Genomic DNA, 115,343 nt, shown 5'->3' with positions numbered 1-115,343 from the left:
TAATCGTGATTTTCTGGTTGGCAAACGCTTTGCCCGCGCCAGTGGTATGCAACTGCTGCCGGAAGAGAAGGTGCTGGACCTGTATGGTCGAAAAATCCTGATCCTGCATGGCGACACGCTGTGTACCGACGATCAGGCCTATCAGCAGTTCCGCCGTAAAGTGCACAATCCGCTGATCCAAAAGCTGTTTCTGGCAATGCCGCTGCGTTGGCGACTTAAGATCGCAGCCAAAATGCGTGCTCGTAGCCAGCAGAGCAACCAATACAAGTCTGAATCCATTATGGACGTCAACCCTCAAGCGGTTGAGCAGGCGATGGTGCGTCACAACGTTCACTGGATGATCCACGGCCACACACACCGTCCAGCCGTGCATGAACTAACGTTGAGCAACGGTAAAGGCCACCGCGCAGTACTGGGTGCCTGGCACGTTGAAGGCTCAATGATCAAAGTCAGCGCTGACGCTGTCGAATTGATCCAATTCCCCTTCTAAGTTCCTGACATATTGCGCGAGTAAAAAATTCGCGCTTTTGACGGTGAAAACCGTCGACGCAACCGTTTTCCTTGCCGTGCGCTCATGGTATGCTCTACGCCCTCATTCGGCCTCCCGCCGCAGGCAACCGGCCGTCGTTTGTACAATTACAGGAGCCTTACACCCATGGGAGCCAACGCCGCTTCAGCCACCCACGCTGGGGTTAAAATCGCAATTGTAATGGGATCGAAAAGTGACTGGGCTACCATGCAGTTTGCGGCCGAAGTCCTGACCTCGCTCGATGTCCCGTTCCATGTCGAAGTCGTTTCCGCTCATCGTACGCCAGATAAGCTGTTCAGCTTCGCCGAACAGGCAAGTGCTAATGGCTTTGACGTGATCATCGCCGGTGCAGGCGGTGCTGCGCATCTGCCGGGCATGCTGGCCGCGAAAACACTGGTTCCGGTGCTGGGTGTGCCGGTCCAAAGTGCCGCACTGAGTGGTGTAGATAGCCTGTACTCCATCGTACAAATGCCACGTGGCATTCCCGTTGGCACGCTGGCAATCGGCAAAGCCGGTGCCGCCAATGCCGCCCTGCTGGCAGCACAAATTTTGGCGTTACACGACACCCTGCTGGCACAGCGTCTGGCAGACTGGCGTCAAGCGCAGACCGACGACGTACTGAACAATCCGGATCCGCGGGAGGAAGCATGAAGCCGGTTTGCGTACTAGGCAATGGTCAGTTGGGGCGCATGCTGCGTCAAGCAGGCGAACCGCTGGGTATCGCCGTGTATCCGGTTGGCATCGACGCCGAGCCGGAAGCCGTGCCTTATCAGAACAGCGTGATCACGGCTGAGATCGAGCGCTGGCCGGAAACGGCACTGACGCGCGAACTGGCAACCCATAACAGCTTCGTCAACCGTGATATTTTCCCACGCCTGGCGGACCGCCTGACGCAGAAACAGTTGCTCGATCAACTGGGCCTGGACACAGCGCCGTGGCAACTGCTGGCTGACGCCGACGAATGGCCACAGGTGTTTGCTACCTTAGGCGAACTGGCAATCGTCAAACGCCGTGTTGGCGGATACGACGGCCGTGGCCAATGGCGCTTACGCCCAGGCCAGGAAGCCGAGTTACCGGCAGACGCCTACGGTGAATGTATCGTCGAACAAGGGATTAACTTTTCCGGCGAGGTGTCATTGGTTGGGGCGCGTGGGCACGATGGCAAGTCGGTGTTCTATCCGCTGACCCATAACCTGCATGAAGAGGGTATTCTGCGCACCAGCGTCGCCTTACCGCAGCCTAACCCGGCCTTGCAGCAACAAGCCGAACAGATGCTGACAGCCATTCTTGATGAGCTGAACTACGTCGGTGTGATGGCAATGGAATGCTTTATCGTTGGCGATCGCCTGTTGATTAATGAGCTGGCACCCCGGGTACACAACAGCGGCCATTGGACGCAGAACGGCGCGTCCATCAGCCAGTTCGAACTGCATTTACGTGCCATTCTCGCTCTGCCGCTACCGAAACCCGTTGTGAGCACGCCATCAGTGATGGTCAACCTGATCGGTACCGCGGTAAATCAGCAATGGTTAGCACTGCCGTTGGTGCATCTGCACTGGTACGAAAAAGAGGTGCGTGAAGGTCGTAAGGTCGGGCACCTAAATCTGAACGACCCTGACGCTGCTGTATTGCAGCAGACCTTGCAGGCACTGGCACCGCTGCTGCCGACCGAATACCAAAGCGGTCTGGCCTGGGCGCAGCAAAAACTGGCTTAAACGTTTATCCGTGCCAAAAACAAAGGGTTCAACTCACAGTAAACTTAACCCTTTCAGATTGCTGGCAAAGCCCGTTATTAGGGAGAGCGTACCGAAGGGGTCGTAGCGGCTTGCCCGCCGGAGCGCCCCTCGGTGCGCCAGGCCCGAATATCTCGGGTTCAAAGACAACATTTTCATCAAACTCAAAGGGTTCAACTCATAGAGCTGAACCCTTTTTTATTGCCGATGAAAAGCTAGCGGCGATAGCCCTGCGGATTTTTGCTTTGCCAATTCCAGGTATCACGCATCATCACATCCAACCCGCGCTGAACTTGCCAACCCAGTTCTTTTTTCGCTAACCCCGCATCGGCCCAGAAGGCAGGTAAGTCGCCCGCACGACGCGGTAAAATCTGATAAGGAATGGTAACGCCCGAGGCTTTTTCAAACGCCTTCACCATTTCCAGCACCGAATAACCTACCCCGGAACCCAGATTATAGGCTTTGAAACCAGCTATCTGCGGTAAGTAATCCATCGCTGCCAAGTGGCCCTGCGCCACATCCATCACATGAATGTAGTCACGCACGCCCGTACCATCTTTAGTGGGATAGTCGCCGCCAAACACACTCAACGTTTCCCGTTGACCAATGGCCACCTGGGCAATGTAAGGCAGCAGGTTATTAGGGATGCCGCTAGGGTCTTCGCCAATCAAACCGGACTCATGCGCGCCCACCGGGTTAAAGTAGCGGAGTGCAATGATAGAGAATGCCGGTTCGGCCTTGGCAAAATCCTGCAGGATATGCTCTACCATCCACTTGGACGTACCGTAAGGACTGGTGGTGCCGCCGATCGGCATATCTTCCCGGTAAGGGACCGGGGCGTGCTCACCGTATACTGTGGCGGAGGAGCTGAAGATAAACTGATGGACACCCGCTTGCCGCATCGCTTCCAGTAACACCAGCGTGCCTGCCACGTTGTTTTGATAATATTCCAGGGGCTTTTGGGTGGACTCCCCCACCGCCTTCAGGCCGGCAAAGTGGATCACCGAAATAACGTTGTTTTCCTCAAAGATGCGCTTCAGGCAACCGGCATCCTGCACATCTCCCTGATAGAACACTGCGGCTTTACCTGTCAGCTGTTCCACGCGGCGTAAAGACTCTTCAGATGCGTTGATCAAATTGTCCAACACCACCACATCTTCACCACGTTCCAACAAGCTCAGTACGGTGTGTGAACCAATGTACCCGGCGCCGCCGGTAACCAGAATCGTCATAATTTTCCCTTAATCAGTGTCTGGCGCAAAACCCGCCACATGGCGGGTCGCATGTATGACTTAACGTGAGCCAATTTTACGTAACGGTTTGCCAGCCATCAGGTTGCGCTCAATATGCTCCAGAGAGATATTCTTCGTTTCCGGGATCAGCGCCAGCGTGATGAAAATAAACACGACATTGAGTGCCGCATAAACCCAGAAGGTGTGAGCACTGCCCAGTGAATTCAGCATGGTCAGGAACGTCGCCCCTACGATCATGTTGGCAATCCAGTTGGTTGCTGTGGAACAGGTGATACCAAAATCGCGGCCCTTCAACGGTTGGATCTCTGAACACAGTACCCAAATCAGTGGGCCGGCACTCATGGCGAACCCGACAATAAACATCAACAGCATAATAATGGCGAAGTATTGTTCTGTCGGCGAATTCATCCCCACATTCATCATCGTCCCCAGCGCCCCCATGCCGACAGCCATGACGATAAAGCCCAGCGTCAGCGTCGGTTTGCGCCCCCAGCGATCAACCAAACCAATGGCGATAAAGGTGGCTAATACGTTAACCAACCCAACAATAACCGTGCCCCACATCTGCTGCGCAGTACTGGCAAAGCCCGCCAGACCAAAAATCTTCGGCGCGTAATACATGATGACGTTCATCCCGGTGAACTGTTGCATCACCTGTAGCAGCACGCCGAGGAAAACGGCACGTCGGAAATTCTTATTGTCCTTAAACAGCGTCCAACCACTTTGCTTCAGCTTAAGGCTCTCACGAATTTCGTTCAGTTCGTTCTGTGCCTGAGCACTACTGTCACGCAGTTTTTCCAAAACCTGACGCGCTTGCTCATGACGATTACGTGAAGCCAACCAGCGTGGGCTATCCGGCAGGAAAAACACCCCAATCAGCAGCAATACGGCAGGAATAGTGATCACCCCCAGCATCCAGCGCCAGGCACCGGTATAACTGAACGCGGTATCCGACAGGTAAGCGGCCAGGATCCCAATGGTGATCATCAATTGATACATAGAAATCATACTGCCGCGAATTTTTTCCGGCGCGATTTCAGACAGATAAATGGGTGCAGTGTAGGATGCGACACCTACCGCCAACCCAAGAAGAACGCGGGAGATCAGCAGTATTTCCACGTTTGGCGCCGCCGCAGAGCACAACGAGCCAAGTACAAACAGAACTGCACCAATCATCAGGCTGTATTTACGCCCGATGCGAAAGTTCATCCAACCGCTGCCAACAGCGCCGACCGCGGCGCCAAACATCATGGAGCTAACCACCCACTCCTGCTGAGAACTCGTGATATGGAACGAATCCGTAATAAATGGCAGAGCACCCGCAATAACGCCGATATCCAGACCAAACAGAAGCCCAGCCAGCGCAGCCAAAAAACAGACGAAAAAAGTCATACCTGCATTGTTTTGGCTTTTTTCCGCCGCCGCAACCTTGACGGTAGTACTCATACAGCCTCCGATCGATAACGTTCTTAAGTTGTCGTTATGATAGGAGGCAATTCATCCGAGAGAAGTGAGTGCGATCACATTAGTGGAAACGATTACATTATTTTATTTTTAACACACAAAAACCAACCAGACCATAAAATGACTTTTTATAATTGATTTTAATGAATAATAGTCATACTAATCCTTTTATCATAACGAGGCTGGTAACATCTTTTTACCATAACGCGCGGTATTCATTTTAGTAACCCTAACTATAAATGTAATCGATTTCACAGCATACTCTGCCAAAGGTGAGAGCCAATAGGCTAAGCGCGCAAATTAAATATGGGGAGTTATCAATACATGGGAGTGACAAGGTGAAAGGAACAATATTTGGTTCAGGCGGCCCAGATTACCTGAGCCGCCTGTTAATAACGGCAAGTTAACCGTCGTAACTGCGGAACAATGCCTGGCCACGCAACAACCGCACGCCCAGCCAACCACCACATAGCGACAGCAGCAACGCACTGAGTAACGGCAACGCCCACCACAGCACAGGCGTCGGCGCCCATGGGAAGTCAAACACCTGGCTCTGCAACAGCCACAACGCCGCTTCTGCGCCCACCGCGGCGGCAATGCCAGCTACCAGCCCCAGCAGGGCAAACTCGCACCACAACGTACTGCGTAACAGTCGCTTGCCAGCCCCCAACGTGCGGTACACCACCAGTTCCTGACGCCGTTGGCGCATACCTACCTGCACCTGCGCCATCAGTAGCAAACCGCCGCAAAGCACCACCAACACTACCATCACTTCCAGCGCGCGACTCACCTGCTGCAACACGCCGCCCACCTGTTTAAGGATCGAACCTATGTCCAGCAGGCTGAGCGTCGGGAACTGCCGATTAAGCTGGGTCAACATCTGCCCGTCCCCGTCGTAGCGGAAACTGGTGAGCCAGGTTTGTGGCTGGCCATCCAATGCACCCGGCGGGAAGATGAAATAGAAGTTCGGTTTCAGACTTTCCCAATCCACCTGCCGCAGGCTAGTGACTTTGGCGCTGAATGACTGGGTATCACCGCTGAAGGTCAGGGTATCGCCCAATTTGACCTTGAGCCGCCCGGCAATGCCCTGATCCATCGAGACTTCCCCAGCCTTCGGCGGCCAACTGCCTGCCAGCAAAGGGTTGTGCGCTGGCAAATCCGCCAGCCAGGTCAGGTTCAGCTCACGATTTACCGCCTCGCCGCCCGGATCGTCCTCATGCACCCGCTCGGTCGCCACCTGTTGGTTAATCTCCGTAAGGCGCACACGGACAATCGGGTAATAGGTTTCCGGTTTAATTTGATGCTGTTGCAGGAAGGTTTTCACCTGTGGCACCTGCGCTTCGGTCATGTTTAGCAAGAAGTAGTTCGGGCTATCCGGCGGCAGTTGCTGCTGCCAACGCTCAAGCAAATCACCGCGCAGAACCAGTAGTAACGCCAGCAACATGAACGACAGTGAAAAAGCCGCCAGTTGGCTGATCGTGACCCAGGGCTGATGCAGCAGCCGATTAACCGCCAGCCGCAGAGCAAGGTTTTTCAGCGTAATACGGCGTAGCAATAGCAAACTGCCCCAACCAATACCGCCCAACAACAAGGCCAGCACCAAAATACCGGCGAGGATAGACCACAACAGCGTGCTGGCTCCCATCAGCGCGATCAGCAATACCACGACAATCAACGCCGTCGCCGGCAGGAAATAGCGCAGTGGCCAGACATTGGCCACCACATCACGGCGCAATACCCGGAGTGGTTGAGTCGCCAGTAGCTGACGGTATGGGCGTAACCCCACCAGCAGCGAAATCATCAGCAACGCACCAATTGCCCATAGCCACGGCCAGGTTCCCGCCGCGGGCAGTTCAGCTGGCAGCACAGGTGCCAGCAACCGGATTAACACGGCTTCAAACCCTAGCCCGATCAGTCCACCACAGGCGGCTGCCAGCAGAATCACTGCCAGCCACTGGCCAACAATCAACTTACGCAACGCGCTGCGACCCGCCCCCAGCGTTTTTAATACAGCGATCAGATCGTAACGACTACGGCAATAGTGGCTCATCGCCACGGCCACGGCGGCAATAGATAACAGCAGTGTCAGCAGCGCCGACAGCAACAGGAACTGCTGCGAACGCTGTAATGATTTACCCAACGCACTGCCAGACTCCTGCGGCCCAAACCAGCGCTGATCGGGTTTAAGTTGTGGTGTCAGCCGGGCCTCGTAACGCTGAATATCCTGCGGAGTACCGGCAAACATATACCGATAAGTCAGCCGACTGCCCGGCTGTACTGCCCCGGTTTTGTCCACGTCCGCCAGATTGATCATAATACGTGGCGCGGTCTGGAACGGGTTGAAGCCCGAATCTGGCTCCTGAATTATTTCACCGACGATACGCAGACGAGTATCACCAACATCCAGCGTATCCCCCACCTTGACGTTCAGCAGCGCCAGCAAACGTGGGGCGACCAATACATTACCCGGTGCCAGTTGGACGTTGGCAGGATGGGTTTCCAGCTTGCCGTACAGCGGATAGGCCAGGTCAGTGGCCTTCACATCCGCCAACTGGGGCCGATCCCCGGCATAGGTCATGGTGGTGAACGACAACTGTCGACTGACTTTCAGTCCTTGTTGCTGCGCGTCCAACAACCAGCCTTCAGGTACCGGACGAGCGCTCCGCAATACTCGGTCGCCCGCGATAAAATCACGGCTCTGCTGGCTCAGGCCCTTATCCATACGATCACTGATGCTGCCCAGTGCCAATACACAAGCCATCGACAGCGTCAGTGCTAACCAAACGATCAGCAGTGACGGCGAGCGCCACTCCCGCCAAAACCAACGCCAGATCATACTTCCTCCCACAGCTTGCCTTCGCGCAGGCGCAACCGCCGCTGGCAGCGTGCCGCCAGCGTTTCATCATGGGTCACCAGGATTAGCGTGGTGGAAAAATCACGGTTAAGGGAAAACAGTAAATCGGCAATGCGTTCGCCTGTCTGGCGATCAAGGTTCCCGGTCGGTTCATCGGCAAACAGCACCCGTGGCCGACCGCTAAACGCCCGCGCCAACGCTACCCGCTGCTGCTCGCCACCAGAAAGCTGCGCCGGCAGGTGAGTCAGACGTTTACCCAACCCAAGTTGTTCCAGCAACTGCACCGCCTGCTCGCGGCTCTGACGATCGCTTTCACCACGCAATAACGCCGGTAACTGCACGTTCTCCAGTGCGTTCAGCGTGGGTACCAACATAAATGACTGAAATACAAAGCCGACATTTTTAGCACGTAGCGCGGCGCGGCCCTCTTCATCCAGTGCGGTCAGCGATTCGCCCAACAAATACACGTCCCCTTCACTGCCGTCGTCCAGCCCGGCGAGGATCCCCAGCAACGTTGATTTGCCCGAGCCGGACTCGCCAATCAGGGCAATTGTCTGTGCGGGTTTGACAACCAGCTCGACTCCGGTAAGGATGGAGAGCTGATGCTCACCCTGACCAACGTGTTTACTAAGATGATGAACTTCAAGAACGTTTTCCGCTGGCATCTTCCCTTCCTTTTGCTGTTGGGATTATTCAGTTTACGCGCTGTCGCCGCCGATACATTATTGATTTTAGGCGACAGTTTAAGCGCCGGTTACCGCTTGCCGGTGGCGCAAGCCTGGCCGACGTTGCTGGCCGAGCAATGGCAGAAAAAACCGGGTGATCCGCAACTGGTCAATGCCAGTATCAGCGGCGACACCGCCGCACAAGGACTGGCGCGACTGCCTGAGTTACTGAAACAACACCAGCCACGCTGGGTGCTGATCGAACTGGGTGCCAACGACGGTCTACGCGGCTTCCCGGCGCAGGACCTGCAGCGCGATCTTAGCCAAATCATCACGTTGGTGCAGCAAGCTGGCGCACAGCCGCTGCTGATGCAGATCCGTATTCCCCCCAACTATGGCCGCCGTTATACCGAAGCCTTTAGCGCGATTTACCCAGCGCTGGCTAAGCAGTTCAACATTCCGCTACTGCCGTTCTACATGGAACAGGTGGTGATTAAGTCGGAATGGATGCAGGATGACGGATTGCATCCCAATAAGGATGCCCAACCGTTTATCGCCACCTGGATGGCGGAACGCCTGGAACCTCTAGTAAAACATGAGTCTAATTAAATAGGGTTGTACACTAGGTAAAGTTATGCAAAAAGCAGTGTTGATAACCGGCTGTTCCAGCGGGATTGGATTAATTGCAGCGCAGGATCTGCGTAACCGCGGTTACCGGGTGCTGGCCGCCTGTCGCAAGCCACAAGACGTGGAAAATATGCGTCAGCTTGGACTAGAAGGCATTGAGCTGGACCTGGACGACAGTGCCAGCGTCGAGCGTGCCGCCGCCCAGGTGATCGAACTGACCGGCGGCCGCCTGTATGGGCTGTTCAACAACGGCGGTTTTGGCGTTTACGGCCCGCTGAGCAGCATTTCCCGTCAGCAGTTGGAACGGCAGTTCGCCACCAATCTGTTCGGCACCCATCAATTAACCCAGTTGCTGTTGCCGGCGATGCTGCCGCACGGCGAGGGTCGTATTATTCAGACCAGTTCGGTGATGGGGCTGGTGTCCAGTGCCGGGCGCGGTGCCTATGCCGCCAGCAAGTTTGCGCTGGAAGCCTGGTCCGACGCGCTGCGGATGGAACTGCACGGCACAGGTATTCAGGTCAGCCTGATTGAACCCGGCCCAATTTCCACCCACTTTACTCAAAACGTCAATCAGGCGCAGAGTGATAAGCCGGTGCATAACCCCGGTATCGCCAAGCGTCTGACGCTGCCACCAGAGGCCATTTTACCCAAATTACGCCACGCGTTGGAAAACCCGAAGGCAAAACTGCGGTATCCGGTGACCCTGCTGGCGCACGCGCTCACCGTATTACGACGCATTCTGCCTGGCCGTTGCCTGGACTGGGTGTTGCGCAGCAACGGTTAATTTGGCCGACGGGGTTGAAGAATGCCTCTTCGCCCCCATTTCAATGCCAATGGCTCCGCAAGATCAGAGAGAAAATTACATGCTAGCTCAAGCTGTTGTTGATATTAACGAAACAAACCTGCACCAGACGCTGGAACAATCAATGTCCATGCCGGTGGTGTTCTACTTCTGGTCGGATCGCAGCCAACACTGTCTGCAACTCACCCCGATACTCGATAAGCTGGCGGCGGAATATGCCGGTCAATTTCTGCTGGCAAAAGTAGATTGTGACACCGAACAAGCCATTGCCGCCCAATTTGGCCTGCGCTCGCTGCCGACGGTATATCTGTTCAAAGATGGTCAGCCGGTCGACGGTTTCCAAGGCCCACAGCCGGAAGAGATGATCCGTGAACTCCTGCAACGTTTCCTGCCGAAGGAAGAAGACCTGAAACTGGCTCAGGCGACCGAGCTGTTGGCAGAAGGCAATGCGGCAGAAGCACTACCGCTGTTGAAAGACGCCTGGCAAGCCAGCCAGCAACGCAGTGATATCGGTTTGACGCTGGCAGAAACCCAGATCGCGCTGAACCGCACAGAAGATGCCGAAGCCGTGCTGGCGACCATTCCTTTGCAGGATAAAGATACCCGTTATCAGGGCCTGCTGGCGCAAATTGAACTGCTGAAACAGGCCGCTGACACGCCGGAAATTCAGCTGTTGCAACAGCAAGTGGAGCAGCAACCGGAAAACGTCGATTTAGCCGTGCAATTAGCACTGCAACTGCATCAGGTTGGGCGTAATGAAGAGGCGCTGGAACTGTTGATGGGGCATCTGAAGAAAGATCTCGCCGCCGCCAACGGTAATGCGCGTAAAACGCTGATGGATATTTTGGCCGCGCTGGGCACCGGCGACGCGCTGGCGGGTAAGTATCGTCGTCAGCTCTACTCACTGCTCTACTAAATATCCGTCATACGTGAAGCTGCATCTCGGCGGCAAACGTGAGAAGCCCTGGGAGCTTAGATAACTAAGTAACCAGGGTTCGAATATGTAGCCAACAACGCTTTAGCTGGAAAGACGAAGGGGATTTAGCGGTAAACTCGTGCCCCACCTTCAACGCCTTTCGGGCTGAACAACACCTGCCACAGCTGAATATCACGCGAGCGGAATGCTCCGGCACAGGCGTTCAGATAATAGGTGAACATCCGTTCGAAACGCTCAGAATACCCCTCGGACAACATCGGCCACGCTTGTTTGAAGTTCTCATACCAAGCCATCAGCGTCCGATCATAGTCAGCACCAATGTTGTGCCAATCTTCCATCACAAAACGCCCTTCACTGGCTTCGGCAATATGGCGTACCGAAGGCAAGCAACCATTGGGGAAGATATATTTGTCTATCCAGGCATCGACGTGGAGATTAGTTTGGTTGGCACCAATAGTGTGGAGCAGGAAAAGGCCGTCGGGTTTGAGATTACGTGACGCGACACGGAAATAAGTGTCGTAGTTTTTTGGCCCCACGTGTTCAAACATGCCGACAGAAACAATGCGGTCAAACTGGCGGTTCAAGTCACGGTAATCCTGCAACAGTATTTCGACGTCAAGGCCAGCACAGCGTTCTTGCGCCAACTTTTGCTGCTCAGCCGAAATGGTCACACCGTGCACTGATACGCCGTAGTTTTCTGCCGCATACTGCGCCAAGCCGCCCCATCCGCAACCAATGTCCAGCAATGACATCCCCGGTTTCAATTGCAGCTTTTCGCAGATCATTTTCAGCTTGGCTAACTGCGCCTGTTCCAGCGTTTCTGCGTCCTTCCAGTAACCACAGGAATATTGCATATAGGGATCGAGCATCGCGCGGAACAAGTCATTGCCGATGTCGTAATGTTCTTTGCCCACCTGCCAGGCACGTTTACGAGACTGACGATTGAATAACCGGGCATAGGCGATGCGCGCAATGTCACTCAGGTTTTTTGGCAACCGCTCATCAACGCCGGCTTGCAGAATGCGGGTAAATAACCCATCCAACCGCTCGCAATCCCACCAACCGTCCATATAACTTTCACCAAACCCGAGCGACCCTTCCTGCAAAATGCGTTTAAACAAGGCGGGGTTATGTACCTTGATGTCACAGGCACGGCTGCCGTTGATAGTAATACCCGCTGCGGACAGTAATTCTTCCACAATGCGATACCAACGATCTTTTTTCGGGGCAAGTTCATCAACACTGATTGAGTCCATAACAATCCTTGGCAAGATGTCATTTCAAAAAGCATAGTCGCAAATAAAAATGACAAATATTTGAAGTGAAAAGCGACATTGCTTTTTACTGTAGCCAAGGCAGACAACATCATGAAATGAATTAAAATTATTGGAAACATGCCTATTTGGAATGTTAATTGTTCAATGCCCCCGATTTATTAGTCTTTACACGGCAGCTGGCGTAATATCTGTTTACATATGTCTGACAGGAGGTTTGCCATGTTTACCCTTATCCCAATCGTGATTGTCGTCGCGCTAATCATCGTATTCGCTGGCGTCAAAATTGTTCCGCAAGGGTTCCAATGGACGGTGGAGCGTTTCGGCCGATATACCAAAACGCTGATGCCTGGTTTGAACCTGGTGGTGCCGTTTATGGATCGCATCGGCAGAAAAATTAATATGATGGAGCAGGTGCTGGACATTCCTTCACAGGAAATCATCTCGCGCGATAACGCCAACGTCGCTATCGATGCAGTGTGTTTTATTCAGGTCGTCGATCCAGCACGTGCCGCCTATGAGGTCAGCAACCTGGAACTGGCAATCGTCAACCTGACCATGACCAACTTCCGTACTGTGCTTGGCTCCATGGAGCTGGACGAAATCCTCTCGCAACGTGACAGCATCAACAGCCGTTTACTGCACATCGTCGACGAAGCCACTAACCCGTGGGGCATTAAAATCACCCGTATCGAGATCCGCGATGTACGCCCACCGGCCGAATTGATTGCCTCAATGAACGCCCAGATGAAAGCTGAGCGGACCAAGCGTGCAGACATTCTGGAGGCCGAAGGGGTACGCCAGGCAGCCATTCTTCGTGCAGAAGGTGACAAGCAATCACAAATTTTGAAAGCGGAAGGCGAACGTCAATCGGCATTCTTGCAGGCGGAAGCGCGTGAACGTGCCGCAGAAGCAGAAGCCCGAGCCACGCAACTGGTTTCCGACGCGATCGCCAGCGGCAATATCCAGGCGGTAAACTACTTTGTGGCGCAGAAGTACACCGATGCGTTGCAGAAAATCGGCTCCGCTAACAACAGTAAAGTCGTCATGATGCCGCTGGATGCTAGCAGCCTGCTTGGTTCAATAGGTGGCATTGCCGAACTGTTGAAAGAGACCAAAGGCAAGTAATCATGCTCGAACAGATTGCAGCAAACCCACATTGGTTCTGGCTTTCCCTCGGCGGGCTGTTGCTGGCGGCAGAAATGCTTGGCGCCAGTGGCTACCTGTTATGGAGCGGTGTGTCTGCGGTGGTGGTCGGTGCAATTGTCTGGCTATTACCGCAGTTGGCCTGGGAATGGCAGGGGGTGATCTTTTCCGTGCTGACGGTTGTCGTGGCCTATCTGTGGTGGTACTGGCTACGTCAACGCCCGGCTGCGCCCTCTAGCGGTTCGCAGGTGCTAAATCAGCGTAATCGTCAGTTGATAGGCACCCGCGCTACACTGACAGAACCGATGCACAATGGCATGGGCCGCATTAACATCGGCGACAGCAGTTGGCGTGCACAAGCCAATGAAGACCTGGCTGTGGGCACCGAAGTCGAAGTGATCGCTGTCGAAGGCATCACTCTGGTGATCCGCGCACTACCCCAACAATCCCGTTAAATCATTAAGCCGGGGTTACCCCGGCTTATTTTATCTATGCCATTAATTCCGAACTGAGAATGATGACTTTTGAGGTGGCAGGATAGGCCACTTTCCACGGCAGACTGTCGGATGGATAGTGTTCAATGGTTAACCGTGTATCTGTACCTCGAATGCTCGGCAGGATTGTAGGGTTACCTTTAATTTGCCAGGTTTTAACGAGTGAAGCTCCGTCTCCAAATAATTTAACTGCTGAGTCAATGGCATCTGCCGTTTGTTGAATGGTCAAATTCTGCGGCAGTTGGGTGACACTTGCTGTAGTTTGCAAACAAACGGACTTGTTGTTGTTCACAATAAGACTCTCAATGTTAGCATTTTCCTCCATCAACACTACAGGCAGCATGTTATTTGCCGACTTACTGTTAAATACCAAGCTACCAATTGATGCTGATTTCTTAATACTACAAAGGCTCCCACCGCTGCCGAAGGCGCTTGCATACTCATTAACTATAATCTGATCTATAATCAGGCCACTCATATTAAGATCTAAAGCTTTATTACCAATCAGGCGTCCAAAAGTTAATTTACCAATGCGGCAATCCGACTGAGTACCCGATGCACTTAATCCTGGATGCACTCGGCATGAGGCGATAGAAATATTATCAATAAGATTATTTTTTGATCCATTATGTATTTCCACCCCTCGAATACAATGCCCAACAGTAACATTATTGATACGGTGCCTGCTGCCACCGGCATACACTGCCGGTGCACCATTTAAGATGGCAGAAGCATTTGTCTGTTCAAGATAGTAGCAGTCTCCTGCCTCAACGTTGTCACAAAAATTATTTTCACCATCAACAATAACGCCACCACCACCCCATACTCCACATTTTATATCAATGACATAACAATCAGAAGTGGTTCCATCGAGTTTACTGTCCTGCCCAAAAGCAATAATAGAACCAGACACATAACCCGGCTCAAAAGTACTGGCTGGGATCCCTGCCCCCACAATAGTGACTTTAGCAACAATATTTTTACTACCTTTAACTAAAATACCATCTCCAAGGCAATAACCACCGGTAATATTACTGACTACATTATCATTATTTTTAACAACAATTAAATTATCCCGGCACTCATCAATATCCACATCAAAAGCGACAGAATCGCCCATCAATACCATACCATCACAGAATCCCCGCACAGTCATATGATAGAAATAACTTTTATCCCCAGCAACAAATCCGTTATGTGCAGAAACCTGATGATAAACACTTTCACGCTTTACCCAGCCATAGAGCATACCGCCAAACATTTCCACGCCATGTAAATAGTCATAGGCTTCAGGTGTAGAGGTTTCATTGGCAAAAAATGGTTTCAGGTGGCCGGGTTTAGCTTTAATTGTTGCGCCATTAAGATTAATAACTTTCTTATTAGGATTCCCATTTCTAATTCGTACGGTGTCAGTCGTCATGTAGGTCGCACCTTGCTGACAAACTGTGTCGTATGTCGTCAAAAAGGCCGCGGTTAGCGCACTGGTATCATCTGTACTGCCATTCCCTCGTGCACCAAACATATTTGGTGATACCAAGTTGTTATTCAACACGCGAACCCATGTCCACTGTGAATTAGGCTTTATATAAATACCTGCATCATCAATAAGGCCAGGAGCATTGGAAGCAATGAAAACCCCGCCGCCCGATTGTAATTTATCGTCTCCGTGCCAGTCAGGATAGTAAGAAACAACCTCGATGGACTCCTCAGCAGAGGCAGGGATGATGGTTCGCAATGTTGCGATATCAGGGCAAATATTCATAACGGAAAACCTCTTAGTGAATGGAGTCCTCATGGACATGGCAACAGTAAGAGGTATTTCAACGGGGGGAAATGTAGGTAGGTTGTATGATTGTTCAGCGAACAAAAGCCGAGTCATCCAGCAGATAGTCGCTAAGCTAACTCCTTCACCTTTTCTCTGTATGGCAGCACCCTGCCAGATTATTAATGATTGGGCAGTCTGCCCCGTCATCGCCTGGGCACTGATCCGCCAGCGCCAGTAAACGCTGGCGCATCTCACCCAACTCAGTGATGTGCTTTTCAATATCCGCCACTTTTTGCAACGTGCGTGATTTTACATCCGCGCTATGACGGGCCGGATCATTGAATAAAGCCACCAGCTCTCGGCACTCATCCAGATTAAAGCCCACCTGCCGCGCCTGGCGTAACAACGTCAGTTCTTCGATGTGCTTCGGGCTGTAACTGCGGTATCCGTTATCGGTACGGATCGGTGTGGTCACCAAGCCTTTTTCTTCATAAAAGCGAATTGCCTTGCTGGTTAAGCCGGTTTTTTTTGCCACATCGCTGATATTCATTTTTCCCCCTTGACCTTCCCCTTGCTGGAAGGTTTAAGCTTCATTCTTAGTGAAAATAGGTCAAGCGGTCAACCTTTAAACACCGCACTTGAGCGAGGGAATCGAATCATGTCACAAACCACCGTGCTGGCATTGCAGGGGCTGACCTGCATGAATTGCGCACAACGGGTGAAAAAAGCCCTGGAAAGCCGCAATGATGTCGAACAGGCAGAGGTCAATGTCCATTATGCCAAGGTGACCGGCGATGCGCCGAGTCAGGCCCTGATCGACAGTGTGATTGCCGCTGGCTATCAGGCCGCTGTGGCGCAACACGCAGATACCGAGTTGCAGTTGAGTGGCCTAAGCTGCATGCACTGCGCCGCCAGTACTCGTAAAGCGTTGGAAGCTGTGCCGGGTGTGATCGCCGCCGATGTCAGCATTGATAGCGCCAAAGTTTATGGCGATGCGGGCCCCGAGGCGCTGATCGCCGCGGTAGAGGACGCCGGTTATCACGCCAGCGTCGCCGGAGCCATCAATCACCCAAAATCTGAGCCGTTGACTGAATCAGTCCCAACTTTGCCGGAAACCCAGGCAGCGGCCCCGTATTCCCTTCCAGCAGCCAATAACGAAAACGATGATGACAGCGTGCAACTGTTGCTCAGTGGCATGAGCTGCGCCAGCTGCGTCAGCAAAGTGCAGAACGCGCTGCAAAGCGTGCCGGGCGTAGAGCAAGCTCGCGTCAATTTAGCAGAGCGCAGCGCGCTGATCACCGGCAGTGCCGATCCGCAGACATTGGTCGCCGCAGTCGAAAAAGCCGGTTACGGCGCAGAAATGATCCAGGACGAAACCGAACGTCGCGAACGCCAACAGCAGACTGCGCAGGCTAACATGAAACGCTTCCGCTGGCAGGCCGCGCTGGGCCTGGCGCTGGGTATTCCGCTGATGGCCTGGGGCCTGTTCGGTGGCAGCATGTCTCTGACGCCGGAAACGCAGCGCCCGTGGCTGTTGGTCGGCCTGATTACACTGGCAGTGATGGTATTTGCCGGTGGGCACTTTTATCGTAACGCCTGGCGTGCGCTGATGAACGGTAGCGCTACCATGGACACGCTGGTGGCACTCGGCACCGGCGCCGCGTGGTTATATTCGATCAGCGTTAACCTGTGGCCAGACTTCTTCCCAATGGCGGCGCGGCATCTGTATTACGAAGCCAGTGCAATGATCATCGGGCTGATCAACCTGGGTCATGCGCTGGAACAACGCGCTCGCCAGCGCTCATCACAGGCGCTGGAACGTCTATTGGATCTGACGCCACCGACGGCACGGCTGGTGACCGAAGACGGTGAGAAAAGTATTCCGTTAGCGCAAGTGCAGCTCGGCATGACATTGCGGCTGACTACCGGTGATCGTATCCCGGTTGACGGTGAGATCATTCAGGGCGAAGTCTGGCTGGATGAAGCGATGCTGACCGGTGAGGCGGTACCTCAGCAGAAAAGCATTGGCGACACCGTTCATGCCGGTACGGTAGTCGATGATGGCACCGTACTGTTCCGTGCCGGTGCCATTGGCAGCAAAACCACGCTGGCGCGCATCATTAAGCTGGTGCGGCAAGCGCAAAGCAGCAAGCCGGAGATCGGCCAACTGGCGGACCGTATTTCTGCGGTATTCGTACCCGCGGTCGTGGCTATCGCGCTTTTCAGCGCCGCGATTTGGTACATTTTTGGCCCGCAGCCGCAATTGGTTTACACACTGGTGATCGCCACCACGGTACTGATTATCGCCTGCCCTTGTGCACTGGGTCTGGCAACGCCGATGTCGATCATCTCTGGCGTAGGACGCGCTGCGGAGTTTGGCGTGTTGGTCCGTGATGCCGATGCATTGCAGCAGGCAAGCCAACTGGACACATTAGTCTTCGATAAAACCGGTACCCTGACAGAAGGCCAGCCGCGCGTGGTGGAGATCCTCACCTTTAACCAGGTAGACGAACAACAGGTGGTGTCTTGGGCTGCCGCGTTGGAACAGGGAGCCAGCCACCCCTTGGCACGAGCCATCGTTGATCACGCAGCAGGGCAAACGCTGCCACAAGTCACGCAATTCCGCACGCTGCGGGGTGCTGGCGTCAGTGGCGAAGTGGACGGAGTGAAACTACTGCTGGGCAATGCAGCATTGTTGCAACAGCATCAGGCAGTGATAACCGCGGAGCTGGATGCTCAGATGCAGCAACAAGCGGAACGCGGTATTACGCCAGTACTGCTGGCCGTCGACGGTAAACCCGCTGCGTTGATCGCCATCCGCGATCCACTGCGCAGCGACAGCGTTGAGGCGCTGCAACGTTTACATCGCCAGGGCTATCAACTGGTGATGCTGACTGGTGACAACCCGGTGACGGCTAACGCCATTGCCAAAGAAGCCGGTATCGATCAGGTCATTGCCGGTGTGCTACCAGACGGTAAAGCCGAGGCAATTAAACAGTTGCAGGCACAGGGCCATCGGGTAGCCATGATCGGTGACGGCATCAACGATGCCCCTGCGCTGGCACAGGCCGATGTCGGCATCGCCATGGGCAGTGGCAGCGATATCGCTATTGAAACCGCCGCCATCACCCTGATGCGCCATAGCCTGAACGGCGTTGCCGATGCGCTGGAACTGTCGAAAGCCACTCTGCGGAATATGAAGCAGAATCTACTCGGGGCCTTTGTTTACAACACGCTCGGCATCCCAATTGCCGCCGGGGTGCTGTATCCGCTGACGGGTACCCTGCTCAGCCCAGTGGTGGCGGGTGCCGCTATGGCACTGTCTTCTATCACCGTCGTCAGTAACGCCAACCGGTTGCTGCGTTTTAAACCCAAACGCTGAATGCCAATGGGGCGCAAATCACTGCGCCCCGTTTCCTTTGGGATAATTCCTTCACTCTTCAGGCTTTCTTGTATGCCGCTTAGCGTTTAGCATGGGGAAAAGGTTACGCCCTTCCCCTTTCAAGCTGAAAGGCGAGCAAGTTCTCCAGGAGTCACGTTGTATGGGTCAACTGTTACGTCGTATCGCTGCCTTTCTCGGTCTGATTTCCCCAATGACCTACGCTTACCCGGCACTGGATATTCGCTTGCCTGGCGATCGTCAGTTCCATTTGGTCGGCAGTATTCATATGGGTACGGTTGATATGGCCCCACTGCCCGCTAAATTGGCCGCGCGCCTCAAGCAAGCAGATGCCTTGATTGTTGAAGCCGATATCACCGATTCCGCCTCTCCTTTCGACCACGTTGAACTGCAACCGGAACTTGAACAAAGACTCTCGGAGCCAGAGTTCCAGCAGCTATTAACGCTATGCCAGGAATTGGGTACCGATGCAGAATCGTTCTCTACCCTGCCTGGTTGGCAAGTGGCGTTGATGATGCAGGCGCGTCAGGCCCAACGATTAGGACTACGTGCTGAGTATGGGGTGGATTATCAGCTATTGCAGGCCGCAAGGGCGCAGCATAAAAAGGTGATCGAGTTAGAAGGTGCGCAGCAACAGTTGGCGATGCTGGAACAATTGCCGGAAGGCGGCATGGCGCTGTTGCGCGATACGCTGGAACACTGGCATACCAACGCCCGACTTCTGCAAACCATGGTAAGTTGGTGGCTGGACGCAAAACCCAGCGGCGCACTGGAAACGCTGCCCGCCACATTCAGCGCGGGTTTGTATGATGTGTTGATGCATCAACGCAATCGCGACTGGCGTAAAAAGCTGGAGAAATTACCGGCTGGCAATTACGTGGTAGCTGTAGGTGCATTGCATTTGTACGGCGAAGATAACCTGCCAGCGATGCTGCAAGCAGAGTAAAAAAGTGGCCAATATCGCTACTGGCCAGTCAAAGAGGAATTTCTTGTATTTTAGTTATACGCATAGCAACCGTGTTAACGGTTACAATAGACAGGGTAGCAACCCAGTGAACATCTTGGCAACCCGCTTTACGTAACAGTCTCTCAGGTTGCTGTTACCGTTATATTTTTGTAATTTTGTTGCCTCGTCTTGCAACTCCCCTCGCAGGGGGAAATAGGAAAACACGATGACGCCCGCAGTGATCCTGCTTGAGAAACAAAAAGTCGCATTTACCCTTCATCCGTACCATCACGACAGTGCAGAAACCAATTTCGGTGATGAAGCGGTGAAGAAGCTTGGACTGGATGCCGACCGTGTCTACAAAACACTGCTGGTGGCACTGAATGGTGATGCCAAACATCTGGCCGTCGCTGTCACCCCGGTCGCCATGCAATTAGATCTGAAAAAGGTCGCCCGCGCGCTGGGTGCAAAGAAAGCAGAAATGGCCGATCCGCTGTTGGCACAGCGTGTTACAGGCTATCTGGTGGGAGGCATCAGTCCGCTGGGGCAGAAAAAGCGGCTACCAACGGTGATCGACAGCCCGGCACAGCAGTTCGCCACCATTTACGTCTCCGGCGGTAAACGCGGGCTGGACATCGAACTGGCGGCACAAGATCTTTGCCGGTTGCTGGCCGGCAGCTTTGCCGATATCGCCAAGCGCGACTGAAAAACCATCAATACGCGGCCGGCGCCCCAGCATCGGCCGCGGGATCTCATTACTCCACCGGCTTATTACGCCCCCTCATTCGTGGCAACAACATCGGCACCTGTCGACAGTACTGCTGATAATCCTGCCCCAGTGCTTTAACCAGGCTGCGCTCTTCAAAATATACGCCCACCAAAATATATAATGTCATTCCTGAATTAAATAACAGGCGCCCAGTGGTCATCTCGGGAGTGAACCAAAAGGCCAGTAATATTCCCGTCATCATGGGATGCCTCGTCAGTCGGTAAAATCCTCTGACCTGAAAAGGCAAGTCGGTATATTGCCGCTCTCTCCACTGCAACCAGGATTGTCGCAAGCCAAATAAATCGGTGTGGCTAATCATGCAGGTTGAAGCAAAGACCACTAACCAGCCCAGCACGCTGATGCCGTTAAGTCCCCATGCGGCGACACTTTCCGGCGGCAACCGCCACAAGGCACCCGGCAGTGGCTGCCACATGAGCGCCAGCAATGCCAACAACAAACCGGCAATCAATACATAGGTACTTCTTTCCAGCGCCAGGGACAACGCCAAACGAACCTTGAACCTTTCATGGGCCATCACCGAGTGCACCAGGCCAAACAGCAGGAGTAAACCGGCATTCACCAGCCAGGGCCACATACTGCCCTCCCCTACGATGGCGACCATATTTCTTAGTCCCCAGCCGTTAAGTAATAAAATAAGCAAAATAAAACCGACCACCCCGCCTAAATAGCCGAATACGCCATATAAAAGTATCATTGTCCTGTGCATTTATTTTCCTTTTTAATCACGATAATTTCGATGATATTTCCCCCTGGAAAATTATGATTTAAGAAAAATAAAATCATTAACCCTAAAGGTATAGACAAAGAAAATAGAAATACAACTATGCAAGACAAGGAAAACAATATTGAAATTAATAATATTAGAGTGCTTTTATTCAGAGGCGTGGCAATGTGGAGGAAGATAAACGGCGGCTTTTAACCGGTAAAAGCCGCCGGAAGATTACTGATAAACAATCTCGCCTTTCGGCTCATAGGCCGCGGCGTCCAGCGGTGAGTGCTTCTCAATATACTGTTTCAGCACCTCGGCATCGATAAAACCGGTGTTGACGTAGCTTGGCAGGGTATCCAGCTTCGGATAACCGTCACCGCCCAGCGCATTGAAGTTCAGGGTCGCCATGCGGTACGTTTTATCAGCCTGTAGCGGCTCACCGTTGATTTTGACATTGCTAACGCCCTGCTGGCCGTCTGCCGTCAAGCTGACGTTGGCAAACTGCGCGTAGGCTCCGGAATCCACTTTCATGTTGGCCACTACCGCCAGGTATTTTTCTACGTCACTGCCTTTCATCTCGACGTAGACCAGCGTATTGCCAAACGGTTGTACCTTCAGCACGTTCTTATAGGTAATGTCACCCCCCTCAATCGAGTCGCGTACACCACCACCACTCATCACCGCAAAGTCAGCTTCGGCACGTTCCATTTGCGCGGCCAGCAGTACACGCGCCAGATTGGTCTGCACGAAACGCACCTTGCTGCGATCGCCTTCCAATTTGCCGTTAACGCTACCAATTTTCACATCTAACTGGGCTTTGCCTTTCTCTTGGAACGGCGTCAGTAATTTCATCATCGACGGATCTTCTGCGATCTGCTGTGTGTAATACACGCGTTCGCTGGTTCCGTCGGCTTTTTCCACTTTCTTCTTAAGATTGACAGGGATCAGTTGATAATGGACCAATTTCAGTTCGCCATTACGGAACTGGAAATCGGCACGTCCCACGTACTTGCCCCACTCATGCGCCTGTACGATCCAGGTGCCGTTCTGACGATCCGGTGAGCACGGGGTACCCGGCACATAATCCACTTGCTTGTGGTTTTCACCAGCCATACAGACCGGATCCTGCGAGTGGCCGCCGACGATCATATCCAGATAACCTGCAGGCAAGCTGCGCGCCATCTCCACGTCGCCAGGCGCGTTGGAACCATGGTTGCCATCATCGTAATGGCCCATATGGGTCGCGGCGATGATTACGTCCGGTTTTTCGTCCTTACGCAGTTGTTCGACCACCTGTTTAGCTTCCTGCGCTGGTACGCGGAACTCGATGTCGGTGAAATATTCTGGATTACCAATCTTGGCAGTATCATCGGTCGTCAGGCCGATAACTGCGATCTTGATGCCCTGCTTATCGAATAAGGCATAAGGTTTGAATAAGCGTTGCTGAGTGCTTTTCTGATAAATGTTGGCCGACAACAGCGGGAAGGTTGCCCATTTTTCTTGTTGGCGCAAAACGCTGAGTGGATTGTCGAACTCATGGTTACCGATCGCCATCGCGTCATAACCTACCAGATTCATACCACGGAAGTCCGGCTCGGCATCTTGCAGGTCTGACTCCGGTACACCGGTATTGATATCACCGCCCGACAGCAGCAGCAGACTACCGCCCTTGGCTGCAACATCCTGGCGAATGCTGTCCACCAGTGTCTTCTGTGCGCCCAAGCCATACTCACCGTGATCATTCTGCCAGAAATGGCCGTGATGATCGTTGGTGTGCAAAATGGTGATGTCGTAGGTCTTATCCTTTTCCCAGGCGCTGGCGGCTCCCGACAGGAAAGTCAGGGACACAGCCAACGCGCATGCGGTGGTATTAAACGAAAAGCGCATGGCGGAACTCCATATGATTATTAACTGTTTTTTTGAGATGGACGAAAGTGTAGCGCGAAACGAAGGCAACTAATTTCAAATTTTTGCGATGTGCGTCAAATTATGTCGGATATGGCAAATATTGACCAACTTGCTAAGATATCTGCTCTGTCCTCTAAAACTTACCAGGCTAATAATAAAATGACCGACCGTAGCGATACTGCCATCCCACCGGCTAAAGGCAGCGCGGTTAAAGGGACTGCATTCTCGATTCTTGGTGCCATCAGCGTCTCTCACCTGCTTAACGATATGATTCAATCGCTGATCCTGGCGATTTACCCGATCTTACAGGCTGACTTCAGCCTCAGTTTCGTACAGATCGGTATGATTACGCTGACCTATCAGCTAACGGCTTCTTTATTGCAGCCACTGATTGGCTACTACACAGATAAGCATCCACAACCTTATTCGCTGCCGATCGGTATGGGCTTTACGCTATGCGGGTTGCTGTTGCTGTCTGTCGCCAATACCTTCCCGCTGGTACTGCTGGCAGCGGCACTGGTTGGCACCGGCTCTTCGGTGTTCCATCCGGAATCCTCTCGCGTAGCGCGTATGGCTTCCGGTGGTCGGCATGGACTGGCGCAGTCGCTGTTCCAGGTTGGCGGTAACTTTGGCAGCTCCCTTGGGCCACTGCTGGCGGCGCTGATTATCGCGCCTTATGGCAAAGGCAACGTAGCCTGGTTTTCATTAGCAGCACTGTTAGCTATCGTCGTGTTGTTGCAGGTCAGTAAGTGGTATCAGTTGCAGCATCGTGCAACGAAAGGTCAGCCCAAAACTGCCTCTTCGGTAAAACTGCTGCCAAAACGTACCGTTACCTATGCAATTGGCATTCTGCTGATATTGATTTTCTCCAAATACTTCTATTTGGCGAGTATCAGCAGCTATTACACTTTTTATTTGATGCATAAGTTCGGTGTTTCAGTGCAAAACGCCCAATTCCATCTGTTTGCCTTCCTGTTCGCCGTCGCCGCAGGCACCATTATTGGCGGCCCTATTGGTGATAAGATAGGAAGAAAACGTGTCATTTTGGGCTCCATCTTGGGCGCAGCGCCATTTACGCTTGTTTTACCCTATGCATCTCTGTATTGGACCGGTATTTTGACGGTATTTATAGGGGTAATCCTTGCGTCAGCGTTCTCCGCTATTCTGGTTTATGCCCAAGAGCTAATTCCAGGTAAAGTAGGCATGGTTTCCGGATTATTCTTCGGTTTTGCCTTTGGTATGGGTGGGTTAGGCGCGGCAGTTCTTGGTTATGTCGCAGATTTGACCAGTATCGAGTTAGTCTATCAAATATGTGCTTTCCTGCCGTTAATCGGCATTATCACTGCGTTACTGCCCAATATTGACCATAACTCACAATAACCCTGCATTAATACCGGTTGAATGCTGACGTTCAACCGGCTCTTCTTCAACACAAACCCATGTTATTTGAATTATTAAGTGTTAAATCCCCTTACTGACCGGTAAAAAGCGGAATCCTCTGCTTTTTCACAAAATAGCTCAATTTAGCTAAGCGTAACGCGAACAAATGCAATAAACTAAATGTATCTTTTCGTAACTTTGTTGCGTTTCCCCTCTGCTGCCATGCATAGCTAGAAGGAGTCTGGATGCATAATTCAACACCGTTAATCACCACTATTGTCGGAGGGTTAGTACTCGCCTTCCTCCTCGGTATGCTGGCGAATCGCCTGCGCATCTCCCCACTGGTGGGGTACCTTGCCGCAGGTGTGCTCGCCGGCCCTTTTACCCCCGGTTTTGTTGCCGACACCTCGCTGGCTCCAGAACTGGCGGAAATCGGCGTGATTCTGTTGATGTTCGGTGTTGGCCTCCATTTCTCTCTTAAAGACCTCCTCGCAGTAAAACATATCGCCATTCCCGGTGCCGTGGCCCAGATTGCCGTCGCCACCTTGCTAGGCATGGGACTATCAAAACTGCTCGGTTGGGATTTAATTTCCGGTCTGGTATTCGGTCTCTGTCTGTCCACCGCAAGTACCGTAGTGCTGCTGCGTGCGCTGGAAGAACGCCAGTTGATCGATAGCCAGCGTGGGCAGATTGCCATCGGGTGGCTGATCGTGGAAGACCTGGCGATGGTGCTGACGCTGGTGTTACTGCCTGCGTTCGGCAATATGCTGGGCAATAACAACGCCAGTAGCGGCCAGTTGTTAATTGAACTGGCGATGACCATTGGTAAAGTCATCGCCTTTATCGCGCTGATGATTGTGGTTGGCCGTCGCCTGGTGCCGTGGATCCTGGCGAAAACCGCCAGTACGGGCTCGCGTGAGCTGTTTACCCTGGCCGTATTGGCATTGGCGCTAGGCATAGCCTATGGCGCAGTGAAACTGTTCGACGTTTCCTTTGCACTGGGGGCATTCTTCGCCGGTATGGTACTGAACGAGTCAGAGCTGAGCCATCGAGCGGCCCACGACACTCTACCGCTGCGCGATGCCTTTGCCGTACTGTTCTTTGTGTCGGTCGGCATGCTGTTTGATCCGATGATTTTGATCAACGAGCCTCTGGCGGTACTGGCAACACTGGCGATTATCGTGTTCGGTAAATCGGCAGCAGCCTTCCTGCTGGTGAAAATGTTCGGCCACTCCAAGCGCACCGCGCTGACCATTTCCGCCAGCCTCGCACAAATCGGTGAGTTCGCCTTCATTCTGGCTGGCCTTGGGATCACGCTGGGTATGATGTCTGAACACGGTCGCAATTTAGTGCTGGCCGGGGCCATCTTGTCGATTATGTTGAATCCATTGCTGTTCACGCTGCTCGAGCGTTATCTGGCCAAGACCGAGACCATTGAAGACCAAATCCTGGAAGAAGCGGTAGAAGACGAGAAGCAGATCCCGGTCGATATGTGCAATCACGCGCTGGTGGTCGGTTATGGCCGTGTTGGTAGCCTGCTGGGGGCCAAATTGGCCGAAGCTGGCATTCCGCTGGTGGTGATCGAGAATTCGCGCCCACGGGTTGAGGCATTGCGCGAGCAAGGCATCAAAACAGTGTTGGGCAATGCAGCGAATCCGGAGATCATGGATCTGGCACGACTCGACTGTGCACGCTGGCTGCTGCTGACTATCCCCAACGGTTATGAGGCCGGCGAGATCGTGGCCTCTGCGCGGACCAAGCGGCCAAATATAGAGATTATCGCCCGGGCGCACTACGATGACGAAGTGTCGTATATCTCCGATCGCGGGGCGAATCAGGTGGTGATGGGGGAACGGGAAATCGCCAACAGCATGCTGAATATCCTTAAACTGGATACGCTGACTGAAGAAGAGAAAATGGGCGGCTGCCCGATCTGATATAACAAATGATGCAAAAAAGGTCCGGCTCGCCGGACCTTTCGTTTTTTACCGTTCCCAGTAAGACTCTTCCAGACTGTCTTCCCGCTCTGGCAAACCGCGCGTCAAGCGTGGCGAATGCTGATTCAACACCTGATAGCTGACGCGGTTGGCGTATTTACACACCTGCGCCAGCGAAGAATAGGTCAGGTAGCTGCGAACGTGTTTACTGGAGTTCGGCACGTTATTACGGTGGTAACCGTTGGCCGCAATATCATGCAGCAGCGCCGACAATGCCCCATCACCGGCACCGTTGGTGTTCATGATTTTCTCAGGCCCACCCATGTAGGGTGCTATGTGGGAATAAACACGGAATGGATTCTCACAACTTTCGCGCCGCATCGCACGGCTGAACTCATAACGGTTGAATTCGGCGATATGCCCCGGCAACAATGGGTGCTGTGTTTCACGCTTATTAGACTCTTCGGTGTAACCTGCCATATAAAGCCCATTTGGCCCGGCAGTGCACAACACCAAATCGACCCATTCAAGTGCCATGTCCGACGCAGTCAACGGGTCACTCAGCCCGGTCAGTTCCAGCGCTTCATCTTCGTTCATCGCCAGGATCGAAACGTGTTCTTTCAGGAAGTCACGCCACCACTGTGGGTTGTCGGCAATGACATACTTGGTTCCCAACGTCAGCACCACCGGTACATCATGCTTTTTGGCAAACTCAATCGCCTGCATGGTCGCAGCCGGCATCGGCTCCCCTTCTTTGCAACGTACCAGGTAGGACGTCAGCACCAATGCGGAGGCACCGGCAATTACTTCCTCCTTCACACTTTCCGGCCGCAGCTGGTTCATCTGCCCTGGGCTGATAGCGAAAGTACGCTCGCCGCTTTCACCGATCAGCGTGAAACAGCGCCCAATGGCACCGTCAACCGCCTGCAGGTGGTTAAGATCGGTACGGCTGGAGGTATTGCACAGATAGCGGTAGGCGTAGCTACCAATCTTGATATTGCTGCACATCACGCCGAGCAGCACCGAGCGGTCATCAGCCAGCACTGAATAGTTGTGCAAAGTATTGCCGATGGTGCCGCCGGCAAACTGATGGGTGATAAGATTATTGTCGATCAATTCCTGATATAACGCTTCGGCTACGTCATCTTCAATCACCAAAGAATGCCCGAGGCTCAGGCCATAGCGCTGGACAAAAGTGTCATCCACTTTTGCCTCAATATCTACCAGCGTCTGGTCAATGCCGACGACATACGAGGTGCTGATTTCATTTTCAGGTTGAACTTGCTGTAAGAGCGGATCGCGGGCGTTCACCGGAAAATAGTGTTTGGACTTACGTTTACCAGGAAATTTCATGTAATTGGCGGCAGTGGCAGTTAACAGGCAGAGAATGTTAGCACATTCCTGCCCGATTGATGATGGCTGTCACCATTTTGCGCACTGAGGATCAGAAGCGCTGTGCCACCAGTTGCTGCATCATATCAATGTGTGCCGGTTCGTCGTTCAGCGCAGAAATATACTCGAACTTCTCACCACCTGCATGAAGGAAGATCTCACGGTTTTGTTCTTTGATCTCTTCCAGCGTTTCCAGACAGTCCGCCGAGAAACCGGGGCAAATGAGCTGAATATGCTTAATGCCTTGTGCAGGAAGACTTTTCAAGGTTTCGTCGGTGTAAGGCGTCAGCCATGGCTCGCGACCAAAGCGCGACTGGTACGTCATCATCACCCGATCTGGTGCCACAGGTAACGTGGCGGTCAGAGCGCGCAGCGTGTCTTCACAGCGTTGTGGGTAATCGTCGCCAAGGCGCGCATAGCGTTTGGGAATGCCGTGGAATGACAATACCAGACGATCCGGTTGACCATGCTCTGCGAAGGAACGTTCAACGCTCTGGCGCAGTGCAGCAATATAGGCCGGGTGTTCCGCATAATCGCGAATAAAGCTGATCGAAGGCAGTCGACGATAGCCTTTCAGTATCCGCGCCACCCCGTCCCAGACCGCCGCACTGGTTGAGCAGGAATATTGCGGGTACAGCGGCAATACCACCAGATTGGTCACCCCTTGCGCCAGTAACTTGTCGATAGCCTCTGACAGACTCGGCGAGCCGTAGCTCATGCCCAACTCTACCGGTGTATTCGGCATCCGCGCAGCCAGTGCGCGCTGCTGACGGCGGCTGTAGACCAACAGCGGTGAACCTTCGTCCATCCACACAGATTGATACAGCTTGGCAACCCGCGGTGAACGTATCGGCAAGATCGCACCGTTAAGGATCGGCCACCAAATCAACGGCGAAGTATCAACCACCCGGTCGTCACTGAGGAATTCCTTCAGATAGCGTTTTACCGCCGATGAGGTCGGAGCATCCGGTGTGCCCAGGTTCACCAGCAGTACCCCGTGTTTCTCTTGCTTCATCTCAGTTCCCCTTGATTCCTTGCAAGCTAACCCCCCGTTCTGGGTCAGGGCGTTAACATCGATTAATGGCGCCTATTGTAACGGAAAAGCGCCTTGTCGGAACCGATATCAGCAACAGGTACTACCCATGATGAAGGCGGGAAACTTAAGCCATGTTCTGCCCTTGTGCCAGCTGCCAGACTGCCGCCACATTGCGTGCCGTCACTTCCAGATTATCGGCCGCCTCCGTCAGGGCTTCGTCCAGGGTGACAATACGGTCAAGCACTGAAAAAGCGGCATCAATACCGTGCTGATGCACGACCTGATAATCTTTCGACAGGCTGCCAGCGATCCCGATCACCGGCAAGCCATGGCGTTTGGCTACCCTTGCCACGCCAATCGGCGTTTTGCCGTGGATCGACTGGCTGTCCAGTCGCCCTTCTCCGGTGATCACCAGATCGGCGTCGCAAAGCGCCTCTTCCAGTCGCAAAGTTTCAATCACGATTTCAATTCCCGGCCGTAAGCGAGCGTTGAGCATACCGAGCAAGGCCGCCCCCATTCCGCCCGCTGCACCGGCCCCCGGCGTGTTGATCACTTCACGGCCGGTAGCCTGCTGCAACAAACTGCCAAAATGGCTCAGTGCCGAATCCAACTGCGTCACCATTTCAGGCGTTGCGCCCTTCTGCGGGCCAAACACCGCCGAAGCGCCATGAGGGCCGCATAAAGGGTTATCCACGTCACAGGCAGCGGTCACGCTCACCTGTTGCAGACGTGGGTCTACCTCTGAAAGATCGATTTGCGCTAGCTGCGCCAATGCCGCGCCACCGGGCAACAGTGGATTTTGTTTATCATCCAGCAGCCTGGCACCCAGTGCTTGCATCATACCGGCGCCACCGTCGTTAGTGGCACTGCCGCCGATGCCAAGAATAATCGCCTTAACACCGCGATCTAACGCAGCCAGGATCAGTTCACCGGTACCGTAACTGGTGGTGATCCGTGGATCACGCAGCGCTTTAGGTGCAAGGTGCAGGCCAGAAGCCGCCGCCATCTCAATAACGGCGGTTTCCCCATCCCCCAACAATCCGTAAAAGGCCTGAACCGGCTGGCCCAGCGGACCCGTTACCTCAACCCTGACGATTTCCCCGCCGGTGGCTGCCACCATGGAATCCACCGTACCTTCGCCGCCGTCTGCCATCGGCAGTTTCACATATTGGGCCTGTGGGTAGACCTGGCGGAACCCGCGCTCAATGGCCTCAGCCACCTCCAACGCACTCAGGCTCTCTTTAAACGAGTCCGGGGCAATAACCACTTTTTTCAGCGTTTTCATCAGTATTCCTTATCCCGCCAGATTAAATACGCCAAACATCAACGCCGAGACGGCCGCGATGGTAAAGCCGATCAGGGTTTCATACGGCAGTAACTTCAGCCGTTGATGGACGGCCATATTGACGCTGCCGCCAGTGGCGTGGAAGAAACTGCCGTGTGGCAGGTGATCCAGCACCGTAGCACCGGCATGGATCATCGCTGCGCCGGCCAGCCCACTGACCCCCAGTTCCAGCAAGGTGCTGCTGAATACGCCGGATGCCACGGCGGTACCGGCTGTGGTGGAAGCGGTCGCCATCGACATCAGGGCCCCAGACAGCGGCGCAAGCAACCAGGCTGGCATACCTGTGTGGGTCAATCCGTTAATCAACGCGTCCTTCAGCGCCGAGTTGGCGATAATGCCTGCCAGCGTGCCAGTACCGAGCAACATAATCGCTACCGGTGCCATACGGGACAGACCTGAAACCATAAACTGATTGCACTGACGGATGCGCCCCATCAGCAATGCCCCCACCAGTCCACCGGCTGGTAGCGCAATCAGTGGATCAATGGCAATCCCCGCAATGGGACGTAACGACAGCAACACAATAGCAACCAACGGTGCACTGATCGCCGCCGCAAAGCCCGGACGGGATCCTTCGGCATGTTGAGTCAATTCCTCCGCCATCACCTTGTCGCCCTTGTTGCTCAAACGTCGGGCAAGCAGATAAGCCACCACCAACCCGCACAGGCCAGGCACGATACCGGCCATCATCACTGAGGTCAGCGGTACGTGGAAGTTGTCGGCAGCCGCAATGGTGTTCGGGTTTGGCGACATCACGTTACCGGCCTTACCGCCACCGATCATCGCCAACAAAATGGCGGCACGTGATATCCCGGCTTTTTGAGCGATTGAAAGCGCAATAGGTGCCACCGTGATCACCGCTACGTCGATAAATACACCGACCGCAGTCAGGATCAGTGTAGCCACTGCCAATGCCAGCAGCGCGCGGGTTTCTCCGACTTTACGAACGATAGTTTCGGCAATTGTGTGTGCGGCACCGGACTCAATCAACACCCCGGCCAACACCCCTGCCGCCAGAATGCGCATCACGGCATTGGTGATGCCCTGAGCCCCGGTAATCATCAGTGTCACGGTCTGCACCAGATCGGCGCCGCCGCATAACCCACCGGCCAATGCACCGGCAATCATGCCATATGCAGGTGGGACCTTGCGTAGAATCAGGACGATAGCGACGATCAATGCTACCAGTGCCCCAAGCGTGGATACCGTTGTCATTATTATTTTCCCCGTTGTTGGTGTGGGGAAAACATATCCTGAGCCTCGGGTATTAGCGTGAGAGAAAGCCACAAAAACCTACGCGGCTGTCCGCCACAAAGTTGTGGCTTTACACAATTCATTCGTGCATCAACATGCCGATATATAACTGTAGCGCGTCAGTTAACTGATTGATTTTTAATCCCGTAATAGCCTCAATGCGCTGTAAGCGATAGCGGAGTGTATTGACGTGAATATGAAGCTCGGCAGCGGTTTGCGTCTGATCACAATTCCGCGAAAAATAGTGCCGAAGGGTGCTACGCAACACCCCTTTTTCATCGCTGGCACCCAATACCTGCCAGGGCCGAGAAAGCTCCTGAGCACGCCAGTCCTCACCTAAATCACACAGTAATGATGGCAACGGGAAATCTTGATAGAACAGTGTCTTATGGCGCAACTTCAGTCGCTGCGCCATCGCCTGCGTAGCGCGAGCCGTCAGATTTGAACGATGTAACCCTGATTCACCGTTAAAGAATCCGCCGATTATCAGGCGCAGGTTAAAGCGCGATTGAAGCTGAGTCTGCAACTGTTGTGCCTGCTTGCGCTCCTGTTTCAAACTCCACTCACCTTGCACCAGACAGGCTGGCCGCAGCAGGATCATTTCGTTGAAGCCAGTAATTGCGATCAGGGCTTCACGTTGGGTATGTTCCAGTTCTGTCAGCAGTTCACGCAGCAAATGTGGTTGGGGATCTTGCAATTCGACGACCCAAACAATACGCGGCTGTTGCAGATCCAAGCCCAAATAGGCAGCCATCGCCTCCAGTGAGGCCGATGCCGGTTGTGGTTGCAGTAACTGATTCGCCAGTTCCTCACGGTAACGTTTTTCCCACTGGTTTTGATCCAGCAAAGCCGCCTGCTCTACCATCAGCTCCGCCGCCATTTTCACCAGTTCGGCATAAGCGCGTACCTGCGCCGGCTCACCAGAAATGCCGATCACGCCCACCTGCTGGCTACGAAAACTGAATGGCAGGTTGATCCCGGGTCGCACACCTTTCAAATGCGTAGCGGTCACTGCATCGATTTCCACCACGCGATTCTCGGTCAGTGCCAACACAGCACCTTCATGACGCTGGAACAGGCGTGAAGGATTACCGGAAGCAATGATGACACCGTTACTGTCCATCACGTTGACTGAATGATTGATGATGCCCATCGCACGCTGCACGATCTGGCGTGCGGTGGATTCTGCCAGCAAATTGGTGGGTCTGAGCATACCGGCTCCTGCTAATGATGGAAATGCAGGCAGTTATACGCCACTTTCACGGGGTTATTAAAGGGCAGTGCGACAACAAGCCGGGGCGATCACACTTCGGCAGAAAAAGACAAAAAAAACGCCAGACCTAAGGCCTGGCGTTACGCACAGCAATAAAAAACCGATTAACCGAGAATGGTCGCCAGTTCAGCGCTCACTTCGGTCACTTTACGGGTGCCATCGATTTTACGGTATTGGGTGTTACCTGCTTCAGCTTCTTTGCTGTAATAAGAAATCAGCGGTGCAGTCATCTGATGGTATTCCACCAAACGTTTACGTACGGTTTCTTCCTGATCGTCTTTACGCGTCGTCAGTTCTTCACCGGTCACGTCATCTTTACCTTCCACCTGTGGCGGATTGAATTTAACGTGATACACACGGCCAGACGGCGCATGTACGCGACGGCCAACAATACGATCAACGATCAGTTCGTCTGGCACATCAAATTCCAGCACGTAATCCACGTTGATGCCGGCTTCTTTCATTGCATCAGCCTGTGGAATAGTGCGTGGGAAACCGTCCAGCAGGAAGCCATTACGGCAGTCTTCCTGGGTGATGCGTTCTTTAACCAGTGCAATTACCAGCTCATCGGTCACCAGCTTGCCGGCGTCCATGATCTCTTTCGCCTGCTTGCCCAGTTCACTGCCGGCCTTCACGGCTGCGCGCAACATATCACCAGTAGAGATTTGCGGAATACCGTATTTCTCCATGATGAATTGAGCCTGAGTACCTTTACCAGCGCCCGGAGCGCCCAGCAGAATGATACGCATTGCGTAAATCCCCTTGCTATGTAGTTTTTATAAAATTGCGAAAACGCTCAACCATACCATTTCAGGGGGGGCTGGCTCAAGGTACGCGAGGAAATCGATTGCGGAACACAGGGAGTAAAACAGAGGATAAAACGCGGAAAATCAGTGATAAAACAAAAAAATACGCCCCTAACACACAGGGTAGAGGCGTATATAATCGAAATTATGCGGACAACAGCTTATTCATACGGCGAATAAACTGATTTGGGTCTTCCAGCGTGCCACGTTCAGCCAGCAGCGCCTGATCCAGTAACAGGTCAATCCATTCAGCGAATTGTTCGTTATCACCCACATCGGATGCGCGTTTGACCAGCGCATGCTCCGGATTCAGTTCGAAAATGTATTTCACGGCCGGAGCTTCCTGGCCTGCCGCGGCAAACAGTTTTGCCATCTGGGTGCTCATTTCATCAGCATCGGTGATAACGATAGCCGGCGTATCCGTCAGGCGGTGCGTCAGGCGCACATCCTTCACACGATCCCCCAGCAGCGTTTTCACGCGATCAACAAACGGCTCCAACTGCTTCTCAGCGGCCTTCTGTTCTTCGGTTTCATCCGCCAGTTTGTCCAACGCGTCGTCCGCCTTGCTGACAGATTGGAACGGCTTACCGTCAAACTCGGTCAGGTAGCTCATCATCCATTCGTCAATGCGATCGGACAGCAGCAGCACTTCGATGCCTTTCTTACGGAACAGCTCCAGGTGCGGGCTGCTCTTGGCGGCAGCATAGCTGTCAGCAGTGATGTAATAGATCTTTTCCTGCCCTTCTGCCATCCGGCCAACGTATTCTTCCAGCGAAACGGTTTGCGCCGAGCTGTCGCCGTGGGTCGAAGCAAAACGCAGCAGTTTGGCAATGGCTTCTTTGTTGCTGCCATCTTCCGCTGGGCCTTCTTTCAACACCAGACCGAACTGCTGCCAGAACTTCTGGTAGCCTTCAGCATCGTCTTTAGCCAGTTTTTCCAGCATCTGCAGTACACGCTTGGTCAGCGCACCGCGCAGGTTTTGCGTTACGCGGCTGTCTTGCAGAATTTCACGAGAAACGTTCAGCGGCAGATCGTTGGAATCTATCAGACCACGCACGAAACGCAGGTAATTCGGCATGAACTGCTCAGCGTCGTCCATGATGAATACGCGCTGCACATACAGCTTCAGACCGTGCTTGTGATCGCGGTTCCACATGTCCCAAGGTGCCTGTGCCGGGATATACAGCAGGCTGGTGTATTCCTGCTTACCTTCAACCCGGTTATGGCTCCAGCTCAGCGGATCGGTAAAATCGTGCGCGATGTGCTTGTAGAACTCTTTGTATTCTTCGTCGGTAACGTCAGCCTTGCCACGGGTCCACAAAGCCTGTGCTTTGTTGATTTTCTCCCAGGTAACGGTGCCGTCTTCTTCGTTTTTGGTTTCAATTTCAACAGGCAGTGCGATGTGATCGGAGTATTTGCCGATCACCGAACGCAGGCGCCAGGCATCGAGATACTCGTCTTCGCCTTCACGCAGATGCAGCGTGATTTCAGTACCGCGATCTTCTTTGCTAATGTCAGCAATGGTGTAATCACCTTCACCAACAGACTCCCAGAACACGCCCTGATCAGCAGCAGCGCCGGCAGCGCGGGTGCGAACGGTCACTTTATCCGCCACGATGAACGCGGAGTAGAAGCCCACGCCGAACTGGCCGATCAGTTGGCTGTCTTTAGCCTGATCAGAGCCGATAGATTCCAGGAAGGCCTTGGTACCTGATTTGGCGATAGTACCCAGGTTTTCAATCACTTCTTCGCGGCTCATACCAATGCCGTTGTCAGCAATGGTCAACGTACGTTTGTCTTTATCGAAGGACAGGCGTACACGCAGCTCACCGTCACCTTCATACAGCTCAGGTGTGGACAATGCACGGAAACGCAGCTTGTCGGCGGCGTCTGAGGCATTGGAGATCAGCTCACGCAGGAAAATTTCTTTATTGGAGTACAGCGAATGAATCATCAAATGAAGCAGTTGTTTTACTTCAGACTGGAAACCACGGGTTTCTTGACCTTTCATACTCATTGATTACCTCAAAGACAATAGCTACCAAAATCGGACAATGAGGATCAAGTGGGGGTAAGGACGTTGTTTTTCAAGCGACTGGCGGGAAATTTTTGCAGAATAACTGACGGGGCCAGATAGCCCCGTCAGAGGAAAACATTAAAACTTAATGACGTGGCGACCTGCCAATGAATGTGACAGCGTGGTGCCGTCAACCATCTCGAGTTCGCCACCCACCGGCACGCCGTGGGCAATGCGGCTGGCAACCACACCATACTGACCACACATCTCGGCAATATAGTTGGCAGTAGCCTCACCTTCCACCGTTGGGTTGGTGGCCAGGATCACTTCGGTAATGCTTTCTTTTTCCAGCCGTTGCTCCAGCCGATCCAAACCGATATCGCCAGGCCCAATGCCGTCCATCGGCGACAAGTGGCCCATCAGCACAAAGTAGCGCCCGGCGAACTGACCGGTCTGCTCAATGGCGTGAATATCAGCCGGGCTTTCCACCACACAGATCTGGCCGTTTTGCTGACGGCGCGGATTGGCGCAGATGGTGCAAATATCTTGCTCGGTGAACGTGCGGCAATCGGCACAATGACCGATTTCCGACATGGCACGGGTCAGCGCCTGCGCCAGGCGCATTCCACCGCTGCGATCGCGCTGCAACAACTGGAATGCCATGCGTTGCGCCGATTTAGGGCCTACGCCCGGCAGACAACGCAACGCCTCCATCAGTGTTTCAAGGAGCGGGCTGGTTTGCATCAGAACGGCATCTTAAAGCCAGGTGGCAGTTGCATGCCATTGGACACGGATGCCATCTTCTCTTTCTGGGTTTCGTCGATACGACGTGCTGCATCGTTGATCGCCGCAGCGATCAGATCTTCCAGCATATCTTTGTCGTCTTCCATCAGGCTCGGATCGATCTCCACACGACGGCAGTTGTGCGCGCCATTGATGGTGACTTTCACCAGGCCAGCACCAGATTCGCCCGTCACTTCCAATTTGGCGACTTCTTCCTGCATCTGCTGCATTTTTTCTTGCATTTGCTGGGCTTGCTTCATCAGGTTGCCCAGACCGCCTTTACCAAACATAGTCGTCTCTCGTCGCTAGGGCCGCGCACTTTACGCGGCGTTTAAATGGGGCGAATACTCTCTTCATCCAGATCCGCGTCAAAGAAACGGCGCAGCGTCTGGATATTGGTATCCGCAACGATCGACTGACGCGCCTGCGCCAGTTTTTCTTCATAAATGGCTTGTCGCCACTCCAGCGGAGTCCGCTCCGCTGGATTATCGTCTTCCACCACGGTCAACTCAACCGGGCTGCCATACAGCTCGCTGAGCGCATCAGTCAGCACCTTCTGCGCCGATGGCGAGTTCAGGTGACGCTGCGACGACCGCAGATGGAGACAAATCTTACCCGGTTCCAGCTGTTGTTTAACCGCGTTTAATGCCAGTTGCTGTACCAGTTTCGGAATTTTTAGCTTATCGATTTCCGCGGCCCAAGTATCGCGCTCCAACGACTCAACCACCAGCTTAGCTGACAGTTCAGGCGTTTTCTCATGCTCAAGCGCGGTACGCAGTGCTTTTGGCGTAGCCAGCGGCTCCGGTTCGGCCTCTGGCTCGGTTAATGCTCGCCAGCGGTAAGCTTCCGGCTTGGCCGGTTTTTCCTGCACGATCTTTTCCGCCTGGCGCTGCTGGCTGCGCTCAGTCACGGAAGCCAACCGCTCCAGTGCTGAGTTTGCCGGCCGCGCTTTTCCAGGCGCCGCCGGTTCACTCTTTTTTGGTGTGGATGCTCCCTGCTGCCGTAGCAGTTGGGTTCGCGCCTTTAATAATTGCGCGGTGGCATCCGGTAAATGCGCCGGTTGATTGTTCTGCGGTGCAGCCTGCCCTAACGGCGGTGGCGCATCCTGAAACTGTTGTGGTTGCGCCAGTTGAGACTGGGGCTGTGTCAATTGCACGGGTGCCGTCTGCACCATCGCGACCGGCTCTGGAATCACCGCTTTCGGGTGAAACGCCAGCGCACGCAGCAGGGTCATTTCAACCCCCATACGGCGATCCGGTGCAAAAGCCAGCTCTTTACGCCCGACCAGCAGCGTTTGGTAATAAAGTTGCACGTCTGTCGGCGGCAAAGTACGCGCTAACTCACGCAGCCGCTGTTCGATAGCGGCGTAATGGTTGTCCAGCACCGATGGCAGCAGTTGCACCATCGCGATACGGTGCAGCAATGCCAACGTTTCGACTAGCAGATTTTCCCAATCGACACCGCGCGAAGCGGCCTGCGCTACCTGTGCCATCACCTTTTCACCATCGGCACTCACCAACGCCTCGAGGATAGCCAGTGGCTGTTCGTCGTCGAGTGTGCCAAGCATCTGGCTAACCGTGGCGGTGGTTACCTGCCCCTGCCCCATGGCAATCGCCTGGTCAGTGAGGCTCAATGCATCGCGCATGCTACCGTCAGCGGCGCGCGCTAAAAGCTGCAATGCACGTTGATCGCTGGTGATGTGTTCTGCTTGCAGTACCGTTTCCAACTGGCTGCGGATTTGGTCGACATCCAACGCCTTGAGATGGAATTGCAAACAACGTGACAGTATGGTCACAGGCAATTTTTGCGGATCAGTGGTTGCCAGCAGGAATTTGACGTGTGCAGGTGGCTCTTCCAGCGTTTTCAACAGCGCATTGAAGCTGTGGCGCGAGAGCATGTGCACTTCGTCAATCAGGTAAACCTTGAAGCGGCCACGGGCGGGCGCATACTGGACGTTATCGAGCAGATCGCGGGTATCTTCCACCTTGGTTCTGGACGCGGCATCAATCTCGATCAGATCGACAAAACGCCCCTGCTCAATCTCGCGGCAGTTATCGCATTGACCGCACGGTGTGGCGGTGATGCCGGTTTCACAGTTCAGGCCTTTGGCCAGCAGGCGCGCAATGGTGGTTTTACCCACGCCACGCGTTCCCGAGAACAGATAGGCGTGATGAATCCGCCCCAGCGAGAGGCCGTTAGCCAGCGCAGTCAGGACGTGTTCCTGTCCGACAACATCTGCAAACGTTTGAGGGCGCCACTTACGGGCAAGAACCTGATAGCTCATTAATACCGGAAAAGTCGAGTAATCTGGAGGGTCATGCTAACACAGCCTCGTGGCGATCCGCGAGGCTGTTTATCCCCATCATCTTTCGTGCCGCCGCGTTATGGGCAACATATGCACACGCCTGGCGGTGAGACAAAATCTATTGGGGATATAAATTTTAAATCAGTGGCCGGCGAAGTTGACCAGGCTGTAGCATTCGATACCCAAGCCGTTTAAACGCGCTTCACCGCCAAGATCCGGCAGGTTAATAATGAATGCTGCGTCTTTAACTTCACCACCCAAACGGCGGATCAGCTTGGCTGTCGCCTCAATGGTGCCACCTGTCGCCAGCAGATCGTCAACCACCAGCACTTTATCACCCGCGTTGATAGCATCGGTGTGGATTTCCAGCTTGTCAGTACCGTATTCCAGCTCATAGCTTTCGCTGAGGGTCGCACGCGGCAGCTTGCCTGGTTTACGTACAGGTACAAAACCCACGCCCAGCGCCAACGCAACCGGAGCACCAAATAGGAAACCACGCGCTTCGGTGCCCACCACTTTGGTGACGCCCGCTTCGCGGAAGCGCTCAACCAGTAATTCAATACTGGCAGCATAGGCCAGCGGGTTTTCCAGCAGGCTGGTGACGTCACGGAACAGTATGCCCGGCTTAGGGTAGTCCGGAATGGTTTTGATACTGTCTTTAATAAACTGAAGCTGCTGTGCAGTAGCGGTCATAATTATTGCCTGATAAAACTGCCTAATGACTTGCACGCAGGTCGTCTGAAACCCAATCCCGCGATAAACAGGAAATGGGGAGCACCCCGCGCACGAAAACGCCCAAATCTATGCAAACTGGCGGACAAATGCAACTGTCGCCTGCATCTTTCAAGCTGCAGCCTAAAAGCTACTGACTATCATAAGCCACAATCAGCGCTGTTTTTGTTGCGGCAGGTCAACAACAGGTAGACGCAGCATAAAGGCCAGCAGAATGGCCAACATCAATAATAATAACCCGCGTACCCACCAGATTTTCACCAACCATAGCGAAACCGCAAAGGTTAGCACGATCACCAACACGGCCTTCCATTTGGCCCCAGGCGGTAACGCACGATGCTGCTGCCAATGACGCAGATAAGACCCGAACCATGAACGGTACAGTAACCAAGAGTGGAATCGCGGCGACGAACGGGCAAAACACCAAGCGGCCAGCAACAGGAACGGCGTCGTCGGTAATAACGGCAATACCACGCCCAGCGTTGCCAGCACTACCGCCAGCCAACCGAGGATAATCAATAACCAACGTGTCATGTCACTCCTTCATCCTTGGACCTGTTGGCGGCTACTTTACCACCGGCATCTGCCGCATCGCCAGCCACTGCAACCGGAATATGCGCGTGGCGCTTGTTTCACGGCGTGATCGCGGGCAAGCTGAACCCAATCTCATTGTTATGGAGCCAACGTGAGCACTCAGCGTCTTTTACACGTGTTAGAACAACAGATCACGGTTCTTGCCGGCGAAATCACACCGCGCGGCGATGCCCCTATTCCGCAGGCACGCTTTGACGCAGCGCTGTTTTCCAACCGCGGCACACGTCTGCGCGATTACCTGACAGAAGTGCAAAAGAACTTTACCCAATTGCAGACCGCTGCCAACGACAAACGCACGACGCAGGTTGCCTTTCTGGCCGAGCGGCTGGTAGCACAGATCACCGCTCTGCAGCGCGAGCTTGCGACTCAAGCTCTGCGCCGCAAGAATCAACCCAAGGAAGTGGCGGCAGTCGATTTGTATCACAAGCTGGCCGAGCATCAGGATTATGAGCGCCGAATCATTGCAATGATTCAAGATCGGGAAAGTCTTTTAGGAAGACAAACGACGCTGGCTGCACAGCAAAAACTACAACATGAACTCGCGGCGCTGGAAGGTCGATTGATGCGTTGCCGCCAAGCATTGGCGCGCATTGAACGCAGTATTGAGCGCAAAGAAAACGGTTTTTGAAGATTTATCACAATATTTTAATGATTATTCCCCTCCGAGGATCTTGTTCACTATACTCAGCCGAAGCGAAGCATCACTCATTCATCTCAATTAAAACGTGGGTTTTATGTCTCTAGAAAATGCCTCACCAGAACTGCAACTGGCGGTAGATCTGATTTACCTGTTGGAATGCAATGAGATCGATCCAGCCACCGCACTGGCGGCGTTGGATATCGTCAAACGGGATTATCAGGAAAAGCTGCAACGCAATGGTGTGACCTCTCCCTACCTGCCTGTCGGGCAATAAAAAGGGTTCAGCCTGCGCTGAACCCTTGATTCTCATCCCACTATCCTGCCGATACTCCACCTTCTCCCGGTGACAGTGTCCGTTTGACTTCCTGCACCTCATTGCCCTGCTGGTTGTGCAAGTACACTTCAAGCTGGTTGAAAGCAATATTGATGTCGTTCTCACGACACAGGCGTTCGATCGAACGGTTCAGTTCGTCAACGGTATAGCTGCGGTCACGCAATTCCCGGACATAAAGACGCAGTTCATGGTCCAGCGTGCTGGCACCAAAATTAAGGAAGAATACCTGCGGTTCTGGATCGGTCATTACCCGCGGATTATCGTGCGCTGCCTTTAACAACACCGCTTTCACCTTATCCAGATCTGAACCATAAGCCACACCGACTTTGATCAATACACGGGTGATGGTGTCTGACAGAGACCAGTTGATCAACCGCTCGGTCACAAACGCTTTGTTCGGGATGATCACCTCTTTGCGGTCAAAGTCGGTGATGGTCGTGGCGCGAATGCGAATTTTACTGACCGAACCGGAGAAGCTACCGATAGTAATGGTGTCGCCGATGCGGATCGGCCGTTCGAACAGGATGATCAAGCCAGAGACAAAGTTGGCGAAAATCTCCTGCAGACCGAACCCTAACCCTACGGTTAAACCGGCGGCCAACCACTGCAGTTTATCCCAAGAGACACCCAGCGACCCGAGTGCGGTCACAGCGCCCACGGTGGTAATCAGATAGGTCAGTATGGTCGTGACAGCGTAAGACGTCCCCTGCCGCAACTGCAGCCGTGACAACACCACCACTTCCAGTAAACCTGGCAGGTTGCGGGTCATGACGTAAGCGACGATCACCGCAGCTATCGCGACCATCATATTACCCAGCGTCACCGCCTGTGCCACGCTGCTGCCCGCAACGGTCGCGGTATAATGCCAGAGCGTGATGCTGTCCAGATACGAAATCACCGTCACCAGATCCGACCAAATACCGTACAGAGCGCTGGCGAAGATAATAAATAGCACCATAGTGGTCAGACGCAGCGATTGTTCGTTGATCTGATCGAGCGCCAAAGGTGGCTCTTCAACCGGCTCGACCCCTTCTGCCCCCTCTTTCTCTTTCGCCAAACTCTGACGGCGAGCCAACGCACGCCGATATGCCAGCCGCCGCGCCGCAACGCTCAAACCGCGAATAGCGGTCAGATAAACAATGTTCCACAGGAAGAATAAATAGAGACTGTCGATCCAGCGGCCAGCAAGGCGCAGTGTGGTGTAGAAGTAACCGGCGAACATCAACCCGAGCAAAATCAGCGGCGTCGCTGCAATAGCAGTGACGATCACTAACCGCACCGCATGTGAGCCTTTCTCACGCCAACTGTCGCGACACATTGGGAACACCAGCACGGCTAACAGCGCCAATGTCAGCATCACCACCACCTGGCCAATAACATCTTCCACCAGTCGTAACGGCGCTTTCTCACCCAGCACTGACCAGAAGATTAACGGCAGTAGCGCCAGGCCCAAGCGCACCGTCTGACGACGATAGTGCGCACAGAGTTCAACAGAAAAGTTGAAATGCCGCTCGCTGATGCCGCCACGCGCCAATAGACGATAGGTAAAGCCGAAAACCAGCCAGAACATCGCTAACTGCTGCGAGAGTGCCCAAATAAAGTCACTGAGGCCAATATCTGTCCGGTAACACCAGAAACCGGCGCCGAGCAATAGCGCCGAACCTGGTAATACCTTCAACAGGGTCAAAATAATGGCTTTCGGCGTATGCAATTGGCTATCGCGCTTTAACTGCCCGACATCATTCGCCAGTTTCTGCAAATGATTGTCGATCAGCTTATAGCGCCAACGTAGCAAACCCAGTAACAGCAACAGCGGGATAAGGATGACTAATGAATTCAACCCACCTTGCAGCATTTTGCCGATGTCTATTTTGAAATCGAGCGCGGCAATTTGATCTTTGACCGCCCCCGGCAATGCTTTCAACCATGCCAAATCGACCGGCTTATTGCTGTTTACCCAGAAAATCTGCTGGGTTAGCGTATCTCGTAGCGAGGTGTTAACACTGGTCAACTGTTGCTGGTTGATCTGTAAGCTGATCGATTGTGCCAACTGATTGCTGAGCTGTTTATTCAACTGATCCAACAGCTCACGCCGCATATCGACGATTTCATTCAAGGCATCAAGCACGTCCGCACTGGCTTTTTCTTTACTATCGGCGACCAACTTATTGATGTAATCATCACCCTTGAACAGATCGTCACGCTGCTGGTTGATATCAAATTGCTCCAGACGGAGATCGGCAATGCGTGTCCCCATATCAGCCACCAGCGTTCCCTGCGGCAGACTTTGTTGCTGCTGATACAAAATGCGCGACAACACCAGGCTGCCTTTCAGTACCTGGATTTGTTCCTTCAGATTGCGTTCCGCCTGCAAGCCACGATCGAGCCAGTTCTTCACCCGAATATTCTGTTGGAACAACACGTTGCTCTCTTCAGTCGCCGCGATCAGCCGTTGACTAAGTTGCCGGTTAACATCCAGCTCTTTGCTGACCAACTGATCATGCTGAATATCTGTCGCATCTTCCGGATTCTGTGCTTCTTTCGCGGTTTTTTCCGATAACGTCAACCGCTTACTGTTGACCACCTCTTGCAGTAGCTGCACGTTATGGTCCAGTGCATCAATGTGCCCGGTGGTGTAATCCCGCTGCTTCTGCAACAGATCCTGCAAGGTGGTGTTGGCTTCCAGACTTTTTCGCTGTAGATCAATTTGCGCGTTGAGCAACGTCTGTTCAGTTGCCAGCATCACCAACTGGCTGTCGCGCAATGAACTCTGGCCCGGCGTTTGGTCATTGATTTGGTTGCGGATTTCCTGCAGGCGCTGCGAAGCAGTATACATACTGCTTTGTACCCGCTCTGGCTGGGTCTGCAATGAAACCAGTTGGCTGTTATAAGTCGACAGGTTTTCTTGCGCCGTCTGCAAGTCGTCAAGCGTCTGATAGAGTCGGGTTTCTAACTGGCGTAGCGAAAGCGGCAACAGTTCAGCTCTGGCAGCCGCACTGTCTACCGGCACTTTCAACGCCTCTAGATCAGCGGTCACCTGCCGTAATTTGCCCGGAGCCAATTGCAGTTGCTGTTTAAGCTGGGCCCCATCTTGTTTGGTGCGTTCGATTGCATCCAACAGTTCAAGCGTACGGGTCAAATCCTGCTGGGTCAGTTTATTCACCGGCGTCAGCGTTTTTTGCTTATTCAACGCATCCAGTTGGCTTTGAATTTCGCTGCGAGACGGTAGATCGCCATTCAGCGCAGCATAGGCCGTGGGCTGGCAGACCGCGCAAACCGCGATCAACAAAAATAGGACAAGCGTGCGGCAGAGATCCACACCAAGGAACGAGGGTAACGCTGAAAAAGGGCGTTTAACTAACCTGCGATGCATGATTTAGCTTCGAATCAATAAAGAAGCAGAAAGATTATCACGATCGCAGATAGCCAAAGAATAAGAAAAGCATTGCTGGTGATGTACAGATGTACCGGAATCAGAACGTCAGCACTTTCTCGGCCGCCAGCGTCCACTGCGCCAACTCAACCAACGTGCCGATCTCTACGCCGTCAGCCAGCGGTAACCGGCTAACCCCCCGCGCATCCGCGCAGGTTTTACACAGCTTCACCGGTACCTGCTGTGCAGTGAGAATTTCCAGCATCTGCTGCAAATGGTAGCCTTCATGCGGCTGTTGCCCAGCGAGGCCGGCGACCACCGCATCAGACATCAGGAACAGTTTCAGATCGAGATCGGTTTGCTGTTCTTTCAGCGCAATCGCCAGGCGTAATGCATTAAATAACGATTCGTGACCATAGGCGGCGCCATTGGCGATCAACACAACAGATGACATAGTGCTTCTCCTATAAAGGATGACTTTCGACGCTGCACGGCAGTGCCGCCAGCTCTTCCGGCTTGATACGCAAGGTTGGGCTAAACTGGGCCATTTCGAGGAAAGAATCTATCAGCATCGTGGCTTCTGCTTTCAAGTCAAAGCTCTCCGGCATAAACAGCCAGTTTTCCATCAGGCCGGTAATATAAGCGTGCAGGATGATCGCCGCACGGCGGGTATGTAAATCAGCAGGCAATTGGCCATGGCCCATACAGTCTCGCAGTACCGACTCGATGCGTTCGTAACCGGCCAGATACAGCACTTTACGTGCTTCCTGCAACGGCATCATTTCACCCACGAATTCGCACTTGTGGAAAACGATTTCCATCAGCGCTCTCCGGCGGCTGTCATCGACCGTAGCTGTCAGAATGTAAATCAGAATTTCTCGTAAAATACGCAGTGGATTCTCGGGGAACTTTGCCTGATACTCTAGTTCGAGATCGCCTATTTTCGACTCTGATAATTCCCAAACTTCGTTAAACAGGTCTACCTTGTTCTTGAAGTGCCAATAAATTGCACCACGCGTAACCCCGGCAGCGGTGGCAATATCTGTCAGTGACGTTGCAGAAACGCCACGTTCAGAGAATTCTTGCACCGCAGCATCAAGTATGTGCTGTCGAGTTTCTAGCGCCTGCTGTTTGGTTTTTCGTGCCATGACGTTGTTTTTTCGGGGGAGTGTGATTTACATACATTCGCGTATGTATGTACCATAGCACGCACATATAATTAACGCAGCAATGGGTTTTAAAGCTTGTGATCCATTGATCATTTTGAAATCGGACACTTGAGGTTTTTCTATGAACAAAAACAGAGGGTTAACGCCTCTGGCGGCAGTTCTGATGCTTTCAGGCAGCTTAATGCTTACAGGATGTAACGATAAAGAAACCCAACAGCAAGGCGCCCAACAACCGGCTCCCGAAGTGGGTGTAGTGACATTGAAGGCAGAGCCTCTCAACATTACTACCGATCTTCCTGGCCGTACCGCTGCGTATCGTATCGCCGAAGTTCGCCCTCAGGTCAGCGGTATTATCCTGAAACGCAACTTTGTTGAAGGCAGTGATATCAAAGCAGGGTCTTCCCTGTATCAGATCGATCCTGCCACCTATCAGGCAAGCTATGACAGTGCCAAAGGCGATTTGGCCAAAGCACAGGCAAGCGCATCGATCGCGCGCGTCACGGTAAACCGCTACAAACCATTGCTGGGTACCAGTTACATCAGTAAGCAAGATTACGATACCGCTGTCTCCACGTTGCAGCAGGCAGAAGCCGCAGTAGTCGCTGCAAAAGCCGCAGTGGAAACCGCACGCATCAACCTGGCTTACACCAAAGTGACTTCACCGATCTCCGGACGTATCGGCAAATCTGCCGTAACTGAAGGTGCGCTGGTGACTAACGGCCAGACCACTGCACTGTCCACCGTGCAGCAACTTGATCCGATGTACGTTGACGTCACACAGTCGAGCAACGATTTCCTGCGTCTGAAGCAAGAACTGGCCAGCGGTGCGCTGAAACAGGAAAACGGTAAGGCCAAGGTGAAACTGCTGCTGGAAAACGGTGCGCAATACGAGCAAGAAGGCACGCTGGAATTCTCTGACGTCACAGTTGATGAAACCACGGGCTCCATCACTATTCGCGCCGTGTTCCCGAACCCGAACGATATCCTGCTGCCGGGCATGTTCGTTCGTGCGCGTCTGGATGAAGGTGTACGTAGCGATGCGTTGCTGGTACCACAACAGGGTGTAACACGTAATCCACGTGGCGAAGCTACCGCGCTGGTCGTGGGCGCTGACGACAAAGTCGAATTGCGCACACTGAAAGCGGATCAGGCGATTGGCGACAAATGGCTGGTTACCGACGGTTTGAAAGCCGGCGACCGCGTGATTGTCACCGGTCTGATGAAAGCCCGCCCAGGCGCTCAGGTAAAAGTGCAGGAAGTTGACACTCAGGCGCAAAAGCAGCCGCAGTCTGAAGCGCAGAAGTCATAAAAAGGAGCCGGTAAGACATGGCTAAGTTCTTTATAGATCGCCCGATTTTCGCCTGGGTAATCGCCATCATCGTCATGTTGGCGGGGGTGCTTGCAATAATGAAACTGCCTATTGCGCAGTATCCAACTATTGCACCACCAGCGGTCAGTATTTCCGCAAACTATCCAGGCGCGGATGCAAAAACGGTGCAGGATACCGTCACTCAGATTATCGAACAGAATATGAACGGTATCGATAATCTGATGTACATGTCCTCCACCAGTGACTCCTCTGGTAGCGTCACCATTACATTGACATTTAACTCTGGCACCGACCCTGATATCGCACAGGTTCAGGTTCAGAACAAATTGTCACTGGCTACACCGCTGCTGCCACAAGAAGTACAGCAGCAGGGCCTGAAAGTTGAAAAATCGAGCAGCAGCTTCCTGATGGTTGCTGGCTTCATTTCCGACGATCCGAGCATGACTCAGGACGATATCGCGGACTATGTAGCCTCTAACATCAAAGACCCTATCAGCCGTTCATCCGGTGTGGGTGAAGTGCAACTGTTTGGTGCCCAGTACGCCATGCGCATCTGGTTGGATCCAAACAAGCTGAACAATTTCCAACTGACCACGACGGACGTAACGTCCGCCATCACCGAGCAGAACAACCAGATTGCCGCAGGGCAATTGGGTGGGATGCCACCGGTGCCAGGTCAACAACTTAACGCATCAATCATTGCGCAGACCCGTCTGACCTCTCCAGAAGAGTTCGGTAAAATTCTGCTGAAGGTGAATGCTGACGGTTCTCAGGTTCGCTTGAGAGATGTCGCACACATTGAACGTGGTGCGGAAAGCTATGCCGTTACCGCGCGTTATAACGGTAAACCGGCTGCTGGCTTGGGTATCAAACTGGCTACAGGCGCCAACGCCCTGAACACCGCGAAAGCGGTTAAAGACGCGCTGACCAAGATGCAACCTTTCTTCCCTCAAGGGATGAAAGTGGTTTACCCGTACGACACGACCCCGTTCGTTAAAATCTCAATTAACGAAGTGGTAAAAACGCTGATCGAAGCCATCATCCTGGTGTTCCTGGTGATGTATTTGTTCCTGCAGAACTTCCGTGCAACGCTGATCCCAACGATTGCGGTACCGGTAGTATTGCTGGGGACCTTTGCGATTCTCGCGGCGTTTGGCTTCTCGATAAACACCCTGACGATGTTCGGCATGGTGCTGGCGATAGGCTTGTTGGTGGATGACGCCATCGTGGTGGTAGAGAACGTCGAGCGTGTGATGTCCGAAGAGGGACTCCCGCCGAAAGAAGCCACCAAGAAATCGATGGAGCAGATTCAGGGCGCGTTGGTCGGTATTGCCATGGTGCTGTCAGCGGTATTCGTACCAATGGCATTCTTTGGCGGCTCAACGGGTGCTATCTACCGTCAGTTCTCCATCACTATCGTTTCTGCGATGGCACTGTCAGTACTGGTTGCGTTGATCCTGACACCAGCACTGTGCGCCACCATGCTCAAACCTGTGCCGAAGGGCGATCACGGGGTTAAAACCGGCTTCTTCGGTTGGTTTAACCGCATGTTCGAAAAGAGCACCCACCACTACACCGACAGCGTCGCGGGCATTCTGCGCAGCACTGGTCGTTATCTGGTGATCTACCTGCTGATCGTTGTAGGTATGGGGCTATTGTTCCTGCGTCTGCCTTCTTCGTTCCTGCCGGACGAAGACCAGGGCATATTGCTGACCATGGTACAGTTGCCAGCGGGTGCCACCGAAGCGCGTACCTCTAAGGTACTGGAAGAAGTCACCGACTACTTCCTGACCAAAGAAAAAGATAACGTCGTTTCTGTGTTTACCGTTGCGGGCTTCGGCTTTAACGGTAATGGTCAGAACAACGGTCTGTCGTTCGTCAGCCTGAAAGACTGGTCCGAGCGTAAAGGTGAACAGAATAAAGTGCCGGCGATTGCAGGCCGCGCCATGGGTGCGTTCTCGCAAATTAAAGACGGCTTGGTATTCCCGTTTAACTTGCCAGCGATTATCGAATTGGGTACCGCGACCGGTTTCGACTTCCAGCTGATTGACCAGGGTGGCCTGGGGCATGAAAAACTGACCGAAGCACGTAACCAGTTGTTGGGTATGGCAGCCAAGCATCCGGACTTACTGGTGGGCATGCGTCCAAACGGTTTGGAAGATACGCCGCAGTTCAAGCTGATTATCGACCAAGAGAAAGCCAAGGCGCTGGGTGTTAGCATCACCACCATTAACAGCACGCTGACAACGGCACTGGGTGGTTCATACGTTAACGACTTCATCGACCGCGGTCGTGTGAAGAAAGTATACGTGCAGGCTGACGCACCGTTCCGTATGTTGCCAGAAGACATCAACAAATGGTTTGTTCGTGGCACTAGCGGCCAGATGGTTCCGTTCTCCGCCTTCGCTTCCGCGAAATGGGAATACGGTTCACCACGTCTGGAACGTTATAACGGCCTGCCTTCCATGGAAATTCTGGGTCAGGCTGCACCGGGTAAGAGTACCGGTGAAGCAATGAACATGATGGAAGAGTTGGCTTCGAAACTGCCGAGCGGCATTGGTTATGACTGGACCGGTATGTCCTATCAGGAACGTCTGTCCGGTAACCAGGCTCCTGCGCTGTATGCCATCTCGATTCTGGTGGTGTTCCTGTGTCTGGCTGCATTGTATGAAAGCTGGTCAATTCCGTTCTCGGTTATGCTGGTTCTGCCACTGGGGGTTATCGGTGCGCTGTTGGCAGCCACGATGCGCGGCCTGAACAACGACGTGTACTTCCAGGTGGGGCTGTTGACCACCATAGGTCTGTCAGCGAAGAACGCCATATTGATTGTGGAATTCGCCAAAGACCTGATGGATAAAGAAGGCAAAGGTCTGATAGAAGCCACATTAGAAGCGGTACGTATGCGTCTTCGTCCGATTCTGATGACTTCACTGGCATTCATCCTCGGGGTACTACCGCTGGTTATCAGTAGCGGTGCAGGCTCCGGTGCACAGAACGCAGTAGGTACCGGCGTTATGGGCGGGATGATCACCGCAACCGTTCTGGCCATCTTCTTTGTTCCGGTCTTCTTCGTGGTGGTTCGCCGTCGCTTCAGCAAGAAGTCTGAGGATGTAGAACACAGCCATCCGGTCGAGCATCACTGATAACACAGTGACCGCTTACCTCTGAATACAAAGGCCGCTTATGCGGCCTTTTTTTTGGTGGCAAACACCCGAAAAACGGGGTTTTCGGATGTTTGGAGTAAACCAGAGACAATATCCTTTGTTTATTGCAGCGCGTAAGTCGTTGCTTTAACCACAAGTCACTTCCTCCGTAATCTTAGGCCGCTTATGCGGCCTTTTTCTTTTGCTTCATCCGCTTAATGCAAATCGCTCTCATTAATTCATCTACTGATGCATTTTGTACTTGATCCGCTCTGCCGTGCAGCGCATAATTATTGTTATAGTATAACATTACATTGGAGTGCATCATGAAAGCAGGCATCCACCCAAACTACCGCACCGTCGTGTTCCACGATCTCAGTGCTGATACCTACTTTAAGGTGGGATCGACCATTAAGACCGACCGCACCATTGAGCTTGAAGGTGAGAGCTGGCCGTATGTCACTCTCGATATCTCTTCCGCTTCTCATCCGTATTACACGGGCAAGCAGAAAGAGTTCTCAAAAGAAGGCAGTACTGCACGCTTCCAGCAGCGTTTTGGTCGCTTCTTTACTGGCAGTAAGTAAAAGGGAATCGATATGCAGGTTTTGAGCTCGTTGCGTTCGGCGAAGAATCGTCATCCGGATTGCAAAGTCGTGCGGCGAAAAGGTCGTATCTATGTGATTTGTAAAAGTAACCCACGCTTTAAAGCGGTACAGGGACGTAAGAAAAAACGTAAGTAATGCAGTGCCATCTGTCTGTCGCAAAGCCCCGTTGCTGCTCAACGGGGCTTTTTTTATGGAGAAAGCTGTAACACCAAAAATGCCCTGCCTGACAGACAGGGCGAATCCGTTATTTCATGCTGCCGAGTAGAGTATCGACATTGTGCTTAAATGCCTGCACGTAAGTGGCTGCTGGACCATTAGCTTTGGATAAGGCCTCCGGATACAGTTCCCCCCCAGCCTTGGCCCCCGTGGCGGCGGCAATTTGCTTCACCAGGCGTGGGTCTGTCTGGTTTTCAATAAAGTAAGCATTAACCTTTTCTTGTTTGATTTGCTTGATCAAACCGGCCACGTCGCTGGCGCTGGCTTCGGCCTCGGTAGAGAAACCGACTGGGGCAAGGAAGGTGACGCCATATTCTTGCCCAAAATAGCCAAAAGCATCATGGCTGGTCAGCACCTTACGCTTTTGCTGTGGTACTGCGGCAAATTCTGTTTTTGCCCACAGATCCAACTTCTGCAACTGCTGGATATACTCCGCGCCACGTTGACGGAAATAGTTGGCATCTTCAGGATCGGCAGCAATCAGCGCATTCATCACATTAGTCGCATACTGCACGCCATTCTTCATGCTGTTCCAGGCATGGGGATCGGTGATTTCCTTACCGTCTTCATTCATCTGCCGTGAGTTAACCCCTTGCGATGCTGTAACCACCTGCCCTTTGTAACCTGACGCGCTGACCAGGCGATCGATCCATCCTTCCAACCCCAGACCGCTGACAAACACCACATCCGCCTGTGAAAGCAGTTTGCTGTCTTTCGGCGACGGTTCAAAACTGTGTGGGTCACCGTCCGGGCCTACCAAGGTAGAGACATTGACATGCTCTCCCCCTACCTGCTTGACGATATCACCGAGGATAGAAAAACTGGCGACAGCGTCAACTGTCTTCGCCATAGCCAATGGGCTGGACAGCAGAGCAGCCACTGCCAGCGATATAGGTAAACGTTTCATACTTTCTCCTTGCACATAGCACTTCTCAACGGCGCGCGAGAGAGTAGATTCCCCCACGCGTCCCAAACAGAATCGAAGCAAAAAAGATTACGCTGGCACTCAACACTATCGCAGGACCAGCGGGCAATGACGCGTAGTACGACCATTCAAGCCCGACAAAGCTCGAAAGCATGCCAATCCCCATAGCAACCGCCAACGTATGCGGCAGATTGCGCGCCCAAAAACGTGCGCTGGCAGCAGGCAACATCATCAGTCCAACCGACATTAAGGTACCGAGGATCTGGAAACCGGCGACCAGGTTGATCACCACCAAAGCCAGAAACATCCCGTGTATCAGCGCCAACCAGCGTGGTGCGCTGACGCGTAAAAAGGTGGCGTCAAAAGATTCAATCACCAACGCACGGTACAACGCGGCCAACACTAATAAAGAGAAGCTGGTTATCGCCCCCACCATTAAAATGGCATGCGTGTCCACCGCCAGGATCGAGCCAAACAACACGTGCAGTAAATCAACGCTGGACCCCCGTAGCGAAACTAATGTCACTCCCAGCGCCAGTGATCCCAGATAAAAACCTGCAAAACTGGCGTCTTCTTTCAGCGGCGTCCGGCGGCTGACCAATCCGGACAACATCGCTACTGCCAAACCGGCAATAAACCCTCCGACCCCCATTGCGATCAGTGACATGCCGGAAATCAGATAACCGATCGCGGCCCCCGGTAGCACCGCATGGGATAACGCATCACCCACCAGACTCATGCGCCGAAGCAACAGGAAAACCCCTAGCGGTGCGGCGCTAAGCGACAGTGCAAAGCAAGCAACCAACGCACGGCGCATGAAGCCGAATGAGGCAAAGGGATCAATGAGTGTATCAAGTAACATCATTGCGCCACCGCCACACGACATACCAGTGGGCTGGCGACATTCAACGCGGGGATATGCTCCAACACCCGACTGGCAGCTCCCCAGTGGCAGCACTCCGGTGTCAGTAACAATGCTTGAGGGAAATGATTAGCCACCATCGACATGTCATGCAGTACCGCAATGACGGTCTTCCCTTGTCGATGCAACTGTGCGATCACTTGCAACAACAACTGAGTCGTCGCGCTGTCGATACCGGTAAAAGGTTCATCCAGTAAAATCAGTGGTGCCTGCTGGACCAGCAGACGTGCGAACAATACCCGCTGTAGTTGCCCCCCGGAAAGCTCGCCAACCGGACTATGTGCCATCGACGTCATACCCACGGTATCTAACGCCTCAGCAATTTGCAGTGCAACGCGTTTGCGCAACCCACCAAACATGCCACTCTGCGGCCAGCTTCCCATCGCCACCAGATCGCTCACCACGATCGGAAACTGGCGATCCAGTTCAGCCTGCTGCGGCAAATACGCCATCCGCGGCAATGTATTACCACTAAAGGACAGGCTGCCGTTCTGTAGCAGCAAAAGCCCAGCCAACGTTTTCAGCAACGTCGATTTTCCGGCGCCGTTTACCCCGACAACCGCGGTAAGAGAACCCGCAGCAAAGTGGCCACTGAGCGGTGGAAACAGAGGTGCCCCGCCGTAACCAATCACCGCCTCTTGTAACGTTATCATGGCAATGCCACCGCCCAGGATATGCCCAACCAGAGTAAGACCAACAGCAAGGCAGCGATGCCGCAGCGTAATCCTGCAGAAGCAGTGAACAGTGAATGCAATGACGGCACAGCGCCATCGTGTGATGTGGATGTCAGTTTCATGATCAGACGACAGAAGATTAAGTTGTTACAGTATAACATCACAAAGACTTCAGCAGCTCAAGTGCCCACTCAGTGATTAGTGCAACTGAACGTAACGATAAAGTGAAGCATCTGCCGACACATCACCCTTTTCGAAAACAAGGGCTACTCCTTTAGAGATATACTGAGTAACATCAGGGTTATTAACCGATAAACAACGTTGGGTTAGTGTAAAAAAGCCTTCAGTTAACGAAAAGTTTACCGACGAAGTGTTCAAAAAGGAGTAAGATAATTAGACAGGAACGCCATAAGGTCAGGCATTAAATGGATCTAATTCTCCACTGTCGAACAATGACGGAAGCACTTTCTGTTAAAAAACTAAAGAAAGTGATCATCGATAAAATGTCAGAGTTGGAACCGGCATTGACCAGCGGCTTGAGTTTTTATTCAGAAAGTGCGCGTTATGCCGAAGGTTCATTAGAAATACTTGATATTCAAGCACTGAGCAATGATAAGTATTCAATGAGTTACCGCTATAAATGGACAATTTTCAATGCCTGTCTGGATATCAGTGCAGAGGAATACATCAGCGATAGTGTCACTTTTCGCGTAGCCGAACAGGGACTCATCTTTGACATCATTGATAACTCCCGTCCATCTACAGCAGATGAATTGTAAGTTTACGTAATAACAGCAGGCCAGATGCGAAGAAATGATTTATATTCATTATACGGAAAGTTTATTTTGTCATCTTCATTAAGCTGTCTCCGTCTATGATGTAAATCAGCTTACTCACAGAGTGTTATCAACACCGAAATTAAGACTTACGGAGGGGATGATATGGATGAGTATTCGCCTAAAAGGCACGATATTGCTCAGCTAAAATTCTTGTGCGAAAACCTGTATGATGAAGGCATTGCCACGCTGGGCGACAGTCACCACGGCTGGGTGAACGATCCGACATCTTCCGTCAACCTTCAGCTTAATGAGTTGATAGAACATATTGCTTCGTTTGTGATGAGTTATAAAATTAAATACATGGACGAAAGTGATTTATCGGAGTTAGTCGAAGAGTATCTCGATGATACCTACACGCTGTTCAGCAGTTACGGTATAAATGATTCCGATTTGCGTCGTTGGCAAAAAACCAAGGCGCGATTATTCAGAATGTTCTCAGGAGAGGACATCTGTACGACAATGAAAACTTAGGGGATAATTATCCCCAAATTATTCTTCTCTACGGTTTATTACACCAAAGGTTATCATGACTAAAATTGATTATCTGATGCGTTTACGTAAATGCACCACAATTGACACACTGGAACGCGTCATTGAAAAAAACAAATATGAGCTTTCAGATGATGAGCTCGAGTTGTTTTACTCTGCAGCCGACCATCGTCTGGCTGAGCTCACCATGAATAAGCTGTACGATAAAATCCCAACGGCCGTTTGGAAGTTTGTAAGATAGTCCCGGTGTAAAATGCGTTGGGCCGATACATTCATCGGCTTCAATGTTCCCCTGCTAGCGTATTTATCCCATTGACTTCCTAGACTTTCATTCGCTGTTGGAAATCTTGCAATAACAATTGGAAACAATCATCAATTAATACTGGATGGTTTCTGTGTGTGCTGCGCATTAACGCCACGGTGCGGCTTAACATTGGCTGTTGCAGCTGAACCACAGTTAATTCGTCATCATTCAAATGTGTGGTGTAAAGTTGCGGTAAAATTGCCACCGCTAATTTCGAACGCACCAAACCATATAACGTCTCTAAAAAATCCACCTGGTAGCGCGCGGTTAAATTCAAACGGTGACTTTCGGCCAGTGCCAACACCAATCGGCTGATATTCCCTTTAGAAAAAACAGCGATATCCCGGCGGGTTAATTGTCGCCACGGTAAGTGATGTGATTCAGCCAAGGGATCATCACGACGCATAACCACCACAAATGGGTCTTCCTGCAACGGATATATCTCCAGCGACTCAGGCACTGAGCTATCCAGCGCACCAATGCCAAAATCGATTAACCCGTTATCTAACTGTAATAACAGTGAGTCATTCGTTTGATCATGAAACTCGATACGCAGACGAGGAAAATGCGTCGCCAGTAATTGCGGCACCGCCGGAAATAATAACCCGCTGACGGAGGGTACCAGCCCGATACGCACGGTGCCGTCGCCACCCGCCAACATAATACGCTGCATATCGTCAAACGCGGCCTGTGCCACGTTCAGCAGCCGCTCAGCATGTGGCAAGATAGCCGCACCCTGTTCTGTTAATGTCACCGCAGAGGCCGTGCGGTTCACCAACTTCCCCCCTAACACCAACTCTATTTGCCGCAGCGCACTGCTCAATGCCGGCTGACTGATCGCCAGTCGGTTTGCCGTATCGGTAAAATGCCGCAATCTCGCCAAGGTAACGAAATATTGGATCTGCTTTAGAGAAAGCGCGGGCAATCGGCGCCAGGGTTCAGACATGTCAGGTTTCCGTCAGCTAACAAAGTAAACGTTTGCGACAGCATAAACGTTTCTTATCAGGCGATAAATTAAATCATCTGTGCAAAGTCCGCCCGCCCGCCTAGAGTAACAACCCTATCATTATGCCGGGTAATTACCATGACCACTCATTGCACCAGCACGAGCGAACGCCAGCGTGCGGTGAAAGCCGCATTAGGCCAACTTCCTTTCGATTTACTGCTGACAAACGCCGCGTTAATTGACATGGCAACCGGTGAGATTCGCCACGCTGATGTCGGCATCGTTGGTTCCTTGATTGCCAGTGTTCACCCCTGCCGCACAATGACTGACGCCTTACTGACACAAGATTTGGCCGGTGCTTACCTGAGCCCTGGGCTGATCGACACCCACGTACATGTTGAAAGCTCGCACCTGCCACCAGAACGCTACGCTGAGATCGTCGTCGCCCAAGGGACCACGACGATCTTTTGGGATCCGCACGAGCTGGCCAACGTACTCGGCGTTGCTGGTGTGCGTTATGCCGTCGATGCCAGCCGAGGCTTGCCGCTCCGGGTGATCTGCGCTGCGCCCTCGAGCGTACCTTCCACGCCGGGATTAGAAATGTCTGGCGCTGACTTTGGCGGTCAAGAGATGGAAACCATGCTGGCATGGCCGGAAGTCGGCGGTGTCGCAGAAGTCATGGATATGCATGGCGTACTCAATGGCAGTGATCGCATGCTCGAAATCCTTGATGCCGGGCTAAATAGCGGCAAGTTGATTGAAGGCCATGCACGTGGGTTGAGCGGTGCTCAACTACAAGCCTATCTGGCAGCGGGTGTTACTTCTGACCACGAACTGACCTCCGGCGCAGATGCGCTGGAAAAATTACGCGCGGGCCTGACATTAGAAATAAGAGGGTCTCACCCTTACCTGCTACCAGAGATCGTCACAGCACTGAAAACGCTCCCGCACCTATCCTCACAAGTCACCGTGTGCACCGACGATGTGCCACCCGACATGCTGCTGGAAAAAGGCGGCATTGTGGCGTTGCTTAATATGCTGATCGAACAGGGGTTGCCGGCAACTGATGTACTACGCATGGCTACGCTCAATGCCGCCATCCGCTTACAACGCAATGATCTCGGGTTGATTGCGGCAGGCCGCATCGCTGATCTGGTGGTATTTGATTCTCTGGAGTCATTGTGCGCGCGGCAGGTCTACGTCGCAGGGAAACTGATAGCACAAGACGGCAAGATGCTGGCCCCCCTCAACGCTAACCCGAATGTCGCAGCACCACGTAATACCTTACAACTGCAACCGCTGGTTGCAGACGATTTCATACTGAAGATTCCCGCCATCCACCATGGCAAAGCGACTCTGCGTCACATTAAGGGGGCTCGTTTTACCCAGTGGGGGGAAACAACGGCCGAAGTACGTAACGGTAACGTACAGATTCCAGATGGGTTTAGCCTGATTTGGGTTCAGCACCGTCATGGTCGTCACCAAGCCACGCCACAACTGGCGCTGCTGGAAGGTTGGGGTGAATTGCGTGGCGCTATCGCCACCAGTTATTCGCATGACTCACACAATCTGGTGGTACTGGGGCGTGATCCTGCCGATATGGCGCAGGCCGCCAATGCCCTAATCGCCACTGGCGGCGGCATGGCCTTAAGTCAAAACGGAAAAATACTGGCACAGGTGGCGATGCCGATTGCCGGCATGCTTTCGGACCTGCCCGCGACCGAATTGGCACAACAGTTTAGAAATCTGCGCGATATGAGCGCACAGATCGCTGATTGGGAACCGCCTTACCGGGTTTTCAAAGCAATAGAAGGCACGTGCCTGGCATGCAACGCCGGACCACACCTGACCGATCTCGGCCTGACTGACGGCACAACGCGCCAGATTGTCGATCCACTGATCGCCTGCTGGGAAACACCAGCATAAAAACAAACATAATAACAACAGATAACCTATAGATTTCGAGCTGCGGCCAGGCCGTTCCGCTTGAAATACGACAGGTATAGTGACGGGAGATTGCCTTCATGGCAGAAAATTCAGTACCTGCTCCAACACCAGGGGGCTGGCTGCAGCGGCGTTTTCAACTGCACGCGCGGCAAAGTAGTGTCAAAACCGAATGCCTGGCCGGGATCACCGGTTTTCTGGCTGCGGCCTATCTGCTGGTCGTGATCCCCGGATTACTGGCCGTCGGGGGTATGGATAAAGGCGCAGTCACCACAGGCACCATTCTGGTGTTCGTGTTGGGTACCTTGCTGATGGCATTTTACGGCAATCTGCCGTTTATTGTTGGGCCGGGTATCGGCGGTTCAGTGCTGGTGGGCGTGACATTGGCTGGCAGTGAAGGCATCAGTTGGCAAATTGGTCTGGGTATCGCTTGCTGGTCAGGTATTTTGTTTTTCGTCTTAACCCGGCTAGGGCTACGTGAAGTCGTCACTCGCTCGGTACCGCAATCGATCAAGCTTGGGCTAACGGCCTCTATCGGGCTGTTTGTCGCGATACTGGGGTTCCGCAACGCCGGGTTGGTACTGGCCAACGCAAAATCCAATGCGCTGATGCTGGGTGACTTCACTGCGCCCGGTGCATTGATTGCATTGTGTGGCCTGTTTTTGGCGATTGCTCTACAGGCCCGGCGCATTCCCGGCGCTATTCTCTGGGCGATCCTGTTCGCTACTCTGGTCGGCATCCCATTCGGCGTAACACATCTGCCAACCAGCCTGATGGCGATGCCGCATTCATTGGCCCCAGTATTCGGCCATGTCGATCTGATCGGCGCATTGAATATTGCCTTCTTACCCTATCTGTTTGTGTTTTTCGCTTCGGAGTTTTTCTCAACCATGGGCACGACGCTGGCCGTGGGGGGGGAAGCCGGATTGCTGGACGAGCACGGTAATATGCCGCACATCAACCGCCCCTTCATGGTGGACTCTATCGCCGCAGCCCTCGGTCCTTGTGTCGGTATTCCTGCCGCCACAGCGCTGATCGAGTCTTCAGCAGCCGCCGAAGCTGGCGGAAAAACCGGGCTAACCGCACTCGCTGCGGCGGTGATGTTTTTACTGATGCTACTGTTCACACCGGTTGCCCTGATGATCCCAAAAGAAGCGACTGCACCAGCGCTGATTTTGATCGGCCTTAATATGTTCAGCGGGTTGCGCAAAGTCGACTTGGCCAACTTTACCGACGGCCTGCCGGTACTGATGATGGTGATGATCACATTGATCGCCAACAGCTTTGGTACTGGCATAGCAGGTGGGTTGCTGTTCTATATCATTATCAAGGTGATTGCCGGTAAGTGGCGTGAAGTGCCTGTGGGTCTTTATCTACTGGCGATCCCACTGGCGTACTATTTCGCTACGCTGGTTAGACACTAATATTGACGTGTTGCGCTGTAGAAACCCAGCGCAACACGTTAACAGTTTCCGCGCAAAACCACTTTTATTGACTCCCTATCAAATAGCGGCATCCCCTACCTTCCGTTCTTATCTCTAATCTGAAACATTCTATTTTACTCGTTTTCCTATCCATAATGAAAAATTCGATCATTCCCCCCTGTTATCATGAAAATATCAATTATAAAAATAACCATTACAAACCCGTTAAGACAATAAAAATATTAATAAAATTCCTATATGAAATTAAAAACATAAAGAAACCAAGAGAAAATACAAAACGAAAAGATAATAAAAATACAATTTCATGATTTTAAAAGGTATTTATTCACAACGCAGGAGGATAAAGACTAAAAAATTCAATCAAAACATCAAAAACGACGCCAGCTCGTTAAAAAACAAATAACACTTCCCATGTAGTAAGTTAAGCCTCTTTCGTCAAATAATCTATCAGCGATGCTCTTTTTATTTAAACTTGCTCAATCTTAATCATCTATTACATTTAATATTTGAGTTACAAATCGTTACAAGGGAAACCACAGTTATTGATATTTCGCCATCTAAACCTCAGCGGGGATTCCAATGAAATTAACACCAATCATGAGACGACTGGCATTAGCGGGCGTACTCTCGACCGTCACTGTCCCATCCTGGGCTGAAGTTGCGCCGAAAGACGCAGCCTCCGCAACCAAGCAAGCGAATGACGCACTGTACGATCAACTCCCCTTTTCTGATAACACCGACTTTGCTAACGCTCATAAAGGCTTTATTGCTCCTTTGCCAACCGAGGTTATTAAAGGTGAACAAGGCAATGTGATCTGGAATCCGCAGCAATATGCATTCATCAAGGAAGGCGAAAAATCCCCCGACACCGTTAATCCGAGCCTGTGGCGTCAGTCTCAGTTGATTAATATCAGTGGGTTATTCGAGGTGACGGATGGCGTTTACCAGATCCGTAACTTAGACCTCTCCAACATGACCATCATTGAAGGTAAAGAGGGAGTAACCGTAGTCGACCCGTTGGTTTCAGCAGAAACCGCCAAAGTAGGTATGGATCTCTATTATAAAAATCGAGGGAAAAAACCTGTTGTCGCCATCATCTACACCCATAGCCACGTTGACCACTATGGCGGCGTGAGAGGTGTTGTCGATGAAGCAGATGTTAAGTCAGGCAAAGTGAAAGTCTATGCGCCTGCCGGTTTTATGGAAGCCGCCGTGGCGGAAAACATCATGGCGGGTAACGTCATGAGCCGCCGCGCCAGCTATATGTACGGCAACCTGCTTAAACCGGACGCTAAAGGCCAGGTGGGTGCCGGGTTGGGCACAACCACATCGGCGGGTACCGTTACCCTGATAGCCCCAACCAACATCATTGAAAAAGATGGGCAAAAGGAGGTTATCGACGGTCTTACCTATGATTTCATGCTGGCACCAGGCTCTGAAGCCCCATCAGAGATGCTGTGGTTTATCGAAGAGAAGAAGCTCATCGAAGCGGCAGAAGATGTCACCCATACGCTGCATAATACCTACTCACTGCGTGGCGCAAAAATTCGCGAACCTCTACCTTGGTCGAAATATATCAATGAAGCGATAGTTCGCTGGGGTGACAAAGCAGAAATCATTATGGCTCAGCATCACTGGCCAACCTGGGGTAACGAGAATGTCGTAAACCTTCTTAAAAGCCAGCGTGATCTTTACCGCTATATTAACGACCAGACCCTACGGATGGCGAATGAAGGCCTCACCCGTGATGAAATAGCCGCGCACTTCAAACTGCCGGACAGCCTGGCAAAAACCTGGGCGAACCGGGGCTACTATGGTTCTGTAAGCCATGATGTTAAAGCAACATATGTGCTCTATCTTGGCTGGTTTGACGGCAATCCGGCAACACTGGACGAGCTACCTCCAGAAGAAGCTGCGAAAAAATTTGTCGATTACATGGGGGGCGCTGACGCCATTCTCAAAAAAGCCAAAACCGACTTTGATCAAGGCAACTATCGTTGGGTTGCTCAGGTGGTCAGTAAAATAGTCTTTGCCGATCCGAAGAATCAGGATGCGCGCAATCTTGAAGCCGATGCTTTGGAACAACTGGGCTATCAGGCTGAATCTGGTCCATGGCGTAACTTCTATCTCACTGGCGCGCAAGAACTGCGTAACGGCGTGGTAAAAGGACCAACCCCGAATACCGCCAGCCCAGATACCGTGCGAGCGATGACGCCGGAAATGTTCTTTGACTTCCTGGCGGTGCATATCAACGGAGAAAAGGCGGGCAAGGCCAAAGCCGTGTTTAACATTGATCTTGGTAATGATGGTGGCAAGTACAAGCTGGAACTGGAAAACGGGGTGCTAAACCACACCGCCAATGCCGAAGCCAAAGATGCCGATGCTACCCTCACCCTTAACCGCGACACGTTGAATAAAATCATCCTCAAGGAGGAAACGCTAAAACAGGCGGAAGATAAGGGAGAAGTGAAAGTGACGGGGAACGGAGCAAAAATGGACGAAATGTTAGGCTATATGGATAACTTTGAATTCTGGTTCAATATTGTAACTCCGTAACACTCATGCCCTGCGGCTTTCTACGTCGCAGGGTAAATCCGAAACATATCGCAAACTCACACGCCGCGGTAAATTCTCCCGCCCTATTTGCGCATTTAGAGCGCTTCTGGCAGTTCACCACCACTTTCTGTGGCTATGTTTTCTACGTTGTTCTTGCGTGTTGTTGAGTGCAGAGAGAGTGCTAAAAATAATGACGGGAAAAAGGCGATGGGGCTTAGAAATTGGTGGAGGCCCTGCCAGCTACATCCCGGCACACACGTCACCTGCTACGGCTGCTTCCTTCCGGATCTGACCGAGTTCACAAGTTAGTGTTGCGGGAGAACCAACAGGGCCCCCATTGACGGCTTCTGTACTCTGAAGCGGTGGGCATTATCGGCGATGCCCCGCCAAATAGCAAGCCAACCCGGGCCAACCGCTGTTTTCTTACCCACCTCGTCTGTGGCACACTCTTGGCCTGGGGTTTTACTCGCGCAGGAAGACAACAATGGAACCAGAAGACGCCTCCTTCAGCCAACGCGTTTTCCACGTGGTGGCTGCCATTCCCTATGGCAAGGTCACGACCTATGGAGAAGTTGCACAGCTGGCTGGCTCACCGCGTGCAGCTCGGCAAGTCGGCGGTGTACTCAGGCGTCTGCCTGAAGGCAGCAGCCTACCCTGGCATAGGGTAATTAACCGGCACGGGCAAATTTCGCAGCAAGGTGAGGATTTCCAACGCCAACGACAAGCATTGCTTGAGGAGGGAATTATCTTCGGCAAACACAGCACGGTTGATCTGCTGATTTACGGCTGGCGCTGGTAAGAACAAAACAGCCTTTGGCCAGAGCGCAAAGGCTGTTGATAGTTTACTGCATCAGGAATGCAGAGTTACGGCATCGTTGTTGGCGTTGCCTGAACCGGAATGCCCTGCACGGGAACTAACAGCAGGTCGGCACGGGTGCCATTACGATTAACCACTTCCTGGATCGTGTCGGTAATAAAGGTCATCTGACCATTTACCGTAATCGCCGCGCTTAGGATAATGCGCGCATTAGGCTGTATGTCGGCCGGATTGTACGGCAGTACAAAATTAAACGGCGCCTGCTTGCCCTCAGTGCGAACCGCACGCTGGGCGATCACTTTAGATGGCGCATCCGCCAGGGAGGCATCAGAGAGCGTGACTGTCAGTACCGCATCCGGTGGCAGCGCTATGCGCTGGCGAATGTTAACCGAACCAGTCACCGCCGGGCCCTGAATCTGCGTTTGCGCAATCGCTGGGTTTCCCGCGGTCGGTGTAGGCACTTTCGCACTCTTTTGGGCGCAGCCCGCCAGGGTGATCGTTAATGCTGCTGCTCCACCTACGATTTGCCAGAGTTTCATGGATCGGTCTCCTTTTTTATTATCAACATGTTGGTGGCTTTCACCACCGCACTCATTAAACTTAGCACAAAACACTGAAAAATCCATTTAGTCCTGCCTATTAATCATTTAGCCCTCTAATAATGCTCAGTATTCAGTCCATTTTCCCTGTGCTTTAACGCAATATATTGACGTCTTGCCGTGATATTCCGCACACTGCTCAAAATGATTATAAAAGGGTAGTAATTTTATGAGCCAGGCACTGCAAAACCTCCTAGATCTGCTGGATCTGGAAAAAATTGAAGAAGGGTTGTTCCGTGGTCAAAGCGAAGACCTGGGACTACGTCAAGTATTCGGCGGCCAAGTCGTTGGCCAGGCGCTGTATGCAGCCAAGCAAACCGTGCCGGCTGAACGCAGCGTGCACTCATTTCACAGCTATTTCCTGCGTCCCGGCGACAGCAGTAAGCCAATTATTTATGACGTGGAAATTCTCCGTGACGGCAACAGCTTCAGCGCCCGCCGCGTCAGCGCTATTCAGCACGGTAAACCAATCTTCTACATGACGGCCTCTTTCCAAAGCCCAGAAGACGGGTTTGAGCACCAGAACACCATGCCAGATGTGCCGCCTCCGGAAGGATTGATGTCTGAATCGGAGATTGCCCAGAAGCTGTCACACATGTTGCCAGACAAAGTGCGTGAGAAGTTTATCGGGCAGAAACCGATTGAAATGCGTCCGGTCAAATTCCATAACCCATTGAAAGGCAGCGTGGAAGAACCGAACCGTTACGTATGGTTCCGCGCCAATGGCACCATGCCGGACGATCTGCGTATCCACCAGTATTTGCTCGGCTATGCGTCTGACTTCAACTTCCTGCCAACCGCGCTACAGCCACACGGCGTCGGGTTCCTGGAACCTGGCATGCAGGTCGCGACGATCGACCATTCAATGTGGTTCCACCGTCCATTCCGCATGGATGACTGGTTGCTGTACGTCGTGGAGAGCCCTTCTGCTTCTGGCGCCCGTGGCTTTGTACGCGGCCAATTCTATACCCGTGATGGCGTGCTGGTTGCAACTACAGTACAGGAAGGCGTGATCCGCCAACGCGAAGCTTAATCTCCACCAAAGAAAAAGGGCGATGTCATCATCGCCCTTTTTGCATCATCATTATTTTCTAGTTATTTAGCGCACCGCTCTTCTTTAAGGCTTATTGGTTATAGGCACTCTCACCATGACTGTTAACGTCCAGACCTTCGCGTTCTTGCTCTTCTGGGACGCGCAGGCCAACAATGGCGCCCGCCACTTTGAAGGCAATAAAGGCAGCCACACCGGACCAGACTAAGGTGATAACCACACTCAATAACTGGATCCACACCTGATGGGCCATGGTAACGCCTTCCGCGTAACCGGTACCGCCCAGTGATGCAGAGGTGAATACCCCCGTCAGCAGGCAGCCAACGATGCCACACACACCATGCACACCGAACACATCACAGGTATCATCGACCTTCAGCCATTTCTTCAGCGTGACCACGCCCCACAGGCCGGCAATACCGCCAATCAGACCGATAATCAACGCCCCGCCAACGCCCACGGTGCCCGCAGCCGGCGTGATGGCAACCAGCCCGGCGATCATGCCGGAACAAGCACCCAACAGTGAAGGTTTGCCACGAACAATCCACTCGGCAAAGGTCCAGGAGAGGATCGCACCTGCGGTGGCCACTACGGTATTGAGGAACGCCAGTGCCGCAATGCCGTTAGCCGCGCTGGCAGATCCTGCGTTAAAGCCGAACCAGCCGATGTACAAGATAGAAGCCCCGGTAAATACCATTGGCAGGTTGTGCGGTTTGAAAGCTTCCTTGCCGAAACCGGCACGCTTGCCCAGCAGATAAGCACCAACCAGTCCGGCACTGGCGGCGTTGATGTGCACAACAGTACCGCCGGCAAAATCCAGCGCGCCGTCAGTGGCCAGGAAACCGCCGCCCCACACCATGTGGGCAATCGGCAGGTAAGAAATGGTGAACCAAATAGCCGCAAAGATCACCACCGCAGAAAAGCGGATACGCTCAGCAAAGCCCCCCACCACCAACGCAACGGTAATACAGGCGAACGAACACTGGAACGCCACGTGGATCATCTGGTTAAAAGTACCGGTAACGCTGTCGATACCGATGCCCTTCAGCATCGCCGTCTGGAAGCCACCGAAGAATGCGTTACCTTCGCTGAAAGCCAGGCTGTAGCCATAAAGCACCCACAACACGCACACCAGAGCAAAGGTGACCGTCACTTGGGTCAACATGGAAAGCACGTTTTTGGAACGCAGCAAACCACCGTAAAACAACGCCACACCCGGCAAGGTCATGAACAGCACCAAAGCGGTGCAAATCATCATGAAGGCGTTGTCAGCCTTGTCTGCGACCGCCGGAGCGGCCAGGGCCAAAGAAGGAACCATGGTTACCGTACTCAGGCCCAACATGGATAAAAGTTTTTTCATTATCAATCCATCCCCATTACTTTACTGAGCCTGTGATTACAGTGCTGCTTCATCTGTTTCGCCGGTGCGAATGCGAATGACACGTTGCAATTCGGCAACGAAAATTTTGCCGTCACCTATTTTTCCGGTATAGGCAGCTTTACTAATGACATCAACTACTTCATCTAACTGGTCGTCAGCGATAGCAATGTCGATTTTAACTTTGGGTAAGAAGTTGACGCTGTACTCAGCGCCGCGATACAGCTCAGCATGCCCTTTCTGGCGACCAAAGCCTTTCACTTCGCTTACGGTCAGCCCCTGAATACCTACAGAGGATAGGGCTTCACGCACGTCCTCCAGCTTGAATGGTTTAATCACCACGGTCACCAGCTTCATATTGCCCCTCCACGAATTAAGCCCAAACTCACCCCGGATACGAGTCTTATAAAGCAAAGGCTATGCCACAAATGGTTTTGTACGCTAATTCAGCAAATTAACTGACTGAGCAGGGCTATAACGCAACACCGTTAGCCAACGGTAGGCTAGCGCACAGGCAATTGATTAAATATTGCGCACTATTTTGGTGCGTGACGCGTCGTAAAAGTGCAGAGAAAGGGATTTAAAACGCAGCGATGCTTGATTGTGGTGCGTGGTGGGAATAGAACGAGGCCGCTAAGGCGGCCTGAGTTTGATGACAACGTTATCTTTGAATCCGAGATACCCGGGCCTAGCGCACCGAGGGGCGCTCCGGCGGGCAAGCCGCTACGCCCCCTTCAGCACGCTCTCCCTAATAACGGGCTTTGTCAGCAGTCTGAGGCCGCTAAAGCGGCCTCAGAAATCATGCAGTTTGTGTTTCTTCGCGGTTGGCGGCAGCCAGCTCTTCACCAACCAGTTGCAGCTGATACATCTGGTAGTAACGCCCTTGCTGCGCCAGCAGTTGCTGATGATTGCCCTGCTCGACAGCCTGACCACGATGTAGTACCAGAATAGTATCTGCATCCACAATGGTCGACAGGCGGTGGGCGATCACCACCAACGTGGTATGTTCGCGTATCAACCGCAGCGCCCGTTGGATCGCTTGTTCAGTGCCTGAGTCAATGTTGGCGGTCGCTTCGTCGAGGATCAAGATCTGCGGAGCCTGCACCAGCACTCTGGCCATCGCCAATAGCTGTTTCTGCCCCACGGAAAGATTGTTACCCTGCTCACCCAAACGCGTGTGAATACCTTGCGGGAAACCGCGCACCAGCTCAGCCAGTTGAACCATTTCCAGCGCTTGCCAGACCGCTTCCTCACTGATATTGCGTCCCAGCGTCACGTTGGCAAGTACTGACTCGGCAATCACCACCGGATCCTGCTGCACCATCGCCACACCTTGTCGCAACGTACGGTGTGACAGACTGGCTAGCGGACGTCCATCGAGACGCACCTCTCCCTGGTTAACGGGGTAGTAGCCCATCAACAAGTTGGCTAACGTACTCTTACCGCTGCCGGTATGCCCGACCAGCGCCACGAAGCCGCGGGAAGGTACTGACAACGAAATATGCTGCAGCACCTTTTTGTCATCGCGGTAGGCAAAGCTCAGATCGTCAATATCTATGCGCCCGCTTTCCAGCGGACGTTCATCCGTGCCGTAACTCTGTTGCTGACGATCCATCAGTTCAAAAATACGTTCACCGGCAACCACCGCCTGCTGCAGGATAGATTGCTGCGACGTCAGCTCAATCAACGGCTCATTCAGACGGCCCAAATAGTTGATAAAGGCATACAGCACCCCGACACCAATTGCCCCCTCACCACTGAAACCGAACAACATCAGCAAACCACACAGCACTAACGCCGAAAACAGGCTGAGCAGTGGGCGCAGAAGGAAACCATCCAACCTGAGGGTTTGCATACGCGCTGTGTAATGAGAACGGCTTGCGGCGCTCATGCGCTCACCAAAGCGGATCTGCTGACGGAACTGCTGAATCACCCCCATACCGTTGATCACTTCGTTAAAGCCATCGTTAATGTCCGCCAGATAGCTACGTACCCGGCGTACAATAGGTATGCTGTAATACTGATAAATCCCCATCACCACAAACACCGCCGGGAAGATGCAGATCGCCACCAGCGCCATACGCCAGTCGAGACTGAACATTGCTACCAGCATCGCACCAATCAGCGCGGCGCTTTTCAACACGGTGGACACAACCATCACGTACAGATCTTTGATCACTTCCGTGTCATTGGTTACCCGCGAGATCAACTGACCGACCGGCTGTGTATCAAAGGCACTCAGCGGTTGACGTAACGCAGCATCCATCACATCCGTACGCAGACGTTGAACCACCCCAACCGCCGCCTGGTTGAACAGCAATGCCTGAAAATAGTGCAAAGCCGCCGCCAGCAACTCCAACAGAATGTAAGCAGCGGCCAACCCACAGACGATCATCAACGGCAATTGGCCCTTGGCGACATAGTTATCGATAAAGTAACTGACCAGAATGGGTCCGGCGACTTCCGCCGCAGCTGCGACCCACAGCATTAATACCGCCAACCCCAGCGGTTTGCGGTACGGCGATCCATAAGCCAGCAACCGTTTCAGCGTCGGCCACAGCTTTTGCACCTTATTCATTGGTTAACATCTCCTCACTGCCTTCAGGAGCCTCATCCAGCGCTGCTTCCAGTTGCTGATAACGATACATATCGCGATACCAACCCGGCTGTGCCGCCAGAGACGCATGCTGGCCACGTTGCGCCACGCCACCGTGCTGTATCACCAGAATCTCACTGGCTTCGGTCAATGCCGATAGCCGGTGTGCGCTGATAATCACCGTACGGTTTTGTCCCCAGCTACGCAGATTATGCAGGATTTGATGTTCAGTACGGCCATCCACCGCCGACAGCGCATCATCAAGGATCAGGATTTCCGCATCCAGCAACAAGGCGCGGGCAATAGAGATACGCTGCTTCTGCCCACCGGAAAGCATCACGCCACGCTCGCCTACTTCGGTTTCATAACCTTGAGGCAGGCGCAGAATGTCGTCATGCACACTGGCCAGCCGAGCTGCTCGCTCAATTTGTTCCTGCGTTGCCCCCGGATTGCCCAGCGCGATATTGTTCGCCACGCTGTCTGAGAACAAGAACGGCGTCTGGCTAACCACGGACAAGCGTGAACGCCAATCGTCGAGCTTCACCTGAGTCAACGGCAACCCCTGATAACTGATCTGGCCATCATCAATATCAAACTGACGCTGGATCAACGACAACAACGTCGATTTACCGGCACCGGTCGGGCCGCATAGGCCAAGCATTTGCCCTGGCTCCAGCTTCAATGTCACATCGTGCAGTGTCGGGTGCGTATTGCCAGGATAGTGGAACGCCCGGATATCAACGGCCAGACTACTGCGTCCGGCCGGCAACCTATGCTCGCCATCCGTCACCGCAGGTGCTTCGTCCAACAAACTGCGAATACGGCTATAGGCTGCGCTACCGCGCTCGACAATGTTGAACATCCAGGCCAGCGCCAGCATGGGCCAAATCATCAGGCCGAGGTACATCACAAAGCTGGTCAGTTGACCCAGCGTCATGGAGCCGTTCACTACCATCCAACTGCCGCCGCCGATGGCCAACAGATTGGCAGTACCGATGGCGATATAAATCGTCGGGTCAAAACGGGCATCTACCCGCGCCACATGCATATTTTTAGCGCCAGTTTGGGCAGCCACTTCAGCAAACTGATTGGACTGGTGATCTTCCAGGCCAAACGCCTTGATCATGCGGATACTGGTCATGCTTTCCTGCGCCTGATCGTTCAGGCTGGAGAACGCGGCCTGCGCTGATTTAAAACGCTGGTGCAACTGATCGCCATAATATTTGATGACTATCGCCATGATCGGCATAGGAATGAGCGATAGCAGGGTCAGCTGCCAGCTAATTTGGGTGCTCATGACGACCAGCACGGCCAATCCCATCACCAGCGAATCGACCAGCGTTAACACCCCTTCACCGGCAGCGAACACCACACGATCGACATCGTTGGTGGCACGTGCCATCAGATCACCCGTGCGGTGACGCAGATAGAAGGCAGGATTCTGACGGCTAAGTTGGCGGTAGAAGTTTTCACGCAGCTCAACGGCAAGTTGATAGGACGCGCCAAACAGCAATACCCGCCACACATAACGCAGCAGGTAAACAACCACGGCAGTACCGAGCATCAGCCCCAGCCATGCCATCAGCACCCCGCCGGACATCTGTTTTTCGGTGATGCCATCCACAATGATCCCCACCAGCTTGGGCGGCAACAATTGCAATATGGCAATGATGATCAGCAGCACCACCGCCCCGAGGTAGCGACGCCACTCGCGGCGGAAATACCAGCCGATTTGAGCAAATAATTTCACGCAGTTTTATTCCAGAATTTAAATACCTGTCACCTTTCAAGCCGTAGCATTGTTGCCTGCACTCGCTCGCCAAGTTACTTATCAGAGTAAGCGCCTGGCGGGAGCGAACGGGTTGCTTCGCTGCAACTTGAAATTCAAAAGGTATTGGTTCATCTCTTATTCTGCCTCAGCAGAGTAGGATACCACCGTTACTTCGCCAATTTGGTGAACTTTTCACTCAGGAACCGGCAGTGCAGTGGTGTATTTGATTTTTTCCATCGCGAAGCTGGAAGTGACGTCGATTAACCCCGGCACACCGTTCACCAGGCGTTTGTAAAAGCTGTCGTAGCTCTTCATATCCGCCACCTCCACCTGCATCAGGTAATCGTATTCTCCCGCCATGCGATAGAACGCCAGCACTTCCGGCATCTGCTTGGTCAATTGCACAAACTGCTGATACCACTCGCTGCTGTGCTGCTGGGTTTTGATCAGCACAAATGCTGTCAGACCCAGGCCGAGCTTTTCGTTATCCAGTAGCGCAACCCGTCCACGGATATAGCCCTCTTCTTCCAGCCGTTTGAGCCTTTTCCAGCAGGGTGTCGACGTGAGATTGACCGCATCCGCCAGCGCCTGTAGCGGCTGCGTACAGTCCTGCTGCAGCATGCAAAGTAATTTACGGTCTGTTTTATCTAGCATATCGTCAACCAGGAGAATAATTTTCTCCCATTAGGCGATTAAACAGGAAAAATGGCAATCCTTTTTTCTTAGCGGCAGGCTATATTATGCGGTAAATAAGCTCCCCTATTCTGAGGCCAGATGATGACAAATTCTTGGGTAAAATATGCTATCGGTGAAATAGAAGCGGATTTTCAACGCTCCGCCGACACGCACCTGATCCGCCTGAACCTCCCTGAATTTCCCGGTATCTGCCTGTACCTGAAAGACGAGAGCACGCACCCGACCGGCAGCCTGAAGCACCGCTTGGCGCGCTCGCTGTTCTTGTACGGCCTGTGTAACGGTTGGATCACCGAAAACACCACCATTATCGAAGCATCCTCCGGCAGTACAGCGGTATCTGAAGCCTACTTCGCCAGATTGATTGGCTTGCCTTTTATTGCTGTGATGCCTTCTTGTACCGCACGCCGCAAAGTTGAGCAGATCGCGTTCTACGGTGGTCGTTGCCACTTTGTCGATCATGCAGCACAGATTTACGCCGTCTCCGAACAACTGGCGAAAGAGCTCAACGGTCACTATATGGATCAGTTCACTTACGCCGAGCGTGCTACCGACTGGCGTGGCAACAACAACATCGCCGACAGTATTTTCCGTCAAATGGCACGCGAACCGTTCCCGGTCCCTAAACACATCGTCATGAGCGCCGGAACCGGCGGTACCTCAGCAACGCTGGGCCGCTATATCCGCTATCAGGGGCACGACACAAGCCTGACGGTGGTCGATCCGGAAAACTCGGTATTCTATGATTGTTTCCACCAGCGTGACCGCACCCTTATTGGCAGTTGTGGCAGCCGGATTGAAGGCATTGGCCGCCCTCGTGCCGAGCCATCATTTATCCCTTCCGTGGTCGATAGCATGCTACGTGTGCCAGATGCCGCCAGCGTTGCGACTATCCATTGGCTGGAGACGGTATTGGGGCGCAAAGTGGGCGCATCCACCGGCACTAACGTCTGGGGTGCATTACAGCTGGCAAAACAGATGCGGGAAAACGGCGAACAAGGCTCGATCGTCACCTTGTTGTGCGATAGCGGCGAACGTTATTTGGATACCTATTACAACGAAGAATGGGTCAGCAACAATATCGGCGACCTGAAACCGTATCTGGCGCAACTAGCTGACCTGTAAATCGGCCTCATTCCCCATAGATTTCGCGTTGCGGCCCACAAGATGGCGGCGTGAAACACCGAGGGGATAAAAAAAGCCGGGTAAGTCATACCCGGCTGGCTGTAAGGAAAACCTCATAATTCGGGGGAATAGGTGAGGTAAGGTGAACGCAGCCAATGTTGTAAATAGTGAGCCACTGCCTGCTGTTCGCAATGCCCGATAACCTGTAGCTGTGGCAATAATGACTTTAACTGTGGCAGGGCATTCCCCATCACCACACCGTGTCCTACCGCCGCCAGCATCTCCTTGTCGTTCATCGCATCACCAAACGCCATGCAGTCAGCCATTTTCAGCCCCAAATGACGGCTTAACGTGTCCAGCGCTGAGCCCTTATTGCAGCCTAACGGCAAGACCTCCAGACATTCATAGGCGGAGAAGCAGAGGTCGATACGGGCCGCAAAATGCTGTCGCAACTGCACCTGAAGCTTCAGCAGTTCTTCGTGCGGTCCAACAAAACAAACCTTGCTGTTGCCAAACGCCGGCAAGCGCCGCACTTCGGTAAGTTGGTAGTGGAAGCCACTCAAATGGTGTGCCTGTAACATATCCTCCGGCACCGCGAACTCCGTCATCCAGCCTTCGTCACGGAATACGTGCATGCTGGCGTCGGTGCGCCAATGGGTATGCAATACCTCCTCGGCAATATCGGCAGGCAAATCGGTGGCATGCAACTGCTGCCCTTGATTGTCATAGACTCGCGTACCGTTGCCGGTAATCAGGTAGCCTTGCAGGCCCAGTTGCGCCATGATCGGCTGCGCATCCAGATAGTGACGCCCGGTCGCGAAGGTGACGACCATTTCCCGCTCAACAAGCTGCTTTAGCACCGCCAGAGTTTCCGGCCCAACCCGGTGATCCGGTGTCAACAAAGTGCCATCCATATCAAAAGCCGCCAGGCGATACATAAAGACCTCGTGAATGTGAACGCGATTACAGTCCCTGCAGTATGGGATGGTATTTACGGAAGTAATAGTGAACAATTCTGGAAAACTGTTCCGGATTTCCCATCATGCGCCTGACCCACCGCCTCAGCCAATACCAACGCCTGTACCAGCAACTGGGTGGTACACCAGTCGCTATCACCATCAGCGAGCTGGCCGCCATGTTCTATTGCAGTGAGCGTCATGCCCGCACCCTGGTGCAGCAATTGCAGGATCAAGGTTGGCTGAGCTGGCAGTCGCAGCCCGGACGTGGCAAACGTGCACGACTGCATTGTTTGAAAACACCCGATGAGCTCCGCGCCGCCCACCTGCAACGGCTGTTACATGATGGCGATCATCAGGGCGCATTGGAAATGGCGCAGTTGGATCCACAACATTTACAGAAACTACTCAACCCACATCTCGGTGGCCAATGGCAGGCAGGCAGCCCAACGCTGCGTATCCCTTACTACCGGACGCTGGAATCGCTGGATCCCCTAACACTCACCGGCCGTGCAGAACAGCATTTGGTCGCCACTCTGCATGCCGGCCTGACGCGCTTTATTACCGGTAATACCGAGCCACAACCGGATCTGGCGCATCACTGGCAAATCAGCCATGACGGTTTGCGTTGGCAGTTCTTTCTGCGCAGCCAATTGCGCTGGCACAACGGCGACCCCTTGACTGGGCAACAACTGCTGCAAACGCTGGAAAAGCTGCTGAAACATCCGCGTAGCCAACCCAGCCTGGCCAACGTTGTCACCCTCAGTCTGCCGCATGCACTGTGCTTGCAGTTTGATTTACAGCATCCAGATTACTGGCTGGCGCACCGACTGGCAGAGTTGCCTTGTCTGCTCACGCATCCGGATACGCCAAGCATTGGTGCAGGCCCGTTTAAACTGACGCTCAACGAACCACATTTGGTGCGTTTGGAACAACACGCGTTTTACCATTTGCAGCATCCCTATCTGGAGAGTATTGAGTATTGGATCACGCCGGAACTGCAAACCGGCGATGCTTATACCAGTTGCCAACACCCTGTGCGCATTACCATTGGCCAACAGGAAGACCTGGCACTGGCCCGACCGGTACAACGCAGTATGAGCCTGGGTTGGTGCTATCTGGCGGTGAATTTAAAACACGGCGTGCTCAGTGAGGCACAAGGGAAAAAGCTGCTGATGTTGATCCAGCAATCCGGTTTGCTGGCCAATCTGCCGGTTCCAAACAGTGTCATCACCCCCAGCCACGAAATGCTACCCGGTTGGGCGATCCCACAACATCACGTCGATGATCATATTGCCCTGCCAGCCAAGCTGAGATTGTTGTACCGGCCCCCAGTGGAGCTGGAAACGGTCACCGTTGCATTACAGCAACTGTTGGCACAACACGATTGTGAACTGGATGTGCGCTACTACGCGGGCAAACGCTGGCAAAGCGCCGAGCAAATCGGGCAGGCCGACCTGCTACTTGCGGACAATCTAATTGGGGAGTCGCCAGAGGCAACATTAGAAAGCTGGCTACGGCAAGATACGCTGTGGCGCGGTATTCTGCCTGATTCTCGCTGGCAGCATCAGCAACAGACGCTACAAAAGATCCAACAACTTCCAGCACAGCAACAGCGTCATGAGCAGTTAAAAGATTATTATCGGCAATTGATGACAGCAGCGATCATCACTCCCCTGTTTCATTACCAGTATCAAATCAGCGCGCCACCACGCATCCATGGCGTTACCCTGACTGCCTACGGTTGGTTCGACTTCTGCCAAGCCTGGTTGCCGCCGCCGGTAAAAAATACAGAACTGCTCTCAGCAGACTGAACACAGGTGTGCCCCTGCGGTATTCAGCTATTTCTGCTACCATTGCTGCCGCAACGCATTTTTATCCTGCCGCCCGATTGTGTGTCGGGAAAGGCCAAATCCAATAAGGTGATTTTATGAAGCGCGCGGTTGTCGTTTTCAGCGGTGGACAAGATTCCACGACCTGCTTGATCCAGGCATTACAGCAGTATGACGAAGTTCACTGCGTTACCTTCGATTACGGCCAGCGCCATCGCGCTGAGATTGAGGTGGCTCAGGAGCTGTCGGTGGCTCTGGGGGCCAAAGCGCACAAGCTGCTGGATGTAGGTCTTCTCAACGAACTGGCGATCAGCAGCTTGACCCGTGACAATATTCCGGTCCCCGCCTACAACCCAGATGAAAAAAATGCGCTGCCAAGTACCTTTGTGCCAGGCCGCAACATTTTGTTCCTGACGCTAGCGGCGATCTATGCCTATCAGGTTGAAGCAGAAGCCGTGATCACCGGCGTGTGCGAAACCGATTTCTCCGGCTACCCGGACTGCCGAGACGAATTTGTCAAAGCATTGAATCACGCGATAGTGTTGGGTATCGCCCGTGATATCCGTTTTGAAACACCGCTGATGTGGTTGAACAAAGCAGAAACCTGGGCGCTGGCGGATTACTATCATCAGTTAGCATTGGTGCAGCAAGAAACACTGACCTGCTACAACGGCATCAAGGGCAACGGTTGTGGTGAATGTGCCGCCTGCCATCTACGTGCTAACGGCCTACAGCAGTACCAAATCAACAAAGCCGAAGTCATGGCAAGCCTGAAGCAGAAGACCGGTCTGGTCTGAGTGAAGATAGCCTGAATAATTTGAGTTGCGTCGAGACGGTCAGTAAACACAGCCAACACGGATGCAGCTTGAAATATGACAGGTAGAACGGCGGCAGAATTGCCGCCCGTTAGTTTACTGACCCTCTTCCGGCGGCGTGAGTGCCTGCAAATGTTCGCGCAGTTGCCCCTCAATAGGTAGTGCCCGCTGAGTTTTCAGATCCACACAAACGAAGGTCAGCATGGCATCTGCCACTGGCGTGCCTGCAGCATCTTGTATCACCTTTTGGCTCAGCACACCGCTTTTGCCGTTAAGCTGCACCATCTGGCTGTCGATACGCAGTTTGTCCCCTAACAACGCGGGTGTGCGGTAGTTTATATTAATGTTCACCACGATGAAGGCGATGTTATTTTCCGTCATCCAGCGGAAACCCTCCTGATTTTCCAGCCAATCCCAGCGCGCCTCTTCCAAAAACTCCAGATAGCGGGCGTTATTAACATGTTGATAAAAATCAAGATGATAACCACGGACTTTGATAAAGGTCTGGTGCATAGTGTACGGCTGCTCCTGCCTGGTGATTACAGTAAAGAAGGAGCCGCTGGCGGCTCCTTTACGCGTTTGGTCAACCCGCCAAACTGGTAAGACCTGTAAAATGTAGCAGAGGAAAAAGAGCTGCATGGGCACTTTGCCACTCAGCTGTGAGTAACATCACATTTTGAGCCGTGCACGATTCATTTCAAATAAGGCCGGCCCAATGCCCGGCACTTCCTGGAGTTGTTCAATCTGTGTAAAGGAGCCATTCTGCTCGCGATACCGCACAATGCTCTCCGCTTTCTTTAACCCCACGCCCTTCAGCGCGCTGGCCAGTTGCTCAGCATCCCCCTGATTAATGCTGACTGACACCTCATTATTGGTAGCCACGCCAGCCTCTGCGCCTTGCCCTGCCTTAGCCGACGGTGTTGATAGCACCTGCCCGGTCGCCATTTTCTCTTCCGCCGCCAGTGACGGTCCTGCAAGGCAGATCAGTGCGGCCACCAACAACGCTTTGAAGCTCACTCCACGGCCATTAACCGCTTTTATTTCTGTAAGTTGCATGCTGTATCCTCCTTGTGTTTAACAGCAAGCTCACCTTGCCGCAGCGGACGATCTTCAGCAATTAACGGATTTCAGATATGGAAAAGGCCGCGAAAGCGGCCTTTTAGGATTACATTGCGTTGCAGAAAACTGCGGTGTTTTACTGAGGTTGCTGCTGCTCAGCGGCGCCCATGGTGATTTTGGCTTCTTTACGCAAGCTGGCCAGCAGAGAGTCGAAGGACACGCCGGTAGCGCCTTCTTCCATTTTGCTGACGAAGGTTTTCATTTCTTCCGCTGGCAAGGTGCCAGGATTCACGGCATCAAGTGCAACCAGCACTACGTTACCTTGATTGTCCTGCGACATACCGTAAACGGGCTTACCTTCCTGCGGATGCGGCAACGCAAACACGCTCTGCACCAGTTGGCTGTCTTCCGGCGCACGTGCCATCTTCTGCACGCTACCAAAGCTCAGGCCTGCAGCTTTCATCGCATCGTCGCCTTTGCCTTGTTTCAGCTCAACCAGCAGTTTCTCGCCCTGCAGTTTCGCTTCCTGTTCCGCTTTATTGCGTTTAACCAATTCAGCTACGCGATCTTTGACTTGGTCGAACGGCTCAATGCCTTCTGGCTTGTGGCCAGAAACACGGATCACGAAGGCGCGGTCACCATCAACGGTAATCACATCAGAGTTGCTCCCGGGAGAACCCCCTTCACCAATCAGTGAACCGTCAAAAATCGACTGAATCACAGGTTTGAAGTTCAGTGCCGCCGGGATGTCATCGCGAGTAAACCAGTCAGTGTGCGCCGCTTTCACGCCCGCGGCCTCTTCTGCTGATGCCAGGGACTCGTTATCGCTGGTAGCGGCTTCGCTTACCTTCTGCTGCAATGCGTAATACGCATCTACGGCTTTTTCCTGCTTAACCTGTTTGGCGATGGCATCATGCACTTCGCTCAACGGCTTCACTTTCTCAGGTTCAATATCGTTCAGACGCACGATCAGATAACCTACAGAGGATTTCACCACGCCAGACAGCTGGCCTTTTTCGGTCAGGTTGGCTTGTTTCAGTTCGTCTGCTGTGGTTTCCGGCTCCAGCCAACCCAATTCACCGCCAGTACGGCGTGAAATGATGTCGGTAGATTTTTCTTTCGCCAGAGTGGCAAAATCGCCGCCTTTTTTCAGCTCATCCAATACAGCGTTGGCTTCTGCCTCAGTTTTCAGCTGGATAACGCTGTAATTCTTGCGTTCAGGTTGGCCATAGCTGCTTTTGTGCTGGTCGTAATAAGCGCTGATATCCGCGTCGGTCACCGTCACCTTGTCCTGCATAGAGGCAGCATCCATCGGGATATAGCTTACTTTGACCTGCTCCGGCGCAATAAAGCTGTTCTTGTTCTGGTTGTAGAACTCTTTCAGCTCATCATCAGTCACGGTCTGCTTGGCCTGCAAGGCTTTCAGATCCAGCGTTGCCAAACGCACATCACGCTGCTGTAACACCAGCGCTGTCATGTCCTGAGCTTCAGATGGCAAGATGAAACCAGAACCACCGAAGGCTTGGATCACTTGCTGGTTCACCAATTGCTGACGCATTGATTGCGCAAAGTTATCGGCGGTGTAACCCATGCGGCTAATCAGATCGAGATATTTCGCGTTATCGAACTGGCCGTTAGTCTGGAAATAAGGCGCCTTGCGGATGGCGTCCTTCACCTGATCGTCGCTGACGCTCAGGCCTAATTTCTTGGCGTATTGATCCAGCAGCATGTTGTCGATCAACTGTGACAGCGCCTGATGGCGCATCTGCTGCATGTAGCCTTCATTGCCCGCCAGTGCGGAGAACTGGTCACCCAGCTGTTGCTGCATACGGCTGCGTTCGCTTTGGAAAGCCTGTTCCAGCTGAGCGCGCTCGATCACCTGACCATTTACTTTCGCTGCATAATCGCCGGAACCGCCGATCAGGTAGTTACCCACCCCGGTCAAAATAAATGACAAGATGATCAGGGCCAGGATGATTTTGAGCACGACGTTATTAGCTGCCGCGCGTAAATTGTCCATCATAGTGTGACAACACTCCGCTGTGATGTGGATTAAAAACACCCTTGCGCAGGCGCGTTCCCTGCGACAAAAATAAAAAAAGCGCATCAATCTGATGCGCCTTATATCTTACCTTACCAGCACCGTTGCGTCAGGTGATTGTTTATTACAAAACCCTGTAACGCTAAACGGTTAGACGCAAACAATCAGTTTACTGCGTCTTTCAGCGCTTTCCCTGCACGGAAGGCCGGAACTTTGGCTGCCGCGATTTTGATCTCTTTACCGGTTTGTGGATTACGGCCAGTACGGGCTGAACGCTCACGCACTGTAAAAGAACCGAAACCAACCAGAGCCACGTCATCCCCTTCCTTCAAGGATTCGGTAACAGATGCAATGACTGCATCTAAAGCACGTCCAGCTGCCGCTTTGGAAATATCAGCACCTGCGGCAATTTTGTCGATCAGTTGTGACTTATTCACTCTATCATCCCCTCTAGAATTCAATCGTCGCACCGAAAAATCCCTACGGTTGCGACAGCGCAGCTGTTATATCAATCCCATCGAACCTTGGCAAGCCACCGAAAGCGTGACAAAACGCGGGTCGATAGCTTTCTAACTTAGCGGTACAAAAAAAGACTGGCAAGTCCGAAATGACTTGCCAGCATAAGTTTTATCAATGGTTTTTGCGATTCGTCACTATTTTGCCGCTACCGGCAGTGCGCCGAAGGCCGGGTTTTGCAACGCAAGGTTCAAAACTTCATCGATTCGTTGCACCGGATGAATCTCCAGATCGGCGATAACGTTGTCTGGAATCTCTTCCAGATCGCGCTTGTTCTCAAATGGAATCAGCACGGTTTTGATACCGCCGCGATGCGCTGCCAGCAGTTTTTCTTTCAGGCCACCAATAGGTAATACCTGACCACGCAACGTGATCTCACCAGTCATTGCCACATCGGCGCGAACCGGGTTGCCTGTCAGACAGGAAACCAACGCTGTACACATCGCAATACCAGCACTTGGACCATCTTTCGGTGTGGCGCCTTCCGGTACGTGCACGTGGATGTCACGCTTCTCGTAAAAATCAGGGTTAATACCCAATTTGTCCGCGCGAGCACGCACGACGGTCAGTGCTGCCTGAATCGATTCCTGCATCACTTCACCCAGAGAACCGGTGTAGGTCAGCTTGCCCTTGCCCGGTACACAGGCGGTTTCAATGGTCAGCAAATCGCCACCCACTTCCGTCCACGCCAGACCAGTAACTTCGCCCACACGGTTTTCGGTATCTGCACGGCCGTAATCGACACGCTGTACACCCAGATAATCCTTCAGGTTGTCGCCGTTGATCTCAATATGCTTGACCTTCTTGTCCATAAGCAGCGTTTTCACCGCTTTACGACACAGCTTGGAGATTTCACGCTCCAGGCTACGCACCCCAGCTTCACGGGTGTAGAAACGGATAATACCGACAATCGCGCTGTCGTCTACCGTCAGTTCACCTTTCTTCAGGGCATTGCGCTCAAGCTGCTTCGGCAGCAAGTGCTGCTTGGCGATATTAAGCTTCTCATCCTCGGTATAGCCTGACAGGCGGATCACTTCCATACGGTCCAGCAACGGCGCAGGAATGTTCATCGAGTTCGAGGTGGCAACAAACATTACGTCGGACAGATCGTAATCGACTTCCAGGTAGTGATCGTTAAACGCCACGTTCTGTTCCGGATCCAGCACTTCAAGCAGTGCAGAAGCAGGATCGCCACGCATGTCCGAAGACATTTTGTCGATCTCATCCAACAGGAACAGTGGGTTCTTCACCCCAACCTTGGCCATTTTCTGGATCAGTTTGCCCGGCATTGAACCGATATAGGTACGTCGATGCCCGCGGATTTCCGCTTCATCACGCACGCCACCCAGCGCCATACGCACGTATTGACGGCCGGTCGCCTTAGCGATCGACTGGCCCAGCGAGGTTTTACCCACACCTGGAGGCCCTACCAGACACAAGATCGGCCCTTTGATTTTGCTAACGCGGCTCTGCACGGCGAGATACTCAAGGATACGATCCTTGACGCGCTCCAGGCCGTAGTGATCGATATCGAGCACTTCCTGGGCCTTGACCAGGTCTTTCTTCACCTTGCTGCGTGCATTCCACGGTACCTGCAACATCCAATCGATGTAGCCGCGTACAACGGTCGCTTCCGCAGACATCGGTGACATCATTTTCAGCTTTTGCAGTTCCGCTTCGGTTTTTTCGCGCGCTTCTTTCGGCATTTTGGCCGCTTCAATCTTACGCTTCAGCGCTTCATGCTCGTCCGGCGCGTCGTCCATTTCGCCCAGCTCTTTCTGAATCGCCTTCATCTGCTCATTCAGATAGTACTCGCGCTGACTTTTTTCCATCTGTTTTTTGACGCGGTTACGGATACGTTTTTCAACCTGCAACAGGTCGATTTCCGACTCCATCATCGCCATCAGGTACTCCAGACGTTCAGTAATATCGAACATCTCCAGTACGGATTGCTTGTCGCTGAGTTTCAGCGGCATGTGCGCGGCGATGGTATCCGCCAGGCGTGCAGCATCGTCGATGCTGTTCAATGACGTCAGCACCTCCGGTGGAATCTTCTTGTTCAGTTTGATGTAGCCTTCAAACTGATTGATGGCAGTACGCACCAGGACTTCTTGCTCACGCTCATCAATTGCCGGCGACTCAAGATATTCTGCCTGGGCAGCAAAATGCTCACCGCTGTCTGAAAGCGTAGTAATACGTGCCCGCTGCAGGCCTTCTACCAGCACTTTTACCGTGCCATCAGGCAATTTCAGCATCTGCAGGATCGACGCTACGGTACCGACAGAGAATAAATCATTAATGCCAGGTTCATCCGTTGAGGCCTCTTTCTGTGCCACCAGCATGATCTTCTTATCATGATCCATTGCTGCTTCGAGGCACCGAATCGATTTTTCCCGGCCAACAAATAACGGGATCACCATGTGCGGATAAACCACCACGTCGCGCAACGGCAAGACGGGGATTTCAATGCGTTCGGAACGCTCAGGGTTCATAGAGCTCTCTCTTAAGTTTAACTTCCGCCAGGTTGAGGGGAATCTCATGAGACGCAAGCATCAAACGTTTCATAAAATCTGGTTAATGAGTATATGGGGATGAATCTCTTACATTCAACGGCAAGAATGCAGGAAAAAGAAATGGGGGATAAAATCCCCCATTTTGGTATTAACTTTCTGGTTTGACTGGCGAATTATTCGCCTGAAGCCTGTGCTTCCGGCTTGCCGTAAATCAGCAACGGCTTGGACTGACCGGCAATGACCGACTCGTCGATCACCACTTTGTCGACGCTTTCCATAGATGGCAGGTCATACATGGTATCCAGCAGCGCGCCTTCCACGATAGAACGCAGGCCACGTGCACCGGTTTTACGTGTCATGGCTTTCTTGGCGATAGCATTCAGCGCTTCTTCACGGAACTCCAGTTCGACACCTTCCAGATTGAACAACGCCTGATACTGTTTGGTCAGAGCATTTTTCGGTTCTTTCAGGATCTGAATCAGTGCATCTTCGCTCAGCTCGCTCAGCGTAGCGACCACTGGCAGACGACCGATGAACTCTGGGATCAAACCAAACTTAATCAGATCTTCCGGTTCAGCCTGCAGCAGCAATTCGCCTTCAGTTGCTTTCTCTGCTTCACCCTTCACGGTTGCGCCGAAGCCGATACCGGAACCGGTATTGACGCGCTGACCGATCACCTTATCCAGGCCGGCAAATGCGCCACCACAGATAAACAGGATTTTCGAGGTATCAACTTGCAGGAATTCCTGCTGCGGATGCTTACGACCACCTTGCGGCGGTACAGCAGCAATGGTGCCTTCAATCAGTTTCAACAATGCCTGCTGCACGCCTTCACCCGAAACGTCACGGGTAATGGACGGGTTGTCTGACTTACGAGAAATCTTATCGATTTCATCGATGTAGACAATGCCGCGCTGTGCTTTCTGCACGTCGTAGTCACATTTCTGCAACAGCTTCTGGATAATATTCTCCACGTCCTCACCCACATAACCGGCTTCGGTCAGTGTGGTGGCATCGGCCATGGTGAAAGGCACATCCAGGAAGCGCGCCAAGGTTTCCGCCAGTAAGGTTTTACCGCTACCGGTCGGGCCAATCAGCAGAATGTTGCTTTTGCCCAACTCAATACCGTTGCTGGTATCGCCGTTGCGCAAGCGTTTGTAGTGGTTATACACCGCAACCGCCAGCACTTTCTTCGCCTGCTCCTGACCAATGACGTAGTCATCCAGATGGTGGCGGATCTCGTGCGGCGTCGGTAGCGCACTGCGCTCACGATGCGGGGCAACTTCTTTAATCTCTTCGCGAATAATGTCGTTACACAGGTCAACACATTCATCGCAGATATACACTGACGGACCGGCAATCAGCTTACGCACTTCATGCTGGCTTTTGCCGCAGAAAGAGCAGTACAGCAGCTTTCCTGAACCGTCTTTGCGCTTATCTGTCATCAGTAAACCTCTTCTTTAGTCTTTGTCCCGCAGGAAAATCACGGCGGCCGTGCGCCCCAAATTCATACCGGGAATGCCGATAATGCTCACCAGAGCGAGCCGCGCCCGCTCTGATTACTATAGTCTATCGGCTCGCACATATTACCTCGCCAGCCGCGTGGTGCTACTTGCGGTGCGTCAGAATACCGTCAACCAGACCGTATTCTACCGCTTCTTCCGCGGTCATAAAGCGATCGCGCTCGGTATCGCGTTCGATCTGCTCCAATGACTGGCCGGTATGCTCCGCCATCAGCTCATTCATACGTGCCTTCACCTTCAGGATTTCCCGCGCATGGATTTCGATATCCGTCGCCTGGCCCTGATAACCGCCCAGCGGCTGGTGAATCATCACGCGTGAATTCGGCAAGCAGAAGCGTTTGCCCTTGGCACCTGCCGTTAGCAGGAACGAGCCCATCGAGCACGCCTGGCCCATACAAATGGTGCTGACGTCCGGCTTGATGAACTTCATGGTGTCATAGATTGACATGCCAGCAGTGATCACGCCACCCGGAGAGTTAATGTAGAGGTAAATGTCTTTTTCCGGGCTTTCTGCTTCAAGGAACAGCATCTGCGCCACAATCAGGTTGGCCATGTGATCTTCAACCTGGCCGGTCAGGAAAATAATGCGCTCTTTCAGCAGGCGGGAATAGATGTCGTAAGAACGCTCCCCGCGTGAAGTCTGCTCTACCACCATCGGCACCAGGGCCATGTTAGGTGCAAATTGATCTCGTTCGCCACTGTATGACATTACCGTCTCCTAATAGAAATTGCCTTGGCGGCCAGGGTTACACCCTATTACACCGATTCTACTTGAGAACGGTCATGATGACTATGCTCAAGCATTCGACCCACGCCACACGTACCCGACGGTTTTTCTTATCCCGCGCACTCTGGCAAACAGCCTATACCCGTCATCTTTCAAGTCACAGCGTTGTTACCTGCACTCGCTCATCCCCAGTTACTTACTCGAGTAAGCGCCTGGGGATGAGCGAGCTGGCCGCCTAGCTGCAACTTGAAAGCTATAGGGTATACATATACTTTTTACAGATTGGGGCCACTGAGAGAATTTCAAGCCCGGCAATGTATTTTTAGCGGTTACCCTGCGTACCCACGTTACTGGCAGTAAACATCATGCCAGACTGTTCCAAGAGCAACAGTGTAAATATAGTGCATATTGTCACGCTTAACCTGAGATTAATCAGCGACGTGGCAAAAAGAAAAGCCCGCAACCGAAGGTTACGGGCTTTTTTAACGCCAGGATCCAGCAAGCCGGTCCCAAGGGCGCAACATGTGCGCCCCGACGTACAGACATTACGCCTGTTGAGTCTGGTTCATCAGCTCGCTGAAGGTAGTGGCTTTCTCAGTCACTTTCGCTTTTGCCAGCAGGGCTTCAACTGCTTGTTCTTCCAGAGCAACGTTGCGCATGTTGTTCATCAGCTCTTTGTTTTTGCTGTAGAACTCAACAACTTCACTTGGATCTTCGTAAGCAGAAGCCATTTCTTCGATCAGCGTTTTAACGCGATCTTCGTCAGCTTTCAGATCGTTGGTGCTGATTACTTCGCCCAGCAGCAGACCGACAACTACGCGACGCTTAGCCTGCTCTTCGAACAGTTCGCGTGGCAGTTCCAGTGCTTGCTTCTCGTTGCCGCCGAAACGTTGTGCAGCCTGACGGCGCAGAACGTCAACTTCGCCGTCGATCAGTGCAGCAGGAACGTCGATTTCATTAGCACTGACCAGACCGTCGATTGCCTGAGTCTTGATGCGGTTACGCACTGCGCCTTTCAGCTCGCGCTCCATGTTTTTACGCACTTCAGCACGCAGGCCTTCGATAGAACCATCAGCCACGCCGAAACGTTTGATGAATTCTTCAGTCAGCTCTGGCAGCTCACGCTCTTCAACTTTCTTCAGAACGATAGCGAACTTAGCCGCTTTGCCCTTCAGGTTTTCAGCGTGGTAATCTTCTGGGAAGTTAACGTCGATGGTGAATTCTTCACCAGCTTTATGACCAACCAGACCTTCTTCGAAGCCTGGGATCATGCGGCCCTGGCCCATAGCCAGTACGAAGTCAGAGGCTTTGCCGCCTTCAAACTCTTCACCGTCGATGGAACCAGAGAAGTCAACAGTCACACGGTCTTCAGCTTGCGCTGCGCGATCGCTGTCTTTCCAGGTCGCCTGCTGCTTGCGCAGGGTGTCCAGCATGGTGTCAACGTCAGCGTCGTTAACTTCAACAACTGGCTTCTCAACTTCGATGCCATCCAGGCCTTTCAGCTCAACTTCTGGATACACTTCGAACTCAACGGCGAAAGTGAAGTCTTCACCTTCTTTGTACTCGCCCGGCACATAGTTTGGTGCGCCAGCCGGATTGATCTTTTCTTTGATGATCGCATCAACAAAGCTGCGTTGCATCGCTTCGCCCAGCACGTCTTGACGAACGGAAGCGCCATAACGCTGCTCAACGATGTTCATCGGTACATGGCCTTTACGGAAGCCATCGATACGAACGCTTTTTGCCGCGTTGATCAGCTCTTTTTTAATAGCCTGCTTGATTGTATCAGCGGGTACAGTAATAGAGAGACGGCGCCCAAGGCCTTGAGTGGTTTCTACTGAAACTTGCATCTTGTTACCTCAAAAAAATCACAGTGCTCGGTCAACTCCGTTCCAAGAACCAGGACGGCTACATTACAGAACCGAGTTTCCTGATGACAGAAGCGTCCCGAAACCATTCCGGAAAAATAAGACGCGACATTATAGCGGCGCATGCGGAGCGAGTCGAGGAAAGCAAGGTGGCGGCGGCGCGCTAAAACTCACACTTTTGTCGATTTGATCGTCAAAAGGCCGCCGAAACCGACCCGGCCTTAGCTGCATGACGCATCGGCTGTGTCGTCGTCAAAAACAGAAACGGCCCGCAGGCCGTTCCAAAATTCGTCTGTAGTAATACCCCAATTCGTGGTCAAAGTTCCACTGATACCGCAAATTTAGCCATCAGGCTAAGGTACCGGCCCCACGACATGGAGGAGATGCCGGCACGGTATCTTGCAAACCTTCCCACTCTTTCAGGGTATAGGTGTGCAATGCCAACGCATGGACACCATCTGCCAATTCTTCTGACAGCACGCCGTAAATTGAACGATGCCGCGTCAGAAAACGTTCGCCGACGAAGCGATCGCTAACCAATACGACTTTAAAATGGCTTTCTGAACCCGCCGGAACGTTATGACGATAACTTTCATCAACGACTTCCAGATACGCGGGCTCAAACGCCGCCCTTAACTTTGCTTCTATTTGCTCGCGAATCATAGGATCTCCTTTACTACACCGGCAGAGGACCGCCCCATCTATTTCAATATTAGCCGCTTTCCCCCCTTTTAGACCATTCCTCAGGTAAATTTCTCTTTCTTGCGGGTAAAAAGTGGTCAACATCCACCGCCGCTTGAGGTTTATCTGATTGAGGCAGCCAAAAAAGCATGTTTTTATCAACGGCAGGTAAAAATTTGTCACTCCGGTGCGTTCTGCGCTTCCTCCGGCTGACGGCGATGCTATGATGTCGACAATTTGTTGTTGGCTATCCCGCTCTGATTATTACAGAAAGCGTGCTCAAACCCGCCGCTCTGTCTTTGGCAGTTTGCAGCACCTTAAAATCCATCGAGAATGAGACAGTAACTATGTTGAAAAAACTTTGCCTTCCACTGTTGGCCGCACTGATGCTGGCTGGCTGTGCTACCAGCAGCAATACCTTGAACGTGACACCAAAGATCGTACTGCCACAGCAAGATCCCACGCTGCAAGGCTTAACCATCAGCATTAACGGTGCGGATCAGCGTAAAGATCAGGCGCTGGCAAAAGTGAATCGCGACGGTCAGCTTGTGACGCTGACGCCTTCACGTGATCTGCGCTTCCTGCTGCAAGAAGTGTTAGAGAAACAAATGGGCGCCCGCGGCTACATGATTGGCGCAGACGGTGCAGTTGACCTGCAAATCGTCGTGAATAATCTGTATGCGGACGTCTCTGAAGGTAATCTCCGCTACAACATCACCACCAAGGCTGATATTTCGATCATCGCTCAGGCGAAGAACGGCAGCAAGCAGGTGAAGAACTACCGCTCAACGTATAACGTTCAGGGCGCCTTCACCGCAACCAACGAGAAAATCACCAACGCAGTCAACAGCGTGCTGGGTGACGTTATTGCCGATATGGCACAAGACACCAGCGTCAACGACTTTATCAAGCAAAACGCGCGTTAAGCCGCGCTCGCCTTGTGCCGCCCGGATCGTCGGGCGGTGCAGACAGGGAACTCATGTCGAAACAGTATCTGAATATCTTCACCCAGCGTAATTCTGCCATCCTCCTGCTGCTGGGCTTTGCGTCGGGTCTGCCACTGGCACTGACCTCCGGCACGCTACAAGCCTGGATGACCGTCGAAAACATCGATCTGAAAACCATTGGTATTTTCTCTCTGGTTGGACAGGCCTATGTGTTCAAATTCCTGTGGTCACCCTTTATGGACCGCTATACCCCGCCATTCCTCGGGCGGCGGCGCGGCTGGTTGCTGATCAGCCAATTACTGCTGGTGGCATCAATCGTCGCGATGGGCTTTATGCAACCGGCGCAAGATCTTTGGTGGCTGGCAGCGTTGGCGGTACTGGTCGCCTTCTGTTCTGCATCGCAGGATATCGTTTTTGACGCCTATAAAACCGATCTACTGAACGCCGAAGAACGCGGCACCGGCGCCGCTATCTCAGTTCTGGGCTATCGTCTGGCGATGCTGGTCTCCGGTGGGTTAGCACTTTGGCTGGCAGATCGCTACTTCGGCTGGCAGTCAACCTATTGGCTGATGGCAGGACTGATGCTGATTGGTATCGCCGCCACCTTAATGGCCCCTGAACCGGACGACAGCATTCCAGCACCACGCACCATGGAACAAGCCGTGGTTGCCCCGTTACGTGATTTCTTCGCACGTAACAACGCCTGGCTGATTTTACTGTTGATCGTGATGTACAAAATGGGCGATGCCTTTGCCGGCAGCCTGAGCACCACCTTCCTGATCCGCGGCGTTGGCTTCGATGCTGGGGAAGTTGGTTTAGTGAATAAAACACTGGGTCTGTTCGCCACCATCGTCGGTGCGCTGTTTGGCGGCGTGCTGATGCAGCGCCTCAGTTTGTTCCGCGCCCTGATGCTGTTCGGTATCCTGCAAGCAGTTTCCAATCTCGGTTATTGGATCCTTGCTGTTACCGATAAAAACATTATGACCATGGGTAGTGCTATCTTCCTGGAGAACCTGTGCGGTGGTATGGGGACAGCAGCCTTCGTCGCGTTATTGATGACACTGTGCAACAAGTCATTTTCCGCCACCCAGTTTGCCCTTTTGTCTGCACTGTCCGCCGTCGGGCGTGTTTATGTGGGCCCTATTGCCGGCTGGTTTGTCGAAGCGCACGGCTGGCCGCTATTCTATTTGTTCTCGATCGTCGCCGCCCTGCCAGGGCTGTTGCTGCTGCGTCTGTGTCGTCAGACGCTGGAATATACCCAGCGTACCGATGACTTTATGCCACGTACCGAGTTCCGCCAGTTTTACCGTTGGGCATTGCGCATGCTGACGCTAGGCTGCTCCTTGTTGGGGCTGTGGTTGGTTCTGCTGATCACCAACGCTCTTGACTGGAGTGCCTTGCCAGATCTGGCTGATCGACTGTTGCAGTTTGGTGCCGCGTTGAGTCTGGTAGGCATTGCGATGGGCAGTATGCTGGACTATCTGGCACTACGCCGTACTAAATTGGCGTGATATCACCGACCGGTGTTCACACCGGTCGGCAAAAATGCATCAGCGTGATGAGTTTATTTCGGATAAAAAACATAATTGGCGAGTAAATTATTTTTTATTTCCGAGTAACGCACTCGGAAATAAAATTAAATTCACTTTTAATACACATTTATTTTACATTAAATAAACCTTTACTGCGTATTTAAAAACGACAGCTTAATCTGCCAAACTCATCATACCTTTAGTTTTCCTTAACATAGGTTCCACCCGGAACGATTCAGCGTGCCAACGCGTTGTTGCCATTAGTAAATTGTCACGCAGCGTGACATCTGTGACACCCTTAACAGAAAGTGTCAACAAGGCGCTGACACTCCCTTAAGCATGTTTACAGTACTGCAACCTTCCCGTAAAATGCCCGCACACATGAAACGACAATAGAGCCTTTGTAATTGAGGTCGTTAGATGAGACTTAAGAAATACAATAAAAGTATTGGGATGTTGTCATTAATTGCTTCCACTGTAATGCTCAGTGGTTGCAATATGGTATTGATGAACCCCAAAGGAGCAATTGGTGTTGAGCAACGGACACTGATTATCACTGCAATCGCATTAATGTTGATCGTAGTGGTACCAGTTATCTTTATGGCGTTCGCCTTTGCCTGGAAGTACCGTGCTTCCAACAAAGACGCCAAATACAGTCCGAACTGGTCACATTCCAACAAAATCGAAGCGGTCGTCTGGACCATTCCTATCATTATCATCGCCATCCTTGGCACCATTACCTGGAAGACTACCCACGAACTCGATCCGTTCAAGCCGATTGTCACTGACAAGAAGCCGATGACGATCGAAGTGGTGTCGCTCGACTGGAAATGGCTGTTTATCTACCCGGAACAAGGCATCGCAACAGTTAATGAGCTGGCTTTCCCGAAAGACGTTCCAGTTGAATTCAAAATCACCTCTAACTCGGTAATGAACTCGTTCTTTATCCCACAGTTAGGCGGGCAGATTTATGCGATGGCCGGGATGCAGACTAAACTGCACCTGATCGGCAATGAAGCCGGCAAATACGACGGTATTTCCAGCAGCTTCAGCGGTCGCGGGTTCTCCGGCATGAAATTCACCGCCATTGTCACCCCAACCGAAGGCGACTTCGATCAGTGGGTTGCCAAGGTGAAAGCATCGTCGACTAACCTTAACGCCACCAGCGACTTTAACAAACTGGCAGAGCCGAGTGAAAATAACCCGGTTGAGTACTTCTCCAGTGTCAAACCGAATTTGTTCAAAGAAACTATTGGCAAATTTATGGGCGATATGAACATGCACAAGGGCGCTACCACGCACGAAGGTATGGACATGAGCCAGGGTATGGACATGGGTGAACATGCAGCTCACGCCGGAGCCGAGGAATAACTGATGTTGGGAAAATTAACGATTGATGCGGTTCCGTACCACGAACCGATCATCATGGTCACCGTTGCTGCAATTGTTATCGGGGGCCTGGCACTGCTGGCGCTGATAACCTATTTCGGCAAGTGGAAATGGCTATGGAGCGATTGGCTGACTTCGGTCGACCATAAAAAAATTGGTATCATGTACATCATCGTGGCAATGGTTATGTTGCTGCGTGGTTTTGCCGATGCCATCATGATGCGTAGCCAGCAGGCGCTTGCGTCCGCCGGCGAGGCCGGATTCCTGCCACCGCACCACTACGACCAGATCTTTACCGCCCACGGCGTAATCATGATCTTCTTCATGGCGATGCCTTTCGTGGTCGGCCTGATGAACGTGGTTGTACCCTTGCAAATCGGTGCGCGCGACGTTGCCTTCCCGTTCCTGAACTCCCTGAGTTTCTGGTTCTTCGTGGTGGGTGTCGTCCTGATCAACATCTCTCTGGGGGTGGGTGAGTTTGCGCAGACCGGTTGGCTGGCGTATCCGCCGCTATCAGGTAAGGAATACAGTCCTGGCGTCGGGGTCGATTACTGGATCTGGAGTCTGCAGATTTCTGGTCTGGGTACCTTGTTGACCGGTGTGAACTTCTTCGCAACCATCATGAAGATGCGTGCTCCTGGCATGCCTCTGATGAAGATGCCGGTGTTCACCTGGGCGGCGCTGTGTACTAACGTCCTGATCATCGTTTCTTTCCCAATTCTGACTGTTACCATCGCGTTGCTGACCCTGGATCGCTACCTGGGCTTCCATTTCTTTACCAATGATATGGGCGGCAACATGATGATGTACATCAACCTGATTTGGGCCTGGGGTCACCCAGAGGTGTATATCCTGGTTCTGCCAGTGTTTGGTGTGTTCTCTGAAGTCACCGCGACCTTCTCAAGAAAACGCCTGTTCGGCTATACCTCACTGGTATGGGCAACCATCGCGATTACCGTTCTGTCGTTCATCGTATGGCTGCACCACTTCTTTACCATGGGGTCCGGCGCGAACGTTAACGCCTTCTTCGGTATCGCCACCATGATCATTTCCATCCCGACCGGGGTGAAAATCTTCAACTGGCTGTTCACCATGTACCAGGGCCGCATTCAGCTCAATTCCGCAATGCTGTGGACCATCGGCTTCATCATCACCTTCTCCGTAGGTGGGATGACCGGCGTTCTGCTGGCAGTACCGGGTGCGAACTTCGTGCTGCACAACAGTCTGTTCCTGATTGCCCACTTCCATAACGTGATTATCGGTGGTGTGGTGTTCGGTTGCTTCGCTGGCCTGACTTACTGGTTCCCTAAATCCTTCGGCTTCACGCTGAACGAAACCTGGGGTATCCGTGCGTTCTGGTTCTGGATCATCGGTTTCTTCGTGGCCTTCATGCCGCTGTATGCTCTGGGCTTTATGGGTATGACTCGTCGTATCAGCCAGAACATCAACCCAGAGTTCCACCCACTGCTGCTGGTAGCAGCTGGCGGCGCGGCTCTGATTGCCTGCGGTATCTTGTGCCAACTGATTCAGATCTACGTCAGTGTGCGTGACCGTGAGCAGAACCGTGACCTGACCGGTGACCCATGGGGTGCTCGTACGCTGGAGTGGTCTACTTCGTCTCCACCGCCGTTCTATAACTTTGCTGTAGTGCCACAGATTCATGACCGTGATGAGTTCTGGGACATGAAAGAAAAAGGCGAAGCTTATAAGAAACCGGCGAAATACGAACCGATTCATATGCCGAAAAATACCGGTGCCGGTGTGATTATTGCTGGCTTCAGCCTGGTATTTGGTTTCGCGATGATCTGGGACATCTGGTGGATGGCGATCGCTGCCTTCGTAGGTATGATCGTGACCTGGATTGCCAAGAGCTTCGATGAAGATGTTGATTACTATGTGCAGGTTGATGAAATCGAGCGCATTGAAAACCAACACTATGAACAAATCAGCAAAGCAGGCGTGAAACATGTCAACTGATACTCTGACTAACCATAACGCAGCCCATGCAGAGCATGGGCACCACGACGCAGGAGAGACCAAAGTCTTCGGATTCTGGATCTACCTGATGAGCGACTGTATTTTGTTTGCGAGCTTGTTCGCGACTTATGCAGTACTGGTGAACGGGACCGCTGGCGGTCCCTCTGGCAAAGACATCTTCGATCTGAAGTTTGTTCTGGTTGAGACCTTCCTGCTGTTGTTCAGCTCCATCACCTACGGTATGGCGATGATCGGCATGAACAAAGGCAAGGTTGGCAGCGTTAATACCTGGCTGTTCCTGACCTTCCTGTTTGGTCTGGGCTTCGTAGCGATGGAAATCTATGAATTCCATCACCTGATCGTTGAAGGCTATGGTCCGGACCGCAGTGCGTTCCTGTCCGGCTTCTTCGCACTGGTTGCTACCCACGGTCTGCACGTGTCTACCGGCCTGGTTTGGATCGTTATCATGATGATTCAGGTCAGCAAGCGTGGTCTGACATCAACTAACAAAACCCGTCTGATGTGCCTGAGCTTGTTCTGGCACTTCCTGGATGTGGTCTGGATCTGCGTATTCACCGTTGTTTACTTGCTGGGGGTTATGTCATGAGTCATTCATCCCATGAAACTTCTCACGGCGGCGCAAGCCACGGTAGCGTTAAGACCTATCTGATCGGCTTTATTCTGTCGATCATCCTGACGGTGATTCCATTTGCGATGGTGATGAGCGGCGCGGCCTCTCACTCCACTATCCTGGCGGTTGTAGTCGGCATGGCCGTGATTCAGGTGGTTGTTCACCTGATTTACTTCCTGCACATGAATACCTCATCGGAAGAGCGCTGGAACCTGGTGGCATTGCTGTTCACCGCTATGATCATCGGTATCGTTGTTGTGGGTTCACTCTGGATTATGTACAACCTCAACATCAATATGATGGTCGATTAAGAGCAGAGCTGGACGTGATGATTAAGCAATACCTGCAAGTAACTAAACCAGGAATTATTTTCGGCAATTTAATTTCTGTCGTCGGGGGATTCCTGCTCGCCTCCAAAGGGAGCATCGACTATCCCCTGTTTCTCGCCACCCTGGTGGGGGTCTCGTTGGTTGTCGCTTCGGGCTGTGTATTTAACAACTACATTGACCGCGACATCGACAAGAAAATGGAGAGAACGAAGAATCGGGTGCTGGTTAAGGGCCTGATCGCGCCGAGTGTAAGCCTGGTTTATGCTACCGCTCTGGGTATTGCGGGCTTTGCGTTGCTGTATATCGGTGCCAACCCGCTGGCCATGTGGCTGGCGGTGATGGGCTTCGTGGTTTATGTCGGTGTCTATAGCCTGTACATGAAACGCCACTCGGTATACGGCACGTTGATCGGCAGCTTGTCGGGCGCTGCGCCACCGGTTATCGGTTACTGTGCAGTCACCAATGAGTTCGACGCTGGTGCGTTGATCCTGCTGGCTATCTTTAGCCTGTGGCAGATGCCGCATTCCTATGCGATTGCCATCTTCCGCTTTAAAGATTACCAGGCAGCCAACATTCCGGTACTGCCGGTCGTCAAAGGCATTTCGGTCGCGAAGAACCACATCACGGTCTACATTGTGGCGTTTATGATTGCCACTCTGATGTTGACCCTGGGCGGCTACGCTGGCTACAAATACCTGATCGTCGCTGCGGCGGTAAGCGTATGGTGGCTGGGCATGGCACTGCGTGGTTACAAAACCGAAAATGACAGCGTTTGGGCACGTAAGCTATTCGTGTTCTCGATCGTTGCCATTACCTCGCTGAGCGTCATGATGTCTATCGACTTCAGCGCCACAGCGGCGCCGGAAGCGCTGATGACTTACGTCTGGTAAGCCAAATCGTCTGTAAATGGGCCGCTTTCGCGGCCCATTTTATTTGTCTCGCCCAAAAGCCGACGAACTGTAATATCTGCTAAACAACATTAGATTTACCCCCCCTGCCCTTCACACTAAAATGACGCAGTTTTAACAGAAGCTATCCCATCAGGCGTTATCACCGATAACCTGACGGAATGGCTTTTAATGAGGTTTTAATGAACGATAATGCAATGACCCCACTGGAACGTCGGGCGACCTGGGGATTAGGAACGGTATTTTCACTGCGCATGCTCGGCATGTTTATGGTGCTGCCGGTACTGACCACCTATGGCATGGCGTTGAACGGTGCCAGCGAAACATTGATCGGTATTGCCATCGGTATTTACGGCCTGGCGCAGGCTGTTTTCCAGATCCCCTTTGGTCTGATCTCAGACCGTATCGGCCGCAAACCACTGATCGTCGGCGGGTTGCTGATCTTTGCGCTTGGCAGCGTTATCGCCGCCGCAACCGATTCTATCTGGGGCGTAATTCTTGGTCGGGCATTACAAGGCTCTGGTGCTATCGCGGCGGCAGTCATGGCGTTACTGTCTGACCTCACTCGGGAACAGAACCGTACCAAGGCCATGGCATTTATCGGGGTCAGCTTCGGTATTACCTTCGCAATTGCCATGGTCGTCGGCCCGATTGTCACCCACGCCTTCGGTCTGCATGCACTGTTTTGGATGATTGCCGTGCTGGCATTGGCCGGTATCGTGATTACTCTAGCGGTTGTGCCTTCCGCAAGCCATCACGTGTTGAACCGTGAATCCAGTATAGTTCGCGGTAGTTTCAGCAAAGTGCTGAGCAACTCCCGTCTGCTAAAACTGAATTTCGGCATCATGTGCCTGCATATTCTGCTGATGTCCAGCTTCGTGGCACTGCCATTGGCGATGGAAAAAGCCGGTTTGGTACCAAGCGAACACTGGATTGTCTATCTGGTTACCATGCTGGTTTCTTTTGCCGCCGTAGTACCCTTTATCATTTATGCCGAGAAGAAACGCCGAATGAAGCAAGTCTTCATGGGTTGCGTGGCGGTACTGTTTTGCGCTGAAATACTGTTGTGGCTGTCCGGCGCACACCTGTGGGGCATTATTGCGGGTGTACAGCTGTTCTTTATGGCATTCAACGTCATGGAGGCAATCTTGCCTTCACTGATCAGTAAAGAGTCTCCGGCAGGCTATAAAGGCACAGCGATGGGCGTGTACTCTACCAGCCAGTTTATTGGCGTGGCGATCGGTGGCAGTCTGGGCGGTTTCCTGTATGGCCTCCAAGGCGCTGGACTGGTGTTTATCGCTGGCGCGGTGCTGGCTGCCATTTGGTTCTTGGTCAGCAGTACCATGCAAGAACCGCCCTACGTCAGTAGCCTGCGTATTACCCTGTCGGAACTGGCCGTGAAGGATTCAGCATTGGAAAGCCGTCTGAAAGCCCAGCCGGGTGTGGCGGAAGCGATAGTGGTGCCGGAAGAACGCAGCGCCTACGTGAAGGTCGATACCAAACAAACCAACCGCGGCCAATTGGAAGCGCTGGTGAATTCACTGTAAAGAAAAGGGCCAGCAAGCTGGCCCTTCAGACTACTGACAAAGCCCATTATTAGGGAGAGCGTGCCGAAGGGGTCGTAGCGGCTTGCCCGCCGGAGCGCCCCTCGGTGCGCTAGGCCCGAGTATCTCGGATTCAAAGACAACTTTGTCATCTAACTAAAGGGCCAGCAAGCTGGCCCTTCAAGATCTTCACCGTCGCAAAAACCTTAATCGCGGAAGTTCTTGAACTGGAACGGCTGTCCCAGATCGGCACCGCGTACCAGCGCCATCACGCCCTGCAGATCGTCACGTGATTTGCCGGTTACCCGCACTTCATCACCCTGAATCTGTACCTGGACTTTCAGCTTGCTATCTTTGATCAGCTTGACGATTTTCTTCGCTTGGGCGGTTTCGATACCTTGCTTGAGCTTGGCGTCCACACTGTAGGTTTTACCGCTGTGGGTCATTTCTTCCGGGATCTCAAGCGCGCTGCCTTCGATGCTGCGTTTACTCAGCTTTTCACGCAGAATATCGAGCAACTGCTGCACCTGGAAATCAGACTCGCTGGCGACTTTGATGCTTTCGTCTTTTTCGTTCAGCTCAAAACTGGCCGGCACGTTACGGAAATCCCAACGGGTGCCAAGATCGCGCGTGGCGTTCTCAACGGCGTTACGCACTTCCTGCATATCAATTTCGGAAACAATGTCGAAAGATGGCATACTTCTTCCTCCTGAATGAGAGCCTAATGCGATAGGCGATTTCGATGCCGAGCATGATAACCGCTTTAAGGCCTCAGGCAAAATCTGCCTAACCTGTTGGCGAATAACCCGTCGAACAGCAGAAAAGTCTATAATTATACGACAGTAATTGAGCGATATCCCCGTTCCCCCAAGGAGTCTGGATGAAAATAACTATTCTTGGTTGCGGTGCGCTCGGACAGCTGTGGCTCTCTCGGCTTTATCAGCAGGGCCACGACGTACAGGGATGGTTACGTGTGCCACAACCCTTCTGCGCAGTGAACGTAATTGAGCCTAATGGCCCCTCGTTCAACCGTAATTTGCCCACTAACGATCCCGAACATTTGGCGCAGAGTGAATTGCTACTGGTCACCTTGAAAGCCTGGCAGGTGTCCGGCGCAGTCAGTGCGCTGTTGCCGAAGTTAAACCCGCGCTGTGCCATCCTGTTACTGCATAACGGTATGGGTACTCAGGACGAACTTCCAGCAAACAACCAGCCGATATTGCAGGGGACGACAACCCATGCAGCACGCCATGACGGCAGCACTATTATCCATGTCGCTGGCGGAACCACTCATATTGGCCCGACCTCCCCTGCGGCGATATCCCTCAGCCACCTGGCAGAGGTGTTACATCAAGCGTTGCCGGATGTCGCCTGGCACAATAATATTGCCTCTGCGAATTGGTGTAAGTTAGCCGTCAACTGCGTGATCAACCCGTTAACGGCGCTGTATAACTGCCGTAATGGTGATCTTCAGCGCTATCCAGAGCAAGTTGAAGCTATCTGCCGCGAAGTCTCCAGTGTGATGGAAATGGAGGGCTACCACACCTCTTGCGAGGGGTTGCTACAGTACGTCATGGCCGTGATCCAGAGTACCGCAGACAACATTTCTTCGATGCTGCAAGACATCCGTACCCAACGCCACACAGAGATCGACTACATTACCGGCTACCTGCTGCGCCGCGCACGTAGCCACGGCGTAACCCTGCCAGAAAATGCGCGGCTGTTTGAATTGATAAAGCGAAAGGAAAATGAATATGAGCGTATCGGCGCTGGTCTGCCTGGCACCTGGTAGCGAAGAAACCGAAGCCGTCACCACCATCGATCTGCTGGTGCGAGCAGGCGTTAAAGTCACCACGGCCAGTGTGGCGAGCGATGGCGATCTGACAATTGTCTGTTCACGCGGCGTTAAACTGTTGGCGGATGCCCCGCTGGTGTCGATTGTGGACGAGCCTTTTGATGCCATCGTGCTACCCGGCGGATTGAAAGGTGCCGAATGTTTTCGTGACAGTCCACTGCTGGTGGAGAAAGTGCGCCAAATGCATCTGCAAGGCCATATCGTCGCCGCCATCTGTGCAGCACCGGCACTGGTGTTACAACACCACGATCTGTTCCCCATCGGCAATATGACCGGGTTCCCAGGGTTGAAAGAACACATTCCCGCGGATAAATGGATGGAGCGCCGTGTGGTTTATGATGCGCGCGTTAATCTGCTCACCAGCCAGGGGCCGGGAACTTCAATGGAGTTTGCGCTGAAGCTGATTGATTTGCTGCTGGGTAAAGCCAAAGCGGCGGAGATCGCCGCTCAGCTGGTGTTAATACCGGGGATGTACGATTTCCGCGATTAATCCCCCGTTCTGAAATAAAGTCTAAAATCCGCAAAATAATTGGAGTTGCAATAAGGCGGCTAGTACGGGAATCCCCGGGAGCTTACCTGAGTAAGTGACCGGGTCAGTGTACGCAGCCAACACAGTTGCAGCTTTAAGTATGAAGTGGATTATGGTCGATAGACCTTCACGTTAGTGAACCCTTGCTCCAGCAAATACAGCGCCTGCAGGCGGCTCATCACGCCACGCTCACAGTACAGCAGGTAGGTTTTGCTCTGGTCCAAATCGCCAAACTGGGTGCTGAGCTTGTAGAACGGCAGTGATTTTACCTCAACCTGATCCAACTTCAGTGGCTTGTCTTCCTGTTCGTCGTTAGAACGAATATCCAGGATCACCTCGTCAGTGCCAAACGCCGCCACGGTTTCCACTTCGGTAACCTGTTCCTGCGTCTGCTCGGCGATAGTACGAATATCCACGTTCTTGGCTTCGCTCACCACACGATCGAGAATGCTGAAATCAAAGTTACCCTCTTCTTCTTCGATTTTCGCTTTGATTGCTTTTACCGTCGGGCTTTTCGAAATCACGCCGCAGTATTCCGGCATAGTCTTGGCAAAATCCTCGGTGCCAATCTCACGCGCCACTTTGATGATGTGTTCTTTATCGTGGGAGATCAGCGGACGCAGGATCAGCGTATCGGACGCGTTGTCGATCAGGCGCAGGTTCGTCAGCGTCTGGCTGGACACCTGGCCCAAGGCCTCACCGGTCACCAGTGCCTGCACGCCATAACGTTCGGCAATCTGCGAAGCAGCACGAACCATCATGCGCTTAAGCACCACACCCATCTGGCCGTCTTCGACCTTTTCCAGGATCTCGCCCACCACAGGTTCAAAATCGATAGCGATAAACCGCACCTTGTGCGAACTGGCAAAACGGTTCCACAGGTAGTGAGCTACCTGACGCACGCCAATTTCATGCGCCGCGCCCCCCAGGTTGAAGAAGCAATAATGTACGCGGCAACCACGACGCATCAGCATATAGCTGGAAACACCCGAGTCGAAACCACCAGAAATCAGCGACAACACGTCTTCCTGTGTACCCACAGGGTAACCACCGATGCCTTCACGACGGGCTTTCACCAACATCAACTTGTCGTCTTCAATTTCCAGATTGACCGTCACCTGCGGATGCGACAGCTTAACGCGTGCACTTTCAATATGCTGGTTCAGACCGCCGCCGACGTAACGCTCAACGTCCTGGGAGTTAAAGTCCTGCTTGCCACGGCGTTTGACGCGCACACAGAAGGTTTTACCTTCCAATTGTTCACGGTAGGCTTCCAGCGTCTGCTCGAAAATATGGTGGATGTCGGTATAGTCACGGTCTTCCACTTCCAAAATGTGGTGTATACCGGGAATGCGCGTCAGTGCGTCAGCAATAATCGGACGCTGATTTTCATCTTTGGCGCGAACTTCGATATGATCCCAGTGACGGACAACCGCCAGTGTTTCATCATACTGCTTCAGGACGTTGCGGATACTGGTCGAGAGGATCTTGATAAAGCGCAAGCGCACAGATTGGCTCTTGATGGTGATTTCCGGGAACAATTTAATGATAAACTTCATGGCGGTCTTTATTGTCAGAATTACGTGGGAAAAGGATTTACAATGTATATGCGATTGATAAAACCCTCGGGGCTGCCGAATGTTTTATCAATCGCATTTGCGGCGCAGAGTATACCACCATCTGGTGGGGCTCGGTGCACAAAACCACACATGCGCGCCATGATTTGCTAATCAAAATCCGCTAGGATAGGCTCTGGCGCTACTGTTCACATGATGATGTAAAAAGAAAATTATGCCGAAAAAACCTGCACAATCAGACAGTACAGAGCAAAGCGTCAGCTTTGAAAGCTCCCTCAGCGAGCTTGAAAGCATCGTAACGCGTCTGGAATCGGGTGAATTGCCGTTGGAAGATGCACTCAATGAGTTCGAGCGTGGCGTACAGCTGGCGCGTCAGGGTCAGCAGAAGCTTCAACAAGCGGAGCAACGCGTACAAATTCTGCTTAACGACAGTGCCGATGATACTGCACTGGCGCCTTTCACACCGGATGCCGAGTAATCACCATGTCCGAGACCGTCCAACAAACCGCTTTTTCTGACCAGTTGCAGGCGTTACGCCAGCGGGCCGACCGCACGCTGCTGGATTTTATCGCACCGTTGCCGTTCAACAATGGCAATATGGTGGCGGCAATGCGTCATGGCGCGTTGCTGGGCGGCAAACGCCTACGTCCGTTCCTGGTATACACCACTGGGCAGATGTTTGGTGTATCACTGAATAATTTGGATGCGCCCGCAGCTGCGGTAGAATGCATTCACGCCTATTCACTGATCCATGACGATCTGCCGGCAATGGACGACGACGACCTGCGTCGTGGTCAGCCGACCTGCCACATCAAATTTGGTGAGGCCAACGCCATTTTGGCCGGCGATGCCCTGCAAACGCTGGCATTTTCCATTCTGGCCGATGCCGATATGCCCGATGTGGCGTTGCGTGATCGGTTGGCGATGGTTTCCGAGTTGGCTACCGCCAGCGGTGTTGCGGGTATGTGTGGTGGCCAGTCGCTGGATCTCGAAGCCGAAGATCAGCAGGTTGGCCTGGAAGCATTGGAGCAGATCCATCGCCATAAGACCGGCGCATTGATCCGCGCCGCAGTTCGCCTTGGAGCCTTGGCTGCGGGTGAACCTGGCCGTGCAGCGTTGCCGCAGCTCGACCGTTACGCGGCCGCAATTGGTCTGGCGTTTCAGGTACAGGATGATATTTTAGATGTGGTCGGCGAAACCGAAAAAATAGGCAAACGCCAAGGCGCAGACCAGCAACATGGAAAGAGCACCTATCCAGCTTTGCTCGGGCTTGACAGCGCGAAAGCAAAAGCGTGGGATCTCTATCAGGAAGCTTTAGCTGCATTAGATACTTTGGCAGCACAATCTTATAACACAGCGCCATTGCGAGCGTTAGCCAGCTTCATTATTGAACGCGACAATTAACGTGTGACGTAATACCCAATTGATTTCAAGTTGCAGCCAGGCGGAAACTGAGCGAAACCCCCGGAACTGGGTCATCCCGGTGACCGGGATGAGAGAAAGCGGTCAACACCGCTGCACCTTGAAAGATGAAGGGTAAAATCCTCTGATATGAGTATCGAATGAGTCTTGATATAGCCAAATACCCGACCTTGGCGCTAGCGGAAAATCCCGATGAACTCCGCTCGCTCCCAAAAGAGAGCCTGCCGAAACTGTGTGACGAACTTCGGCAATACCTCCTGGACAGCGTCAGCCGCTCCAGCGGCCATTTTGCGTCCGGGCTGGGTACCGTCGAACTGACGGTGGCGTTGCACTATGTGTACCAAACACCGTTCGATCACCTGGTATGGGACGTTGGCCACCAAGCCTACCCACATAAAATTCTGACCGGCCGCCGTGACAAAATCGCCACTATTCGTCAGAAAAATGGCCTTCATCCTTTCCCGTGGCGTGCGGAAAGCGAATACGATGTGCTGTCGGTTGGCCACTCCTCTACATCGATCAGCGCTGGGCTCGGCATGGCGGTAGCAGCGGAGCGCGAAGGCAAAAATCGCCGCACCGTCTGCGTGATCGGCGATGGCGCAATCACCGCTGGTATGGCGTTTGAAGCCATGAATCACGCTGGCGACATTAACCCAGACATGCTGGTGGTTCTGAACGACAACGAAATGTCGATCTCAGAGAATGTCGGTGCCCTGAATAACCATCTGGCACAGCTGCTTTCCGGTAAACTCTACTCCACCCTGCGTGAGGGCGGAAAAAAAGTACTCTCTGGCTTGCCGCCAATCAAAGAGCTGGTCAAACGCACCGAAGAACACCTGAAAGGCATGGTCGTGCCGGGCACGCTGTTCGAAGAGCTGGGCTTTAACTACATTGGCCCAGTCGACGGTCACGATGTCCAGGGTCTGGTTGCCACGCTGAAAAACATGCGCGATCTGAAAGGCCCGCAGTTGCTGCATATCATGACCAAAAAAGGCCGTGGTTACGCCCCAGCGGAAAAAGATCCAATCAGTTTCCATGCGGTACCCAAATTCGATCCAGCCAGTGGTACTCTGCCGAAAAGCGCGGGGGGCCTGCCAACCTATTCAAAAGTCTTTGGTGATTGGCTGTGTGAAACGGCCGCCAAGGACAGCTCGCTGATGGCCATCACTCCCGCAATGCGTGAAGGCTCTGGCATGGTGCAATTCTCCCGTGACTATCCACAGCAATATTTTGACGTGGCTATCGCCGAGCAGCATGCGGTGACCTTCGCCGCCGGGCTGGCGATTGGCGGCTATAAGCCGGTGGTGGCAATTTATTCCACCTTCCTTCAACGTGCTTACGATCAGTTGATTCACGACGTCGCCATTCAAAAGTTACCGGTGATGTTTGCTATCGATCGTGGCGGCATTGTCGGCGCCGACGGCCAGACTCACCAAGGTGCATTCGATCTGTCATTCATGCGTTGTATCCCAACCATGGTGATCATGACGCCAAGCGACGAGAACGAGTGCCGTCAGATGCTGTACACCGGTTATCACTATAATGAAGGCCCAAGCGCCGTGCGCTATCCACGTGGCAACGGCACCGGTGCACCACTGGAGCCGCTCAGCGCACTGCCGATAGGCAAAGGCGTGGTCCGCCGCGAAGGTGAAAAGCTGGCAATCCTGAACTTCGGGACCCTGTTGCCGGAAGCGGCACAGGTGGCGGAAGCCATGAACGCCACGTTGGTGGATATGCGTTTCGTGAAGCCACTTGACGAACAACTGGTGCTGAAACTAGCGGCCAGCCACGATGCACTGGTTACACTGGAAGAAAACGCCATTATGGGCGGTGCCGGCAGCGGCGTAAACGAGTTGCTGATGGCCAAGCGCCGTGTAGTCCCTGTGCTGAATATCGGCCTGCCGGATTATTTTGTCTCTCAGGGCAGCCAGGAAGAAGTCCGCGTCGATCTGGGTCTGGATACCGCAGGCATCCAGCGGCAAATCGATGTATGGCTGGCGCAATAATCCCTACGTCACATTGACCGACGCCTCCGCTTTGCGGGGGCGTTTTCATTTCTGCCTCCTGAAAATCCGCTACAGTTAAAGTTCTGTGCTAACACGGGAGGCAAGCATGAAGTATCTGAAACTGGGCAGCACCGACCTGAACGTCTCGCGTATCTGTCTGGGCTGCATGACCTACGGTGAACCCAGCCGTGGCAATCACGCCTGGACGCTACCCGAAGAAAGCAGTCGCCCGCTGCTGAAGCAGGCCCTGGATGCCGGTATCAACTTCTTTGACACCGCCAACAGCTACTCAGATGGCAGCAGTGAGGAGATTGTTGGTCGAGCACTGCGCGATTATGCCCGCCGTGACCAAGTGGTGATTGCCACCAAAGTCTATTTCCCACTGAGCAATCTGGAGCGCGGGCTGTCGCGCGCCAAAATCATGCAGTCCATCGACGACAGTTTGCGGCGCTTGGGCACCGATTATGTTGATCTGTTGCAGATTCACCGCTGGGATTATGAAACGCCGCTGGAGGAAACGCTGGAAGCGCTGCATGAAGTGGTGAAAGCCGGTAAGGCGCGTTACATCGGCGCATCCTCGATGTACGCCTGGCAGTTTGCCAAGGCGCTGTACACCGCCGATCTGCACGGCTGGACACGCTTTGTCAGCATGCAGGATCAATACAATCTGATCCAACGCGAAGAAGAGCGTGAGATGCTGCCGCTGTGCGCTGCCGAAGGCATTGCAGTACTGCCATGGAGCCCACTGGCGCGGGGCCGCTTAACACGCCCCTGGGGAGAAAGCACTGCACGGCTGGTGTCTGATCAGGTTGGTAAAAACCTGTACGATGAAACCGAAGGCATCGATGCCATTATCGCAGAGCGCGTAGCCAGTATTGCCGAAGAACGCGGTGTGTCCCGTGCGCAAGTTGCACTGGCGTGGCTGTTGAGTAAGCCGGTCGTCAGCGCCCCAATTATCGGCGCATCACGCCATGACCATCTGGAAGACGCCGTCGCCGCCGTCGATCTTACGTTAACACCGGAGGAAATTGCCGAGCTGGAAACGGCCTATGTGCCGCATCATGTGACAGGATTTGAATAGCGTAGCGTGGTGCTCAAGGGCGCAGTATTGCACTGCGCCCTTGTCATCAGAACAACCCAACCGGCCAGTGGTGCCCAATCAGGTAGATAATACCGGCGGAAAACACCCCAGCGACGATGTCATCGACCATGATGCCCATGCCGCCATGAACGTTGCGATCAAACCAGCGAATCGGCCATGGCTTCCAGATATCCAAAATACGGAAAATCACGAAACCAGCTGCGACCCATTGCCAGTCGTTGACCGGCAGTGCCATCAGCGTGATCCACATACCGACAAACTCGTCCCAGACGATGCTGCCGTGATCGTGCACCTTCATGTCTTTGGCGGTCTGATGGCACAGATAAACACCGATACAGATACTGAACATCACTAAGAGTGAATACAGTTGCCAAGGCAGTTGGATCAGCAGCAGCCAAAACGGAATCGCAGCCAGTGATCCCATCGTCCCAGGCATGACTGGCGACAAACCACTGCCGAAGCCGGTTGCCAGCAGGTGCCACGGATTACTCATCCGCAAGCGGCGTTTAGCTTCATCCATGTTACGCCTGTCCTTCACTGAAATGGTCAAAGCCACGCCATGGCAATTCCACTGCTTCATCGTTGCGGTAGAATTTGATGCCTTCGGAAAGCGGGCCAATCTGACCAATACAAGTATAGTCAGCGCCCAGATGGCTTAACGCCACCTCCAGTGCACCACGGTTGATTTCCGGCACGGTGAAGCAGAGTTCGTAATCCTCACCGCCGGTCAACGCCCAGCGCAATGCCTGCTCAACGTCCACATTGCTGCTTAACGCCTGTGACAACGGCAGCTCATCGAGGTTGATCCGCGCACCGCACTCGGAAGCGCTAAGCACGTGTTTCAGATCCGAAATCAAACCGTCCGAAATATCAATCGCCGAACTGGCCAGATCGCGCAGCGCCTGTCCCTGCAATACACGTGGTTGTGGCCGCAGATGACGACCAACCAGGTAATTACGTGCGTCAACGTCCACCACCTGCAGACGATCCTGCAAAATAGCCAGACCGGCGGCGCTGTCACCCAGCGTACCGGTGGTGTAGATCCAGTCACCAATGCGAGCGCCGCTGCGGGTCAACGCCCGACCCGCTGGGATAAGGCCGTGAATGGTTAACGTCATGCTTAATGGGCCGCGTGTGGTATCGCCGCCAATCAACTGCATGCCGTAATAATTAAGTTGTTCGAACAGGCTGTCACTGAACGCCTTCAGCCAAGGCTCATTCACGTCCGGCAGGGTTAATGCCAGTGAAAGCCAAGCGGGATCGGCGCCCATGGCGGCCAAATCGCTCAGATTGACGGCCAGTGCTTTGTAGCCGAGATCGGCCGGATCGATATCCGACAGGAAGTGAACGCCCGAAACCAGAGTGTCGGTACTGACGGCCAAAAGCTGTTTTTCTGCCACTGTCAGAAGTGCGCAGTCATCTCCAATGCCCAACTGTACGTCCCGGCGCAGACTCTTAAACCGGTCAAAATAGCGGGCAATGAGGTCAAATTCGCCACATGCCATGGTCATATTCCAATAGATGAAATTAAGGCCGGGGATACCGGCCTTAATTCTTTATTTTTTCTTGCGGATGCTTGGTGCCACTTTATCCAGCACACCATTCACAAACTTGTGGCTGTCTTCAGCGCCGAAGGTTTTCGCCAACTCGATCGCTTCATTGATTGCCACTTTGTAAGGCACATCCTCACGCATTTTCAGCTCAAACAGCGCAATACGCAGAACGGCTCTTTCTACCTGGCCCAGCTCTTCGAGCTGGCGCGACAGGACAGGTGCCATCAGGCTATCCAGCAGACCTGCATTCACCGCCACGCCGGACAGCAGCTCCCGAAAATAGGCGATGTCTACATCTTTGACATCTTGCTCCGACAGGAACTGGTGTTCAACATCGGCAATGTCATTTTTAGACAACTGCCAAGAGTAAAGCGCTTGAACAGCGCACTCACGAGCGCGGCGACGAGCAGCAGGTTTCACGGAATTCCCCTTAACTAAATTCAGGCTTTAATAGCTTTGATAACATTAATCATTTCAAGTGCGGTCAGAGCCGCTTCAGCGCCCTTGTTGCCTGCTTTGGTGCCAGCACGTTCGATAGCCTGTTCGATGCTTTCGGTTGTCAGCACGCCAAAGGCAACCGGGATTTCAGTGTTCATAGAAACACTGCCCAGGCCAGAGCTGGCTTCGCCCGCGACATATTCAAAGTGCGCGGTGCCCCCACGGATAACGGTGCCCAGTGCGATCACTGCATCATATTTGCCGGTGTTAGCCAGCACGCGTGCAGTCAGCGGCAACTCGTAAGCGCCCGGGACCCAGACAACAGTGATGTTGTCGTCAGCAACCTGACCAATGCGCTTGAGTGCGTCAATAGCACCTTGCAGCAGGCTGTCGTTGATGAAATTGTTAAAACGTGCAATTGCAATCGCCACACGGGCATTTGGAGTAGCAACAACACCTTCGATAACTTTCATGGGCTTTCCTTAAAAATGGGTTCAGTACCCCGCAGGGGGGCGGATTCTATCATATTCTTTATACCCGTCATACTTGAAGCTGCATCTGTGTTGGCTACGCTCCCCTACTCGAATCACTTACTTGTGTAAGCTCATCGGGATACATGCGCTTGCCGCCTTGATGTAACGCCAATTATTAACGAGCACCAGCCTGTGCTGTCGGTGTTGTAAAAGACCAACAATCCCGACACTCAGACATTAAAATCAGTATTTTGCTTTCAATCGCAACCGCAAATCGGGCCCGACGTGCCGCACTTCGCTGAATACGAATTCCGGCGCATCCGCCAAATGCTCCAGGCCCGGTAAGTGGCACAAACCGTGGCCATTATCGCCCAACAATTTTGGCGCGATGTACAAAATGAGCTCATCGACCAACCCGGCCTGCAACAAAGCTCCTGCCAAGTGCGCGCCAGCCTCGACCCAGATGGAGTTCACTTGTCGTTTCGCCAATTGCATCATCATCACGACCAGATCAATCCCCGCACCATGTGCCGGGAAGGTCAGTTGTTCGACATCCTGTGGCCAAACCTGGTCATCCGGCTGCAAACGTGCCAGCCAGGTTGGCCCCGGTTGTTGCACCACCCGGTGCTGCGGAGTAACGCGATTTTGGCTGTCGAGGATAATGCGCAATGGCTGCCGCAGGTTTTCTCGTGGGTAAATACGTTGAGTCTCGGCATCCAGCTCATCCCAACGCACCGTCAGTGATGGATCGTCAGCCAATACAGTGGCACTGGTACTGAGAATCGCCGCGCTTTGTGCTCGCAGCCGCTGTACGTCTTGGCGTGCCTCGGACGAGGTGATCCATTGGCTTTCACCGGACGCCATCGCCGTACGACCATCGAGAGAGGCGCCAAGTTTCAATTGTACATAAGGGAAACCGGTGCGCATCCGCTTGAGAAAGCCCAGATTCACCGCTTCAGCTTCGGCTAGCATCAAACCATGACGTACATCCAGCCCCGCCTGCTGTAATTTGTACAGGCCACGCCCCGCCACTTCTGGATTCGGGTCTTGCATCGCAGCTACGACACGGGCAACCCCAGCGGCCACCAGTGCATCGGCGCAAGGTGGTGTGCGGCCATGATGGCTGCAAGGTTCCAGCGTAACATAGGCGGTGGCACCACGTGCTTTTTCGCCCGCCATGCGCAGCGCATGGACTTCTGCATGGGGTTCACCGGCTCGCAGGTGGTAACCTTCACCAACGATTTCGCCATCGCGCACAATAACACAGCCGACATTCGGGTTCGGTGCGGTAGTGAAACGCCCCAGCCGCGCCAGTTCAAAGGCGCGTGCCATGTAGAATTCATCGTTATGCATGAAGGGTCCCTTAATCCTGTAGACGGGCGATCTCTTCGCCGAATTCGCGAATATCTTCAAAGCTGCGATACACCGAGGCAAAGCGGATATAGGCGACTTTATCCAACTTTTTCAACGCATCCATCACCAGGTTGCCGACCAATTTGGTTGGCACTTCGCGCTCGCCGGTGGCACGCAATTGGGATTTAATGTGGTTGATCGCGTTTTCCACGTCGTCAGAACTGACCGGGCGTTTTTCCAACGCCTTCAGCATGCCACGACGCAGCTTGTCTTCGTTAAATGGCTCACGCACATCATCGCTTTTTATTACCCGTGGCATCACCAGCTCAGCCACTTCAAAGGTGGTGAAACGTTCATTACAAACCAAACACTGGCGGCGACGGCGCACCTGCGAACCATCACCCACCAAACGGGAATCAATGACTTTGGTATCAACAGCGGCGCAGAAAGGGCAATGCATAACACGTCCTGATAAACGTTTTCATAGTTAAGAGCAGTTTACCCCGAAGTGCGGCCACAACAAAGGCCGTCGGCCATTTGTTGCGAGCCCGCATCCGGAACGACAGGCCGAAGAAGGGCTTGGATGACTTTCCCCGCCAGGCGGACTAAGCTGATAAAAGGAGATGTTGAATAGGAAATCCCCGCGATGACAACCCATTACCCCAAGATTATCCTGCTGAGCACACTGGCCCTGCTGACAGGTTGCGCACAAAACCACGAGGTGCCAAAACTGCACAATCAGGTAGTTGCGCTGAATCAGCAGTTAACCACCCTGACTAATCAGGCTACCGCGTTGGAACAGCAAAACCAGCTGAATAAAAACTCCACCAGCGGTGTTTATCTGCTGCCAGCGGCCAACAATGCCGCACGCTTGCAGAGCAGCCTCGGCGAACTGAGCGTGTCACTGAGCCACGTGAAAACCGAGGCTAACGGCACCCAAGCCTTATTGCACGTCCGCACGCTTTCACAGGCATCCCTGCCCGCGTTCAAAGCAGTGGTGGAATGGGGCCAGTTGGATCCTGCCACCGGCAAACCCCTGGCGACAGATTCCCTTTCGCAACCTATCGCCAGTGCAGACTCACTGCTGCCTAAATCAGAGCATACTTTTGAGCTACGCTTCAGCGGCCTGGCACCTGAACAACTGGGGTTTGTGCGGCTGCATAGCGTAGAACCTGTTACGGTAGCTACCGCGCAAAACTGACAAAAATAAGGCCCAATCATCGATGACTGGGCCTTCAGATTATCCCAGCCGTTGTAACCTTGCCGGTAATCCCTGACGTACCGCCGCGCCGCTGACCCAATCAAGCCAGCTATTACTGATTTCTCTGGTCGGGTCGGGCAACCCAAGATCATTGAGATTGATGCCGGCGGCAATACGCGGGTCTGCCGCCATCGGCTGCCCATCCAGCAAGTGCGCACGTGCTCCCATCTCACGATGACCGTATCCGTGCTCGATAGCAATAACACCCGGCATCACGCCATCAAGTAAGCTGACTTGCGCCTCAACGCTGCCACCTGGGGTCTGCAACCGAACCCGATCGCCATGCTGTAACGCATAGCGCACAGCATCGACCGGATTAAGCGCCACCAGATTAACTGGCTTCACCGCACGCAAGCGGTCAATCGGCGCTGTCGAACTGCTCATCAGATGCGACTTAAACGACATCAAACGGAACGGCCACACATCCGGTGGATAGTGTTTGCCCACGTCTGAGCCGTCGGCAAAACGTGGTGGATAGTACGTCGGACACCCACTGTAACGCTCCCCCGTCATCGCATGGCGGTGACGTGCCACCTCTTCATTCCAGATATTCAGTCCCTTCTTCCATTGCGGACCGGTTTCATCCCCTTTCCAGGCTTGCTCGTAAGGCGCAAAACGCCCGCCACGCGCCAACATATAACCTACCCGCAGCCGTTCATCAGCTTTCAGCACCGTGTCTAGCGCCGGTTGCAGGCGGTCCACGCCGGTCAATCGTAGCTCGCTTTCTGTTGCCTCAGGCAATGGCTCTCCTGCAAAAGCCACGTTGGCGGCAGCACGCAGGTAATAATCCTCCGCAGTGTGCAACCCAAAAGCATTGCCTTGCGTATCCTGTAGGGCGGCATCACCAAACCCCGGCAGCGCCATTGCCTTCGACAACGCAATGACAAAGCTTTCTAGTGCCACCGGCTGCCCCTCAGCCGTGCTCACAGTTCGCGACGGGACGACAGGCCAACGCGCAGTGCTCGATCGCACCATCACGCCTGACCAGGGTGCCGTAAACCCCCAGCTTTCGAAGTTGTGCGTATCCGGCACAATGTAATCTGCCAAGGCACTGGTTTCGTTAATAAAGGCATCGACTGCAATAAACAGCGGAAGTTGCCGTGGATCTTTAAGGCGACTTTCGATCACTTCACGCAGGCCGGCAACACCGTAAAGTGGGTTACCCATATGGCTGATCCAGGCCTTTAGCGGATAGGGGTAACCCATCAGCGCCGGAGCAAGTTGTTCGGTGAACTGTCCCGCCACAAAGGGGTACCATGGCCCACGGGCCGGGTAGGGTTTCTCCCCTTGTTCAACCTTGCGACGATACTCGTCTGATTGTTCATACGCCTGTTTGCTGCGCGACAATACCAGCCCTTTCGGTTTCACCATGCCTGGGAAGGTTTTCAAGTTATAACGCGGCCCATCGGCAAACTCCTTGAACTTACCGCCGCCTACCGAGACGCCGCCCTTCAGGTTCAGGTTACCGATCAGCGCATTGAGCATCATCACAGCCCAACTGTTATAGAAACCGTTACCGCTCATCATGCCACCGTGAGCAATCACCGCCGCTTGCCGCTGGTAAGACGTGAACTCTTTGGCCAGTGCCGCAATGGTCTCAGCATTGACACCACACCGGCTGCCGTATTCAGTCAGCGTAAAACGCTCAGCAGCCTGTTGCAGGCAAAGGAAACTCGAGCGAACCTGAACCTGCGAACCATCAGCCAGCCGTAATTGTTGCTCCACCCGCAACTGCCCCTGTAGAGCCTCATTCGACGATACCGGCTCAGCCCGCTGTGCATCCCAGACCAAAGACGGGCTTTCAGCTTCCCCGGTTGTAACACCGTCCAAATGCACCTGACGCAAAAACTGCCCACACAACGGATGATCCTCATCGATCACGACCAAATGCGTGGCGTTGGTCCAACTTTTTTCCCCGGCGGCCTGCATTGCCACCTCGCCAGGTAATGTCAGATAGTCGGCGTTATAACGTTCTTGCTCAATAATCCAGCGGATCATACCCATCGCCAATGCAGAATCAGTGCCCGGCAACACCGGCACCCAACGGTTGTGATCGTTGGCCAGCGTGGTGGTCAAGGGCAATGCTGGCGCCACTACCACGTATCGGAATTCATCGCGCATGCGGGCATTGGCTAACTGCCGCCCCTGTCGTTTGAACGGGTTGCCGGACTGCGCTGGCGAAGTACCGAGAAACAGCCCAAAACGCAAGTGATCCCAATCGGGTTTCACATGCGCATTCGTTTCCAGATCCCCCATTAGGGCCCCGGATCCCGCACGGTAGGCCAACCCACAATAAGCCCCGTGATGGCCAAAGTTACGCGTCCCAAAAGCATTCTGTGCAAAACGCTTAATAAAAGCGTCTCGGCCTTCATCACCGGCATTGGTGACCAGCAACTGATTGGCCTTTGGCCCCAGTGAAGGTTGTTTCGGATCGAGTGGTGTATCAAGATCGCGGATCGCCCGTAATCCCTCAACCGCCCCCTCGCCAAAAAGATCACCGCCCTCGACCACCTCATGGATCAACTGTTCAAAGCTGATCCGTTGCCACTGACCGCTGCCGCGCGGACCTACCCGTTTCATCGGTTCCAGTACCCGATAAGGGCTGGTCAGCCCTTCCAATAAAGTCGCTCCGCGGGCGCAGGCTGTCGATCGCTGCTCCAGGCCTTCATCGCCACCCAAACGGTTGAGCGCGTCACTGACCGGCAAACGATAAGGAAAGTGGTGATCGTGAGACAAGGGATGATAGGGGTTGCCCGCCACCCGCAATATCTGGTTGCTGTCACGATCAACCCTGACCCGCAGACCACAAAGCGTCCAGCAGCCAAAACATTGGGTCATGGACACCGCCTGCTGTGGATTAGCTTGCCAGCCATCAGGGTGTCGAATCCCTTCTGTCGGGAGCGCGTTGGCGCTGATCCTGTCCAGCGTCAATTTACCACTGCTGCCGTCTCGCAAGCCGGTAAAGACTTTTTGCACCATCTCGCTATAACTGGCACCAAATAGCGTCAATCCACCCAGTGCGAGTCCGCCTTTTAACCACTGACGCCGCGTTGACTTAGCCATAGTGTTTTTTCTCCATCAGCCGGTGCTGCAATTCACGAATTCCAATGATTAACGCTATCCACAACCCCAGGGTACCCAGAATCGCCAGCAACCCTTCGCTACCAAGCGGCAACACATAGGGATTGGCCACGACATTGAATTTGGGCAGCGTTTGGGTTTGCATCAGCAACATCCAACGCACACCCCAGCAGAGCAACAATGCCACAACGCACTGTCCCAGCAGCCCATTGGCACTTAGCCGCTGGTTGGACATTCGCCCTGCCAACACCAACAGCAATAACGTCATTGCGACAAAAGCGATACCAGCCATCCACCAGACCATGCCCTGAGTCGACAACTGGTGTAACGCAGAAGAAGACGCGCTGCCATCCACCCACCAGCCAAGGCAAGAAAGACACAACAGCACAAGCGTGACGGCCTGATAACGTGCCAGACGTGGTTGCCATTGAACATCCTGACGCAGCCAATAGGCCAGCAGTGGCGAAACGGCCTGCATGGCCGTCATCAACAACAACCAAGGCAGCCAAAGGCTGAACCACAGCGGCTGCGACCGCAGAATAGAAACTTCACGTCCGGTATAGAGCAAGATGCTAGCCGCCGACACTAAGGTGGCCAACGCCACCCAGCGTAGCCACGTTTCCTCACGCCATGCCGGTCGGAACATCAACCAACGCGCCCAAAACGGCAAGGTTTTCGGTCTTAACTGATTACGCAGCAACAAGACGAAATAGCTGACCACTAATAGGGTAAACAGCGGTAAAAACAGCGAGCCGAGAGACATCCATGACCATGGGGTGAAGTACGCGTAGAAATGCCAAATACGCGCGGGTTGATGCAAGTCTGCACTCAAAGCCAGCGGTGCGACGGTACCGCTTACCACTGCCAACGACACAGCAGCCAGTTCCAGACGTGACGTCTTATTTGGCTCGCGCCAGCGCAACCAGACGGCAATAATGATGCTGCCGCATGCCATGCCAATAAAGAAAAAGTACTGTACCGCCCAGGGTAACCAGGCGATTTCCTGTGGACGAGCCATAATTTCGCGGATCATGAATGCACCTCCTGCCACAGCGCCGGTTGTCCCCGAACGTGACTGACAAATGCCTCATCAAGCCCCAGATAGAACACCTGAGGATGGGTCCCTTGTTCCGGTTTCAGTACCTTAAGCTGCGCCTGATGTTCATCCAGAGCACGTCTTAGTGCACCTTGCCGATCGTTAAGATCACCGATCATCCGCGCGCCGCCTACGCAAGATTCAACGCAAGCGGGCAGCAGGCCGGCATCAAGCCGATGCACGCAGAAAGTACACTTGTCGGCAGTCTGGGTCTCGTGATTGATAAACCGAGCCTCATAAGGGCAGGCCTGTACGCAGTAGGCACAACCGACGCAGCGGGTGTTATCGATCACCACGATGCCATCCTGACGCTGGAAAGTTGCCTGTACCGGACAAACCGGCACGCAAGGCGGATTATCACAATGGTTGCACAACCGCGGTAACAACACGTTGGTTGTCGAATCCTGGCCCTCCAGGGTGACCTGATATTGCTGTACACTGGTGCGGAATTGCCCCTGCGGTAGCCGGTTCTCTACTGCGCAACTGACTGTACATGCCTGGCAACCGATGCAGCGGCGCAGATCAATCAACATTGCCATGCGCCTTTTACTGTCACCCTCCCGCCGAGCCGGCTGCAACTGCCACCCTGATTGCGCCAATGGCACCAGCGCGGCACCGGCGGTCAGCGCACCGAGTCGTTGTAAAAATTGCCGTTTCCCACTGTCCATTGATTTCTCCCAATAAGTATTCGCCGGGGAACTGATACAACGGAGTGTAAAAACGGTAACCGATCGCCAATATTGTGGTTTACCACATTCCCGGCGTCGGCTTGATCCAGGACAATTCAACCCGGTGATACGGATCATAAAAGCGGAGATGATGTGAAAAGAGCAGTGCTATTCCTGTTGTTGAGCAGTTGGTTAAACACTGCCTGGGCGGGACAATGGACTATCGCGGTGCTCGCGCTGCGCGGCGATGCTCATGCACTGGCCCAGTGGCAACCCTTGGTCGACCATCTCAATCGTCAGTTTCCCGACGATCACTTCCAATTGTCGCCGGTGAACCTGTCAGGTATGGGTGACGCAGTCCGCAGTGAACGCGTCGACTTTTTGCTCACCAACCCGGCACAATACGTCCAGTTGGATAACCGCTACCCATTGCGCTGGCTGGTTTCACTGCGTTCTTCCCAACAGTCGCAACAGGCATCAAACAATGTGGTCGGCAGTGTCATATTGGTGAGACACGATAGCCCTATCACCACCGCCAGCCAGCTCGTCGGTCAAAAAGTTGGGGCAGTCGCCGCTGACGCATTTGGCGGTTACCTGTTGGGGTATAAAGAACTCCTTGGCGCGGGTCTGCGCCCAGAAAAAGATCTGACACTGCACTTCAGCGGTTACCCGGCAGATGCCTTGCTTTATCAGTTGCGCGATCGCGCACTGGACGCCGTGATTGTGCCGGTTTGTCTGCTGGAAAAAATGCAAACGGAAGGACTGCTACAAGCCAGTGACTATCGCGCCCTGCTGGAAAAACACAGCGACCAGCACTGCCTGACCAGCACGGAGCTTTACCCTAATTGGTCATTTGCGGCCTTAAACCATGTGCCTGATCGACTGGCCGATGAGTTGGCCCGCCAGTTACTGCAAATGGAAATACCCGGTTTGCCTGTTTGGGGTGCCCCAGCCTCCTCCCGCCAGGTCAATCAGCTGCTGCATGACCTGAATCTTCACCCAACACAACGTTCACTCTGGCAGGACATATCTCTTTGGGCACAACAGCACTTGCTGTTGCTCAGCGCCATTATCGGCGCGATGGTGTTGCTCGGAGCCAACCATCTG

At 53.1% G+C, this 115,343-nt stretch carries 100 protein-coding genes, 1 other RNA gene, 1 pseudogene and 1 other annotated feature (2 of these 103 cut by a window edge); of the genes and pseudogenes, 46 read left to right on the top strand and 56 right to left on the bottom strand.

Features of this window, described 5'->3' with window-relative positions; genetic code table 11:
- The 3 genes from SGR01S_RS05875 to purK all read left to right on the top strand — a co-directional run.
- Window positions 1-490 carry the 3' portion of a UDP-2,3-diacylglucosamine diphosphatase gene (locus tag SGR01S_RS05875; protein ID WP_037417901.1) on the top strand. It extends 233 nt beyond the left edge of the window, so only the last 490 of its 723 coding nucleotides appear in the window; its start codon lies off the left edge, out of view; its stop codon occupies window positions 488-490.
- A 165-nt stretch (window positions 491-655) separates the two neighbouring features.
- Entirely contained in the window at window positions 656-1,180 is a 525-nt protein-coding gene (gene purE / locus SGR01S_RS05870; protein WP_037417898.1) for a 5-(carboxyamino)imidazole ribonucleotide mutase, read from the top strand.
- Window positions 1,177-2,244: a 5-(carboxyamino)imidazole ribonucleotide synthase gene (gene purK / locus SGR01S_RS05865; RefSeq protein WP_037417895.1), complete on the top strand. Its 1,068-nt coding sequence runs from the start codon at window positions 1,177-1,179 to the stop codon at window positions 2,242-2,244. The genes purE and purK overlap by 4 nt, the downstream gene beginning before the upstream one ends.
- A gap of 233 nt (window positions 2,245-2,477) precedes the next feature.
- On the opposite strand, the gene galE is transcribed toward purK, so the two are convergent.
- The 4 genes from galE to ybbA all read right to left on the bottom strand — a co-directional run bounded on the left by galE (window position 2,478) and on the right by ybbA (window position 8,498).
- On the bottom strand, window positions 2,478-3,494 hold the full coding sequence (gene galE / locus SGR01S_RS05860) for a UDP-glucose 4-epimerase GalE (protein WP_061806828.1): 1,017 nt from the start codon (window positions 3,492-3,494) through the stop codon (window positions 2,478-2,480).
- A 60-nt stretch (window positions 3,495-3,554) separates the two neighbouring features.
- Window positions 3,555-4,961: a sugar porter family MFS transporter gene (locus SGR01S_RS05855; protein ID WP_061806827.1), complete on the bottom strand. Its 1,407-nt coding sequence runs from the start codon at window positions 4,959-4,961 to the stop codon at window positions 3,555-3,557.
- Between the two features lie 421 nt (window positions 4,962-5,382).
- Window positions 5,383-7,815, bottom strand: a complete 2,433-nt coding sequence (gene ybbP, locus SGR01S_RS05850; protein WP_061806826.1) for a putative ABC transporter permease subunit YbbP — start codon at window positions 7,813-7,815, stop codon at window positions 5,383-5,385.
- The gene (gene ybbA / locus SGR01S_RS05845) at window positions 7,812-8,498 is read right to left on the bottom strand and encodes a putative ABC transporter ATP-binding protein YbbA (protein ID WP_037417885.1); all 687 of its coding nucleotides are present in this window, start codon (window positions 8,496-8,498) and stop codon (window positions 7,812-7,814) included. The genes ybbP and ybbA overlap by 4 nt, the downstream gene beginning before the upstream one ends.
- Between ybbA and tesA the strand changes: the two genes are divergently transcribed.
- From tesA to SGR01S_RS05830, 3 genes are all read left to right on the top strand, one after another.
- Complete coding sequence (gene tesA / locus SGR01S_RS05840; RefSeq protein WP_061806825.1) at window positions 8,469-9,107, top strand: multifunctional acyl-CoA thioesterase I/protease I/lysophospholipase L1; 639 nt, start codon at window positions 8,469-8,471, stop codon at window positions 9,105-9,107. The two genes, ybbA and tesA, sit on opposite strands and share 30 nt — an antisense overlap.
- Before the next feature lie 25 nt (window positions 9,108-9,132).
- Entirely contained in the window at window positions 9,133-9,909 is a 777-nt protein-coding gene (locus tag SGR01S_RS05835) for an SDR family oxidoreductase (protein WP_061806824.1), read from the top strand.
- 79 nt (window positions 9,910-9,988) lie between these two features.
- Window positions 9,989-10,843 (top strand): co-chaperone YbbN, encoded by an 855-nt coding sequence (locus tag SGR01S_RS05830; RefSeq protein ID WP_061806823.1) that lies wholly within the window; start codon window positions 9,989-9,991, stop codon window positions 10,841-10,843.
- A 125-nt stretch (window positions 10,844-10,968) separates the two neighbouring features.
- Here SGR01S_RS05830 and cfa read toward each other — a convergent pair whose 3' ends face one another.
- Window positions 10,969-12,120, bottom strand: a complete 1,152-nt coding sequence (gene cfa / locus SGR01S_RS05825; protein ID WP_037417871.1) for a cyclopropane fatty acyl phospholipid synthase — start codon at window positions 12,118-12,120, stop codon at window positions 10,969-10,971.
- Window positions 12,121-12,360: 240 nt separating this feature from the next.
- Between cfa and SGR01S_RS05820 the strand changes: the two genes are divergently transcribed.
- Together SGR01S_RS05820 and SGR01S_RS05815 are read left to right on the top strand one after the other, a co-directional pair.
- The gene (locus SGR01S_RS05820) at window positions 12,361-13,266 is read left to right on the top strand and encodes an SPFH domain-containing protein (protein WP_037417867.1); all 906 of its coding nucleotides are present in this window, start codon (window positions 12,361-12,363) and stop codon (window positions 13,264-13,266) included.
- A 2-nt stretch (window positions 13,267-13,268) separates the two neighbouring features.
- Complete coding sequence (locus tag SGR01S_RS05815; protein ID WP_037417864.1) at window positions 13,269-13,739, top strand: NfeD family protein; 471 nt, start codon at window positions 13,269-13,271, stop codon at window positions 13,737-13,739.
- A 34-nt stretch (window positions 13,740-13,773) separates the two neighbouring features.
- Here SGR01S_RS05815 and SGR01S_RS05810 read toward each other — a convergent pair whose 3' ends face one another.
- Window positions 13,774-15,540, bottom strand: a complete 1,767-nt coding sequence (locus SGR01S_RS05810) for a putative phage tail protein (protein ID WP_061806822.1) — start codon at window positions 15,538-15,540, stop codon at window positions 13,774-13,776.
- 145 nt (window positions 15,541-15,685) lie between these two features.
- Window positions 15,686-16,093 carry a Cu(I)-responsive transcriptional regulator gene (cueR, locus tag SGR01S_RS05805; RefSeq protein WP_061806821.1) on the bottom strand — a complete coding sequence of 136 codons (408 nt, stop codon included), beginning with the start codon at window positions 16,091-16,093 and terminating at the stop codon, window positions 15,686-15,688.
- A 108-nt stretch (window positions 16,094-16,201) separates the two neighbouring features.
- Here cueR and copA point away from each other — a divergent pair, with 108 nt between their 5' ends.
- The 3 genes from copA to ybaK all read left to right on the top strand — a co-directional run bounded on the left by copA (window position 16,202) and on the right by ybaK (window position 20,595).
- On the top strand, window positions 16,202-18,925 hold the full coding sequence (copA, locus tag SGR01S_RS05800) for a copper-exporting P-type ATPase CopA (protein ID WP_061806820.1): 2,724 nt from the start codon (window positions 16,202-16,204) through the stop codon (window positions 18,923-18,925).
- A gap of 160 nt (window positions 18,926-19,085) precedes the next feature.
- Window positions 19,086-19,889 (top strand): TraB/GumN family protein, encoded by an 804-nt coding sequence (locus SGR01S_RS05795; RefSeq protein ID WP_037417851.1) that lies wholly within the window; start codon window positions 19,086-19,088, stop codon window positions 19,887-19,889.
- Between the two features lie 226 nt (window positions 19,890-20,115).
- Entirely contained in the window at window positions 20,116-20,595 is a 480-nt protein-coding gene (ybaK, locus tag SGR01S_RS05790; RefSeq protein WP_061806819.1) for a Cys-tRNA(Pro)/Cys-tRNA(Cys) deacylase YbaK, read from the top strand.
- A gap of 49 nt (window positions 20,596-20,644) precedes the next feature.
- Here the strand turns inward: ybaK and SGR01S_RS05785 are convergent, their stop codons facing one another.
- The gene (locus tag SGR01S_RS05785) at window positions 20,645-21,385 is read right to left on the bottom strand and encodes a methyltransferase family protein (RefSeq protein WP_073963410.1); all 741 of its coding nucleotides are present in this window, start codon (window positions 21,383-21,385) and stop codon (window positions 20,645-20,647) included.
- A 234-nt stretch (window positions 21,386-21,619) separates the two neighbouring features.
- Complete coding sequence (gene ushA, locus SGR01S_RS05780; RefSeq protein WP_061806817.1) at window positions 21,620-23,275, bottom strand: bifunctional UDP-sugar hydrolase/5'-nucleotidase UshA; 1,656 nt, start codon at window positions 23,273-23,275, stop codon at window positions 21,620-21,622.
- A 180-nt stretch (window positions 23,276-23,455) separates the two neighbouring features.
- On the opposite strand from ushA, the gene SGR01S_RS05775 reads away from it, so the two are divergent.
- Window positions 23,456-24,676, top strand: coding sequence for an MFS transporter (locus SGR01S_RS05775; protein ID WP_061806897.1), 1,221 nt, complete (start codon window positions 23,456-23,458; stop codon window positions 24,674-24,676).
- A gap of 245 nt (window positions 24,677-24,921) precedes the next feature.
- Window positions 24,922-26,613 (top strand): YbaL family putative K(+) efflux transporter, encoded by a 1,692-nt coding sequence (ybaL, locus tag SGR01S_RS05770; RefSeq protein WP_061806816.1) that lies wholly within the window; start codon window positions 24,922-24,924, stop codon window positions 26,611-26,613.
- A 48-nt stretch (window positions 26,614-26,661) separates the two neighbouring features.
- Here ybaL and SGR01S_RS05765 read toward each other — a convergent pair whose 3' ends face one another.
- The 12 genes from SGR01S_RS05765 to SGR01S_RS05710 all read right to left on the bottom strand — a co-directional run bounded on the left by SGR01S_RS05765 (window position 26,662) and on the right by SGR01S_RS05710 (window position 40,090).
- Window positions 26,662-27,966: an inosine/guanosine kinase gene (locus SGR01S_RS05765; protein ID WP_037417841.1), complete on the bottom strand. Its 1,305-nt coding sequence runs from the start codon at window positions 27,964-27,966 to the stop codon at window positions 26,662-26,664.
- A 91-nt stretch (window positions 27,967-28,057) separates the two neighbouring features.
- Window positions 28,058-29,020: a ferrochelatase gene (gene hemH, locus SGR01S_RS05760; protein WP_061806815.1), complete on the bottom strand. Its 963-nt coding sequence runs from the start codon at window positions 29,018-29,020 to the stop codon at window positions 28,058-28,060.
- 145 nt (window positions 29,021-29,165) lie between these two features.
- Entirely contained in the window at window positions 29,166-30,326 is a 1,161-nt protein-coding gene (locus SGR01S_RS05755) for a glycerate kinase (RefSeq protein WP_061806814.1), read from the bottom strand.
- Window positions 30,327-30,335: 9 nt separating this feature from the next.
- A complete protein-coding gene (locus SGR01S_RS05750; RefSeq protein ID WP_061806813.1) occupies window positions 30,336-31,601 on the bottom strand; it encodes a GntP family permease in 1,266 nt (421 codons plus the stop codon).
- A gap of 118 nt (window positions 31,602-31,719) precedes the next feature.
- Window positions 31,720-32,853, bottom strand: a complete 1,134-nt coding sequence (locus SGR01S_RS05745; protein WP_061806812.1) for a sugar diacid recognition domain-containing protein — start codon at window positions 32,851-32,853, stop codon at window positions 31,720-31,722.
- Between the two features lie 164 nt (window positions 32,854-33,017).
- Window positions 33,018-33,662, bottom strand: a complete 645-nt coding sequence (gene adk / locus SGR01S_RS05740; RefSeq protein ID WP_061806811.1) for an adenylate kinase — start codon at window positions 33,660-33,662, stop codon at window positions 33,018-33,020.
- Between the two features lie 202 nt (window positions 33,663-33,864).
- Entirely contained in the window at window positions 33,865-35,730 is a 1,866-nt protein-coding gene (gene htpG / locus SGR01S_RS05735) for a molecular chaperone HtpG (RefSeq protein WP_037425216.1), read from the bottom strand.
- A 144-nt stretch (window positions 35,731-35,874) separates the two neighbouring features.
- A complete protein-coding gene (gene recR / locus SGR01S_RS05730; RefSeq protein WP_061806810.1) occupies window positions 35,875-36,480 on the bottom strand; it encodes a recombination mediator RecR in 606 nt (201 codons plus the stop codon).
- Window positions 36,480-36,809: a YbaB/EbfC family nucleoid-associated protein gene (locus tag SGR01S_RS05725; RefSeq protein ID WP_012005575.1), complete on the bottom strand. Its 330-nt coding sequence runs from the start codon at window positions 36,807-36,809 to the stop codon at window positions 36,480-36,482. The genes recR and SGR01S_RS05725 overlap by 1 nt, the downstream gene beginning before the upstream one ends.
- A 41-nt stretch (window positions 36,810-36,850) precedes the next feature.
- Window positions 36,851-38,803: a DNA polymerase III subunit gamma/tau gene (gene dnaX / locus SGR01S_RS05720; protein ID WP_061806809.1), complete on the bottom strand. Its 1,953-nt coding sequence runs from the start codon at window positions 38,801-38,803 to the stop codon at window positions 36,851-36,853.
- Window positions 37,454-37,518 (bottom strand) — a sequence feature (DnaX frameshifting element). It overlaps the preceding gene by 65 nt.
- Window positions 38,804-38,965: 162 nt before the next feature.
- Window positions 38,966-39,517: an adenine phosphoribosyltransferase gene (apt, locus tag SGR01S_RS05715; protein ID WP_037425226.1), complete on the bottom strand. Its 552-nt coding sequence runs from the start codon at window positions 39,515-39,517 to the stop codon at window positions 38,966-38,968.
- 192 nt (window positions 39,518-39,709) lie between these two features.
- Complete coding sequence (locus tag SGR01S_RS05710; protein WP_061806808.1) at window positions 39,710-40,090, bottom strand: DUF454 family protein; 381 nt, start codon at window positions 40,088-40,090, stop codon at window positions 39,710-39,712.
- A 151-nt stretch (window positions 40,091-40,241) separates the two neighbouring features.
- Here SGR01S_RS05710 and priC point away from each other — a divergent pair, with 151 nt between their 5' ends.
- Entirely contained in the window at window positions 40,242-40,778 is a 537-nt protein-coding gene (gene priC / locus SGR01S_RS05705) for a primosomal replication protein PriC (protein WP_037425301.1), read from the top strand.
- 106 nt (window positions 40,779-40,884) lie between these two features.
- Window positions 40,885-41,064, top strand: coding sequence for a pleiotropic regulatory protein RsmS (gene rsmS / locus SGR01S_RS05700; RefSeq protein ID WP_020825528.1), 180 nt, complete (start codon window positions 40,885-40,887; stop codon window positions 41,062-41,064).
- A gap of 40 nt (window positions 41,065-41,104) precedes the next feature.
- Here the strand turns inward: rsmS and mscK are convergent, their stop codons facing one another.
- The 3 genes from mscK to acrR all read right to left on the bottom strand — a co-directional run bounded on the left by mscK (window position 41,105) and on the right by acrR (window position 45,645).
- A complete protein-coding gene (mscK, locus tag SGR01S_RS05695; protein ID WP_061806807.1) occupies window positions 41,105-44,497 on the bottom strand; it encodes a mechanosensitive channel MscK in 3,393 nt (1,130 codons plus the stop codon).
- A 100-nt stretch (window positions 44,498-44,597) separates the two neighbouring features.
- Window positions 44,598-44,951 carry a DsrE/DsrF/TusD sulfur relay family protein gene (locus SGR01S_RS05690; RefSeq protein WP_037425236.1) on the bottom strand — a complete coding sequence of 118 codons (354 nt, stop codon included), beginning with the start codon at window positions 44,949-44,951 and terminating at the stop codon, window positions 44,598-44,600.
- 10 nt (window positions 44,952-44,961) lie between these two features.
- Window positions 44,962-45,645, bottom strand: a complete 684-nt coding sequence (gene acrR, locus SGR01S_RS05685) for a multidrug efflux transporter transcriptional repressor AcrR (RefSeq protein ID WP_061806806.1) — start codon at window positions 45,643-45,645, stop codon at window positions 44,962-44,964.
- Window positions 45,646-45,787: 142 nt separating this feature from the next.
- Here acrR and sdeX point away from each other — a divergent pair, with 142 nt between their 5' ends.
- The 4 genes from sdeX (at window position 45,788) to ykgO (ending at window position 50,879) form a co-directional block, all read left to right on the top strand.
- Window positions 45,788-46,975, top strand: coding sequence for a multidrug efflux RND transporter periplasmic adaptor subunit SdeX (sdeX, locus tag SGR01S_RS05680; RefSeq protein ID WP_037425242.1), 1,188 nt, complete (start codon window positions 45,788-45,790; stop codon window positions 46,973-46,975).
- Between the two features lie 17 nt (window positions 46,976-46,992).
- Window positions 46,993-50,139 (top strand): multidrug efflux RND transporter permease subunit SdeY, encoded by a 3,147-nt coding sequence (gene sdeY / locus SGR01S_RS05675; RefSeq protein WP_037425245.1) that lies wholly within the window; start codon window positions 46,993-46,995, stop codon window positions 50,137-50,139.
- Window positions 50,140-50,465: 326 nt separating this feature from the next.
- Window positions 50,466-50,723 (top strand): type B 50S ribosomal protein L31, encoded by a 258-nt coding sequence (locus SGR01S_RS05670; protein ID WP_037425248.1) that lies wholly within the window; start codon window positions 50,466-50,468, stop codon window positions 50,721-50,723.
- A gap of 12 nt (window positions 50,724-50,735) precedes the next feature.
- Window positions 50,736-50,879, top strand: a complete 144-nt coding sequence (ykgO, locus tag SGR01S_RS05665; RefSeq protein WP_037425251.1) for a type B 50S ribosomal protein L36 — start codon at window positions 50,736-50,738, stop codon at window positions 50,877-50,879.
- Window positions 50,880-50,988: 109 nt separating this feature from the next.
- On the opposite strand, the gene SGR01S_RS05660 is transcribed toward ykgO, so the two are convergent.
- From SGR01S_RS05660 to SGR01S_RS05650, 3 genes are read right to left on the bottom strand one after another with little or no spacing between them, the layout of a single operon-like run.
- On the bottom strand, window positions 50,989-51,867 hold the full coding sequence (locus SGR01S_RS05660) for a metal ABC transporter solute-binding protein, Zn/Mn family (RefSeq protein ID WP_037425254.1): 879 nt from the start codon (window positions 51,865-51,867) through the stop codon (window positions 50,989-50,991).
- Window positions 51,868-51,892: 25 nt separating this feature from the next.
- Window positions 51,893-52,750 (bottom strand): metal ABC transporter permease, encoded by an 858-nt coding sequence (locus SGR01S_RS05655; RefSeq protein ID WP_037425259.1) that lies wholly within the window; start codon window positions 52,748-52,750, stop codon window positions 51,893-51,895.
- Window positions 52,747-53,460: a metal ABC transporter ATP-binding protein gene (locus tag SGR01S_RS05650; RefSeq protein ID WP_061806805.1), complete on the bottom strand. Its 714-nt coding sequence runs from the start codon at window positions 53,458-53,460 to the stop codon at window positions 52,747-52,749. The genes SGR01S_RS05655 and SGR01S_RS05650 overlap by 4 nt, the downstream gene beginning before the upstream one ends.
- 473 nt (window positions 53,461-53,933) lie before the next feature.
- Between SGR01S_RS05650 and SGR01S_RS05640 the strand changes: the two genes are divergently transcribed.
- The 3 genes from SGR01S_RS05640 (at window position 53,934) to hha (ending at window position 55,050) form a co-directional block, all read left to right on the top strand.
- Complete coding sequence (locus SGR01S_RS05640) at window positions 53,934-54,260, top strand: hypothetical protein (RefSeq protein WP_061806803.1); 327 nt, start codon at window positions 53,934-53,936, stop codon at window positions 54,258-54,260.
- Window positions 54,261-54,422: 162 nt separating this feature from the next.
- Window positions 54,423-54,791: an Hha toxicity modulator TomB gene (gene tomB, locus SGR01S_RS05635; protein WP_004940312.1), complete on the top strand. Its 369-nt coding sequence runs from the start codon at window positions 54,423-54,425 to the stop codon at window positions 54,789-54,791.
- 55 nt (window positions 54,792-54,846) lie between these two features.
- Window positions 54,847-55,050 carry a hemolysin expression-modulating protein Hha gene (gene hha / locus SGR01S_RS05630; protein ID WP_044548719.1) on the top strand — a complete coding sequence of 68 codons (204 nt, stop codon included), beginning with the start codon at window positions 54,847-54,849 and terminating at the stop codon, window positions 55,048-55,050.
- A gap of 79 nt (window positions 55,051-55,129) precedes the next feature.
- On the opposite strand, the gene SGR01S_RS05625 is transcribed toward hha, so the two are convergent.
- Entirely contained in the window at window positions 55,130-56,059 is a 930-nt protein-coding gene (locus SGR01S_RS05625; RefSeq protein ID WP_037425272.1) for a LysR family transcriptional regulator, read from the bottom strand.
- A gap of 138 nt (window positions 56,060-56,197) precedes the next feature.
- Between SGR01S_RS05625 and SGR01S_RS05620 the strand changes: the two are divergent.
- From SGR01S_RS05620 to SGR01S_RS05610, 3 genes and pseudogenes are all read left to right on the top strand, one after another.
- Window positions 56,198-58,010, top strand: a pseudogene (locus SGR01S_RS05620) (adenine deaminase).
- Between the two features lie 73 nt (window positions 58,011-58,083).
- A complete protein-coding gene (locus tag SGR01S_RS05615; protein WP_061806802.1) occupies window positions 58,084-59,427 on the top strand; it encodes an NCS2 family permease in 1,344 nt (447 codons plus the stop codon).
- 600 nt (window positions 59,428-60,027) lie between these two features.
- Window positions 60,028-62,004: an alkyl/aryl-sulfatase gene (locus tag SGR01S_RS05610; protein ID WP_061806801.1), complete on the top strand. Its 1,977-nt coding sequence runs from the start codon at window positions 60,028-60,030 to the stop codon at window positions 62,002-62,004.
- A gap of 231 nt (window positions 62,005-62,235) precedes the next feature.
- Here SGR01S_RS05610 and ffs read toward each other — a convergent pair.
- Window positions 62,236-62,332: signal recognition particle sRNA small type (gene ffs / locus SGR01S_RS05605), an RNA gene on the bottom strand.
- Between the two features lie 156 nt (window positions 62,333-62,488).
- On the opposite strand from ffs, the gene SGR01S_RS05600 reads away from it, so the two are divergent.
- Window positions 62,489-62,803, top strand: a complete 315-nt coding sequence (locus SGR01S_RS05600) for an MGMT family protein (protein ID WP_037425277.1) — start codon at window positions 62,489-62,491, stop codon at window positions 62,801-62,803.
- 65 nt (window positions 62,804-62,868) lie between these two features.
- Here the strand turns inward: SGR01S_RS05600 and SGR01S_RS05595 are convergent, their stop codons facing one another.
- Entirely contained in the window at window positions 62,869-63,360 is a 492-nt protein-coding gene (locus tag SGR01S_RS05595; protein ID WP_037425281.1) for a YbaY family lipoprotein, read from the bottom strand.
- Between the two features lie 229 nt (window positions 63,361-63,589).
- Between SGR01S_RS05595 and tesB the strand changes: the two genes are divergently transcribed.
- On the top strand, window positions 63,590-64,453 hold the full coding sequence (gene tesB / locus SGR01S_RS05590; RefSeq protein WP_037425284.1) for an acyl-CoA thioesterase II: 864 nt from the start codon (window positions 63,590-63,592) through the stop codon (window positions 64,451-64,453).
- Window positions 64,454-64,544: 91 nt separating this feature from the next.
- Here the strand turns inward: tesB and amtB are convergent, their stop codons facing one another.
- The 5 genes from amtB to SGR01S_RS05565 all read right to left on the bottom strand — a co-directional run bounded on the left by amtB (window position 64,545) and on the right by SGR01S_RS05565 (window position 70,870).
- Window positions 64,545-65,831 carry an ammonium transporter AmtB gene (gene amtB, locus SGR01S_RS05585; protein ID WP_037425288.1) on the bottom strand — a complete coding sequence of 429 codons (1,287 nt, stop codon included), beginning with the start codon at window positions 65,829-65,831 and terminating at the stop codon, window positions 64,545-64,547.
- Window positions 65,832-65,867: 36 nt separating this feature from the next.
- On the bottom strand, window positions 65,868-66,206 hold the full coding sequence (gene glnK / locus SGR01S_RS05580) for a P-II family nitrogen regulator (RefSeq protein WP_012005549.1): 339 nt from the start codon (window positions 66,204-66,206) through the stop codon (window positions 65,868-65,870).
- Between the two features lie 442 nt (window positions 66,207-66,648).
- Window positions 66,649-68,427: a SmdB family multidrug efflux ABC transporter permease/ATP-binding protein gene (locus SGR01S_RS05575; RefSeq protein ID WP_037425291.1), complete on the bottom strand. Its 1,779-nt coding sequence runs from the start codon at window positions 68,425-68,427 to the stop codon at window positions 66,649-66,651.
- Window positions 68,420-70,195 carry a SmdA family multidrug ABC transporter permease/ATP-binding protein gene (locus SGR01S_RS05570; RefSeq protein ID WP_037425294.1) on the bottom strand — a complete coding sequence of 592 codons (1,776 nt, stop codon included), beginning with the start codon at window positions 70,193-70,195 and terminating at the stop codon, window positions 68,420-68,422. Before SGR01S_RS05570 ends, SGR01S_RS05575 begins: the two co-directional genes overlap by 8 nt.
- 213 nt (window positions 70,196-70,408) lie before the next feature.
- The gene (locus SGR01S_RS05565) at window positions 70,409-70,870 is read right to left on the bottom strand and encodes an Lrp/AsnC family transcriptional regulator (protein ID WP_061806800.1); all 462 of its coding nucleotides are present in this window, start codon (window positions 70,868-70,870) and stop codon (window positions 70,409-70,411) included.
- Between the two features lie 123 nt (window positions 70,871-70,993).
- Here SGR01S_RS05565 and SGR01S_RS05560 point away from each other — a divergent pair, with 123 nt between their 5' ends.
- Window positions 70,994-72,034, top strand: coding sequence for a PLP-dependent cysteine synthase family protein (locus tag SGR01S_RS05560; protein ID WP_037424359.1), 1,041 nt, complete (start codon window positions 70,994-70,996; stop codon window positions 72,032-72,034).
- A 113-nt stretch (window positions 72,035-72,147) separates the two neighbouring features.
- Here the strand turns inward: SGR01S_RS05560 and cof are convergent, their stop codons facing one another.
- Window positions 72,148-72,972, bottom strand: coding sequence for an HMP-PP phosphatase (gene cof / locus SGR01S_RS05555; RefSeq protein ID WP_037424351.1), 825 nt, complete (start codon window positions 72,970-72,972; stop codon window positions 72,148-72,150).
- Between the two features lie 104 nt (window positions 72,973-73,076).
- On the opposite strand from cof, the gene SGR01S_RS05550 reads away from it, so the two are divergent.
- Window positions 73,077-74,804, top strand: coding sequence for an SgrR family transcriptional regulator (locus SGR01S_RS05550; protein ID WP_061806799.1), 1,728 nt, complete (start codon window positions 73,077-73,079; stop codon window positions 74,802-74,804).
- Window positions 74,805-74,920: 116 nt separating this feature from the next.
- The gene (gene queC, locus SGR01S_RS05545; protein WP_061806798.1) at window positions 74,921-75,619 is read left to right on the top strand and encodes a 7-cyano-7-deazaguanine synthase QueC; all 699 of its coding nucleotides are present in this window, start codon (window positions 74,921-74,923) and stop codon (window positions 75,617-75,619) included.
- 114 nt (window positions 75,620-75,733) lie between these two features.
- Here queC and SGR01S_RS05540 read toward each other — a convergent pair whose 3' ends face one another.
- The 9 genes from SGR01S_RS05540 to bolA form a co-directional block, all read right to left on the bottom strand.
- Window positions 75,734-76,150, bottom strand: coding sequence for an acyl-CoA thioesterase (locus SGR01S_RS05540; protein ID WP_061806797.1), 417 nt, complete (start codon window positions 76,148-76,150; stop codon window positions 75,734-75,736).
- Window positions 76,151-76,306: 156 nt separating this feature from the next.
- On the bottom strand, window positions 76,307-76,693 hold the full coding sequence (locus SGR01S_RS05535) for a ComEA family DNA-binding protein (protein ID WP_061806796.1): 387 nt from the start codon (window positions 76,691-76,693) through the stop codon (window positions 76,307-76,309).
- 139 nt (window positions 76,694-76,832) lie between these two features.
- Window positions 76,833-78,719 carry a peptidylprolyl isomerase gene (gene ppiD / locus SGR01S_RS05530; protein ID WP_061806795.1) on the bottom strand — a complete coding sequence of 629 codons (1,887 nt, stop codon included), beginning with the start codon at window positions 78,717-78,719 and terminating at the stop codon, window positions 76,833-76,835.
- Between the two features lie 182 nt (window positions 78,720-78,901).
- Window positions 78,902-79,174: a nucleoid-associated protein HU-beta gene (hupB, locus tag SGR01S_RS05525; protein WP_006319790.1), complete on the bottom strand. Its 273-nt coding sequence runs from the start codon at window positions 79,172-79,174 to the stop codon at window positions 78,902-78,904.
- 216 nt (window positions 79,175-79,390) lie between these two features.
- On the bottom strand, window positions 79,391-81,745 hold the full coding sequence (lon, locus tag SGR01S_RS05520) for an endopeptidase La (protein ID WP_037424338.1): 2,355 nt from the start codon (window positions 81,743-81,745) through the stop codon (window positions 79,391-79,393).
- 194 nt (window positions 81,746-81,939) lie between these two features.
- Window positions 81,940-83,211 carry an ATP-dependent protease ATP-binding subunit ClpX gene (clpX, locus tag SGR01S_RS05515; RefSeq protein WP_061806794.1) on the bottom strand — a complete coding sequence of 424 codons (1,272 nt, stop codon included), beginning with the start codon at window positions 83,209-83,211 and terminating at the stop codon, window positions 81,940-81,942.
- A 163-nt stretch (window positions 83,212-83,374) separates the two neighbouring features.
- Window positions 83,375-83,998 (bottom strand): ATP-dependent Clp endopeptidase proteolytic subunit ClpP, encoded by a 624-nt coding sequence (gene clpP, locus SGR01S_RS05510; RefSeq protein WP_020825491.1) that lies wholly within the window; start codon window positions 83,996-83,998, stop codon window positions 83,375-83,377.
- Window positions 83,999-84,561: 563 nt separating this feature from the next.
- Window positions 84,562-85,866, bottom strand: a complete 1,305-nt coding sequence (gene tig / locus SGR01S_RS05505; RefSeq protein ID WP_044548696.1) for a trigger factor — start codon at window positions 85,864-85,866, stop codon at window positions 84,562-84,564.
- Window positions 85,867-86,232: 366 nt separating this feature from the next.
- Window positions 86,233-86,547 (bottom strand): transcriptional regulator BolA, encoded by a 315-nt coding sequence (gene bolA, locus SGR01S_RS05500; RefSeq protein ID WP_004940361.1) that lies wholly within the window; start codon window positions 86,545-86,547, stop codon window positions 86,233-86,235.
- 365 nt (window positions 86,548-86,912) lie between these two features.
- Here bolA and SGR01S_RS05495 point away from each other — a divergent pair, with 365 nt between their 5' ends.
- The 8 genes from SGR01S_RS05495 (at window position 86,913) to SGR01S_RS05460 (ending at window position 95,825) form a co-directional block, all read left to right on the top strand.
- Window positions 86,913-87,491 (top strand): lipoprotein, encoded by a 579-nt coding sequence (locus SGR01S_RS05495; protein WP_037424332.1) that lies wholly within the window; start codon window positions 86,913-86,915, stop codon window positions 87,489-87,491.
- 53 nt (window positions 87,492-87,544) lie between these two features.
- Window positions 87,545-89,023 (top strand): muropeptide MFS transporter AmpG, encoded by a 1,479-nt coding sequence (ampG, locus tag SGR01S_RS05490; RefSeq protein WP_061806793.1) that lies wholly within the window; start codon window positions 87,545-87,547, stop codon window positions 89,021-89,023.
- A gap of 441 nt (window positions 89,024-89,464) precedes the next feature.
- Window positions 89,465-90,415: a cytochrome o ubiquinol oxidase subunit II gene (gene cyoA, locus SGR01S_RS05485; RefSeq protein WP_037424327.1), complete on the top strand. Its 951-nt coding sequence runs from the start codon at window positions 89,465-89,467 to the stop codon at window positions 90,413-90,415.
- 3 nt (window positions 90,416-90,418) lie between these two features.
- Window positions 90,419-92,410, top strand: a complete 1,992-nt coding sequence (cyoB, locus tag SGR01S_RS05480) for a cytochrome o ubiquinol oxidase subunit I (RefSeq protein WP_061806792.1) — start codon at window positions 90,419-90,421, stop codon at window positions 92,408-92,410.
- Window positions 92,400-93,017: a cytochrome o ubiquinol oxidase subunit III gene (locus SGR01S_RS05475; protein WP_037424326.1), complete on the top strand. Its 618-nt coding sequence runs from the start codon at window positions 92,400-92,402 to the stop codon at window positions 93,015-93,017. Before cyoB ends, SGR01S_RS05475 begins: the two co-directional genes overlap by 11 nt.
- Complete coding sequence (locus SGR01S_RS05470) at window positions 93,014-93,352, top strand: cytochrome o ubiquinol oxidase subunit IV (protein WP_037424324.1); 339 nt, start codon at window positions 93,014-93,016, stop codon at window positions 93,350-93,352. Before SGR01S_RS05475 ends, SGR01S_RS05470 begins: the two co-directional genes overlap by 4 nt.
- A gap of 17 nt (window positions 93,353-93,369) precedes the next feature.
- Window positions 93,370-94,260 carry a heme o synthase gene (gene cyoE / locus SGR01S_RS05465; RefSeq protein ID WP_012005526.1) on the top strand — a complete coding sequence of 297 codons (891 nt, stop codon included), beginning with the start codon at window positions 93,370-93,372 and terminating at the stop codon, window positions 94,258-94,260.
- A 200-nt stretch (window positions 94,261-94,460) separates the two neighbouring features.
- Entirely contained in the window at window positions 94,461-95,825 is a 1,365-nt protein-coding gene (locus tag SGR01S_RS05460; RefSeq protein ID WP_037424323.1) for an MFS transporter, read from the top strand.
- 203 nt (window positions 95,826-96,028) lie between these two features.
- Here SGR01S_RS05460 and SGR01S_RS05455 read toward each other — a convergent pair whose 3' ends face one another.
- Entirely contained in the window at window positions 96,029-96,520 is a 492-nt protein-coding gene (locus SGR01S_RS05455) for a YajQ family cyclic di-GMP-binding protein (protein ID WP_037424321.1), read from the bottom strand.
- Window positions 96,521-96,702: 182 nt separating this feature from the next.
- Here SGR01S_RS05455 and panE point away from each other — a divergent pair, with 182 nt between their 5' ends.
- Both panE and yajL read left to right on the top strand, forming a co-directional pair.
- Window positions 96,703-97,614, top strand: coding sequence for a 2-dehydropantoate 2-reductase (gene panE / locus SGR01S_RS05450; RefSeq protein WP_061806791.1), 912 nt, complete (start codon window positions 96,703-96,705; stop codon window positions 97,612-97,614).
- Window positions 97,577-98,167 carry a protein deglycase YajL gene (yajL, locus tag SGR01S_RS05445; RefSeq protein WP_061806790.1) on the top strand — a complete coding sequence of 197 codons (591 nt, stop codon included), beginning with the start codon at window positions 97,577-97,579 and terminating at the stop codon, window positions 98,165-98,167. Before panE ends, yajL begins: the two co-directional genes overlap by 38 nt.
- Window positions 98,168-98,316: 149 nt before the next feature.
- Here the strand turns inward: yajL and thiI are convergent, their stop codons facing one another.
- Window positions 98,317-99,765: a tRNA uracil 4-sulfurtransferase ThiI gene (gene thiI, locus SGR01S_RS05440; protein WP_037424314.1), complete on the bottom strand. Its 1,449-nt coding sequence runs from the start codon at window positions 99,763-99,765 to the stop codon at window positions 98,317-98,319.
- A 232-nt stretch (window positions 99,766-99,997) separates the two neighbouring features.
- On the opposite strand from thiI, the gene xseB reads away from it, so the two are divergent.
- The 4 genes from xseB (at window position 99,998) to SGR01S_RS05420 (ending at window position 104,292) form a co-directional block, all read left to right on the top strand.
- Window positions 99,998-100,261, top strand: coding sequence for an exodeoxyribonuclease VII small subunit (xseB, locus tag SGR01S_RS05435; protein WP_037424311.1), 264 nt, complete (start codon window positions 99,998-100,000; stop codon window positions 100,259-100,261).
- A 5-nt stretch (window positions 100,262-100,266) separates the two neighbouring features.
- A complete protein-coding gene (ispA, locus tag SGR01S_RS05430) occupies window positions 100,267-101,187 on the top strand; it encodes a (2E,6E)-farnesyl diphosphate synthase (protein ID WP_037424308.1) in 921 nt (306 codons plus the stop codon).
- 158 nt (window positions 101,188-101,345) lie between these two features.
- On the top strand, window positions 101,346-103,211 hold the full coding sequence (gene dxs, locus SGR01S_RS05425; protein ID WP_061806789.1) for a 1-deoxy-D-xylulose-5-phosphate synthase: 1,866 nt from the start codon (window positions 101,346-101,348) through the stop codon (window positions 103,209-103,211).
- Between the two features lie 106 nt (window positions 103,212-103,317).
- The gene (locus tag SGR01S_RS05420) at window positions 103,318-104,292 is read left to right on the top strand and encodes an aldo/keto reductase (RefSeq protein WP_037424302.1); all 975 of its coding nucleotides are present in this window, start codon (window positions 103,318-103,320) and stop codon (window positions 104,290-104,292) included.
- Between the two features lie 46 nt (window positions 104,293-104,338).
- On the opposite strand, the gene pgpA is transcribed toward SGR01S_RS05420, so the two are convergent.
- The 6 genes from pgpA to nrdR all read right to left on the bottom strand — a co-directional run bounded on the left by pgpA (window position 104,339) and on the right by nrdR (window position 108,590).
- On the bottom strand, window positions 104,339-104,833 hold the full coding sequence (pgpA, locus tag SGR01S_RS05415; protein ID WP_037424299.1) for a phosphatidylglycerophosphatase A: 495 nt from the start codon (window positions 104,831-104,833) through the stop codon (window positions 104,339-104,341).
- A gap of 1 nt (window position 104,834) precedes the next feature.
- On the bottom strand, window positions 104,835-105,818 hold the full coding sequence (thiL, locus tag SGR01S_RS05410) for a thiamine-phosphate kinase (RefSeq protein ID WP_037424296.1): 984 nt from the start codon (window positions 105,816-105,818) through the stop codon (window positions 104,835-104,837).
- A 51-nt stretch (window positions 105,819-105,869) separates the two neighbouring features.
- Entirely contained in the window at window positions 105,870-106,286 is a 417-nt protein-coding gene (gene nusB, locus SGR01S_RS05405; protein WP_061806788.1) for a transcription antitermination factor NusB, read from the bottom strand.
- Window positions 106,287-106,306: 20 nt separating this feature from the next.
- Complete coding sequence (ribH, locus tag SGR01S_RS05400; RefSeq protein ID WP_037424293.1) at window positions 106,307-106,777, bottom strand: 6,7-dimethyl-8-ribityllumazine synthase; 471 nt, start codon at window positions 106,775-106,777, stop codon at window positions 106,307-106,309.
- Between the two features lie 243 nt (window positions 106,778-107,020).
- Window positions 107,021-108,130 (bottom strand): bifunctional diaminohydroxyphosphoribosylaminopyrimidine deaminase/5-amino-6-(5-phosphoribosylamino)uracil reductase RibD, encoded by a 1,110-nt coding sequence (gene ribD / locus SGR01S_RS05395; protein ID WP_037424290.1) that lies wholly within the window; start codon window positions 108,128-108,130, stop codon window positions 107,021-107,023.
- 10 nt (window positions 108,131-108,140) lie between these two features.
- Window positions 108,141-108,590: a transcriptional regulator NrdR gene (gene nrdR, locus SGR01S_RS05390; protein WP_037424287.1), complete on the bottom strand. Its 450-nt coding sequence runs from the start codon at window positions 108,588-108,590 to the stop codon at window positions 108,141-108,143.
- Window positions 108,591-108,776: 186 nt separating this feature from the next.
- On the opposite strand from nrdR, the gene SGR01S_RS05385 reads away from it, so the two are divergent.
- Window positions 108,777-109,331, top strand: coding sequence for a SadB/YajI family lipoprotein (locus SGR01S_RS05385; RefSeq protein ID WP_037424284.1), 555 nt, complete (start codon window positions 108,777-108,779; stop codon window positions 109,329-109,331).
- A 39-nt stretch (window positions 109,332-109,370) separates the two neighbouring features.
- On the opposite strand, the gene ttrA is transcribed toward SGR01S_RS05385, so the two are convergent.
- The 3 genes from ttrA to ttrB are packed head-to-tail and all read right to left on the bottom strand — an operon-like array spanning window position 109,371 to window position 114,236.
- Entirely contained in the window at window positions 109,371-112,454 is a 3,084-nt protein-coding gene (ttrA, locus tag SGR01S_RS05380; RefSeq protein WP_061806787.1) for a tetrathionate reductase subunit TtrA, read from the bottom strand.
- Window positions 112,447-113,505: a tetrathionate reductase subunit TtrC gene (ttrC, locus tag SGR01S_RS05375; RefSeq protein ID WP_061806786.1), complete on the bottom strand. Its 1,059-nt coding sequence runs from the start codon at window positions 113,503-113,505 to the stop codon at window positions 112,447-112,449. Before ttrC ends, ttrA begins: the two co-directional genes overlap by 8 nt.
- Complete coding sequence (ttrB, locus tag SGR01S_RS05370; protein WP_061806785.1) at window positions 113,502-114,236, bottom strand: tetrathionate reductase subunit TtrB; 735 nt, start codon at window positions 114,234-114,236, stop codon at window positions 113,502-113,504. Before ttrB ends, ttrC begins: the two co-directional genes overlap by 4 nt.
- Before the next feature lie 153 nt (window positions 114,237-114,389).
- Here ttrB and ttrS point away from each other — a divergent pair, with 153 nt between their 5' ends.
- A protein-coding gene (gene ttrS, locus SGR01S_RS05365; RefSeq protein WP_061806784.1) for a tetrathionate respiration histidine kinase TtrS crosses the window boundary here: on the top strand, window positions 114,390-115,343 show its 5' portion. Its footprint extends 804 nt past the window's final position; 954 of the gene's 1,758 nt are visible here — the first part of the coding sequence; it begins with the start codon at window positions 114,390-114,392; its stop codon lies off the right edge, out of view.

This window comes from Serratia grimesii NBRC 13537 (assembly GCF_001590905.1).
Lineage (GTDB): Bacteria > Pseudomonadota > Gammaproteobacteria > Enterobacterales > Enterobacteriaceae > Serratia > Serratia grimesii.
The sequence above is the reverse complement of the archived record's forward strand: the minus strand, read 5'-3'. Positions and strand labels throughout refer to the sequence as shown.

Bases quoted from the DNA above. Each gene is read 5' to 3' on its own strand.
- cof (WP_037424351.1), bottom strand. From the start codon at position 72,972: ATGTATCGCCTGGCGGCTTTTGATATGGATGGCACTTTGTTGACACCG.
- tesB (WP_037425284.1), top strand. From the start codon at position 63,590: ATGAGCCAGGCACTGCAAAACCTCCTAGATCTGCTGGATCTGGAAAAA.
- tomB (WP_004940312.1), top strand. From the start codon at position 54,423: ATGGATGAGTATTCGCCTAAAAGGCACGATATTGCTCAGCTAAAATTC.
- SGR01S_RS05785 (WP_073963410.1), bottom strand. From the start codon at position 21,385: ATGCACAGGACAATGATACTTTTATATGGCGTATTCGGCTATTTAGGC.
- nrdR (WP_037424287.1), bottom strand. From the start codon at position 108,590: ATGCATTGCCCTTTCTGCGCCGCTGTTGATACCAAAGTCATTGATTCC.
- SGR01S_RS05745 (WP_061806812.1), bottom strand. From the start codon at position 32,853: ATGCTCAGACCCACCAATTTGCTGGCAGAATCCACCGCACGCCAGATC.
- lon (WP_037424338.1), bottom strand. From the start codon at position 81,745: ATGAACCCTGAGCGTTCCGAACGCATTGAAATCCCCGTCTTGCCGTTG.
- SGR01S_RS05750 (WP_061806813.1), bottom strand. From the start codon at position 31,601: ATGACAACGGTATCCACGCTTGGGGCACTGGTAGCATTGATCGTCGCT.
- ribD (WP_037424290.1), bottom strand. From the start codon at position 108,130: ATGCATAACGATGAATTCTACATGGCACGCGCCTTTGAACTGGCGCGG.
- xseB (WP_037424311.1), top strand. From the start codon at position 99,998: ATGCCGAAAAAACCTGCACAATCAGACAGTACAGAGCAAAGCGTCAGC.
- SGR01S_RS05710 (WP_061806808.1), bottom strand. From the start codon at position 40,090: ATGACACGTTGGTTATTGATTATCCTCGGTTGGCTGGCGGTAGTGCTG.
- SGR01S_RS05660 (WP_037425254.1), bottom strand. From the start codon at position 51,867: ATGAAACGTTTACCTATATCGCTGGCAGTGGCTGCTCTGCTGTCCAGC.
- ushA (WP_061806817.1), bottom strand. From the start codon at position 23,275: ATGCGCTTTTCGTTTAATACCACCGCATGCGCGTTGGCTGTGTCCCTG.
- SGR01S_RS05610 (WP_061806801.1), top strand. From the start codon at position 60,028: ATGAAATTAACACCAATCATGAGACGACTGGCATTAGCGGGCGTACTC.
- SGR01S_RS05855 (WP_061806827.1), bottom strand. From the start codon at position 4,961: ATGAGTACTACCGTCAAGGTTGCGGCGGCGGAAAAAAGCCAAAACAAT.
- SGR01S_RS05755 (WP_061806814.1), bottom strand. From the start codon at position 30,326: ATGAAAACGCTGAAAAAAGTGGTTATTGCCCCGGACTCGTTTAAAGAG.
- galE (WP_061806828.1), bottom strand. From the start codon at position 3,494: ATGACGATTCTGGTTACCGGCGGCGCCGGGTACATTGGTTCACACACC.
- adk (WP_061806811.1), bottom strand. From the start codon at position 33,662: ATGCGTATCATTCTGCTGGGCGCTCCGGGCGCTGGTAAAGGTACTCAG.
- ribH (WP_037424293.1), bottom strand. From the start codon at position 106,777: ATGAAAGTTATCGAAGGTGTTGTTGCTACTCCAAATGCCCGTGTGGCG.
- ykgO (WP_037425251.1), top strand. From the start codon at position 50,736: ATGCAGGTTTTGAGCTCGTTGCGTTCGGCGAAGAATCGTCATCCGGAT.
- SGR01S_RS05385 (WP_037424284.1), top strand. From the start codon at position 108,777: ATGACAACCCATTACCCCAAGATTATCCTGCTGAGCACACTGGCCCTG.
- SGR01S_RS05560 (WP_037424359.1), top strand. From the start codon at position 70,994: ATGACAAATTCTTGGGTAAAATATGCTATCGGTGAAATAGAAGCGGAT.
- ybbA (WP_037417885.1), bottom strand. From the start codon at position 8,498: ATGCCAGCGGAAAACGTTCTTGAAGTTCATCATCTTAGTAAACACGTT.
- dnaX (WP_061806809.1), bottom strand. From the start codon at position 38,803: ATGAGCTATCAGGTTCTTGCCCGTAAGTGGCGCCCTCAAACGTTTGCA.
- queC (WP_061806798.1), top strand. From the start codon at position 74,921: ATGAAGCGCGCGGTTGTCGTTTTCAGCGGTGGACAAGATTCCACGACC.
- SGR01S_RS05640 (WP_061806803.1), top strand. From the start codon at position 53,934: ATGACGGAAGCACTTTCTGTTAAAAAACTAAAGAAAGTGATCATCGAT.
- mscK (WP_061806807.1), bottom strand. From the start codon at position 44,497: ATGCATCGCAGGTTAGTTAAACGCCCTTTTTCAGCGTTACCCTCGTTC.
- panE (WP_061806791.1), top strand. From the start codon at position 96,703: ATGAAAATAACTATTCTTGGTTGCGGTGCGCTCGGACAGCTGTGGCTC.
- tesA (WP_061806825.1), top strand. From the start codon at position 8,469: ATGAACTTCAAGAACGTTTTCCGCTGGCATCTTCCCTTCCTTTTGCTG.
- ybbP (WP_061806826.1), bottom strand. From the start codon at position 7,815: ATGATCTGGCGTTGGTTTTGGCGGGAGTGGCGCTCGCCGTCACTGCTG.
- SGR01S_RS05815 (WP_037417864.1), top strand. From the start codon at position 13,269: ATGCTCGAACAGATTGCAGCAAACCCACATTGGTTCTGGCTTTCCCTC.
- cyoE (WP_012005526.1), top strand. From the start codon at position 93,370: ATGATTAAGCAATACCTGCAAGTAACTAAACCAGGAATTATTTTCGGC.
- cueR (WP_061806821.1), bottom strand. From the start codon at position 16,093: ATGAATATCAGCGATGTGGCAAAAAAAACCGGCTTAACCAGCAAGGCA.
- hemH (WP_061806815.1), bottom strand. From the start codon at position 29,020: ATGAAGCAAGAGAAACACGGGGTACTGCTGGTGAACCTGGGCACACCG.
- SGR01S_RS05820 (WP_037417867.1), top strand. From the start codon at position 12,361: ATGTTTACCCTTATCCCAATCGTGATTGTCGTCGCGCTAATCATCGTA.
- ttrB (WP_061806785.1), bottom strand. From the start codon at position 114,236: ATGGACAGTGGGAAACGGCAATTTTTACAACGACTCGGTGCGCTGACC.
- clpX (WP_061806794.1), bottom strand. From the start codon at position 83,211: ATGACAGATAAGCGCAAAGACGGTTCAGGAAAGCTGCTGTACTGCTCT.
- bolA (WP_004940361.1), bottom strand. From the start codon at position 86,547: ATGATTCGCGAGCAAATAGAAGCAAAGTTAAGGGCGGCGTTTGAGCCC.
- SGR01S_RS05795 (WP_037417851.1), top strand. From the start codon at position 19,086: ATGGGTCAACTGTTACGTCGTATCGCTGCCTTTCTCGGTCTGATTTCC.
- purE (WP_037417898.1), top strand. From the start codon at position 656: ATGGGAGCCAACGCCGCTTCAGCCACCCACGCTGGGGTTAAAATCGCA.
- recR (WP_061806810.1), bottom strand. From the start codon at position 36,480: ATGCAAACCAGCCCGCTCCTTGAAACACTGATGGAGGCGTTGCGTTGT.
- ybaK (WP_061806819.1), top strand. From the start codon at position 20,116: ATGACGCCCGCAGTGATCCTGCTTGAGAAACAAAAAGTCGCATTTACC.
- thiI (WP_037424314.1), bottom strand. From the start codon at position 99,765: ATGAAGTTTATCATTAAATTGTTCCCGGAAATCACCATCAAGAGCCAA.
- apt (WP_037425226.1), bottom strand. From the start codon at position 39,517: ATGACCGCTACTGCACAGCAGCTTCAGTTTATTAAAGACAGTATCAAA.
- sdeY (WP_037425245.1), top strand. From the start codon at position 46,993: ATGGCTAAGTTCTTTATAGATCGCCCGATTTTCGCCTGGGTAATCGCC.
- SGR01S_RS05535 (WP_061806796.1), bottom strand. From the start codon at position 76,693: ATGCAACTTACAGAAATAAAAGCGGTTAATGGCCGTGGAGTGAGCTTC.
- SGR01S_RS05575 (WP_037425291.1), bottom strand. From the start codon at position 68,427: ATGAATAAGGTGCAAAAGCTGTGGCCGACGCTGAAACGGTTGCTGGCT.
- ampG (WP_061806793.1), top strand. From the start codon at position 87,545: ATGTCGAAACAGTATCTGAATATCTTCACCCAGCGTAATTCTGCCATC.
- yajL (WP_061806790.1), top strand. From the start codon at position 97,577: ATGAGCGTATCGGCGCTGGTCTGCCTGGCACCTGGTAGCGAAGAAACC.
- SGR01S_RS05540 (WP_061806797.1), bottom strand. From the start codon at position 76,150: ATGCACCAGACCTTTATCAAAGTCCGTGGTTATCATCTTGATTTTTAT.
- cyoA (WP_037424327.1), top strand. From the start codon at position 89,465: ATGAGACTTAAGAAATACAATAAAAGTATTGGGATGTTGTCATTAATT.
- ispA (WP_037424308.1), top strand. From the start codon at position 100,267: ATGTCCGAGACCGTCCAACAAACCGCTTTTTCTGACCAGTTGCAGGCG.
- ttrA (WP_061806787.1), bottom strand. From the start codon at position 112,454: ATGGCTAAGTCAACGCGGCGTCAGTGGTTAAAAGGCGGACTCGCACTG.
- SGR01S_RS05420 (WP_037424302.1), top strand. From the start codon at position 103,318: ATGAAGTATCTGAAACTGGGCAGCACCGACCTGAACGTCTCGCGTATC.
- htpG (WP_037425216.1), bottom strand. From the start codon at position 35,730: ATGAAAGGTCAAGAAACCCGTGGTTTCCAGTCTGAAGTAAAACAACTG.
- glnK (WP_012005549.1), bottom strand. From the start codon at position 66,206: ATGAAGCTGGTGACCGTGGTGATTAAACCATTCAAGCTGGAGGACGTG.
- SGR01S_RS05455 (WP_037424321.1), bottom strand. From the start codon at position 96,520: ATGCCATCTTTCGACATTGTTTCCGAAATTGATATGCAGGAAGTGCGT.
- SGR01S_RS05595 (WP_037425281.1), bottom strand. From the start codon at position 63,360: ATGAAACTCTGGCAAATCGTAGGTGGAGCAGCAGCATTAACGATCACC.
- thiL (WP_037424296.1), bottom strand. From the start codon at position 105,818: ATGGCATGTGGCGAATTTGACCTCATTGCCCGCTATTTTGACCGGTTT.
- rsmS (WP_020825528.1), top strand. From the start codon at position 40,885: ATGTCTCTAGAAAATGCCTCACCAGAACTGCAACTGGCGGTAGATCTG.
- pgpA (WP_037424299.1), bottom strand. From the start codon at position 104,833: ATGGATGAAGCTAAACGCCGCTTGCGGATGAGTAATCCGTGGCACCTG.
- SGR01S_RS05615 (WP_061806802.1), top strand. From the start codon at position 58,084: ATGGCAGAAAATTCAGTACCTGCTCCAACACCAGGGGGCTGGCTGCAG.
- purK (WP_037417895.1), top strand. From the start codon at position 1,177: ATGAAGCCGGTTTGCGTACTAGGCAATGGTCAGTTGGGGCGCATGCTG.
- tig (WP_044548696.1), bottom strand. From the start codon at position 85,866: ATGCAAGTTTCAGTAGAAACCACTCAAGGCCTTGGGCGCCGTCTCTCT.
- SGR01S_RS05725 (WP_012005575.1), bottom strand. From the start codon at position 36,809: ATGTTTGGTAAAGGCGGTCTGGGCAACCTGATGAAGCAAGCCCAGCAA.
- SGR01S_RS05650 (WP_061806805.1), bottom strand. From the start codon at position 53,460: ATGATAACGTTACAAGAGGCGGTGATTGGTTACGGCGGGGCACCTCTG.
- dxs (WP_061806789.1), top strand. From the start codon at position 101,346: ATGAGTCTTGATATAGCCAAATACCCGACCTTGGCGCTAGCGGAAAAT.
- SGR01S_RS05670 (WP_037425248.1), top strand. From the start codon at position 50,466: ATGAAAGCAGGCATCCACCCAAACTACCGCACCGTCGTGTTCCACGAT.
- SGR01S_RS05690 (WP_037425236.1), bottom strand. From the start codon at position 44,951: ATGTCATCTGTTGTGTTGATCGCCAATGGCGCCGCCTATGGTCACGAA.
- SGR01S_RS05835 (WP_061806824.1), top strand. From the start codon at position 9,133: ATGCAAAAAGCAGTGTTGATAACCGGCTGTTCCAGCGGGATTGGATTA.
- SGR01S_RS05765 (WP_037417841.1), bottom strand. From the start codon at position 27,966: ATGAAATTTCCTGGTAAACGTAAGTCCAAACACTATTTTCCGGTGAAC.
- ybaL (WP_061806816.1), top strand. From the start codon at position 24,922: ATGCATAATTCAACACCGTTAATCACCACTATTGTCGGAGGGTTAGTA.
- hha (WP_044548719.1), top strand. From the start codon at position 54,847: ATGACTAAAATTGATTATCTGATGCGTTTACGTAAATGCACCACAATT.
- SGR01S_RS05470 (WP_037424324.1), top strand. From the start codon at position 93,014: ATGAGTCATTCATCCCATGAAACTTCTCACGGCGGCGCAAGCCACGGT.
- cfa (WP_037417871.1), bottom strand. From the start codon at position 12,120: ATGGACTCAATCAGTGTTGATGAACTTGCCCCGAAAAAAGATCGTTGG.
- acrR (WP_061806806.1), bottom strand. From the start codon at position 45,645: ATGGCACGAAAAACCAAACAGCAGGCGCTAGAAACTCGACAGCACATA.
- SGR01S_RS05655 (WP_037425259.1), bottom strand. From the start codon at position 52,750: ATGATGTTACTTGATACACTCATTGATCCCTTTGCCTCATTCGGCTTC.
- amtB (WP_037425288.1), bottom strand. From the start codon at position 65,831: ATGAAAAAACTTTTATCCATGTTGGGCCTGAGTACGGTAACCATGGTT.
- SGR01S_RS05830 (WP_061806823.1), top strand. From the start codon at position 9,989: ATGCTAGCTCAAGCTGTTGTTGATATTAACGAAACAAACCTGCACCAG.
- clpP (WP_020825491.1), bottom strand. From the start codon at position 83,998: ATGTCATACAGTGGCGAACGAGATCAATTTGCACCTAACATGGCCCTG.
- SGR01S_RS05565 (WP_061806800.1), bottom strand. From the start codon at position 70,870: ATGCTAGATAAAACAGACCGTAAATTACTTTGCATGCTGCAGCAGGAC.
- SGR01S_RS05775 (WP_061806897.1), top strand. From the start codon at position 23,456: ATGACCGACCGTAGCGATACTGCCATCCCACCGGCTAAAGGCAGCGCG.
- SGR01S_RS05550 (WP_061806799.1), top strand. From the start codon at position 73,077: ATGCGCCTGACCCACCGCCTCAGCCAATACCAACGCCTGTACCAGCAA.
- ttrC (WP_061806786.1), bottom strand. From the start codon at position 113,505: ATGATCCGCGAAATTATGGCTCGTCCACAGGAAATCGCCTGGTTACCC.
- SGR01S_RS05475 (WP_037424326.1), top strand. From the start codon at position 92,400: ATGTCAACTGATACTCTGACTAACCATAACGCAGCCCATGCAGAGCAT.
- SGR01S_RS05600 (WP_037425277.1), top strand. From the start codon at position 62,489: ATGGAACCAGAAGACGCCTCCTTCAGCCAACGCGTTTTCCACGTGGTG.
- sdeX (WP_037425242.1), top strand. From the start codon at position 45,788: ATGAACAAAAACAGAGGGTTAACGCCTCTGGCGGCAGTTCTGATGCTT.
- cyoB (WP_061806792.1), top strand. From the start codon at position 90,419: ATGTTGGGAAAATTAACGATTGATGCGGTTCCGTACCACGAACCGATC.
- ppiD (WP_061806795.1), bottom strand. From the start codon at position 78,719: ATGATGGACAATTTACGCGCGGCAGCTAATAACGTCGTGCTCAAAATC.
- SGR01S_RS05810 (WP_061806822.1), bottom strand. From the start codon at position 15,540: ATGAATATTTGCCCTGATATCGCAACATTGCGAACCATCATCCCTGCC.
- SGR01S_RS05495 (WP_037424332.1), top strand. From the start codon at position 86,913: ATGTTGAAAAAACTTTGCCTTCCACTGTTGGCCGCACTGATGCTGGCT.
- SGR01S_RS05625 (WP_037425272.1), bottom strand. From the start codon at position 56,059: ATGTCTGAACCCTGGCGCCGATTGCCCGCGCTTTCTCTAAAGCAGATC.
- SGR01S_RS05460 (WP_037424323.1), top strand. From the start codon at position 94,461: ATGAACGATAATGCAATGACCCCACTGGAACGTCGGGCGACCTGGGGA.
- copA (WP_061806820.1), top strand. From the start codon at position 16,202: ATGTCACAAACCACCGTGCTGGCATTGCAGGGGCTGACCTGCATGAAT.